The organism is Kitasatospora sp. NPDC030952, assembly GCF_055571335.1.
Genome location: NZ_JBVIFM010000021.1, coordinates 1 through 112,607, shown reverse-complemented (window position 1 = coordinate 112,607; position 112,607 = coordinate 1). Strand labels below are relative to the sequence as shown.

The 112,607-nt window shown below is 71.0% G+C and carries 102 protein-coding genes and 5 pseudogenes; 56 read left to right on the top strand and 51 right to left on the bottom strand.

The features are described 5' to 3' along the window. Positions 1-21: 21 nt before the first annotated feature. On the top strand, positions 22-813 hold the full coding sequence (locus ACZ47G_RS30240) for a maleylpyruvate isomerase family mycothiol-dependent enzyme (RefSeq protein ID WP_465748061.1): 792 nt from the start codon (positions 22-24) through the stop codon (positions 811-813). Between the two features lie 175 nt (positions 814-988). Here ACZ47G_RS30240 and ACZ47G_RS30235 read toward each other — a convergent pair whose 3' ends face one another. Together ACZ47G_RS30235 and ACZ47G_RS30230 are read right to left on the bottom strand one after the other, a co-directional pair. Beyond that, entirely contained in the window at positions 989-1,522 is a 534-nt protein-coding gene (locus tag ACZ47G_RS30235; RefSeq protein WP_465748059.1) for an EF-hand domain-containing protein, read from the bottom strand. 69 nt (positions 1,523-1,591) lie between these two features. Next, on the bottom strand, positions 1,592-2,164 hold the full coding sequence (locus tag ACZ47G_RS30230; protein ID WP_465748057.1) for a hypothetical protein: 573 nt from the start codon (positions 2,162-2,164) through the stop codon (positions 1,592-1,594). A gap of 462 nt (positions 2,165-2,626) precedes the next feature. Between ACZ47G_RS30230 and ACZ47G_RS30225 the strand changes: the two genes are divergently transcribed. The 6 genes from ACZ47G_RS30225 (at position 2,627) to ACZ47G_RS30200 (ending at position 7,441) form a co-directional block, all read left to right on the top strand. Next, a complete protein-coding gene (locus ACZ47G_RS30225) occupies positions 2,627-3,466 on the top strand; it encodes a helix-turn-helix domain-containing protein (RefSeq protein ID WP_465748055.1) in 840 nt (279 codons plus the stop codon). 393 nt (positions 3,467-3,859) lie between these two features. After that, entirely contained in the window at positions 3,860-4,663 is an 804-nt protein-coding gene (locus tag ACZ47G_RS30220; RefSeq protein WP_465748053.1) for an alpha/beta fold hydrolase, read from the top strand. Positions 4,664-4,892: 229 nt separating this feature from the next. Then, a complete protein-coding gene (locus tag ACZ47G_RS30215) occupies positions 4,893-5,357 on the top strand; it encodes a winged helix-turn-helix transcriptional regulator (RefSeq protein ID WP_465748051.1) in 465 nt (154 codons plus the stop codon). Between the two features lie 58 nt (positions 5,358-5,415). Further along, the gene (locus ACZ47G_RS30210) at positions 5,416-6,270 is read left to right on the top strand and encodes an alpha/beta fold hydrolase (protein ID WP_465748049.1); all 855 of its coding nucleotides are present in this window, start codon (positions 5,416-5,418) and stop codon (positions 6,268-6,270) included. Positions 6,271-6,275: 5 nt separating this feature from the next. Further along, positions 6,276-6,695 (top strand): nuclear transport factor 2 family protein, encoded by a 420-nt coding sequence (locus ACZ47G_RS30205; protein ID WP_465748047.1) that lies wholly within the window; start codon positions 6,276-6,278, stop codon positions 6,693-6,695. 260 nt (positions 6,696-6,955) lie between these two features. Further along, entirely contained in the window at positions 6,956-7,441 is a 486-nt protein-coding gene (locus ACZ47G_RS30200) for a hypothetical protein (RefSeq protein ID WP_465748045.1), read from the top strand. Positions 7,442-7,513: 72 nt separating this feature from the next. Here ACZ47G_RS30200 and ACZ47G_RS30195 read toward each other — a convergent pair whose 3' ends face one another. Continuing rightward, a complete protein-coding gene (locus tag ACZ47G_RS30195; protein WP_465748044.1) occupies positions 7,514-8,050 on the bottom strand; it encodes a hypothetical protein in 537 nt (178 codons plus the stop codon). Positions 8,051-8,671: 621 nt separating this feature from the next. On the opposite strand from ACZ47G_RS30195, the gene ACZ47G_RS30190 reads away from it, so the two are divergent. From ACZ47G_RS30190 to ACZ47G_RS30175, 4 genes are all read left to right on the top strand, one after another. Beyond that, a complete protein-coding gene (locus ACZ47G_RS30190) occupies positions 8,672-10,261 on the top strand; it encodes a hypothetical protein (RefSeq protein WP_465748042.1) in 1,590 nt (529 codons plus the stop codon). 119 nt (positions 10,262-10,380) lie between these two features. Beyond that, entirely contained in the window at positions 10,381-10,593 is a 213-nt protein-coding gene (locus tag ACZ47G_RS30185; protein ID WP_465748040.1) for a hypothetical protein, read from the top strand. A 246-nt stretch (positions 10,594-10,839) separates the two neighbouring features. Continuing rightward, the gene (locus ACZ47G_RS30180) at positions 10,840-12,351 is read left to right on the top strand and encodes a lipase family protein (RefSeq protein ID WP_465748038.1); all 1,512 of its coding nucleotides are present in this window, start codon (positions 10,840-10,842) and stop codon (positions 12,349-12,351) included. 273 nt (positions 12,352-12,624) lie between these two features. Beyond that, positions 12,625-13,068 (top strand): DUF2690 domain-containing protein, encoded by a 444-nt coding sequence (locus ACZ47G_RS30175; RefSeq protein ID WP_465748036.1) that lies wholly within the window; start codon positions 12,625-12,627, stop codon positions 13,066-13,068. A 279-nt stretch (positions 13,069-13,347) separates the two neighbouring features. Here the strand turns inward: ACZ47G_RS30175 and ACZ47G_RS30170 are convergent, their stop codons facing one another. The 4 genes from ACZ47G_RS30170 to ACZ47G_RS30155 all read right to left on the bottom strand — a co-directional run bounded on the left by ACZ47G_RS30170 (position 13,348) and on the right by ACZ47G_RS30155 (position 17,804). Continuing rightward, positions 13,348-14,517 carry a 4-hydroxybenzoate 3-monooxygenase gene (locus ACZ47G_RS30170; protein WP_465748034.1) on the bottom strand — a complete coding sequence of 390 codons (1,170 nt, stop codon included), beginning with the start codon at positions 14,515-14,517 and terminating at the stop codon, positions 13,348-13,350. 178 nt (positions 14,518-14,695) lie between these two features. After that, positions 14,696-15,517, bottom strand: coding sequence for an AraC family transcriptional regulator (locus ACZ47G_RS30165; protein WP_465748032.1), 822 nt, complete (start codon positions 15,515-15,517; stop codon positions 14,696-14,698). Positions 15,518-16,077: 560 nt separating this feature from the next. Beyond that, positions 16,078-16,971 (bottom strand): helix-turn-helix transcriptional regulator, encoded by an 894-nt coding sequence (locus ACZ47G_RS30160; RefSeq protein WP_465748030.1) that lies wholly within the window; start codon positions 16,969-16,971, stop codon positions 16,078-16,080. A 26-nt stretch (positions 16,972-16,997) separates the two neighbouring features. Next, the gene (locus tag ACZ47G_RS30155) at positions 16,998-17,804 is read right to left on the bottom strand and encodes an SDR family oxidoreductase (protein ID WP_465748028.1); all 807 of its coding nucleotides are present in this window, start codon (positions 17,802-17,804) and stop codon (positions 16,998-17,000) included. A 438-nt stretch (positions 17,805-18,242) separates the two neighbouring features. On the opposite strand from ACZ47G_RS30155, the gene ACZ47G_RS30150 reads away from it, so the two are divergent. Both ACZ47G_RS30150 and ACZ47G_RS30145 read left to right on the top strand, forming a co-directional pair. Then, entirely contained in the window at positions 18,243-18,875 is a 633-nt protein-coding gene (locus ACZ47G_RS30150) for an AAA family ATPase (protein WP_465748026.1), read from the top strand. Positions 18,876-18,969: 94 nt separating this feature from the next. Next, entirely contained in the window at positions 18,970-19,125 is a 156-nt protein-coding gene (locus tag ACZ47G_RS30145; protein ID WP_465748025.1) for a hypothetical protein, read from the top strand. A 258-nt stretch (positions 19,126-19,383) separates the two neighbouring features. On the opposite strand, the gene ACZ47G_RS30140 is transcribed toward ACZ47G_RS30145, so the two are convergent. Beyond that, positions 19,384-21,501: an FG-GAP repeat domain-containing protein gene (locus ACZ47G_RS30140; RefSeq protein WP_465748023.1), complete on the bottom strand. Its 2,118-nt coding sequence runs from the start codon at positions 21,499-21,501 to the stop codon at positions 19,384-19,386. 572 nt (positions 21,502-22,073) lie between these two features. Between ACZ47G_RS30140 and ACZ47G_RS30135 the strand changes: the two genes are divergently transcribed. Then, on the top strand, positions 22,074-22,247 hold the full coding sequence (locus ACZ47G_RS30135; RefSeq protein ID WP_465748021.1) for a hypothetical protein: 174 nt from the start codon (positions 22,074-22,076) through the stop codon (positions 22,245-22,247). Between the two features lie 163 nt (positions 22,248-22,410). Here ACZ47G_RS30135 and ACZ47G_RS30130 read toward each other — a convergent pair whose 3' ends face one another. Continuing rightward, entirely contained in the window at positions 22,411-22,815 is a 405-nt protein-coding gene (locus ACZ47G_RS30130) for an MmyB family transcriptional regulator (protein ID WP_465748019.1), read from the bottom strand. 66 nt (positions 22,816-22,881) lie between these two features. On the opposite strand from ACZ47G_RS30130, the gene ACZ47G_RS30125 reads away from it, so the two are divergent. The 3 genes and pseudogenes from ACZ47G_RS30125 to ACZ47G_RS30115 all read left to right on the top strand — a co-directional run bounded on the left by ACZ47G_RS30125 (position 22,882) and on the right by ACZ47G_RS30115 (position 26,542). After that, a complete protein-coding gene (locus ACZ47G_RS30125) occupies positions 22,882-23,592 on the top strand; it encodes a hypothetical protein (protein WP_465748017.1) in 711 nt (236 codons plus the stop codon). Between the two features lie 1,167 nt (positions 23,593-24,759). Next, positions 24,760-24,926: pseudogene (locus ACZ47G_RS30120) on the top strand (cupin domain-containing protein); the annotation flags it as partial. A gap of 239 nt (positions 24,927-25,165) precedes the next feature. Next, positions 25,166-26,542 (top strand): erythromycin esterase family protein, encoded by a 1,377-nt coding sequence (locus tag ACZ47G_RS30115; protein ID WP_465748016.1) that lies wholly within the window; start codon positions 25,166-25,168, stop codon positions 26,540-26,542. Between the two features lie 1,000 nt (positions 26,543-27,542). Here ACZ47G_RS30115 and ACZ47G_RS30110 read toward each other — a convergent pair. Continuing rightward, on the bottom strand, positions 27,543-27,869 hold the full coding sequence (locus tag ACZ47G_RS30110; RefSeq protein WP_465748014.1) for a hypothetical protein: 327 nt from the start codon (positions 27,867-27,869) through the stop codon (positions 27,543-27,545). A gap of 617 nt (positions 27,870-28,486) precedes the next feature. On the opposite strand from ACZ47G_RS30110, the gene ACZ47G_RS30105 reads away from it, so the two are divergent. Together ACZ47G_RS30105 and ACZ47G_RS30100 are read left to right on the top strand one after the other, a co-directional pair. Further along, positions 28,487-28,645, top strand: a complete 159-nt coding sequence (locus tag ACZ47G_RS30105) for a hypothetical protein (RefSeq protein ID WP_465748012.1) — start codon at positions 28,487-28,489, stop codon at positions 28,643-28,645. Positions 28,646-28,830: 185 nt separating this feature from the next. Continuing rightward, positions 28,831-29,058, top strand: coding sequence for a hypothetical protein (locus tag ACZ47G_RS30100; RefSeq protein WP_465748010.1), 228 nt, complete (start codon positions 28,831-28,833; stop codon positions 29,056-29,058). A gap of 98 nt (positions 29,059-29,156) precedes the next feature. On the opposite strand, the gene ACZ47G_RS30095 is transcribed toward ACZ47G_RS30100, so the two are convergent. Together ACZ47G_RS30095 and ACZ47G_RS30090 are read right to left on the bottom strand one after the other, a co-directional pair. Next, a complete protein-coding gene (locus ACZ47G_RS30095; RefSeq protein ID WP_465748009.1) occupies positions 29,157-29,792 on the bottom strand; it encodes a hypothetical protein in 636 nt (211 codons plus the stop codon). 202 nt (positions 29,793-29,994) lie between these two features. Further along, entirely contained in the window at positions 29,995-30,372 is a 378-nt protein-coding gene (locus ACZ47G_RS30090; protein WP_465748007.1) for an A10/OS-D family protein, read from the bottom strand. 189 nt (positions 30,373-30,561) lie between these two features. Here ACZ47G_RS30090 and ACZ47G_RS30085 point away from each other — a divergent pair, with 189 nt between their 5' ends. From ACZ47G_RS30085 to ACZ47G_RS30070, 4 genes are all read left to right on the top strand, one after another. Then, positions 30,562-30,768, top strand: a complete 207-nt coding sequence (locus tag ACZ47G_RS30085; RefSeq protein WP_465748005.1) for a hypothetical protein — start codon at positions 30,562-30,564, stop codon at positions 30,766-30,768. A gap of 54 nt (positions 30,769-30,822) precedes the next feature. Next, complete coding sequence (locus ACZ47G_RS30080; protein WP_465748003.1) at positions 30,823-31,593, top strand: hypothetical protein; 771 nt, start codon at positions 30,823-30,825, stop codon at positions 31,591-31,593. A 79-nt stretch (positions 31,594-31,672) separates the two neighbouring features. After that, the gene (locus tag ACZ47G_RS30075) at positions 31,673-31,954 is read left to right on the top strand and encodes a hypothetical protein (RefSeq protein ID WP_465748001.1); all 282 of its coding nucleotides are present in this window, start codon (positions 31,673-31,675) and stop codon (positions 31,952-31,954) included. A 109-nt stretch (positions 31,955-32,063) separates the two neighbouring features. Then, positions 32,064-32,342, top strand: a complete 279-nt coding sequence (locus ACZ47G_RS30070) for a hypothetical protein (protein ID WP_465747999.1) — start codon at positions 32,064-32,066, stop codon at positions 32,340-32,342. Between the two features lie 41 nt (positions 32,343-32,383). Here ACZ47G_RS30070 and ACZ47G_RS30065 read toward each other — a convergent pair whose 3' ends face one another. Continuing rightward, positions 32,384-32,758 carry an Imm1 family immunity protein gene (locus tag ACZ47G_RS30065; RefSeq protein WP_465747997.1) on the bottom strand — a complete coding sequence of 125 codons (375 nt, stop codon included), beginning with the start codon at positions 32,756-32,758 and terminating at the stop codon, positions 32,384-32,386. Positions 32,759-32,794: 36 nt separating this feature from the next. Next, positions 32,795-33,113 (bottom strand): annotated as a pseudogene (locus tag ACZ47G_RS30060) (ATP-binding protein); the annotation flags it as partial. Positions 33,114-33,515: 402 nt separating this feature from the next. Between ACZ47G_RS30060 and ACZ47G_RS30055 the strand changes: the two are divergent. The 3 genes from ACZ47G_RS30055 to ACZ47G_RS30045 all read left to right on the top strand — a co-directional run bounded on the left by ACZ47G_RS30055 (position 33,516) and on the right by ACZ47G_RS30045 (position 36,484). After that, a complete protein-coding gene (locus ACZ47G_RS30055) occupies positions 33,516-34,928 on the top strand; it encodes an SMI1/KNR4 family protein (RefSeq protein ID WP_465747995.1) in 1,413 nt (470 codons plus the stop codon). A 105-nt stretch (positions 34,929-35,033) separates the two neighbouring features. Further along, positions 35,034-35,495, top strand: coding sequence for a nucleotidyltransferase domain-containing protein (locus ACZ47G_RS30050; protein ID WP_465747993.1), 462 nt, complete (start codon positions 35,034-35,036; stop codon positions 35,493-35,495). 365 nt (positions 35,496-35,860) lie between these two features. Then, complete coding sequence (locus ACZ47G_RS30045; protein ID WP_465747991.1) at positions 35,861-36,484, top strand: helicase associated domain-containing protein; 624 nt, start codon at positions 35,861-35,863, stop codon at positions 36,482-36,484. A gap of 447 nt (positions 36,485-36,931) precedes the next feature. Here the strand turns inward: ACZ47G_RS30045 and ACZ47G_RS30040 are convergent, their stop codons facing one another. After that, positions 36,932-37,669 carry a TetR/AcrR family transcriptional regulator gene (locus tag ACZ47G_RS30040; protein ID WP_465747989.1) on the bottom strand — a complete coding sequence of 246 codons (738 nt, stop codon included), beginning with the start codon at positions 37,667-37,669 and terminating at the stop codon, positions 36,932-36,934. Between the two features lie 163 nt (positions 37,670-37,832). On the opposite strand from ACZ47G_RS30040, the gene ACZ47G_RS30035 reads away from it, so the two are divergent. After that, a complete protein-coding gene (locus ACZ47G_RS30035; RefSeq protein ID WP_465747987.1) occupies positions 37,833-38,420 on the top strand; it encodes a flavodoxin family protein in 588 nt (195 codons plus the stop codon). A 119-nt stretch (positions 38,421-38,539) separates the two neighbouring features. Beyond that, positions 38,540-39,529, top strand: a complete 990-nt coding sequence (locus ACZ47G_RS30030; RefSeq protein WP_465747985.1) for an aldo/keto reductase — start codon at positions 38,540-38,542, stop codon at positions 39,527-39,529. 65 nt (positions 39,530-39,594) lie between these two features. Here the strand turns inward: ACZ47G_RS30030 and ACZ47G_RS30025 are convergent, their stop codons facing one another. After that, positions 39,595-40,062 (bottom strand): MarR family winged helix-turn-helix transcriptional regulator, encoded by a 468-nt coding sequence (locus ACZ47G_RS30025; protein ID WP_465747983.1) that lies wholly within the window; start codon positions 40,060-40,062, stop codon positions 39,595-39,597. Positions 40,063-40,163: 101 nt separating this feature from the next. Here ACZ47G_RS30025 and ACZ47G_RS30020 point away from each other — a divergent pair, with 101 nt between their 5' ends. Next, a complete protein-coding gene (locus ACZ47G_RS30020) occupies positions 40,164-41,393 on the top strand; it encodes an amidohydrolase family protein (protein WP_465747981.1) in 1,230 nt (409 codons plus the stop codon). A 207-nt stretch (positions 41,394-41,600) separates the two neighbouring features. On the opposite strand, the gene ACZ47G_RS30015 is transcribed toward ACZ47G_RS30020, so the two are convergent. Beyond that, a complete protein-coding gene (locus tag ACZ47G_RS30015) occupies positions 41,601-41,927 on the bottom strand; it encodes a hypothetical protein (RefSeq protein ID WP_465747979.1) in 327 nt (108 codons plus the stop codon). Positions 41,928-42,187: 260 nt separating this feature from the next. Then, entirely contained in the window at positions 42,188-43,183 is a 996-nt protein-coding gene (locus tag ACZ47G_RS30010) for an alpha/beta fold hydrolase (RefSeq protein ID WP_465747977.1), read from the bottom strand. Between the two features lie 142 nt (positions 43,184-43,325). On the opposite strand from ACZ47G_RS30010, the gene ACZ47G_RS30005 reads away from it, so the two are divergent. After that, positions 43,326-43,919, top strand: a complete 594-nt coding sequence (locus ACZ47G_RS30005; protein WP_465747975.1) for a helix-turn-helix domain-containing protein — start codon at positions 43,326-43,328, stop codon at positions 43,917-43,919. Positions 43,920-44,218: 299 nt separating this feature from the next. Here ACZ47G_RS30005 and ACZ47G_RS30000 read toward each other — a convergent pair whose 3' ends face one another. Beyond that, on the bottom strand, positions 44,219-44,641 hold the full coding sequence (locus ACZ47G_RS30000) for an ATP-binding protein (RefSeq protein ID WP_465747973.1): 423 nt from the start codon (positions 44,639-44,641) through the stop codon (positions 44,219-44,221). 258 nt (positions 44,642-44,899) lie between these two features. Between ACZ47G_RS30000 and ACZ47G_RS29995 the strand changes: the two genes are divergently transcribed. Further along, positions 44,900-45,262: a PRC-barrel domain containing protein gene (locus ACZ47G_RS29995; protein WP_465747972.1), complete on the top strand. Its 363-nt coding sequence runs from the start codon at positions 44,900-44,902 to the stop codon at positions 45,260-45,262. 126 nt (positions 45,263-45,388) lie between these two features. Here ACZ47G_RS29995 and ACZ47G_RS29990 read toward each other — a convergent pair whose 3' ends face one another. Next, complete coding sequence (locus ACZ47G_RS29990) at positions 45,389-45,808, bottom strand: hypothetical protein (RefSeq protein WP_465747970.1); 420 nt, start codon at positions 45,806-45,808, stop codon at positions 45,389-45,391. Positions 45,809-45,953: 145 nt separating this feature from the next. Between ACZ47G_RS29990 and ACZ47G_RS29985 the strand changes: the two genes are divergently transcribed. After that, positions 45,954-46,283 carry a WhiB family transcriptional regulator gene (locus tag ACZ47G_RS29985; protein ID WP_465747968.1) on the top strand — a complete coding sequence of 110 codons (330 nt, stop codon included), beginning with the start codon at positions 45,954-45,956 and terminating at the stop codon, positions 46,281-46,283. Between the two features lie 93 nt (positions 46,284-46,376). On the opposite strand, the gene ACZ47G_RS29980 is transcribed toward ACZ47G_RS29985, so the two are convergent. The 4 genes from ACZ47G_RS29980 to ACZ47G_RS29965 form a co-directional block, all read right to left on the bottom strand. Then, positions 46,377-46,925, bottom strand: coding sequence for a hemerythrin domain-containing protein (locus tag ACZ47G_RS29980; protein ID WP_465747966.1), 549 nt, complete (start codon positions 46,923-46,925; stop codon positions 46,377-46,379). A 316-nt stretch (positions 46,926-47,241) separates the two neighbouring features. After that, positions 47,242-47,412 carry a hydrophobic protein gene (locus ACZ47G_RS29975; RefSeq protein ID WP_465747964.1) on the bottom strand — a complete coding sequence of 57 codons (171 nt, stop codon included), beginning with the start codon at positions 47,410-47,412 and terminating at the stop codon, positions 47,242-47,244. A gap of 249 nt (positions 47,413-47,661) precedes the next feature. Further along, positions 47,662-48,630: an LLM class F420-dependent oxidoreductase gene (locus ACZ47G_RS29970; protein WP_465747962.1), complete on the bottom strand. Its 969-nt coding sequence runs from the start codon at positions 48,628-48,630 to the stop codon at positions 47,662-47,664. A gap of 112 nt (positions 48,631-48,742) precedes the next feature. Next, positions 48,743-49,003, bottom strand: coding sequence for a hypothetical protein (locus tag ACZ47G_RS29965; protein ID WP_465747960.1), 261 nt, complete (start codon positions 49,001-49,003; stop codon positions 48,743-48,745). Between the two features lie 354 nt (positions 49,004-49,357). Here ACZ47G_RS29965 and ACZ47G_RS29960 point away from each other — a divergent pair, with 354 nt between their 5' ends. Further along, positions 49,358-49,834, top strand: coding sequence for a Dps family protein (locus tag ACZ47G_RS29960; protein WP_465747958.1), 477 nt, complete (start codon positions 49,358-49,360; stop codon positions 49,832-49,834). A 487-nt stretch (positions 49,835-50,321) separates the two neighbouring features. Here the strand turns inward: ACZ47G_RS29960 and ACZ47G_RS29955 are convergent, their stop codons facing one another. Continuing rightward, complete coding sequence (locus ACZ47G_RS29955) at positions 50,322-51,809, bottom strand: MFS transporter (protein WP_465747956.1); 1,488 nt, start codon at positions 51,807-51,809, stop codon at positions 50,322-50,324. Positions 51,810-51,981: 172 nt separating this feature from the next. Here ACZ47G_RS29955 and ACZ47G_RS29950 point away from each other — a divergent pair. Beyond that, positions 51,982-52,185, top strand: a pseudogene (locus tag ACZ47G_RS29950) (phage holin family protein); the annotation flags it as partial. Positions 52,186-52,249: 64 nt separating this feature from the next. Beyond that, on the top strand, positions 52,250-52,492 hold the full coding sequence (locus ACZ47G_RS29945; RefSeq protein WP_465748146.1) for a hypothetical protein: 243 nt from the start codon (positions 52,250-52,252) through the stop codon (positions 52,490-52,492). 651 nt (positions 52,493-53,143) lie between these two features. On the opposite strand, the gene ACZ47G_RS29940 is transcribed toward ACZ47G_RS29945, so the two are convergent. Together ACZ47G_RS29940 and ACZ47G_RS29935 are read right to left on the bottom strand one after the other, a co-directional pair. Next, the gene (locus ACZ47G_RS29940) at positions 53,144-53,638 is read right to left on the bottom strand and encodes a DUF5709 domain-containing protein (protein ID WP_465747954.1); all 495 of its coding nucleotides are present in this window, start codon (positions 53,636-53,638) and stop codon (positions 53,144-53,146) included. 59 nt (positions 53,639-53,697) lie between these two features. Then, positions 53,698-53,913: a hypothetical protein gene (locus ACZ47G_RS29935; protein WP_465747952.1), complete on the bottom strand. Its 216-nt coding sequence runs from the start codon at positions 53,911-53,913 to the stop codon at positions 53,698-53,700. 284 nt (positions 53,914-54,197) lie between these two features. On the opposite strand from ACZ47G_RS29935, the gene ACZ47G_RS29930 reads away from it, so the two are divergent. After that, positions 54,198-55,547 carry a hypothetical protein gene (locus ACZ47G_RS29930; RefSeq protein ID WP_465747950.1) on the top strand — a complete coding sequence of 450 codons (1,350 nt, stop codon included), beginning with the start codon at positions 54,198-54,200 and terminating at the stop codon, positions 55,545-55,547. Here the strand turns inward: ACZ47G_RS29930 and ACZ47G_RS29925 are convergent, their stop codons facing one another. Both ACZ47G_RS29925 and ACZ47G_RS29920 read right to left on the bottom strand, forming a co-directional pair. Beyond that, entirely contained in the window at positions 55,548-56,045 is a 498-nt protein-coding gene (locus ACZ47G_RS29925) for a hypothetical protein (protein WP_465747949.1), read from the bottom strand. Positions 56,046-56,068: 23 nt separating this feature from the next. Next, positions 56,069-56,692, bottom strand: a complete 624-nt coding sequence (locus tag ACZ47G_RS29920; protein WP_465747948.1) for a hypothetical protein — start codon at positions 56,690-56,692, stop codon at positions 56,069-56,071. Between the two features lie 522 nt (positions 56,693-57,214). On the opposite strand from ACZ47G_RS29920, the pseudogene ACZ47G_RS29915 reads away from it, so the two are divergent. The 4 genes and pseudogenes from ACZ47G_RS29915 to ACZ47G_RS29900 all read left to right on the top strand — a co-directional run. Further along, positions 57,215-57,274 (top strand): annotated as a pseudogene (locus ACZ47G_RS29915) (hypothetical protein); the annotation flags it as partial. Next, a complete protein-coding gene (gene lexA, locus ACZ47G_RS29910; RefSeq protein WP_465747947.1) occupies positions 57,262-57,963 on the top strand; it encodes a transcriptional repressor LexA in 702 nt (233 codons plus the stop codon). The pseudogene ACZ47G_RS29915 and the gene lexA, both read left to right, overlap by 13 nt. A gap of 176 nt (positions 57,964-58,139) precedes the next feature. Then, positions 58,140-58,814: a hypothetical protein gene (locus ACZ47G_RS29905; RefSeq protein WP_465747945.1), complete on the top strand. Its 675-nt coding sequence runs from the start codon at positions 58,140-58,142 to the stop codon at positions 58,812-58,814. A 354-nt stretch (positions 58,815-59,168) separates the two neighbouring features. Continuing rightward, complete coding sequence (locus ACZ47G_RS29900; protein ID WP_465747943.1) at positions 59,169-59,687, top strand: phosphotriesterase family protein; 519 nt, start codon at positions 59,169-59,171, stop codon at positions 59,685-59,687. 154 nt (positions 59,688-59,841) lie between these two features. Here ACZ47G_RS29900 and ACZ47G_RS29895 read toward each other — a convergent pair whose 3' ends face one another. Both ACZ47G_RS29895 and ACZ47G_RS29890 read right to left on the bottom strand, forming a co-directional pair. Next, the gene (locus tag ACZ47G_RS29895; protein WP_465747941.1) at positions 59,842-61,179 is read right to left on the bottom strand and encodes a hypothetical protein; all 1,338 of its coding nucleotides are present in this window, start codon (positions 61,177-61,179) and stop codon (positions 59,842-59,844) included. A gap of 278 nt (positions 61,180-61,457) precedes the next feature. Then, positions 61,458-61,652 (bottom strand): expansin C-terminal domain-related protein, encoded by a 195-nt coding sequence (locus ACZ47G_RS29890; protein WP_465748142.1) that lies wholly within the window; start codon positions 61,650-61,652, stop codon positions 61,458-61,460. A 239-nt stretch (positions 61,653-61,891) separates the two neighbouring features. Here ACZ47G_RS29890 and ACZ47G_RS29885 point away from each other — a divergent pair, with 239 nt between their 5' ends. Then, positions 61,892-62,044: a hypothetical protein gene (locus ACZ47G_RS29885; protein WP_465748144.1), complete on the top strand. Its 153-nt coding sequence runs from the start codon at positions 61,892-61,894 to the stop codon at positions 62,042-62,044. A gap of 332 nt (positions 62,045-62,376) precedes the next feature. Here ACZ47G_RS29885 and ACZ47G_RS29880 read toward each other — a convergent pair whose 3' ends face one another. Further along, positions 62,377-62,802, bottom strand: coding sequence for a DUF7144 family membrane protein (locus tag ACZ47G_RS29880; protein ID WP_465747939.1), 426 nt, complete (start codon positions 62,800-62,802; stop codon positions 62,377-62,379). Positions 62,803-63,023: 221 nt separating this feature from the next. Between ACZ47G_RS29880 and ACZ47G_RS29875 the strand changes: the two genes are divergently transcribed. The 3 genes from ACZ47G_RS29875 (at position 63,024) to ACZ47G_RS29865 (ending at position 64,400) form a co-directional block, all read left to right on the top strand. After that, the gene (locus ACZ47G_RS29875; RefSeq protein ID WP_465747937.1) at positions 63,024-63,323 is read left to right on the top strand and encodes a hypothetical protein; all 300 of its coding nucleotides are present in this window, start codon (positions 63,024-63,026) and stop codon (positions 63,321-63,323) included. 62 nt (positions 63,324-63,385) lie between these two features. Continuing rightward, the gene (locus ACZ47G_RS29870; RefSeq protein WP_465747935.1) at positions 63,386-63,886 is read left to right on the top strand and encodes a helix-turn-helix domain-containing protein; all 501 of its coding nucleotides are present in this window, start codon (positions 63,386-63,388) and stop codon (positions 63,884-63,886) included. Positions 63,887-64,100: 214 nt separating this feature from the next. Then, positions 64,101-64,400: a hypothetical protein gene (locus ACZ47G_RS29865; protein ID WP_465747933.1), complete on the top strand. Its 300-nt coding sequence runs from the start codon at positions 64,101-64,103 to the stop codon at positions 64,398-64,400. 53 nt (positions 64,401-64,453) lie between these two features. On the opposite strand, the pseudogene ACZ47G_RS29860 reads toward ACZ47G_RS29865, so the two are convergent. From ACZ47G_RS29860 to ACZ47G_RS29835, 6 genes and pseudogenes are all read right to left on the bottom strand, one after another. Then, positions 64,454-64,615 (bottom strand): annotated as a pseudogene (locus ACZ47G_RS29860) (DUF4291 family protein); the annotation flags it as partial. A gap of 78 nt (positions 64,616-64,693) precedes the next feature. Further along, on the bottom strand, positions 64,694-65,332 hold the full coding sequence (locus ACZ47G_RS29855) for a hypothetical protein (protein ID WP_465747931.1): 639 nt from the start codon (positions 65,330-65,332) through the stop codon (positions 64,694-64,696). 29 nt (positions 65,333-65,361) lie between these two features. Further along, entirely contained in the window at positions 65,362-71,826 is a 6,465-nt protein-coding gene (locus ACZ47G_RS29850; RefSeq protein WP_465747929.1) for an RHS repeat domain-containing protein, read from the bottom strand. Between the two features lie 89 nt (positions 71,827-71,915). Further along, the gene (locus tag ACZ47G_RS29845) at positions 71,916-76,283 is read right to left on the bottom strand and encodes a LamG-like jellyroll fold domain-containing protein (protein WP_465747927.1); all 4,368 of its coding nucleotides are present in this window, start codon (positions 76,281-76,283) and stop codon (positions 71,916-71,918) included. Positions 76,284-76,968: 685 nt separating this feature from the next. After that, positions 76,969-77,184 (bottom strand): hypothetical protein, encoded by a 216-nt coding sequence (locus tag ACZ47G_RS29840; protein WP_465747925.1) that lies wholly within the window; start codon positions 77,182-77,184, stop codon positions 76,969-76,971. Between the two features lie 49 nt (positions 77,185-77,233). Then, positions 77,234-77,395: a hypothetical protein gene (locus ACZ47G_RS29835; protein ID WP_465747923.1), complete on the bottom strand. Its 162-nt coding sequence runs from the start codon at positions 77,393-77,395 to the stop codon at positions 77,234-77,236. Between the two features lie 51 nt (positions 77,396-77,446). Between ACZ47G_RS29835 and ACZ47G_RS29830 the strand changes: the two genes are divergently transcribed. Together ACZ47G_RS29830 and ACZ47G_RS29825 are read left to right on the top strand one after the other, a co-directional pair. Further along, complete coding sequence (locus tag ACZ47G_RS29830) at positions 77,447-78,109, top strand: hypothetical protein (RefSeq protein ID WP_465747921.1); 663 nt, start codon at positions 77,447-77,449, stop codon at positions 78,107-78,109. Beyond that, positions 78,106-78,561: a helicase associated domain-containing protein gene (locus ACZ47G_RS29825; protein ID WP_465747919.1), complete on the top strand. Its 456-nt coding sequence runs from the start codon at positions 78,106-78,108 to the stop codon at positions 78,559-78,561. The genes ACZ47G_RS29830 and ACZ47G_RS29825 overlap by 4 nt, the downstream gene beginning before the upstream one ends. A gap of 17 nt (positions 78,562-78,578) precedes the next feature. On the opposite strand, the gene ACZ47G_RS29820 is transcribed toward ACZ47G_RS29825, so the two are convergent. Then, positions 78,579-80,165: an ISL3 family transposase gene (locus tag ACZ47G_RS29820; protein ID WP_465747917.1), complete on the bottom strand. Its 1,587-nt coding sequence runs from the start codon at positions 80,163-80,165 to the stop codon at positions 78,579-78,581. A gap of 236 nt (positions 80,166-80,401) precedes the next feature. Beyond that, positions 80,402-80,896 carry a hypothetical protein gene (locus tag ACZ47G_RS29815; protein ID WP_465747915.1) on the bottom strand — a complete coding sequence of 165 codons (495 nt, stop codon included), beginning with the start codon at positions 80,894-80,896 and terminating at the stop codon, positions 80,402-80,404. 153 nt (positions 80,897-81,049) lie between these two features. On the opposite strand from ACZ47G_RS29815, the gene ACZ47G_RS29810 reads away from it, so the two are divergent. The 4 genes from ACZ47G_RS29810 (at position 81,050) to ACZ47G_RS29795 (ending at position 85,066) form a co-directional block, all read left to right on the top strand. Next, positions 81,050-81,388 (top strand): hypothetical protein, encoded by a 339-nt coding sequence (locus ACZ47G_RS29810; protein ID WP_465747913.1) that lies wholly within the window; start codon positions 81,050-81,052, stop codon positions 81,386-81,388. A gap of 283 nt (positions 81,389-81,671) precedes the next feature. Next, positions 81,672-81,896: a hypothetical protein gene (locus ACZ47G_RS29805; RefSeq protein WP_465747911.1), complete on the top strand. Its 225-nt coding sequence runs from the start codon at positions 81,672-81,674 to the stop codon at positions 81,894-81,896. A gap of 460 nt (positions 81,897-82,356) precedes the next feature. Beyond that, the gene (locus ACZ47G_RS29800; RefSeq protein ID WP_465747909.1) at positions 82,357-82,893 is read left to right on the top strand and encodes a hypothetical protein; all 537 of its coding nucleotides are present in this window, start codon (positions 82,357-82,359) and stop codon (positions 82,891-82,893) included. Positions 82,894-83,761: 868 nt separating this feature from the next. After that, entirely contained in the window at positions 83,762-85,066 is a 1,305-nt protein-coding gene (locus ACZ47G_RS29795) for a VRR-NUC domain-containing protein (protein ID WP_465747907.1), read from the top strand. Positions 85,067-85,278: 212 nt separating this feature from the next. Here ACZ47G_RS29795 and ACZ47G_RS29790 read toward each other — a convergent pair. From ACZ47G_RS29790 to ACZ47G_RS29750, 9 genes are all read right to left on the bottom strand, one after another. Next, a protein-coding gene (locus ACZ47G_RS29790) for an IS5 family transposase (protein WP_465748140.1) occupies positions 85,279-86,087 on the bottom strand; the annotation gives its coding sequence in 2 pieces (ribosomal slippage) (positions 85,279-85,748 and positions 85,748-86,087; 810 coding nt in all). Positions 86,088-86,168: 81 nt separating this feature from the next. Beyond that, positions 86,169-86,636 carry a hypothetical protein gene (locus tag ACZ47G_RS29785; RefSeq protein ID WP_465747905.1) on the bottom strand — a complete coding sequence of 156 codons (468 nt, stop codon included), beginning with the start codon at positions 86,634-86,636 and terminating at the stop codon, positions 86,169-86,171. 358 nt (positions 86,637-86,994) lie between these two features. After that, positions 86,995-87,621 carry a hypothetical protein gene (locus ACZ47G_RS29780; RefSeq protein WP_465747903.1) on the bottom strand — a complete coding sequence of 209 codons (627 nt, stop codon included), beginning with the start codon at positions 87,619-87,621 and terminating at the stop codon, positions 86,995-86,997. A gap of 8 nt (positions 87,622-87,629) precedes the next feature. Beyond that, a complete protein-coding gene (locus tag ACZ47G_RS29775; protein WP_465747901.1) occupies positions 87,630-87,764 on the bottom strand; it encodes a hypothetical protein in 135 nt (44 codons plus the stop codon). 184 nt (positions 87,765-87,948) lie between these two features. After that, on the bottom strand, positions 87,949-92,160 hold the full coding sequence (locus ACZ47G_RS29770) for a hypothetical protein (protein ID WP_465747899.1): 4,212 nt from the start codon (positions 92,158-92,160) through the stop codon (positions 87,949-87,951). Positions 92,161-92,480: 320 nt separating this feature from the next. Next, positions 92,481-93,626: an ATP-binding protein gene (locus ACZ47G_RS29765; protein ID WP_465747897.1), complete on the bottom strand. Its 1,146-nt coding sequence runs from the start codon at positions 93,624-93,626 to the stop codon at positions 92,481-92,483. After that, positions 93,623-95,350, bottom strand: a complete 1,728-nt coding sequence (locus ACZ47G_RS29760; protein ID WP_465747895.1) for a transposase — start codon at positions 95,348-95,350, stop codon at positions 93,623-93,625. Before ACZ47G_RS29760 ends, ACZ47G_RS29765 begins: the two co-directional genes overlap by 4 nt. 594 nt (positions 95,351-95,944) lie before the next feature. Beyond that, positions 95,945-96,643 carry a TnsA-like heteromeric transposase endonuclease subunit gene (locus tag ACZ47G_RS29755; protein WP_465747893.1) on the bottom strand — a complete coding sequence of 233 codons (699 nt, stop codon included), beginning with the start codon at positions 96,641-96,643 and terminating at the stop codon, positions 95,945-95,947. Positions 96,644-96,925: 282 nt separating this feature from the next. Further along, positions 96,926-97,795, bottom strand: a complete 870-nt coding sequence (locus ACZ47G_RS29750; RefSeq protein ID WP_465747891.1) for a TniQ family protein — start codon at positions 97,793-97,795, stop codon at positions 96,926-96,928. Between the two features lie 220 nt (positions 97,796-98,015). Between ACZ47G_RS29750 and ACZ47G_RS29745 the strand changes: the two genes are divergently transcribed. Next, a complete protein-coding gene (locus ACZ47G_RS29745; RefSeq protein ID WP_465747889.1) occupies positions 98,016-100,349 on the top strand; it encodes a helicase associated domain-containing protein in 2,334 nt (777 codons plus the stop codon). A 362-nt stretch (positions 100,350-100,711) separates the two neighbouring features. Here ACZ47G_RS29745 and ACZ47G_RS29740 read toward each other — a convergent pair whose 3' ends face one another. Next, positions 100,712-101,917: a HEPN-associated N-terminal domain-containing protein gene (locus ACZ47G_RS29740; RefSeq protein ID WP_465747887.1), complete on the bottom strand. Its 1,206-nt coding sequence runs from the start codon at positions 101,915-101,917 to the stop codon at positions 100,712-100,714. Between the two features lie 196 nt (positions 101,918-102,113). On the opposite strand from ACZ47G_RS29740, the gene ACZ47G_RS29735 reads away from it, so the two are divergent. The 5 genes from ACZ47G_RS29735 to ACZ47G_RS29715 all read left to right on the top strand — a co-directional run bounded on the left by ACZ47G_RS29735 (position 102,114) and on the right by ACZ47G_RS29715 (position 109,213). Then, positions 102,114-102,761, top strand: coding sequence for a hypothetical protein (locus ACZ47G_RS29735; RefSeq protein ID WP_465747885.1), 648 nt, complete (start codon positions 102,114-102,116; stop codon positions 102,759-102,761). A 13-nt stretch (positions 102,762-102,774) separates the two neighbouring features. Beyond that, positions 102,775-105,252, top strand: coding sequence for a helix-turn-helix domain-containing protein (locus ACZ47G_RS29730; protein WP_465747883.1), 2,478 nt, complete (start codon positions 102,775-102,777; stop codon positions 105,250-105,252). Next, positions 105,252-105,800, top strand: a complete 549-nt coding sequence (locus ACZ47G_RS29725; protein ID WP_465747881.1) for a hypothetical protein — start codon at positions 105,252-105,254, stop codon at positions 105,798-105,800. The genes ACZ47G_RS29730 and ACZ47G_RS29725 overlap by 1 nt, the downstream gene beginning before the upstream one ends. A 420-nt stretch (positions 105,801-106,220) precedes the next feature. Next, complete coding sequence (locus ACZ47G_RS29720; protein ID WP_465747879.1) at positions 106,221-108,689, top strand: hypothetical protein; 2,469 nt, start codon at positions 106,221-106,223, stop codon at positions 108,687-108,689. A gap of 35 nt (positions 108,690-108,724) precedes the next feature. Next, complete coding sequence (locus ACZ47G_RS29715) at positions 108,725-109,213, top strand: hypothetical protein (protein WP_465747877.1); 489 nt, start codon at positions 108,725-108,727, stop codon at positions 109,211-109,213. 366 nt (positions 109,214-109,579) lie between these two features. Here ACZ47G_RS29715 and ACZ47G_RS29710 read toward each other — a convergent pair whose 3' ends face one another. After that, positions 109,580-112,042: a Helicase associated domain protein gene (locus tag ACZ47G_RS29710; protein ID WP_465747875.1), complete on the bottom strand. Its 2,463-nt coding sequence runs from the start codon at positions 112,040-112,042 to the stop codon at positions 109,580-109,582. Positions 112,043-112,607: the final 565 nt, after the last annotated feature.

The following is a 112,607-nucleotide window of genomic DNA, read 5'->3' as shown; positions in this document are numbered from 1 at the left end:
GGGCGGTGATAGACAACCGTAGTGCAGAAGAATCTTGAACTCCCTGACCTGCTGCGACTGATCGACGAGCGGGCGACGGCCTTCCGGGCCGCGATCGCCGCCGCGCCCAGCCTGGACGTGCAGGTGCCGACCTGTCCCGAGTGGACGCTGTTCGACCTGGCGCGGCACCTGGGCTCGGGCCGCCCGTTCTGGGCCGCCGTCGTCGAGGCCGGTCCGGCCGACGCCCCTCCGGCCGAGGCCGTGGCGGCGCGCACCGAGGCGCAGGCGCCCCGGGAGCGCGAGGCGTTGGTGGCCTGGCTGGCCGCGTCGACGCAGGAGCTGCTGGACACCCTGCGGGAGGTCGGCCCGGACGCCGAGTGCTGGACGTGGTGGGGCGCCTCGCAGTCGCCGCGGACCAGCGGTGCCGTCGCCCGGCACCAGCTTCAGGAGATCGCGATGCACACCTATGACGCCCAGCTCACCGTGGGCGCCGCGCAGCCGCTGCCGGTGGAGGTGGCGCTGGACGGCGTCGAGGACTTCCTGTTCACCTGCTGCGCGTGGTCGGGCGTCTGGCCGCACGAGCCGGCCGTCGTCGACTACCACACCACCGAGGGCCGCTCCTGGCGCTTCACGGTCGAGGCGGACGGCGCCCGCGCCGTCCGTCTCCCGGCTGCCGGCGAGGACGAGGCCCAGGCCCCGGCCGACGCTTCCGCCCGGGGCACGGCCGGTGAGCTGGTCCTGTGGTTCTACGGACGCACCCCGCTGGACTCGGTGAAGATCGACGGCGACCGGGCCATCTTCGAGCGGCTCTTCGCCTGGGACCCGAACGCGTAACGCGTGGTCGACGACGCGCGAGCACCTGACCCGGGCGGGGTAGTCGTCCGCACGACCTGGCGCGACCCCGCCGGGCCGGGTGGGGCCGCCGGATGTACGACCAGCACCACCACACCGATCCCGTCCGGGTCCCGGCCGGGTGTGGCGGTCGGGCGACGCCCATCGGGCGAGAAGGTCAGTACAGGACTTCACCCATGGGGGAGCCGTCGCCGGTGACGTACGCGCGGATGGCCGCCAGGTACTCGCTCCGGCTGACCTGGCCGTTGCCGTCGGTGTCCAGCGCGTCGAAGGCCGCGTCGGCGTTGTCGGCCGGATTGCCCAGTGCCTGGCGCAGCATGGTGAACTCGGACCGCTGGAGGGCGCCGTCCTGATCGGCGTCCGCGAGGTCGAACAGCGCCGCGAGGGCGTACCGGCAGACGTTGTCGAACTTGTCCCCGTCCACCCAGGCCGTGTACTCCTCGTAGGTCATCACGCCGTCGCCGTTGGCGTCCATCGCGGCCCAGGCCCGTTCGCCCGCGGTGTGTGCGGCGATGACCAGGGGATCGTCCTGCGTACGCCCGGTGGCCTGCCGGGCCCGTTCGATCCGGACGAAGTAGTCGTGCCTGGAGGCGGTTCCGTCTCCGTCGGTGTCCAGCATCGCGTAGATGCGGGCCTTCGGGGTCGGGGAGGCCGCCGGGGTTGCCCGCGGTTCGGGCGAGGAGAGGGGCATGTCGGTCTTCCTTCACGTGCGGGTGTGCACCGGTCGGCGCTGCTGTTCAGCGGGTGTCGGCGGTGCTGTTCAGTGGGTGAGGCGGAGCACGAGGGTCGAGTCGAGGGCGGTCTCGCCCGCCGGGGTGCCGCAGCCGGTGCCGGAGCTGGTGCCAACGGCGTTGACGGTGTCGTCGGCGAAGCGCGTGCTGTCGGCGGTGACGACGCCGTTGACGACCAGTGAGGCGGTGCCGTTCACCTTCACGACGTCGGTCCTGTCGAACCTGAAGGTGGAGGTGGTTCCGTCGGTCCAGTGGATGGTCGTGGTGGACGTGTCCCCGTGCTCGTCGCCGGTGCATTCCGTGGCCGGCATGGTGACGGTGCGCTCGAACGTCCCGGCGGCCACGGGCGCGTGGGCAGCGTCCACACAGGTCACGGTTCCGGTCATGGCCAGCGTGTCGGCCACAGGGAGGTTGATACCTCCTGGATCGACGGCGGTGGCGAAGACCCCGTGGGCGTTCAGCACGCAGGTGGCATCGGTCGTGGGTGCGGCGGAGTCGGCGTGGGCCGAGGCGCCGGCAAGCAGTGGTACGGCGGCGAGCAGTGGTACGGCGGCGAGCAGCGGGGCGGAGGCCAGCAGGGCACTGCGGGCAGCGATCTTCATGGTGTCGGGTTCTCCCGGTATCTCTGGTGGGCGCGTTGATGGAGCTCACCGGGATAACGCCCCCCGAAGGCACCGGTTGCGGGCTCCCCGTTGCACGGAAACGAGCCCAGGCACGCCGTGTCGTTCCCGGACGTCGCACAGACCCACCAGGCGGAGTACCGGGGCGGGCACGGAGCCCTCTACGGAGCACTGAACCGGGGCCGCCTGGACGTCGCCCGGCTACGGACCGAGCTGGCCGGCCTGGTCGCTGCCGCGCGCCGGCGGCGGCCGCCCGGTGCCGGCGGTGGAGGTCTCGCCGTGGCTTCGGCCCGATGCCGACACGGGCGACGCCCGCTCGTTCTGCCACACCTACGGCCCAGGACGTCGCCGACCGCGCCCGGGAGGCCGCCTACCGGGACCACCAGGAGGGTGGGTGCACTGCACCCACGCCCCGACCCATGAGGCGGGTCTAGCGTGGCGAGCATGGAAAGCAACAACGGGCTCGGTGAGTACCTGCGTGCTCGCCGCGCGATCATCACGCCGCGGGAGGTCGGGCTGCCCGACGACGGGGACCGGCGGGTGCCGGGACTGCGGCGGGACGAGGTGGCGCTGCTGGCCGGGGTGAGCACGGACTACTACATCCGTCTGGAGCAGGGCCGTGAGCGCAACCCGTCCGAGCAGGTGCTCCGGGCGATCGCTGCGGCACTGCGGCTGGACGGCGCCGCGGCGGGGCACCTGTTCCGGCTCGGCCTGCCCGTCTTCGCCGCGGCGGCCGCGGCACCCACCGTCGCCCCGGAGTTGGTGCGTCTGCTGCACGGCATGCGCGACGTGCCGGCCTTCGTGGTCGGCGCGGCGCAGGACGTGCTGGCCGCCAACGCGATGGCGCGCGAGCTGTACCGCGGGTTCGCCCGGTACGACAACCTGCTGCGAATGATCTTCCTCGACCCGTTCGCGCGGGAGTTCTACGTCGACTGGGACAAGGCGGCGCACACCGCGGTGGGCAACCTGCGGGCGTCCTCCTCGCAGTTCCCCGAGGACGAGCGGATCGAGCGGATCGTCGGCGAGCTCAGCGTGCGCAGCCCCGCTTTCACCGGCCTGTGGGCACGTTACGAGGTCCGCCCCCGCATGCAGGAGGACAAACACTTCCGGCACTCCCGCGTGGGCGAGGTGCAACTGCACTTCGAGGCACTGGCCGTCACCAGCGCCCCGGGCCAGCACCTGTCCGTCTACAGCGCGGAACCCGGCAGCGCCAGTGCCGACGCCCTGGCCCTGCTCCGCCGACTGGCCGAGCAGGAAGCGGCCCCCACCGTTCAGGAGACCTGACCGACCACAGCTCCCGCCGACGTCCTGGACCACCACACCCGCCACGGCATCGGCTTCACCCCCTGGACACCGGTGGCCGCGTCCGACCTCGCCCGCCCCGGCGGGCCGGCCGACCGGATCACGACCGCCCGACGGCGCCCGACGGCGCCCGGCTGCCCCAGGAGGCGCCGGCCCGGCCGCCCGCCCGCTCCGAACCCGTGCTGCCCATCCCCGGCACCTCCAAGGCCCCGTACCCGCAGGAGAACCAGGCCGCCGCGACGCCGCGCCTGACCGACACCGAACACGGCGAACTCACCGACGCCGCATGACCCGCACCCCCCCACAGGACCGGCCGCCGCCCGCTACACCGGCCGACCGGCCCCCAACCACTCACCGAAGAAGGCACCTCAAGCCATGCTCCTTCCCTCCACCGAGGCAGGCCGGGGACGGCCCGTCGTCCTGCTGCACGCCCGCCCCACCGACCGCACCATGTGGGACGCCCACCTCCCGCTGCTCGCCGAGGCGGGCCTGCGGGCCATCGCCCTGGACCTACCCGGCCACGGCGACGCGACCGTGCCCGACCGCCGCGAGGTGGCCCCCTGGTCTGACGTGCTCGACACACTCGACCACCTCGGAGCCGACCGCTTCGTGCTCGCCGGGAACTCACTGGGCGCCCTGGTGGCACTCCAGACCGCCATCACGGCACCCGAGCGGGTGGAGGGCCTGGTACTGGTCGGGTACCGGTCCCACGACCAGCCCGCCTCCCCACGTCTGGACGCCGCCTGGGAGGCCGAACGGACGGCACTGGCCGCCGGCGACGTGGACGCCGCGGTGAAGGCCGGCGTCCAGGCATGGACCTGGGCCGGGGCCGCCGAAAAGGTACGCACCCACGCCACCCGCATGCTCCACCGCCGGCTGACCGAACAGCTCACCCACGGCGAACCGCCGCAGGCGGCGGATCCCCTCGGCACCGGCCCGGCGGCGCTGCGCACGCTCAGGGACGTGCCCGCTCTGGTCGGCGTCGGCGAGTACGACATGCCCGACTTCCACGAGGGCGGCGAGGCCCTGGTCCGCGACCTCGATGCGGGTCGCACCACCGTCATCCCCGACGCCGGACATCTCGCACCGCTGGAACAGCCCGCGGTGTTCTGCGCCCTGCTCCTGGACTTCGTCCGCCGCCTCCCGCAGCGCTCGTCGCCCGCGCACCGGCACGCGTAGGCCTGGCCACCACCAGCACGGCCACCCCCTCTCGGGTCCGGCCAGGCGGTGAGAGCCGGGACCGGGTGCCGCCGGACCTCATGACCACCGCCCGGAGCCACGACTCCCTGGTGCGGCCGGTACGGGCGCCTGCCGACATTCGCGCTCTCCCGCGCCTGGATACGCGGTGCGCGCCGCCTCCGCCGGTAGTGTGGTGAAACTAGTCTTGAAATGCAATTACGGAGGCGCCATGACGAACGACTCGAAACCCGTCGTGTTCCAGCACGGCCAGACGTTCCTCGCGACGATCTCGGAGCGCTGGAACTATCAGATCCTGCGTGAGGTCTTCTTCGGCACCACGCGGTTCGGCGAACTCAAGCGGGCGCTGGGCATCTCGACGAACATCCTGACCACGCGCCTGAACGCCCTGACCGAGCTGGGTCTGCTCACGCGGCGGGCCTACCGCGAGGACAAGCAGTGGTTCGAGTACGAGCTCTCGGACAGCGCTCGCGAGCTGGTCGTGCCGGCGATCGTGGCGATCACCCGCTGGGCCGAGGAGCGCGGGCCGGACTCGCAGGGCGCTGACGCCGGCCCGCGTCGGCCGCTGCTGCACACCGTGTGCGGCAAGGAGACCGATCCCTACCTGGCGTGCGGTGTCTGCCACCAGCCGATCGAGGCGTCAAACCTGGTGCCACTGGTTGCAGACGAGAACTAGTTGCAATACGCTCCTAGCTAGAGAGTGGAGAACGATCCCCATCGCGAGAGGAATCGCCATGACCACGACCTGGCTCGACGGCGTCACCGAGCGGCTCATCCCCACCTCGCTCGGGTTGATCAACGTGCGCGACGGCGGCAAGGCGGACGGCTCGGCCCTGATCTTCTGGCCGAGCCTGATGATGGACGGCACCATGTGGCGCCACCAGTACGAGCACTTCGCCCCCACCCACCGCGTGGTGCTCATCGACAGCCCCGGACACGGCAAGTCCGACGCCCTGCGCCGGATCATCGACCTCAAGCAGTGCGCTGACGCGCTCGTCGAGATCCAGGACGCACTCGGCATCGACAAGGCGGTTCTGATCGGCAACAGTTGGGGCGGCATGCTCGCCGGCGTCTTCCCCGCCCATCACCCTGATCGCTCGGTCGGGACAGTCGGCATCAACTGCACCGCCTCGCTCCCCACGGCCTTCGAGAGCATCTGGGCCACCGCGCTCGTCGGCTACCTGTCGCTGAACTCGAAGATGCCGCAACTGGCCCTGAAGGCGGCCCGCGGCGCGTTCGCCGGGCCGACGGCCGAGGCCGAACGCCCGGAGTTCGTCGAGTTCCTGAAGTTCGTGCTCACCAACGACCCCAAGTCGGTCGCCTGGGCGCTGCGCGGCATCCTGATCGGCCGCCGCGACGAACACCGCCTGCTCGCCACGATCAAGGACGTGCCTGTCCTCGTGATCGCCGGCGAGGAGGACAGCCAGTTCCCCGTGCACGCCGTGCGCCGGATGGCCGATGCGATCCCCACCGCCACCTTCAAAGTCCTGCCGCACACCGGCCACCTCGCCGCCCGCGAGAACCCGCAGGCCGTCAACGCCGAGATCGACGCCTTCCTTGCCCAGCTGCCCGCACTGGAGAGGATCTGACGACCATGACCGCCACCGCCACCACCATCGCCGCCGACCGGGGCCAGGCCCCCGCGTGGATCAACGACTTCCTGCACGAGATCGACACCCTCGAGTTCGCGACCGCGTTCGCCAACAACCTCGACCAGGACACCGAGATGGTCTTCGGTACGGCCCGCGTGCACGGAGTCGAGGCCATCAAGGACTTCTTCGTGAAGATCGACGCCCCGCTCATCACCACGCACGAGGTGATCGAGACATGGACCGTCGGAGACGTGCTGATCCTTCGGGGCGAGGCGACCGTCGCCAAGAGGACCGAGCCCGACAACGTCGTGTGCGCCCCGTTCACGCACATCTTCTACCTCGACCGGAGCGACGAAGCGGCGCCGCGAGTCCGCGCCTTGCACATCACGGCAGGGCCCGTCCACACCGACGCCCTGCTCTGAGCACCCGTGGACGTGGTTCCCCCACCACCGCGGCGGAACCACGCCCACCGGCGCAGGCCTCCACGATCGCCGCACGACCCCGCCGCCCAGGCCGGGACGCCGCACCCCGACCCCACAGGACGGTCGTTCGACCACCTGCTCGGCCTGCGGCTCGGCCACCCTGCCGGTTTCCGGGCCACCCCGCCGCCGGCGCCCGCGATTCACCGCCAGGTACCGCTCGTTCACCGATGGTGCGGCAGCGCTTCGTTGACGAGATGTGGATGCTCCTGATCGCCTTTGGACTCTTCTGGGCGAGGGGCGCCCTCAGCAGCGTGAGCTTCGACGAGCGTGAGATCTGGTGGACTGGAGTGCTGGGCTCTCGCAAGCGGTTCGCCTGGGCGGACGTCACCAACGTAGAGGTCGGGAAGAACCGTGACCGTGCCGATTCCGGGGACGTCGTGCGGGTCACCCACCGGGACCTCGGCGACTTCAAGCTGCCGGCGGTGATCGGCATGCCGCGCGCCTGGCGCGACCCGGACTTCGAGTCCAAGGCGGCCGACGTCGTCACCGGCCGCGCCTCGTGCTCTTCCGGCCAGTGCAGCGTGAGGGCGTGCTCGCCCTCGAGGTCCCGCCCGCCGCTGGGCCGGCCGGGAGCCGCAGCCCGAGGCCCTCGCGGGACCCCAGCCGCGCTCTCGCCGAAGCTCTGCCGGGCGCTCGCCCGGCAGACCCCGTTCGAGATCAGCGCCCACCGCAAGCGGCTGATCTGACCGAGGGACCCGAAAGCGCGGCAGGGCGGCGTCGCGCAGCGTCCGCCGGCGGCCACCACGAACTCGCCCTGGTTACGGGTGGTACTTCTCGGCGACGGTCTGGGCGACGCCCAACGAGGAGTCCAGGGTGACGCGGACGGTGACGGCGCCGGTCTTCGCGGCCGTCTCCAACTGGTCGGCGGTGCACCTCGTGGTGCCGTAGCCCTGGCTGTCCATGGTCACGGTGCTGCCGTCGCGGGAGCAGATCGCGGCCGCGCCGAGGACCTTGGTGGCGTTGCTGAACATGAACGCCTGATCGCCGCCGCCGTTGTCGGGCTTGACCATCAGCTTGCCGGGCGCGAGGTAGCTCAACTTGCCCACGAGCGTCTGCTGGTGGCCCTCGTCGGACCCGCTCCCACCGGAGGTCGAGGAGGAACCCTGACCGCTCGCCACGGGCGCGGTGGCGGTGGGCTTGCCGCTGGCGTGCGCGGAACTCGTGGCAACCGGCGCGCTGGTGGCGGAGGCGGTGTCCGAGGAGGTCACGTCTTCGGGTCCGCACGCCGTCAGCGCCAGCCCCGCGACGACGAGCACCGCGGCCGAAAGTCCCCAACGAGCGTTCTTGACAGGCATGTTGTCCCTCTTTCACTCTCGACGCCGTCCCACCGGAACGGTGGCGGTGCGGGTGGCCCCGCCCCTTCCCGAGGCGGCCTCCCTGCTGACACGGCGATCTTGGCACGGGCCGTCCACACACGTCAGCGCCTGTTACAGGCCCGTGGCGCAACCCGCACACGCCATGACAATCGATACAAGGGCATCGCCGCCGAGCCGACCCACACCGGCCCGGCAGCCCCAGGGCGGTCTCGCGCGTCGCCACGGCACGTAGGCGTCCACCTTCGCCGGCACGGCCGATGTCGAACAGGTGCTGCCGGAGGGGGTGGCGCTGGGCGGTGTCGACGAGTTCCCGCGATGTGGTTTCGGTCGGGAGGGGAACCGATTCGGGACAGAGCCTGAGGATCGCGGGATTGGGACGGGTGAGCGATGCCTACTGTCGATGGGTCTGTTGGCGCCGGTCCCTGGGCGGGGCCCGTGGCCTCGAAGATCTGAACAACCGGCAACACCCGTGACTCCGCCGCGTCTTCTGCCCGCATCGTGTGCACCGCCGAGGTAGGGAGTACCGTGCCGTCATTGCTGCACTATGAGATCCTCACGGATCCGACATCGCTTCAGGCTTCGCGTCCTGGGGCTCCATCGGTGGGGACGGTGTACGTGGTCGTCTCCAACCCCCATCTGGCCAATGTGAAGTGGCAGCACATCGATGTGCTGATACCGGTCGGCAGCGGCAGCGGTGACCTGACGGACAACGCCGCAGCGATCACCGCGAGTATCCCCACCAGGAGCTACCAGCCGCTGCCCGGTGAGGAGGCCCCGGGCTTCACTCCGTACCCCGGGAGCGTGGGCCGCTTCCGGGCCGCGGCCCCCTCGGGGCGGGACATGACGCTACCGGGACAGGAGCACTTGATCCTGAAGCTGGAGAACATCCATGTTTCGGATCAGGCGGGCCTGGCCGTCGTGTCGATCCACGAGATCGCCCACGGCGGCGACCTCGGTGCGCTGCCGTACACGCCGCCGGGCCTCTACTACGGCACCACGCTCGGGCTGGTGAAGCAGACGCCGCAGGTCCCGCAGAACCTCCGTGCGGACTACTCCATGGTGGGCGCGGGCCAGAACGTCGTCCTGCGCTGGGAGGGGCCGGACAGCCTCAAGTACTGGATCCGCTATCCGGACGGGGCCTTGGAACCCGTCGAGCCGCCGGTACGGCCCGCACCGACACCGTACGGGCCCTACGGTCACACACCCGCCCGCTCCCTGACGCGCGGCACCACCTACACCCTCGTGGCCGGGACCGTCGACGGCAACGGGAAGGTGCAGGAGGGGTACTTCCTCACCACCACCGTCCACGCGCTCATCCCCGAGTTCGACAGCGGGGCGCGCGCCCTGTGGATCGAGGGGACGGCGGACCGGGGCCGGGTCACCTTCACCCCGCAGGGCGTGCGCGTCGACAACGACACCAACACGCCCGGGACCGTCACGGCGGCCGAGGTGGACGTGGAGACCGTGGTTGCCGGCACCGGGGTGCACACTCCGTGGGTGGAGGGGACGGCGCACAAGGGCCGGGTCACCTTCGCCACGAACGGCGTGAAGGTCCACCGGCCGGACGGCAACCTGGGAACGGTGACGGCCGACGACGTCACCACCCGTCTGGTCCAGGGGCCCACCGACGACGCCGGCTGGATCACCTTCCCGGACCGCGGCGTCAACGTCTACCACGGCCACGACGCCACTCCGGGCGTCCTCACGGCCGCCCGGGTCGACGCGGAGGAGGGCGTCAACACCCCGTGGGTCGGCGACCGCACCGGCGCGAAGGGCTGGATCGACTTCCCCCCGGACGGCATCCGCGTCCACCGCGACGGCGGCGACAACCGGGGCGACATCACCGCCGACAAGGCCAGCCTCAACGAGCTGCACACCAAGGAGGCGCGGGTTTCCGGCGAGGCGCACGTGAAGGGGCTGCTGACCGTGGGCGGCGGGATGAAGCTCAGCCATGACGGCCAGCGGATGTTCGTCACCATGCCGGACCGGATCATCTTCTCCGCGATCAACGAGTTCAAGAAGTGGGTGACCTTCGACCAGGGCCTCGCGGTCGCCTTCGGCAACGCGGGCGTCTCGATGACCAAGGACAACGGGATGATCGTCAGGAACAGCAACCTCGAAATCCAGCAAGGCAAGTTCATCGAGTCCAACGGCAATCCGCCCCAGGTCCGACGGCTCGACCCTTCCTGATCAGCAGGGCACCCGCGGCGCGCGGCCGGCCGGTTCGCTCCGATCCCCGCCCACCCCTTCCCGTACGGCGACGAGCGGTCTGGCCTGCCGTGCCCGCTCGGGCTGCGACACTGGTGATCATGACTGACCGTCGCAGCCTCTCGCTGCCCGCCTTCTCCGACCCCGCCGCCGACGCGCCCCTGCCCGCCCATTCCGGCGCGCGCCGGGTGCCGGTCGAGCAGGGCGCCGACTTCCGCCAGCCGCCCGGTGAGACCGTGGCCGTACCCGCCCCGGCCCGCCGCCGCCTCTCGCCCGGCGGCCTGACCTTCTCCGACCCGGACCGGCAGATCTGAGCGTCCCCGTCCGCCTCGCCGCGGCCTGTGACCTGCGGCGGTTTCAAACGCGGCTCCTCAAGTGAGGGCCCAGATGTTGGACCGCCTCGCGGTGGCGGGTGTCTGCTCGCACAACCGGTTCGTCCGGTTCGCGCGCCCAGTGGGATGACGTCCCGGGAGCGGAGACATCGTCGGACGTCCCCGGCGGGATCCAGATGGGACACGGCCTCCCCAGCCGGCGAGGCGGTCCGTTTCCAGGGAGTACGCATGCCGACGGAGCAGAGCACACCGACGATGCCGCAGGTAGCCATGACACTGGCCGCGATCGCGGCGACCGCCGCCACCCCGCGTCCATCGGGCGAGACGCCGGCGGATCAGCAGAACCGGGCCTTCCTGGGCGTCCAGCAGCAGTTGGCCGATTCCTCCCTCGCGACCGGGAACAACTGGAGGCTCCAGTGGCTGGCGCTGAGCCTGGACAACGCGAACATGGCGTACCTGGCCTTGAATCCTTCCGCCAACGCGTACGCCGTGGTGCTCCGCGGCACGGTCGGCAATGTCACCGACCTGCTGGAGGACCTCGACGTGGGCACGGTGGTGCCGTTCACCGCGGTCGGCTCGCCATCCGCCCCGGTGGCCGTCTCCAAGGGCGCGATGGAGGCGTTCACCCAGGTCATCACCATGAGCGCGGCGGGCGTCACCCTGGTGGAGGCGCTCGCCGGCGTCCTCACCTCGGCCGAGTCGAACCCCACCGTCCACGTGACCGGTCACAGTCTGGGCGGCTGTATCGCCACCATGGTCGCGCCCTACCTCCAGGCGCAGACCTGGCCGGGCCCCACCCCGCGGTTCAGCCTCTACACCTTCGCCGCCCCCACCGCCGGAGGCCGGGACTTCGCGGCGTACGTCGACTCCCTGAACTGGGTCGCCAACGAGCGCTACTACAACGCCTGGGACTTGGTGCCGCAGGCCTGGACCAGCCTCGACAGCGCGAAGGAGTGGTACCCCGAGCCCGGCCCGGCGGCGAACGACGACGTCAAGGCCGTCATCACGGCCATCGCCGCCCTGCCCGGCCCCCACGGCTACGCCCAGCCGGGCAAGGCCGAACCGCTGCATCCGGAATACAAGACCGACTACGACCCGGTCATGGTCAGGAAGTCGCTCCAGGACTTCATGGGCCAGGTCGCCTACCAGCACGCCAACTCCACCTACCTGGGCCTGCTCGGTGCCCCCGACGTGCTGCCGGGCCCGGTGGTGCGGGCCATCACCAGCAACGCCGGGCGGCCCGGCGCCGGCGTCGGCATCGGCGGCAGCGGCTTCGGCGAGGGCATGGCGGTCGACTTCGGCACGGTCCCGTGCCAGGACCCGTTCGTCAGCGATGACGGCCAGGCGATCACCGTCGAGGCGCCCCCCGGCGTCGGCGTGGTCGCTGTCCGGGTCACCACCAACCTGGGCACCTCGCCCGCCGTCCCCTTCGGTCAGTTCGCCTACGACGGCCCCGACCCCGTGATGATCACCAGCATCGCCCCGAACAGCGGCCGGAAAGGCGAATCCGTCACCATCGTCGGCGTCAACTTCGACTCCGACGCCCAGGTCTACTTCGGCGACAACCCGTCCCCGTCCGTCCAGGTCAAGCGCACCGGCCAGCCCAGCGAGATCGTCGCCACCGCGCCCGCCCCGACCACCGGCGCCGGCAAGCCCCACACCATCGACGTCACCGTGCTGTCGAACGGCTACTCGTCGCAGACCGGCCCGGTGGCCGAGTTCACCTACGAGGAACTGTGACGCCGAACGAACAGGGCTGTGCCGGCTGTGTCCGGGCTGTGTCGCGCCCTGTGGCACGGCCGTATCCCGCCCCGCCGAAATGCCCCGGTGTGCCTGGTCGGCCCTGTGCCACCTATGTCTTGAGGGCCCTGCGATTGGACGGGACGGCGTCCCCGGGACGCAGGTGGGCGTCCCGGGACGGGCGGGGACGTGCAGCCGGTGACACGGGCGGGCCCCGGGCGCGACACTCTGCGTCGCGGATCCCGCACGACGTTTCCCCGAAGGAGTCCCTCCATGCGCCTGACGACCCGCCGTATCGCGAGCACCGGGGCCGCCATGGCCATAGCCGTGACCGGCCTGCTGCTGGGCGCCGGCGCCTCGCCCGCGTTCGCCGCGACGAGCTGCTACGCCAGCAGCTGCAGCGGACTCAACCCCGCCGACACGACCTGCGCCGACGACGCCCGGACGATCCAGACCTCGTCGTTCGGCGTCGAACTGCGCTACAGCCCCTCCTGCCGGGCCGCCTGGGCCCGCCGTGCGTCCGGCATGAGCGGGGTGGGCGACACCATCTCGATCTGGAACAACTCCTCTTCGTCCCCCGACTTCAACGCCCTGCACGTTCCGGCCAACGGCTCCGGGCCGTACTACACGCACATGGTGAACGACGCCGACATCAAGTCCCGGGCATGCGACGTCGTGGACAGCTACGGCGGCGTCTCCTGCACGGACTGGTTCTGACCCCGCCCCGCCCGCGGGCGCCAGGCCGAGCGGGCCGGCGGCCGGGCGATCGGCACGCCGGACGACCGCGCCGGGCCGTTCGCCGCCGGCTGGTCGGCTGGTCGGCTGGTCGGCTGGTCGGCCTGGGCGACGGACCGGCCCGGCCGCCGGCGGCCCATGCGCCCCCGTCACGTCACGCCGGCCGCTGCGCCCCGCCGCACGATGCCGCGGGGCGCAGCCGCGCACCGGTGTCCTTCCTGTCGAACGATCAGTGCCGGCAGCCCGTCCCGGGCACGCGGTCTAGTTCACGCCCGCGGTGAACTCGTCGTACAGCCGCTTGGCCGTCGGCGAGCTGAGCAGGCGCTCCAGGTCCGCCCGGGCGATCCGTCGGCGGAACTCGCCTTCGTACGAGGTGTCCCCGGCGTTGTGCATCATCTCGGTGAGCCAGACCGCGAAGGCCTGGTAGTTCCAGACGTGGCGCAGGCAGGTCCGCGAGTAGTCGGCGAGCGCGGCCGGGTCGCCGTCCCGGTAGCGGCGGATGACGGCGCGGGCGAACACCTCGGTGTCGTGGAGGGCCAGGTTGATGCCCTTCGCGCTCATCGGCGGGACGATGTGCACCGCGTCCCCGAGCAGGTGCAGCCGGCCGTACTGCATGGGGCTGTACACCACGCTCCGCAGCGGCAGGAGCCGCTTGTCGACGATCGGGCCGGGCGTGACGGGCGAGCCGACACGGGCCGCCAGCTCGCTCCAGATGCGCTCGTCGGGCCACTGCGCGAGGGTGGCCTCGACCGGGCACTGGAGGTACAGCCGCCCGGCGTGCGGGCCGCGGGGGATCAGCCCGGCCACGCCGCGCGGGTGTATGGCCATGGTGGCGGGATCGGCCGGGGCGTCGACCAGGACGCTCAGCCAGGCGTACGGGAACTCATGGCAGTGGCGGGTGAGGACCCCGGCGGCCACGGACGCCCGGCTGACCCCGTGGTGGCCGTCGCAGCCGGCCACGTAGTCGCAGTCGATGGACCGCGTGCCCGCGCCGTCCCGGTAGTAGACGCCGGGGCGCTCGCCGGCGAGGCCTTCGAGCCGGACGTCGGCCGCCTCGAACCGGAGGTCGCCGCCGGCGTCCAGGAACGCCCGGACGAGGTTGCGGACCAGGACCTGCTGCGGGCAGAAGGCGATGTCGTCGGCGTCGTCCCCGCCGGACACGAGCGACACCTCCTGCCCGTCGACCCGAAAGCCCATCAGCTTCGGGGAGAAGGAGCTCTCCACCACCCCGTCGAGCCCCCACCCCCGGTACATGCGCACCCCGCGGGCGTCGACCGTGCCGGCCCGTTGCCGCCGCTCGACGTACGCCCGGCCGTGCTTCTCCAGAACGACGCAGCCGATGCCGTTGCGCACCAGGAGGTTGCCGAGGGTGAGCCCGGCGACCCCGGCCCCCACGATGACGACGTCGGTGCTCCCAGCTGTGTCCACCATGTGCCCGTCTCCCTCTCACTAGGCCCCGTGGACACCACTGTCCGCCGGCCGCGGGCCTGCCCCAACCGGCAGACGGCCAGCGGATACCGGAAACCCGCCAAGCGCGGCGGAGGCGGTACGGACGCCGGGTACGGGTGCCACTGGCGGTGCGGGCCCGCCCGAGGGCCGGGCCGAGCGGCTACGGCACGCCACCGCGCAGTTCGGCCTGGTAGCGGCCCGGGGTCTGCCCGACGATCCCGGTGAACGCCTCGATGAAGCTCGACGGGTTGGACCACCCGCACTCCATCGCGGTGTCGGTGACGGAGAGGCCGCCGCTGAGGTGGACCAGGGCGTGGTGGATGCGCAGAACGGTGCGCCAGCGGTGGAAGCTCATACCGAGATCGGTGTGGAACAGGCGGCTCAGGGTCCGTTCGCCCGCCCCCACCGTGCGCCCCAGCGAGGCCAGGGTCGCGGGCAGGCCGGGGTCGGCGCGCAGGAGGTCGGTGACGGCCCGCAGCCGGCCGTCGCGCGGCTCGGGCAGGTGCAGGGACGGTTCCGGGGCCTCGGCAAGTTCGTCGATCACCACGGTGAGCAGCCGCCGGTCGGCGCCAGGACGCAGTCGCGGCCGGTCGGTCAGGGCCAGCAGCGCCTCCCGCAGCAGCGGGCTCACCTCGAAGACGGCGGGGCGGGCGGCGAGTTCACCGCACAGGTCGACGGGGACGTCGAGCACGCGGACGTCGGTGCGACCGTGGAACCGGTGCGAGTGGTCGAACCCGGGCGGGGTCCACGTGATCCGGTTCGCCGGCGCGATCCAGGTCCCGCGCCCGGTCGTGGTGCTGAACGCTCCCGCAGCGGCGTACACGAGCTGGCCGTGGGTGTGGGAGTGGGCGTCGAGGTGGTAGCCGTGCGGGACCCAGGCCGCACTGCGGGGCGACTGCGCCGAGGGCTTGGCCGGCCCGGCGGGCTCGGCGGGCGCCGGCGTGGGCGGGGCGGGCGGGGCGGGTCGGCGGGTCTCCGGCATCGGCCACCAGCGTACCGGCGGCGGCCAGGCGGCGACCGAGGCGGAACGGATCCCCGGGAGCGTCCCCAGGTGCTGCCCGCCCGGCGGGTTTCCCCCCGCCGGTCTGGTCGTTGCGGTCGAAGACGGTCAGCCAGCTGGTGGTGACGCACGAACCAGCGTGGCCGTAGGCCGAGTTGGCCGAGCAGTTCAGGTGGCCGACGCAGCCGGGAACCGCGATGCCCACCGACCCGGCCCGCCGGCTGAGCCCGTTCGAGCGGTGGGAGGTGTCGACACCCGCCTGGACAGCACGATCTGACGGCCCGTCCGCTCACTCTGCTGTGTGGCATCAGCGACACTACGTGGAGGCAGCGCATGAGGAGAAACCGTCGGATCAGCAGGCGGCTCACCGCCGTAGCCGTCAGCGCGGCCGCGGCGGCTCCGGCGGCGATCGGCGCGGACGTCGACGAGGACTGAGCGGACGCCTCCCTCGGGCACCGGGCACCTCTCCCCGCCGGCAACGGCTCGGCGGGGAGAAGCCAAGGAGCTCGCCTCCCCGCAGGGAGACGAGCTCATCGGTCGGACTATCCGTTGTGTGCTTCGAGCTCGGACCTCAGCGTCGGTTGGGGGACCGCCCACGATGCCAGGAGCGCCAAATTGTCAGCGGTCGGCGTGCCCGCCGGTGCGGTGTAGACGGTGAGGTGCAGGCCGGGTTCGGCGGGTAGTTCCAGGGACTCGACGTCCAAGTCGAGCCGGCCCACGACCGGGTGGTTCACCCGCTTGCGTCCGGACCGGTGCAGCCGCACGTCCTGAGATGCCCACCGCTGCCGGAACAGCTCACTGCGCGTTGACAGTTCGCCGACGAGGGCGATCAGCTCCTCGTCGTGCGGATCGCGGCCGGCTTCCATGCGTAGCTTCGCGGCCGCGTCACCGGCAACTTGGTTGTAGTCGACAAAGAAGTCTCTGGCCGCCGCGGAGTCCAGATAGACGAACCGCGCCGTGTTCGCCGGCCGTCGCGGGTCGGCGAGCACCGGTGAGAACAGCGCGCGGGCGAGTTGATTCATGGCGAGCACGTCATAACGGCCGTTACAGATCCAGGCCGGCGCATCGGAGATCGCATCGAGAACCTGCTGCAGTGTCGAGCGCACCGTCAAGGCCGACCTGCGCCGGCGTGGGCCGCTGGGCGCCCTGGATTGGCGCGCGAGGTGGAACAGGTGGTCGTGCTCGGCCTCGTCGAGTTGCAAGGCAGAGGCCAATGCGTCGAGCACGCCGTCGGAGGCACCGGCGAGGCTGCCGCGCTCCATGCGCACGTAGTAGTCGACCGACACCCCCGCCAGTAGCGCTACCTCCTCACGGCGCAGACCTTTGACCCGACGGTTGCCGCCGTAAGCGGGCAGGCCCGCCCGCTCGGGTGCGATGCGGGCGCGACGCGAGCTGAGAAACTCCCGAATCTCGGTGCGTAGATCCATCGTGGCCATTCCCTCACCGTAAGCCGTCCCGCAGCTCAGGGGGTACCCGTTGCGGTCGTCGCGATGCCGCCGTCCACCGGGATGACGGTGCCCGTGAGGTAGGACCCGGCCCGGCTGGCGAGGAACACGGCGATACCCGCCATGTCGTCGTCGCGGCCGAGCCGACGCAGAGGGGCCGCCGCCGCGATCGTGTCGCCGATGGCATCGAGCGTGGACGCCGTCATCTGTGAGGGGAACACTCCCGGTGCTACCGCGTTCACCGTGACGTGCTGGGGGCCCAGCTCTCTGGCAAGCACCCGGGTGAGTTGATGGAGTGCCGCTTTGCTGCTTGCGTACGAGTAGTTGGGCGACTCGGCGACATGGATGGCGGCGATACTGCCGATGTTGATGATCCGCGCGGGATCATCGGCGGTGCCGGCCCTGCGAAGTGCGGGAAGCAGCGCCTGCACCAGCCAGAACGGCGACTTGAGGTTGAGGTCGATCACTGTGTCCCAGGCCTCGTCCGGGAACGTCGCCAGCGGCTCGCGCCACATCGCCCCCGCGTTGTTGACAAGGATGTCCAGGCGTTCCGAGTCGACCTTGACAAGATCAGCGAGGCGCTGACACTCGTCGTGCCTGGACAGGTCGGCGGGAATCGCTTGAACGTCGCCGAATTCGGACAGCAGATGCTGTGCCTCCGCGCACGCGTCTGCCTTGCGTGAGCTGATGACGACGCGGGCGGCCGCCTGGAGAAGGCCGCGCGCTATCATCATCCCGATGCCCTTGGTGCCGCCAGTGACGAGGGCGCACTTCCCACTCAGATCGAAAAGTCCTGTGCGAGTGGTGAATTGGGCGTTCGCCATTGATCTCCGTCCCTTCTGCAGTGCAACTGTGCGCCGACACGGTCGCACTCCGGGGCAGCTGATGTGACTGATGGGGTAAAGCCGCAGTGCGCGTCCAGGGCGTTTCGTCGGCGCTTTCGACTCAACTCGACCAGGTTGACAGGCGTTTTCGACGTCTGGGAGACCCTGGTGATACAGGCACTGTCAGAACCCCCTTGCCTGTGCGCTGAGTCGGGATCCACCGGCTTGATGCCCGTGGATAGCGCGCTGCGGGCCGCCTGGGACGCGGCTGGTGGCGCGCATGGCCGTGGTGCGCGGGGGGCAAGCCGTCGCCCATGACGACACGAGGTGTCCGCCCGTAGCCGGAGGCTGTCCCGGGTCCTCCCGGGTGCGGTCCCTGACAGGCCCAGCCCGGGAGGACCCGGCTCCGTTGCCGCATCAGCGCAGTAGGGTCTGTGCATGCTCTTGTGGATCAACGGCCCTTTCGGCGGTGGCAAGACGCAGACCGCGCACGAGATCCAACGGCGGCTTGCCGGCAGTGTCATCTGCGACCCCGAGCACGTAGGTTTCGGCCTTCATCGGATGACGCCCCCGCCACTGCGCGGGGACTTCCAGGACCTTCCCTCTTGGCGGCAGGGTGTTTACGAGGTGCTGGACCGTGCTCTCGCCGAGCACGACGGTCTGGTGATCGCGCCGATGACGGTCGTGGAGCCGGCGTACTTCCGCGAGACCGTCGGTCGGCTGCGGGAGCGTGGCCATGACGTCCGGCACTTCGCGTTGCTGGCCGAGCGCGGGACGGTGCTGCAACGGTTGCGCGAGCGTGGCTTCGGGCATGCCGTGCAGTTCGTCGCCGGGAAAGACGCTCCTTTGCGCCGGGAAAGCTTCGCCCTGTCGAAACTCGACGTGTGTCTGGAGCGCCTGCGCGAGGCCGAGTTCGCCGAGCACCTGTGGACCGACCGTCTCACGATTCCGCAGGTCGCCGACCACATCGCCGCCTCTTCGGGACTGACGCTCACCCCGAACACCGAAAGCGCACTACGAGGGCGCCTCCGCCGGGCCTGGACAGGGGCCAAGCACATCCGGTTCGACTGAGCCGCCGGCTCCCAGCCCCCTAACGTTCGCCTGGGCGGACGTCACCGATGTCGAGGTCGGGAAGAACCGTGATCGTGCCGATTCCGGGGACGTCGTGCGGGTCACCCACCGGGAGCACGGCGACTTCAAGCTGCCGGCGGTGATCGGCATGCCGCGCGCCTGGCGCGACCCGGACTTCGAGACCAAGGCGACCCACATCATCACCACCTGGCGTGATGCCGTAACGGCGACGTCCGAGCCCGCGGCGTAAGCGAGCAGGCGCGCCCCTCGTCCACCAATGGGCGGGGGGCCGTCGCTCAGGAGCGCATCGCGCGCCGCCCCCAGTAGTGCCAGCCGGCCTCGATCTGGCTGGACGGCCAGGCGGGCCCGCCTTGTCGGGTGGCCAACTCGATCACGGCATGAGGCGGCCGGCCTGTGCGAGGGCGAAGGCGATTACCGGCGGGCCCCGACGCCGGAACCCTTGTCGGCCGTGGCGATGTCGAGTCCTGGCGAAGGGGGCGCGGACCGGTTACCAGCCCTGACCGATCTGGGCGCGGGCTCCCAATGCCGTGCTGCCGGTGCCCGGGTAGAAGTAGAGGCCGCCGGTGGAGCCGGTGGGCGCCTGGACGGCGTCGAGGTCGCCCTTGCCGTCGCCGTTGAAGTCCGCGCCGACGAGCTGGCGCATGCTGTTCCAGCCGGTGCCGATCTGGACACGGGTGCCCAGAGTGCTCGTTCCGTTGATGGAGCCGGAGCCCGGGTAGGCCCACAGCACGCCGTCGCGGTCGACCGCGACGAGATCGGCCTTGCCGTCGGCGTTCAGATCTCCGGGGCTGGCGAGTTCGGTCATGGCGTCCCAGCCGACGCCGATCTGACGGCGACTGCCGAGAGTCGAGGTGCCGTTGAGCGTCCCGGTACCGGGGTAGACCCACAGGGCACCGCTGCGGTCGATGGCCAGCACGTCCGGCTTGCCGTCGGCGTCGGCGTCCAGGGCGGTGACTTCCCGCATGCTGTTCCAGCCGGATCCGATTTGCGTCCGGTCACCGAGTGTGCTCATTCCGGCCTCCATGCCGGTGCCGGGGTAGACGTACAGGTTTCCGGTGCCGGTGTCGACGGTGAGCAGGTCGGCCTTGCCGTCGCCGGTGAAGTCGGCGGCCGTGAGCATGCCCATGGAGCCCCAGCCGGAGCCGATCTGGATGCGGTCACCGAAGGTGCCGTCGCCGTTGCCCGGGTAGAGCCACAGCTTCCCGGTGGCGGCCTCGGTGCCCACGAGGTCGTTCCTGCCGTCGCCGGTGAAGTCGGCGGAGGTCAGGTTGACCATGCCCGCGGGGGCGGGCTGACCGGGCCAGGTGGTGTGGACGACGATGCGGTTGGAGTCGTTCTCGTTGGCCATCCAGAGCTCGTCGGTGCCCGGCCAGTAGGAGAGGTTCTCGATGTTGATGCCGGTACGGGTGATGAGGCGCACCGGCTCGCCGAGATAGGCGTGGTAGAGGCAGCTGGGGATGTTGGTGCCGTGGTGCGAGGCGTCGACGAACTCCGGGCACGGGCCTGCCAGGGCGAACCGGCCGTTGTTCATGGCGACGCCCTGGACGCCGCCCATCGGGGAGGCGAAGGCGTCCGAGGCCTGGACCCGGCCCGAGGCGTCGGCCTTGAGTGCGCCGGTGACGGGATCGATGGGCCAACGGACGATCGGCGCACTCGCCCTGCCGAAGTCCCCTTCCACCTTGTACGGGTCGCCTTCCGAGGTGACCAGGGCGGGCTGGTAACCCGTGAGGTCGAGCGAGGCCGAGGTGAGGCAGGGGCGCTGGGGAACACCCGCGTAGGCGCCGCAGTCGCCGGGCGAGCCCGTCCCCGTGTAGGTGTAGCTGCCCACACGCGGGAGGGCGTAGGTGTGGCCGGCCGCATGTGTCCTGCCGTTCGCGTCGACACCGACTGCGGTGTCGGAGGTGTCGTCCATCTGCCAGATGTCGTTCAGGTCGAAGACGTCGAGCCTGTCGCCCCGGCTTGCGACGTACAGCCGGTTGCCCGACCAGACGACGGAGTTGGCGTGACCGCCGAGCGCCGTGAAGGTGGTGCTGTCATCGGAGAGGCCGACGAGCAGGGCGTGCTTGTACGTCACACGGGCCGGGTCGGTGACATCGGCGAAGGTGATCCGTTCCGCGCTGTCGGAGGGTCCGTGCCAGCTGGTGATGAGCACCTTGCGGCCACTCACCAGGGACTGCGCCTGGGGTGACTCGCCGGAGCCGGTGAGGCCCTGCGGGACCCAGGACGAGGTGTCGTCGTCCTCGGCGGACCAGCAGAACCCTTGGGCGCCGGTGATGTTGGAGGGGTGGCACAGGGCGCGGGCCGGGGTGTCGGTGGTGGCGAGGACGCTCTTGATCCCGATGCGTTTGAGGGAGGGGTGGGCGGACTCGAAGCCGGTGGCCCGGGCCGCCTCCCGGCCGTTGTCCCACTGGAAGCCCAGCCCGTCGGTGCCGATCCGGGTGACCGTGTTGTACGTCGCGACGGCCCCGTTGGGGACGGTGGTCGCGGTGGTCGCGGTGGTGGTGGCGGCCGGGCTGCTCGTGGCTCCCACGGTCAGCGACAGGAGTGCCGCGACCACTGCGGCGGTACCTCGTAGTCGTGCCGTGCTGCGGGGCGGGATAGTCATGGCGGCTTGTCCTCTCACCGTGCCTGAAATGCGTCATCGGCCCGGAAGTTCGTCCTGCGGAAGGCGGCACAAGGCCGTCCGTGCATCGGAGCGATGCCGTGACGACCCTGTGCCCATGGGAGAGCTGAGATGGTGTCGGCCCTGTCTACCAGCCGGTGCCGATCCGGGTGCGGGAACCCAGGGTGTTCATCCTGCGAAGGGTGCTGCGCACCGGTCCGGGCCGAGCACCTCGGGGCGATCGAGCACCCGCCGCCGGGGACGCGCTGCGCCCCCGCCCCGGGAGGGGTCCGCTCCCGGCCCGCGTCCACGCCCGACGCCGGCGGTCCCGCTCGGGTCGGCCTGGCTCCGCTGAACACCTGCGCACCGCCGCCCACTCCCTCCTCCCCGCGCCGTGCAGCCCGCTGGCGGCCACCACGGCACGGCTGGCCGTCGTCCGCGCCGTCGGCCGCTCCGGCGGCTCGGCGGTGACGTCGTGACGGCGTGCCCGGCCCGGTGACCGTACGACGGGCCTTCCGTCAGGTCGCGGGCGGGATCCATGGCGATGGTCAGGTCACCTGGAAGAAGGTCTCACCATGGCTCGCACGATCGCCGACGCGTTCCTCTTCGACTCCACGTGGGGCGATAGCGGTCCGATGCCGAACGGCCAGGCCTTCGACTGGGCGGAGCTGAACAAGGTCCTCCGGGACAACCTGGACGGCGAGCTGACCCTTGTCGTGGATGCGAACGGCAACGTCCGTCTGCGGTAGCCAGGCCGGCCTGCCCGGTCGGTGGTGCGTCGCCGGTGGTGCGTCGCCGGTCCTGACAGGACACCAGGCGCCGCCCGCGCCGGGGAAGCCGACCGGTCGGCAGAGCGTGCTGCTGGGCGCCCCGCGGGCCGCGTAGGAAGCGGCCGGGACCGCCGTCCCGACCTCACGTAGACACCACCGCAGGCACCACCGCACGTGCCGCCGCAGGTACGTGCGCAGGTACCACCGTAGATTCCCCGCCGCTCCCAACGCTCTTCGCGCGTTTCCGCAGCTCAGCTGGCATGTGTGGCGGGCCGGAACAGGGTGCGCAGCCGCGTGGGCAGCCTCCGCGCCTCGGGTTTCCAGTCGACCGGGATCTCCCGCGCCTGCCGCTCCAGAACGTCCAGCGCACGAAGTTCGGCGGCCGACCGTCCGCGGTGACGAGCCCAGGGAACGCTCTTTCGGTGGCCGGGTTGTGGCTCAGCACGTCGTACGTGCCGTCGATCACGTACGCGGGATGTGGTGGCAGCAGCAGGGGGACGGCCGCCACCTCCGGGGCGAGGGGTTCGGGCCCTGGTTCCGCCGCCATCTCTGGCCGCTGCCCCACCAGGCGGTAATTTCGGGTACGAGCAGGCTGGAAAGGACGAAATCCTCCATGAACGACATGATCGGCGGCCTCCCGCCGGACTTCTCCGACCGTTATCCGGAACTCGCCCGGCACGGGGGTCTCACGGCCGCGATCCTCACGGCCGCGGGCGATTACGGCCTTGACCTCGGCGATGGACTGCGCGCCCCCGAGCCCGACGGGGCACCGACGATCGCGCAGTTCGACTCGCCGCGAGGACGGATGAAAGTCAGCCTCCGGCCCGCAGATCGCGGGTTCGACATCTCGCTGTACAGCGACCGTGGATGGTTCTCCCGCTGGGCCGACGGCATCACCGCGGACATCATCGAGGCCACGAGGGTGCTCGCGGCCTGGAAGCATGGCGCGGCCCTCACCGAGCTTTCCCAGCGCTTTCCCTTCATGACGTACACCAGGTTGAGCCGGGGGTACGACGAAGGTAACCAGGTGGCCGTGATGTGGGACCTTCAGATCGGTGACCCGACATTCACGCAATACCGGGACCTGCTTGCCGCCCTCCGCGCCGAGCCGCAGCTCGCGCAGATGTTCCCGTTCTTCTCGATGTGGACGCTGCGGCTGGTGAAGGACTCCTACCGCGAAGAACCGGGAGAGCTGCTGATCCGGCAGAAGGAGGATGGCTTCTACCTTCTGTGGTCCTCTTCGGAAGCGGAGGAAGACCAGCGGGAGTTCCGCCGACTCGATGACCTGGTCGCCGCTGCGGTCGTCCTGCGGACCACTCTCTGAGCTCACCGCCGACGCCGCCCGCCGACGCCGCCCGCCGCAGCCGGCCAGCGCCCGCCGACCGGGACCCGGGCCGCCCGATTCTCGACTCCCCGCTGGTGCGCGGCGCGATGTTGGCTTGCACGTGCGGAAGAGGGGTGGAAGAGCTGGACCGCGTTCGTCTGCTCGGGATGGCTGGTGTGGTCGCCGGATGCGGCCGGGTCTTGGGCGTTCCGTGCCTGTGGCATCAGTGAGATGATGTCTCGGAGTGCGAAATCGACTGCCGAGGGCGGTACTTGATGAAGCGTCAGTCACGGCGTGGTCCGCTTGGCGCTGTGCTGTGGTGGTTGATCCCGATAGGCATTCTTCTGTTGATTTGGTACATAATGCCCACTACTCCGTGCCACAGTATCTGCTGACCCCACCGGGGGCACTACCGCAGGTACACCGTAGGTGCCCCGTCGCTTCCGGCTCTCCGACCGACCGCTGGCCCCGTGGTGCTGCCGCCGCGGCGCCGGATCCGGTGAAACCGGTGACCGGCCCCACGGACGGCCCTTGACGGGGCGCCATGGCGCTCTGGCGCCGGGTGCGGTGCGGCCGTGCACGGCCGGGGAACGGCCCGTCCCGGACCTCCTGGTGTGGCTCCCGATGTGACTCCTGCTGCACCTCCTGGTGTGGTTCCTGATGCCGACGCCCCCGACCCGGGGGTCCGGCGGCATCTGCGCAGCTCAGCGGGCCAGCCAAGGTCCCCGGTAACTCCGACAACCCTTCCTGCGCGCCCTGTTCTCCCGGTGGTGGGGGTGGTGCGCTGTCGGGTCGGGGTGCCCTGCGGCCGGCTGGGGAGGGTGCCGGCCGTTCGGCGTTCGGCGGCGTCGCCGGGGTGGCGGTCCGTTCACCCCCGGCGGCCATCGGCGCCGACCGGGGAGTGGTCCGGACAGGGTGCCCGGGGGTGCCTCATCCGGGGGCTGGACGGTGGGACCGGGAGTTGCACCGGAGGTAGCGGCGCCCGTACGGGCCCGTCCCCGTTTCCCCGGGCAGGACCGGCTGGGTAAGCCGGTTTGCCGTGGCGACACCTCTTCCCCCGCGACAGCCAGGCCGCTCGCGGTGGGGGTGGGTCGGGGCGTGGCAGGCAGGCAGGCCGCCCTGTGGCTCGAGGCCGAGAACGGGCTCGCAGACCCATTGCTGGGCGGGGCTGAACGGATGGTGCTCGCCGTCGGCACCGAGTGCCCCGTCGAGGCCGGACGGACCGCCACCTTCGACGCAGACGCGCCCGACACACATTTCGTGGCGCGGGCACCGGGACCTGTCTCATGATGATGACCGTCCACCTCCCGCCCGGCCCCGGCTCATGGGGCTGACACCGCATCCGCTCCTCGGCACCGGTGGGGGCTCCGGGCACCGGTCTGGGCGGCTGTCGCGCGGTAACGGCCGGCGGGCCGACGGCGGCCGGGGGTCGACCGCCGAATCCGCTCGGGGGATTCCCCCCGGTGAAGACGGCGGTCCGCCCCAGCGCACGGCAGGCCCCGCCCCCGTGAAGATCAACTCACCGAACGCCGCAGGCAGCGGCAGTCCGTCGAGTCGAGGAGTGATCACAACGATGGCAGGCACCAAGGGGATCGGGCGGCGCGGACTGCTGACGGCGGTGGTGGCCGCTGCGGCCGCGCTGGTCCCGGTAGCGGCGGTCGCCTCGCCGGTGACGCCCGGGGCGACCACCGCGGCCGCGGACCCGGTCGCGTCGCAGCGTTCCGCCGTGGTGCGCGCACTGGATGGCGTCGCCCAGCCGTTGCGGACGACCGAACCGGGCGGCCGCACCACCGACCTGCGCGCCCTGGGCGCGATGATCGGCGATGCCAAGGTGGTCGGCCTGGGCGAGGCCACCCACGGTTCGCACGAGTTCTTCGCGATGAAGCAGCGGCTGTTCCGCTACCTCGTCGAGGAGAAGGGCTTCACCGCCTTCGCCCTGGAGACGAGCTGGAGCAGCGGCCTGCAGATCGACGAGTACGTCCAGGGCGGGCCCGGCGACGCGCGGCAGCTCGTCAAGGACGCCCTGGGCGGAAGCCCGTGGGACCGCGAGGAGTTCGCCGACCTGATCGCCTGGATGCGGGAGTACAACCGGAGCCACCCGCAGAACCCGGTCCACTTCGTGGGCGACGACCTCGGCCTGCCGAGACTCGGCGACCAGATCTTCGAACAGGTCACCTCGTACGTGCGCGGGGCCCGCCCCGACATCCTCCCTCAGCTCGACGGCCTCTACGCGGGCCTGCGGCCGCTCGACGACGTCCTCGCCTACCTGAAGAAGCCGCTCGCCGAACGCCGAGAGAACGCCGCCAAGGCACAGCAGGCGCTCGACCTGATCACCGCGAGCGGCGCCGGCGCCTCCGACGACGCCCACGCGTGGGCGGTGCAGCACGCCCGGAACATCGCCGAGACCTTCGCCTTCGCGACCCTGGACATGTCCGACCGGGCCTCGGTCTCCGCCGCTGAGCAGCTGCGCGACCGGGCGATGGCGGACAACACCGCATGGTGGCAGCGCCACACGGGCGGCAAGGTGCTGCTGTCCGCGCACAACGGGCACGTCGGCTACCTGGCCACCGACACCTTCCTGTACCCCGAGCCGCAGGGCTCGCGGCTGCGCGACACCTACGGTCGCGACTACGCGGCGATCGGCTTCACCTTCGACAGCGGCTCCTTCCTCACCAACGACGCCGTCCTGACAGACGATTGGAAGACCGTCACGGTGCCGACGGCCACGCCGGACATGAACGAGTACACCCTCGACCGGGTCCGCTACCGGGACTACTACGTCGACCTGCGCACCGCCCCCCGGGTGGCCCGCGACTGGCTGGACACCTCCCGCCCCACCTACGAGGCGGGCTCGATCTACGTCAGCGACCCGAAGCCGCAACTCGCGCTTGGCCGGGCCTACGACGTCCTGGTTCACCTGCACCAGGTCAGCCAGGCACGGAAGTTCTGACCCCGCGGCCCACCGGGGCGCGTCCGTCCGGTGCTGCCGGAGTCCCCGCCCGTGCGCGCACCGGACCCGCCGGAGCGGATCTGGGCGAAGGCGGTGGCCGGCGCCGCCCGCACCCGGGACCGCGTCCCGGCCGCACGTAGGCACCACCGCGGAGGCCACCGAGGGCACCACGGGCGGCCGACCCGCCCAAGGGCGGCTTGCCCAAGGGCTTGCCCGTCCCTCACCGGGGCCAGCCGGCCCGGCCCCGGGCCACAGCACCGCTGCGCCCCCGCCGCACCTCCTGGTGCGGCTCCTGATGCCGACACCCCCGCCCCGGGGGCCGGTGGCATCTGCGCAGCTCAGCGGGCCCGCCACCGGGGCCGAGAATTCCGACATCCCTTCCTGCGCGCCCTGTTCTCCTGGTGGTGGGGGTGGCAGGCTGTCGGGTCGGGGTGGCCTGAGGCTGGCTGGGAGAGCGCTGGCGCGCGGCCGTTCGGCGTTCGGCGGCGTTGTCCGGGGTGACGGTTCGTTCACTCCAGCGGCCATCGGTGCCGACCGGGTAGTTGTCCGGACAGGGTGCCCGGGGGTTGCCTCTTCCGTGGGCCGGACGGTGGGACCGGGAGTTGCACCGGAGGTAGCGGCACCCGTACGGGCCGATCCCCGTTTCCCCGGGTGGGACCGGCTGGGCAAGCCTGCCCCCAGGACGACACCTCTTCCCCCGTGACAGCCGGGTGAAGAGGCCCCGTTCTACCGGCCGGGGCCGGGGACCGTCTTTCGCCGCCGGCACCGGGCTGGTGAAGGAGGTGAACCGGCGGACAGTAAGCACACCGCTCGGACGGCCGGTCAACTCCGCGTCCGGAACCGGCTTCGGCCTGGTACAGGTCCGGGGGATGCGGACGGCCGCCGCCCTGGGATCTTGGGGCGGCGGCCGCGACGGGCGCCGGCGGCCCACTGGTCTGGCGGGAAGCCGCCGGGTGGGCCTACCGCCGGGAAAGCCCGCTCACGTGCTGGTGGCGTTGCGTCAGGAGAAGACGACGGAGCGGATCTGGGTGGTCTTGCCGAGGCTGTGGCCGGGTTCGACGACGACGTAGGTGTCGCCGTTGCAGTCGGCTTCGAGGAAGATGGTCGCGGTGGCATTGGTGTGGTTTTTGGGCGAGTTTCCGGGGGTGTTGTCACCGGTGTGGGGCAGGTTGATGCAGTGTCCGCTCTCCGGGTCGTGGATGCCGGCCTCCTTGCCCTGTGAGGTCCGGTAGAGGAGTTCGCCGTGTGCCGCTTGGGCGGTGGTAGGCACGGCGAGGACCATCAGGAGGGCGCCGGCGGCCGCGCCGAGGGTCTGGTGAAGGCGCATGAGAGGTAACTCCTTGAGTGCGGGGGGATTAGCCCGAGTATGTCCGCAGCCTCGCCGCCCGCCGCCCGCCGCCACACCGACTCCCACGGACGGAGGAATGACGAAAAGGCCGCCTCTGCGCGAAGTGGGTCAAGGGAGGGCATGTTCACAGGGCTGACCTTGGTGGAAGTCGGCTTCTCCGCAGGTTGGCCGAGCGGACCCGGACCGACCGACCGGCCGAGCCTCGCCCGCGGCCCACTCCGGCACGCGGTGCTGGGCTTCTTTCCTTCGCGTCCGGCTGGTGCCGGCCGCTGGGCGGGACGGCCCTACCCGAGCCGGGCGGGCGGTGACTGCTGGTCGGCGAATCCTTCACGTGGCATGTCTGACGGTGCGTAGGTTGGCGGTATGGGACAGAGCCTGAGGCGTGGACGCTGTGGGAACGACGCTCCGCGTGGTCTGACGAGCGAGGATGCCGCGGACTGGAACGCGCAGTGGCAGGGGGCCGACTCGTCCGGCTGGTCTGCCCGGGTTGTCAGACCCCGGCCGAATCGGCCGATTCGGCCGCGGCGGAGCTGCGGGTCGCGGTCGGGGACGGGGGCTGGTTCGTCGCGGACCCGGTGATCTGCATGACTGGCGCGATGGCTGGTCCGGGGACCATCCTGTACGGCGAAGCCCACCCGTACCGGGTGCTGCGCACCGGCCGGGCCGAGAGCCTCGGGGCGATCGAGCATCTGCCGACGGGCACGCGCTGCGTACCCGTCCCCGGAGGGGTCCTGATCCATCCGCCGCGCTCCTGAGGCCTGTCCGGGGGCCGCTGTCCCGCTGTCCGCGGGCTGCGCCTTGTGCCGTCCTGTTGCATTACGGGTGGGGTCGAGATGAAAGGTCCTATGGCTCTGTCGCCGTGCCGTTCCAGGCGGTGGTGTAGGCGGCCAGGGGCGGTGCGCAGGCGGTGGGCTTGGGGGGTGTCGGGCAGGCGGAGCCGGTGGCTGTGGTGGGCGACGTCGGCGGTGGCGCGGCGGAGGCGGGGCAGGAGCATGTCCTCACCACGGGCGAGGGCCGCGACGTGCCGGTACAGCGTCCGGTCGGCCGCGTGGGAGAGGCCGGACAGCGGGTCGCCGATGAGTGCCTGGGCGGCGGCGGCGAGTTCGGCTTCGGCGGCCGGGAACGCGTCATCCGCCTGCTCCCGGCCGCGGCCCGGGGCGGCGGGTAGGGCCTCGAAGTCCTCCGGGGTGACCGGGCGGGACCGGGCCGGTCCGGGGCGGGTGTCCGGGGCGCCGTCGTCGAAGACGACGGCGGGCTGGATGTTCTTCAGGCGGGTCTCGGCAGCCGTTGTGGTGCCGTCGCCGGTGACGGCCGGCGTCTTCCGTGCCTTCCGTGTCCCGGCCGGCGTCGGGGCCCGGTGGGGTGGGGGGGGTGCCGTCCGGCGGGGGCGTGGTGCGGTGCGCCCTGGTCGTGTTCGCCGCCCGGGAGGGGCCGCGCGTCGGCGGGTTCGGCCGCTTTGGCCGCGGTCCGCTCTTCGGCCGCGGTGTCCGTCTTCGTCGCTTCCGCGGGGCCTCCGAGGGCGCCCTGGAAGGCTGTGAGGAGTTCGTCGGGGACGGTTTGCTGGCCGGGGGAGCGCCGCTGCCTGCCGCGCCCTGGACGGGACGGTGCACCGTCATCGGCCTCCCCATTGCCGGTCCCGGGTGCCGGGGCGGGCAGGGCGAGGACGGTGAAGGCGCGGTCGAGGGCGGTCCGGGCGTGCCGGGTGAACACCGCGACCTGGTCGCCGTCCAGCCTGTCCAGGGCCTGTTGGGCCTGTTCGTCGCCGCCGAGGCCGCGCAGCAGGGTGCGGGCCTCGGCGCGCAGGGCGGGCAGGGCCTCGGCGAAGCGGCGTCGGCGTTGTTCGGCCTGGCGGCAGGCCGGTGTGCAGTGGGTACCGGGCCGGCCGGTGGCCGACCTCGGCACGGGTCGGCCGCACCCGGGCCGGGGGCATGCGGGCGGATGCGTCGCCTTGCTCTGGGGCCTGGTCCCGGACGATCGTGTCCGGGACCAGGAGTCGGTCCGGGTCAGTGGGGTGTACGGCCGTCGTCGCTGAGCATGTCGCGGACCTCGTCCGTGGATGCGTGCGGGGCGGCCAGGATCACTGCGGGGCTGCGGGTTTTGCGGCTCAGGGGGCGTACTTGGCGAGGAGGAGGGCATAGAGGTCGGGGCGGTGGTGGGAGAGGTAGTCGAGGAGTTTGGCGGTGGCTTTGGCCTGGTCCTCGGTGCACTTGGCGCACTGGTTGTGGAAGGCGTCGGGCAAAGCGTTCTTGATCTCTTTGCCTTCCCGGGTGCACGGCCCGGTGTCGAGGAAGCAGCGCATGTAGGTGTTGAGCAGGCGCGGGTTGGCGATCATCTGGTCGACCGCGGCTTCCAGCGGGCCTTCGGCCCGTACGGCGGTATGGCCGGGGGCGCTGGGGATCGGTCGGGCGGGTGCCGCCGCGGCTGGACCGATGGCGGCGGTGACGGCCAGGGCGGCGGTGACCAGGACGGTCCGTACATGCATGCTGCTGCTCCATGGGTTCGGGGTTCCGGGGCCGCGACAATGCGTGACTCGAGTGGTCGAGTCACCGTCGCAGCTGTTGCGATCGATGCTGGTCACCCGCGTCGGTTCCCGCACGCGAGGAACCGGGCGTGGTGCTCCGAACGGGCACCCGCAACATGCCGGGGCTCGATCGGCGGAGAGGCCGGTTCGGTGCTGGAGCTGACCGAGAAGGCCAGCCCTGACCGGTTGGAGTGCCCGCAGTGCGTGCAGGCCCGCGCCGCGCAGGACTTGGGCCCGGTGATGTTGCCGGTCCTGACCAAGCGGGAGCTGGTGGCTGCGCTGGTGTCCGCTCCGGATGATCCGTGGTGGGAGGACCGAGTGCTGCACGCCAAGCTCTGCCCGGTGAAGGACCGGTAGGTGTGATCGGGTGGGGTCCGGCGGGTGTCGGTGGTCGGTCGTATGGTGCGGCGGGTGACGACGACTTCCGGCCTGTACCTGGGGCTTCCCGTGCCGATGCCTGATGTTCTGCCGGATCCGTGGGTGGTGTTGCGGGGCACGGACTGGGCCTCGCTGGGCACCGCGTACGGGACCGCGGAAGGGCTGCCCCGGGTACTGGCCCCGCTCCTGGGCCCGGACCTGACCGCGGAGGAAGCCCGGCGGGCTCTCAACGCCCTGGAGCCGGTGCAACACCAGAACACGATCTACGAGGCGACCGCGCCGGTCGCGTTGTGTGTCGCGGCGGTCCTGGCCCGCCGCGCCGAGCATCACCGCGGGGCGGCGGACAGGGTGTGTGCTCTGCTGCTGGGCTGGCTGGCCGGTATCGCCGGCGACAGCGACGACGCCTGCGTTGCGGCCCATCAGCGGTACTTCGAGGAGGACTTCCTGAAGGGCTACCCGCCCATGGTGGCTATGCGTGTCCTGAGGCCGGTGCTGTTCCAGGCGGTCGCGCCGTTCATCGACGACGCCGACACTACCGTCGCCGAGGAGGCGTTGTGCGCCGCTCTGGCGTTCGCGGAACACCCCGACCTGGCCGGGCACCGTGACACCCTGGCCGGCCGCGCCCGACGCCTTCTGCTCGTCTGCGACACGCGGTGGCGTCGTCGGCAGGCCTTTGACGCCCTGACCGCGTGGGGCCACGACACCGCCGGCCTTGCCCGGCCCGGGGATGACGACCGCAGCCCGTACCTCCCCAGCTCCGCTTGGCCTCTTGGCGACGGCGATCCTGACAACCCGCCCTTCTGACCATCCCCGCGCACGAGAAGGCTCGGGGTCGGAGTGCCCGACGTGCGAGCGGGACCGTGCCGCGAGGGAGCTGGGCGCGTTGGTGCTGCCGGTCCCGACCGAGCGCGAGCTGGTTGCCGCGCTGGTCTCCGTTCCGGATGATCCGTGGTGGGAGGTGCGGGTGCTGCACGCGAAGCCCTACCCCGGCTGTGGCGGGTCGGTGGTTCGCTGGTTGGCGGTGTTTGTGGGCTGGGGGGTTTGTAGGTTGGTTGAGAAGTTCGGCGTGGGGCTGGGCACGTGTTCGGAGGTGGGTGTCGGTTCTGCCGATGCAGCCGGCAGGGTGTCCGGGCAGTGTGGCCTGGAGGTCTGGGGGGTCGGCTGAGAAGTTCCGGATGGCATGAGAGGGGGTTTCGTGAGCACTTGGCCGAACTGGCTCGTTGAACCGATCTTGTTCGATACGGACCTGCTTGTTGATCGGTGATACTCATGCCGTGGAATGGGTTGAGCAGGCCAAGGACGCCGAGGAACGTCGCGACTGGGATACGGCGATCGCGCTGGTCAGTGCACACGCCGAGTGCTACTCGGCCGACTTCTACGCTCATGACCACCATCTGTGGCACATGGAGTTGCTCGCGCGTGCCCGGCGGATGGAGGAACTGGCGGTTCTGGCGCGGGGTGACGTGCATGCCCGTCGGAAGCTGAACCGCCTGCTCCACGAGGCGTCCCAGAAGGACGGTGGCGGTGATGTGGACGGTCACGCAATTCCCTAAGGGTGCTGGTCAGCTAATTCCCCAGGTCCCGGCCAGGTGACTCACCGGTCGACTGCCCAAGCGGCATCAGTGGGAGGGGCGCCGGTCGTGAGAATGTACGAAACCGCCTGGAGTGCCTGGGCCAGGGGGACCGTGTCGCGATCGGGGTAGGCGTCTTGCTGTCCGTTGGCCAGGACGAAACCACTGCTCTGGCCGGTGGCAGCGGGGTCGACGGCGTGCTCGCCGGGGTCATCTTCCCCGTCGAGCAGGAGGACCATCGCTCGCTCGGTATTGGTGATGAACCCCAGCGATCGCCCTGTCGAGCTGACCAGCCAGCTCTCCAGATGCCCAGCCGCGATCCGTTCATGGAGCTTCTGCAGTGCTGCGTCGGCCGACATCACTGCGGTGCTGTCGTCGAAGGCCCAGGACTCGATCACGGACGCGAGCCTCTCATATGCGGCTGGCCGGGGTCGCTAGCCGGTTGGGGCTTTGTCGCCGGGGTTTCTGGGCCGCTTGTTCGGCCGGTAGCTGGGGCCGTTCATGATCACCTGGTGGCTGGTGTTGATCAGCTGGTCCAGCAGGGACTCGGCGACGACGGGGTTGGGGAAGAGGGGATACCAGTCGCTGGGCGCCCGGTTGCTGGTGGACCCGGCTGGTCTTCGTGAAGCGGACGTTGGCGCCTTGGCGGACGGCGAGGTGGCCCAGGGCCTGGGCGACGTGTGTCTTGCCGACGCCCACCGGTCCGAACAAGATCACCGACTCGCCGGCACGGAGCCAGCGCAGGGCGGCCAGAGTGGGGTTTCCCGCAGTCTGGATGAGAGCCCCGCATGTGCTGGAAGCTGGCTGCGTTCGCGTCAGGCTTGTGGTGCTGTGCTGTGCTACGTGGGCGGGCTGACCGCCTGGGGGTTCAGCGGGTGTGATGCCGGCTTCAGGTGGTCAGGAGGGTGCCGGGCAGGGCGGTGAGGTGACGCCTCTCGCCGCGGGCTGCGCCTCGGATTCGTCGTCGGGGTGGCGAAGCGGTCGGGGAAGGCAGTCGGCGCTGGTGGCAGGGTGCCCCACTGCGGCGGCTCCGTCCCTGGTCGGACGATGAGAACGATGGTGCCGGGCGGGCAGCACCGGACGGCCGATGGGTCTGTCGGCGGTGGTGGTCATAATCGCGGGTGTCATGATCACCAGATCCGCTGGAGGCCCCTGTTGCTCGCGCTGAACGACTTCGTTACCTGGGAGCCCCTGCTGCGCCTGCTGCGTACTGCCCACGTCGAGCGCCTGGCCGAACCGGGCGGCCAGGTGTCGGGGCGGATCGGCCAGCACGGGTGGAGCGTTCCCGTGCACCTGCGGTTCCCGCAGCCCGGGCGGGCCATGCTGGTATCCGACAACCAGGCGGAGCACGACGCGATCGAACGCGTGCGGGCCACGCTCGCCGAGGCTGGGATCGTCGACGTCGCGTTCAGCGCGGAGATACCGCCGAGCGGGAAGGCGGTGCTGCGTCTTTTCGACTACGGCGCCGCCGTTGATTCCGGCATCGGCAACGCCCACCCGGGGCCGCTGACCCTGGTCGAGAATGCGTTGCCCGAGCCGTGGCGCCGCTTGCCTGAGCCGGTGCCCGGGGCGCGGCCGGCCCCCTCGGTGGACCTGGCGCTGCTGGAGCGGACGCTGCGCGAGCGGATGCCTGACGAGACCGGTGCCACCGAGGAGGAGATCGCCGCCACAGAGGCGCGCCTGGGTGTGGCGCTGCCCGAGGAGATCAGGGTGCTCTACCGCGTGACGTCTGCGCGGTGGTGGGAGGACGAGGAAGACCGGGAGGACTTCGAGAAGCGCTACCAGGCGTCGGAGCGCGTGGGCGACGTGCTCGGCTTTGATCTGAGCTCGCTGGACGGCCTTCACATCGCCGACAGCTCGTGCTCGCCGTTCTACTGGACGCACGCGGCGACGGAGGCGTGTGTCACCGGACCCGACGACCCCGTGCAGGACCTGGTCGGCTCGCCAGGCTGGATCGTCATTGGCGACACCGGCGGCGGGGACCGCGTCGTCGTTGACCTGACGCCCGGCCCGCGCGGCCACCTCGGACAGATCATCGTGCTCGACCACGAGAAGAGCGTCGGAGCCCATTTGTTCGCCGAGTCCCTCACCGACCTGGTGCTGGACCCAGATCCGAACCGGAGCTGGTATACCGGCCGGAGTTCGGACCGGATGTCGGTGGTGGCGAGGCTCCACGGTGAAGACCCTGGGGACGTCGAGGCGGCGGCCCACCCCGACCTGGAGGTGCTCACCCTCGGCGGGTGGAGGGGCGCACCGGCCAGCCTGATCCCCGTGGCCGGACTGCCCCGCCTGCGCACCCTGCGCGCCGGCCCCGGGGCGCTCGCCGACCCCCGCGAGATAGCCCGGCTGACCGGGCTGGAGTTCCTGGAGCTGGCTCCGGAGGACTGGCGCGTCCTGCTTGACGCCGGCGCTGTCCCGCGCGGCCTGTCGGCCGCCGCCATCACGGTGCCGTACGGCGACCCGGAGCCGTGCCGGCTCATCATGCTGACGAACGAGATCCTGGCCCTGTGGGACCGCCCACTGATCGCCGAGACCGTCATCGAAGGCGACCTCGGCTCTCTGCTGTAGCCACTGTCCGGCGGCGATGGTGCCCAGCGGGCTTGGAGTTGCGTGCCTGCGGCACCGGCCTGAGAAGCTTGTCTCAAGCCGGCGTCAGCTACTTGCCAGGGGACGATGGTGGATCGTGACGATCAGTCATCAAGCAGTTCGATGGGGCTGTCGCGTGAGCGGATCGCCGAGATCGACGAGGTCGTCGGGCGCATCACGCGGTGGGCGAGGGACCGTGAGGACCTCGTCGGCCTGCTCCTCGTCGGATCATGTGCCCGTAACGCCGCACGACCCGACTCCGACATCGACATCGTCCTGCTCACCACAGACGAGCCCCGGTATCTTGACGACGCTGCCTGGGCTGGGGAAGTCGGCCTGGGCGAGCTGATCCGCACCCAGGCGTGGGGGCCGATCACCGAACGACGCTACTGCACGGCCTCCGGTCTGGAGGTCGAGGTCGGCATCGGCTCTCCGGCCTGGGCGAAGGTGGATCCCGTCGATCCGGGGACGCGCCGCGTGGTGACTGACGGCGCCCTCGTGCTGCACGACCCGGCAGGCATTTTGGCCGGCCTGCTCGCTGCCTGCTAGCTGGTCGGGGGTGGGGCCGGGGCGGGGGTGTCTGTGGGCTGGCGCCGGTCGGGGCCCGGGGTGGGTGGTTGGCGGGAGGTTTTGCGGTGGGAGGGCGTGAGCTCCGCCGGGTGGGCGGAAGATTTTGCGGCCAGTGGTGGCTCCGGCCCGGTGGTGGCCCGCGCGGGCCCGGTGTTGCTCGTGGTTCCCGGGGCGGGGTCGACGTCCTGGTCGACGGTTCCGTTCGGGTCGCCTGGCTCCGTCTGGCTGCGCCTGGGCCGCATCGCGGGTCCTGGTTCCGGGGCCCGGCGGCCGGGCCTGTGCGGGGCGGCTGGGGGTGCTACCAGGTGTCGTTGTCGCCGGGGGGTGGGGCGTGGAGGAGGAGGGTGCTGCGCCCGGTCGAGTGGCAGCGGATGCACGCCGTCGCCGCCGGGTTCCACATCGAGCACGGTCACCTCGACCGCACCGACAAGACCCGCCACGCGGAGCTGATCTCCTGGCTCACTCGCCAGCGCCACCTCAACGGCCATCACCTGCTCGACCCGGCCCGCGTCTCGGAGTTGGACGCGCTCGGCATGATCTGGTCGAAGAACGCCAACGCCTGGGAACGCGGGGCCGCGTACGCCGCCGCGTTCCACCGCCAGCACGGCCACCTGGCGATCCCCGCCACGGCGAAGCTGGACGGCTACGCGGTGGGCGCGTGGATGCGCCGCCAGCGCAAGGCCGACAACCTCACCCCCGACCAGGTGGCCAAGCTGGACGCGATGGACGAGCTGTGGCGGCTGGAGCCGGACTGGAACAGGTCGTACCGACGCCTGCTCGCCTACCTCGCCGCCGGCGGCACCCTGGACGGCCCCGCCAACCGCACCGGCGGCGACGCGGACCCGGCGTTCCGGCCCGGCACCTGGCTGCGCAAGCAGGACAAGGCCCGCACCGAGGGGAAGCTGACCGACCACCAGGCCGCGCTCCTGGACGCGCTCACCCGGCACGCCGAGACCGTCACCGGCTGACCCACCGACGAACGCCCGCCGTCCCGGCCCGCGAAGGCCGGGACGGCTCGCTGCCCGGAAGGAGACGAGTGACCACCACCCAGCAGCCGAAGGTGTCCTGGTACGCGCAGTACGTCTGCCACACCTGCCGCGACGGCGGCGACGCGCTGTTCGACGACGGCACCATCGTGGACGCCGACCACGACTGCGACCACGGCGAAGTAGAGATCGAGTGGGAGGGCCGCGCCGAGTGCGGCAGCTGCGGCTGGTCCCTGGAGACCGACTCGCCGACGGCGACTACGTCGAGGCCGACCACGACTGCCACACCGACCGGTAGCACCACCGCCATCGGGGCGGCCCGCGTGCCGGGCGGCCACAGCCACGCGGCACGCGCTCTCCAGCCGAACAGCACCCCGCGCCTGCCTGCGCATCCGTCGTCCGCGCCCACGGGGTGGGGGGATGACCGTGTCAGCCGGCCAGTCGCTGCAACCAATCGCGCAGCAGGGCCGTCTCGGTGTCTCGCAGGGGTACTCCGGCGCCCGCCGCCGGCGGTTCGGTGGCGAGGGCGCTTCGGAGCGCGGCGTCGAGGGCGAGCGCGCGCGTGGCCAGGTCCGCACCGGACGGCGCGGTGGAGTCGGCGGAGCTCGTGGTGACCGAGGAGATAACGGTGTCGCGCAGCCGTGTCGAGGTGGTCAGGTCCCGCCGCGAGGGCTCTTCGCCGATCAGCGCCAGCGCGGCCCCGGTTGTCGCCGCGTGGATGACGCGGGTCGCCTGGGCCACCGGGATCCGCAAACGTCCGGCGTCGGCCGCCCGGTCGAGCACGGCCACCAGCAGAGCGTGCGCCTCGTCCGCGGCCGGGGGCCGCCGTCCGGGCCGTACGGTGCCGTACATGAGCACGTAGAACGCGGGGTGCCGCAGCCCGAAGTCGACGTGCAGGTCCCAGCCGCGGTAGAGGTCGGCCACCGGGTCGTCGGGGGTCAGCGCCAGCGCCTCCCGCTTCTCGGCCAGATACATCTCGAACCCGTAAGCGGCCAGCTCGGCCAGAAGTCCGTCCTTGTCGTCGAACATCCGGTACAGCGCCGGGGCCGTGATGCCCGCGGCCGCGGCGACGGCGCGGGTGGAGACCGCCTCGCTGCCGCCCTCCTCCAGAAGCTCGGCGGCCACCTGCAGTACCTGGCGCCGCGCGGCGCGTCGTTCCTCGCTCATGGAACAACGATATCGCATCTGGCGTATCAGTGGATTAACGGTGCTACTGTTTCAGCCGGAACATCGATTCCCGCCGACGGTCGGACCGCCCCACAGCGGGCAGCGCGTCGCCCGTCGGTACTTCCACCGAACAGGCCGCCGTCGCGGCAGGAGAGGCACCCCCATGTCCGACATCACGATCGTCATCGCGTCGCATTCCGGCTACGGCCATACCGCGCAACTCGCCACGGCCGTGGCCGACGGCGCACGCTCCCTCGCCGGGACGCAGGTCCACCGGGTGGACGTCGCCTCCCTCGGCGACGCCGACTGGGAGCTGATGGACGCCGCGGACGCCATCATCTTCGGCACCCCCACCTACATGGGCACCGCGTCGGGAGCGTTCCACGCCTTCGCCGAGGCCACCAGCAAGCGCTGGAGCACCCGTGCCTGGAGCGACAAGCTCGCGGCGGGGTTCACCAACTCCGGCTCCATGAGCGGTGACAAGCTGCACACCCTGCAGTACCTCGCGCTCCTGGCCGCCCAGCACGGAATGCTCTGGGTGAGCCTGAACCTCCTGCCGGGCTGGAACACCACCACCTCCGGCCCCCAGGACGACAACCGCCTCGGCTTCTACCTCGGTGCCGGTGCGCAGAGCTTCAACGACACACCCGCCGTCCACGAGGCGGACCTGAGCACCGCCCGTCACCTCGGCCGTCGCGTGGCCGAGCACACCCGTATCCATCGCCTCGGTCTGGCCGCCGCGGCGCACTGACACCGCGGCCCGCCGGCAACCGCCTTCCGTCACCCTTCCGGTGCCACCCCGCCGACGCCGCCCCCCCGACGGGCGGGCGCCGGCGGGGACGGCGCCACCCCCTCCTCGAGGAGCACTTCATGCAGCACCGGACACTGGGAAGCCAGGGCCTGGAAGTCTCGGCGATCGGCTACGGCGCGATGGGCCTGACGATGGCTTACGGGCCCACCGACGAGCAGGTCGGCATCGCTGCCCTGCGTCGCGCCCACGACCTGGGTGTCACCTTCTTCGACACGGCCGAGATGTACGGCTGGGGCGCGGGAACCAACGAGGCCCTGGTCGGCAAGGCCCTCAGGGGCTTCCGCGACGACGTGGTCCTGGCGACCAAGTTCGGCGTCGACCTGTCGGTGTCCCCGGAACGGATCGGCAGCGCCCTCAACAGCCGGCCCGACAGCATCCGCAAGGCCGCCGACAGCAGCCTGCGCCACCTCGGCGTGGACCACATCGATGTCCTCTACCAGCACCGCGTCGATCCTGCGGTGCCCATCGAGGAGGTCGCGGGCACCGTCAAGGAGCTGATCGACGCGGGCAAGGTGAAGTACTTCGGCCTCAGCGAGGCCGGACCGGAGACGATCCGCAGGGCACACGCCGTGCAGCCGGTCTCCGTCCTGCAGACCGAGTACTCCCTGTTCGAACGGGACGTCGAGCAGATCCTCCCCGTCGTGGAGAAACTGGGCATCGGCTTCGTCGCCTACTCCCCGCTCGGCCGCGGGTTCATCACCGGCACCGCCAAGCCCGCCGGCCAGTACGACGCCACCGACGTGCGCAACACCGACCCGCGCTGGCAGCCCGGCAACTTCGAGAAGAACGTCGAAGCCGTCGACCGGCTCGCCGAACTCGCGGCGGCCAAAGGTGCCACCGTCTCCCAACTGGCCCTGGCCTGGCTCCTGACCCGGGGCGGCCACATCGTGCCGATCCCCGGTACCCGCCACCCGCGACGCATCGAGGAGAACATCGGCGGCGCCGACCTCACCCTCACCGACGCCGACCTTCAGTCCATCGACGAGATCCTGCCCGGGGGCGGCTTCGGCACCCGCTACACCGAAGGGCACATGCCGATCTGGATCTGAGTCCGTGCCGGCAGCGGCCCGAGCGCGGCAGAGCCCCGGCCGCGGCCGCCGCGCGGCCCGGCCGCTCAGCCGGTCCGTGCGGCCCGCCTCCTGGACCACGCGGCAGCGTCGACGCCGTACCGGGCCAGGAGGCGGGCGAACTGGACCCGCTCCTCCGGTGACCAGGCGGCGGTGATCTCCTGGAACGCCGTGCGCTGCTCGGCGGCGAAGCGGTTGCGCTCGGCCTCGCCGTGCTCGGTGAGTTCGAGCACGGTGCGCCGCCCGTCGGACTGGGACGCCGCCCGGCGCAACAGCCCCTCCGCTATGCAGGCGGCGACGGTCCGGCTGGCCACCGGCTGGGCGACGCCCATCTCGGCAGCGAGTCCGCCGACGGTCGTCTCGCCCGGAGCGTCGGCGATCACGTTGAGCACGAGGTTGCGGGAGAGGTCCTTGCCCGAGGCCGGTGCGCGCCGTCGCAGCCGGGACAGCGCCGGGCCGATCTGGTCCAACGCCAGGTCGTCGGGGGACCGGTCGGAGGTGGGCTCGCTGCTCATGTGCCTGAGTCTAGGCCCGCACCGCATGTTTGCATACCTGGGCGCAAGTCCATAGCATCAGGTATGTAAATGCGACGAGCAAGGAAATGAGGCGAACTGCCATGGCACTCACCGCGATCACCAACGCCCGGGTCTTCGACGGGGAGAAGACCCTCGGCGTGCAGACCGTGGTCATCGACGGCGGACGGATCGTCCGGGTCGGGGGCGACGCACCCCGCGACAGTGAGATCGTCGACGGCCACGGCGCCACCCTGCTGCCGGGACTCGTCGACGCCCACGTCCACTCCGCCCCGGGCTCCCTGGCCCTCGCCCTGCGGTTCGGAGTGACGACCGAACTGGAGATGCAGGGGATGAACACCCGGGAGAACCGGGGTTCCATCACCGACGACGACACCGTGGCCGACGTGCGCTCAGCGGGCTTCGCCATCACGCCTCCCGGAGGCCACCCCAGCGAGCTGATGCCCGAGGGGTTCCGGCCGAAGTGGGACCTGCCGCCGGTGATGCCGCTGATGCCCTTCTCCACGACTCCCGAGGAGGCGGCCGCCTTCGTCCCCCAACTCCTCGCCCGGGGATCCGACTTCATCAAGTTCATGATCGACGACGGCAGCGTGGAAGGGCACCCGGGGCTGCCCGTCCTGGACCAGGCCACCGTGAACGCCGGCGTGGCGGAAGCCAAGAAGTACGGTGCCCTCACCGTGGCCCACGCCCTGACCCTGGAGGCGACCAGGATGGCGGCCGAAGCCGGCATCGACGGCGTCGTCCACGTGTTCATGGACCAGCCGCACACACCCGAGATCATCGACCTCATCAAGGACGCGGGCATGTTCGTCGTCCCCTGCATCAGCCTCAACGCCTCGATGACGGGCATCACCGGCAGTGAACTCGCGGACGACCCCCGGGTCGCAGCCCGTCTCGACAGCCAGTGGGACCGGACCCTGCGGTCCAGCTACAACCGCTACCCGCAAGGCGAACTCAAGGACGTGTACGACACCGTGCGCGCCCTCGACGCCGCCGGCGTCGACATCCTGGCCGGTACCGACGTCTCCATGCCCGAGACGTTCTTCGGGGGCCTGGCGCACGGAGCGAGCCTCCACCACGAACTGCAGTACCTCGTAGCCGCCGGCCTCACCCCCGCCCGCGCCCTGCGAGCGGCCACGGCGACCACGGCCCGCCGCTTCCGCCTCAGCGACCGCGGCCGCATCGCCGAGGGCCTGCGCGCAGACCTGCTGCTGGTCGACGGCGACCCGACCGCCGACATCAGCGACACCCTCAACACCCGCGCGGTCTGGCGCCGCGGCGCCCGCCTGGCTGATGAGCACTTTCCGTCCTGAACACGCAGATCGCGGGGGCCGGCCTCGCGAAGGGCGGTGGAACGCCGTCGGCTGCCTCGGCCCTTCCGGTCCCGGGCACCGCCCCCCTTCGGGTCGGCTGGCATGGATACCCGGCCGGCTGACCCGTCCCAGGGCTTGCCCATCCCTCACCGAGACCATCGGGCAGGGCCCCGGGCGCTCACCGACGCCCGGGGCGCAGTCGTTGCGTCAGGAGAAGACGACGGAGCGGATCTGGGTGGTCTTGCCGAGGCTGTGGCCGGGCTCCAGGACGACGTAGGTGTCGCCGTTGCAGTCGGCCTCGAGGAAGAGCGTCGCGGTGGCGTTGGTGTGGTTCTTGGGCGAGTTTCCGGGGGTGTTGTCACCGGTGCGGGGCAGGTTGAGGCAGTGTCCGCTCTCCGGGTCGTGGATGCCCGCCTCCTTGTTCATTGAGGTCCGGTAGAGGAGTTCGCCGTGTGCCGCCTGGGCGGTGGTAGGCACGGCTAGGACCATCAGGAGGGCGCCGGCGGCCGCGCCGAGGGTCTGGTGAAGGCGCATGGGAGGTAACTCCTTGAGTGCGGGGGGGGGGGGGGCGATTAGCCCGAGTATGTCCGCAGCCTCACCCGCCCGCCGCCCGCCGCCCGCCGCCCGCCGCCCGCCGCCCGCCGCCACACCGACTCCCACGGACGGAGGAATGACGAAAAGGCCGCCTCTGCGCGAAGGCCGCTACCAGAAACGGACTTAACGTCCTCTCAGGCGTGGGAGACCACGCGACAGCCAGTCGCGCCCTACCCACAAGCCCGGTCCTTCAGGACCGGTCAACTTGCCCCCTGGAGGGAGGCGAGCCAGGAGGTCAGGAGGCGGTTCACCTCCTCGGGGCGCTCCTGCTGGATCCAGTGTCCGCAGCCGTCCAGGATGTGGGTGGCGGCCAGGCCGGGGAGAGTGGCCGGGTAGGCGTCGATCGCGTCGGCCATCCAGGTCGTGGAGGCGTCCAAGGCGCCGCCGATGAACAGGGACGGCTGCTTGATCGGGGCTCCGCCGTACTGGGCGAGGTCCTCCCAGTCGCGGTCCATGTTGCGGTAGCGGTTGAGGGCCCCGGTCATGCCGGTGCGCTCGAACTCGCCGGCGTACACGTCGAGGTCGTCCTCGGTCAGCCAGGCGGGCAGCTCGCCACCGGGGAAGCGGTCGCGCAGCCGGCCGCCGGCGCGGGCCACGAAGTGCGGGTCGGGCTCGCCCCGGGTGGGCATGGTGTCGGCGGACATGGCCGCGTAGAAGCCCGCGAGCCAGCCCCGCAGGTCGGACTCCATCTCCGCTTCGGCCCGGCCGGGCTCCTGGAAGTACGAGACGTAGAACTCCTCGTCGCCGCCCATCTGCGCGAAGACGTCGGTGGGGCGGGGGCCGCCGGGCGGCGCGTAGGGGACGCTCAGCAGTCCGACAGCGCGGAAGACCTCGGGGTGAAGCAGGGCGGAGGCCGCGGCGATGTTGGAGCCCCAGTCGTGTCCGACGATCACCGCCCTCTCCTCGCCCAGGGCGCGCACCACGGCGACGTTGTCCGCCACCAGGTCGAGCAGCCGGTAGGCGTCCGTCGCGGTCGGCTTGGAGGAGCGGCCGTAGCCGCGCACGTCGAGCGCCACGGCCCGGTACCCCGCCGTCGCGAGAGCCGGGAGCTGGCGGCGCCAGGAGTACCAGGACTCGGGGAAGCCGTGGACGAGCAGGACCAGCGGTCCGGTGCCCTGCTCGACCAGGTGCAGGCGCCCGGCGGGTGCCTCAACGGTGCGGTGGCGCAGGTCGGCGGACGGCGCGGGCTGGTGCATGGCTTCTCCTCGGTTCGCGGGCGGCCGCGGTTGCCCACTGATCTTGCTGCGGGGCAGCCGCCCGACGCGAGCACCCTTGCCGTTCTGGCAAACTGCCGGGACAGGATGGTGGGGACGGCAGGGCCGGAGAGACGGGGCGACGGTGACGGACGACGGCACAGCCGACACGCTGGCGGCCGTGGGCCCTCGGCTGCGGACCGCACGCGAGCAGCGCGGCGCCACGCTCACTGACGTCAGTCGTACGACCGGCATCTCGCTGAGCACGCTGTCGCGGATCGAGACGGGCCGGCGCAAGCCGACGCTGGAGGTGCTGCTGCGGCTCGCGAAGGCGTACGGCATCTCCTTGGACGAGCTGACCGGCACCGTACCGGTCGCCGCGACTGGTCCGCGCACCCGGATGCCGGTGCGTCCCGGCGGCGACAAGGTGGTGCTGCCCTTGACCCGGTACGTGGGGGGCCTGCACGCCCACAAGCACGTCCTGCCCGCCGTCGATGCGCCGCCGGCGCGGCCGCGGCAGGTCTCCCACGACGGGTACGAATGGCTCTGCGTCCTGTACGGGCGGCTGTGGCTGGCGCTCGGCGAGCAGGACCTCGTCCTGAGCGCCGGGGAGGTGGCCGAGTTCGACACCCGTACCGCTCATGGAGTCGCGAACGCCGGACCCGGCGGACCGGTCGAATACCTGATCATGTTCGGGCCGCAGGGAGAGCGCCTGCGACCGCGCACCCGAGCATCCTGATCACGTCATGGACCCGGGCCGCACCGGTGTGGATATGGCGGTGATCCGCAGCACGCCCTCCCGGTGTCGCTCGATCTGCTCCGGGTCGACCTTGGACTTCGGCAGCACTCGGGCCCCTCGTCGTGCCGAGCACGACCACGGCCCGAAGCAAGCACCCAGTGCTCTCACGACTCGACCCGGGGTTCGTGGGTAGCCCCGGTCAGCGGCGCGCCCCGTACGGCCCTGCCGGGGGAGATGCGTCGTGACCATGTCCCAGGACCTGGGCGCCGGCTTCCACTGCCGGCTCACCGTGCCCCCGCTCACCGCGGTGGCGGGCAGGGCTTCGAGCCCGGCGGGTGGAAGTGCGCGGTGACGGTCTTTCCGTCCTTCTGCAGACGGGTGCGCCAGTGGTCGGCGAGCGCGTCGACCAGCGCCAGGCCGCGCCCTCCGGTGGCTTCCGGGCCCGCCGCCCGGGGCTGGGGGAGCCGGCTGCTGTGGTCGTGGACACTCAGGTGCAGGCAGCGTCCGTCCCAGGTCAGCACCAGCTCCGCGTCGCTGCCGGCATGGACGTGGGCGTTGGTGGTCAGTTCGGACACGGCCAGCACGACCGCGTCCGCGACGGCCGGCGCGTTCCGGTCCCAGCCGAGGGTCTCCAGATGTCTCCTCGCCCACGCCCGGCCGGCCCGTACTCCGGCGCCGAGCGGAAGCCGCCGGGCCCATCCCACTCCGCCGATCCTGGACATACGGGCCTCCCTTCGAATGGAGTGCAGCCCTCATGTGCCCGCATCCGGCGACGACATGCGAGCGGGGGCACGACGTTGCGCGCTCTGCCGTCCGGTCAGGTCTGTCGCGTCCGCTCGCCGAATGGGCCGGCCGCGCGTTCGTCCCGGCGCCGTCGGGCCCGCTCCCGGGAGCGCGCCGCGGGCATGGAAGCGGAGAACGCGGGCAGGCGGTCGCCACGGAGCGCGCCGCACGGGCGGCGCCGTGACGCGAGGAGAGACATGAGCACCAGCAGGATCTGGGAGTTCCGTTCCGAATCCGGCCACGTCTCGGGCACCGACCTGGTCGGCTACCACGTCGAAGCCACCGACGGCCCCATCGGCAAGGTCGACAAGCACTCCGAGGAGGTCGGCGACTCCCACCTCGTGGTCGACACCGGCCCCTGGATCTTCGGCACCCGGGTCCTGCTGCCGGCCGGTACCGTGGCCAGGGTCGACCAGCACGAGAAGAAGGTGTACGTCGACCGCACCAGGGACGAGATCAAGAACGGCCCCGCGTTCGACCCCACCCACGGCACCGGCGCCGACTACCAGGCGGGCTACAACGCCTACTACGGCCCCTTCTACATCGGTCCCTTCCTCTGACCGGCCCGCCGGTGCGCCGCGCGGGGACCGCGGACCGACGGGCACGCGCCGGGCGCCGTCGTCCTTCGCCGGGCGGTTCCTCCGGGGGCCGTCCGGCGTCGGCGCTGTCCGGGCTTCCGCTGTCGCTCAATCGGCATGCGTGCCTTCCGCCTTCGTTCCGTGCGGCTCCGGCGGACCGCCGGGCCGGGCAGCCGGCGTGCAGGGGCCAAGGCCCAGCTCTCGCTCGAGCTCCTCGATCCGGGCGGCCACCGCGTGCGACGGCGCTGCCGTGCTCCGCCGAGCGGGCCGGTCGAGCACCAGCCCGGTCACCACCCGCCGGAGCAGCAGGGCCGGGACGGCGACGACCCAACACAGTCCCGACACCAGCGCCATCGCTTCGGCCTGAGCCCGTTCCTGCTCCTCGAACCGCTCCTCGAGCCACTCGGTGCGCGCTCCTCCTCGGCCGGTGACGAACCCCGCACGTAATCGGCCGAAGACCGTTCGAGCCGTCAGCCCCGCGACGACTGCGTACGCTGTGAACGTGACGAGGAACAGCCACGGCACCACCGATCGCCTCCTCCGCTCTCGCCCGTCTCGTTGACGCCTCAGCCCGCCTGCCCCGAATCGGCCGGTTGCTAGCAACGGGCGCCGACGGTGTGATTGGGATTCCGGGTCCCGGCTACACGGACAGCGACACGCTCCCGTCCGACCGATGGAAGGCGACCTCAGAGGGCGGACACCTCACGTTTGCCAGGGCCCTACCACCACTACTGGGACCGGCAGTCGGGCGCTGCCTGTCGCCGGTCGAGAACTGCCTCTCTTCCATTCCGCGAGGGGACGCCGCGCCGCGCACAAGGCCCGCGAGGACGCGGCGAAGGCGGGCTGCGCCAGGTGTCCGGTCCGCAGGGAGCGCCGACGCCATGCGCTCGAACCCCGGGGCGCCCTACGGGGTGCGGGGCGGGCTGAACGGGGAGGACCAAGCTGCACGAGGTCTACGGCGTCCCGGTCCGGGGCACCGCGGGCCGGCGGACCGCAGCCCTGATGGGCGCCCGGGTCGACCCCCGGGCGCCGGCCGCGGCTCGCCGCGGATGCCGGGACGAGCCCGACCGGCGTCGGCCCGCGACAGGGCCCGAGGTCAGGACTTGCCCCGGCCGGTCACGAGGTCGCGGGCGCGGTCGACCAGGCCCGTACCGGCGGCGAGCAGCTTGTTGTCAGGCGCGTTCGGGTGGGGGCGGGTGGGCGCGAGCTTCTTCGCCCGCCGGACCTGGTCGCCCAGCTCGTTCAGCCGCTCGGCCGAGCAGGTCTTGGCCAGGGCCGGGAAGAGGTTCTGTTCCTCGTCACGGACGTGCGCCGAAACCTCCGAGACGATCCGGTCGACCAGCACGCCGAAGCGGGCGTCACCGCAGTCCACGCCTTCGAGTTCCTTGAGGAGCTTCTCGACGGTCTCGTGGTCCGCGATCTCCTTGTCCGCGAGTCCCCCGCCGCCGGGCACGTGTTCCCGCACCGCGGGGTACAGGTACTGCTCCTCCGCCACCGAGTGGCGCACCAGCTCGATGGTGAACTGGTCCGCGACCTCGCGGCGCCGCTCGTCGCCCGCGGGCAGCGCCTGTACCCGGGCGAACAGTTCCTCCACCTCCCGGTGGTCCGTCATCAGTTCGTCGATCACATTGCCGCCGTGTCCCATGTGCCGTTTCTCCTGTCCGTGTAAGGGTCTCGCCGCGCTGCCGACCCAGGCGGGCAGCCGGCGTTGATTCCCCTCATATCCCGCATTTCGGACTGTATGCGGGTCGTCGGCGCGCCACTTCGATGCGTTGCCGGGCGGACGGCCTTCCCCGGCAGCAGGAGGGCAGGCAGCCGGAGGGCAGGTAGCGGGCTCGCGCAGTGAATCACCGACGGGACGGCTCTGCGAGCCGACGGCGAACGACAAGCGGCGGGGCCGCCCGATCAGGGCGGCCCCGCCGCTTGTCGTTCGCCGGCAGAGCCGGCGCGGTCCCGAGCGGTTACCAGCGGTACCAACGGCTCCGCCCGCCTGCCGCCGTCGTGCCGCGTGCGATGAAGCCGAGCAGCCACACGACGAACACGATGACGGCTGCCCACCAGAGCACCTTCAGCGCGAACCCGGCGCCGAACAGGATCAGGGCGAGCAGAAGGACCAGCAGAAGCGGGACCATGGGCCGACCTCCTCGAGTTGGTGGTGTGCCCGTCCTTCTGCCCCGGGATCGCGAAGGCATGTACCGGTTTGGGGGTGTGTGTCCGCTCGGCGGTACGGCCCGCCGGAGTGAGGCCCCGCCGACGAACCTTCCTGCCCACGTGAGGCCCTGCTGTTCTGACCCCCTGTCGTTCTGACGCCCTGTCGTTCTGACCCCCTGTCGTTCTGACGCCCTGTCGTTCTGACGCCCTGTCGTTCTGACGCCCTGTCGTCAGAACGCCTCGCGCAGCGCCGGCAGCAGGGCCTCCTCGGCCCAGTCCAGGAAGCCGGGCTGGCTGTCCCCGCCCACCTGAACGAGGGCGACCTCACCGAACCCGGCGTCGACGAAGGGCCGGACGGCCTCGACGAAGTCCTCGACCCGGTCACCGCAGGGGATCGCCTTGGCGACGTCCTCGGGCCGGACGTACTGGCCGGCCGCCGCGAACCCGGCGGTGCCCGGCAGTTCGGCGTTGACCTTCCAGCCGCCGCCGAACCAGCGGAACTGCTCGTGGGCGCGGCGCACGGCCTCGTCCCGGTCGCGGTCCCAGCACACCGGCACCTGGCCCACCGCGGGCTTTCCGGCGCCGCCGTGCTCCGCGAAGCCCGAGACCAGTCCGGCGTCGGGCTCGACGGCGATCGCGAGGTCGGCGAGCCGCCCGGCCAGGGCGCACGAGGCCGGGCCCGACACCGCCATTCCGATCGGCGGCGGCGGGTCCGGGAGGTCCCACAGCCGGGCGCCGATCACGTCGAAGTGCTTCCCGTGCCGCGTCACGTACCCGCCCTCGAACAGCGCGCGGATGATCTCCACCGCCTCGGCGAACATCTCCAGCCGCACCGACGCCGCCGGCCAGCCCCGGCCCACCACGTGCTCGTTGAGGTTCTCCCCGCTGCCGAGACCCAGCCGGAAACGGCCCTCGGACAGGAGCTGGAGCGTGGCCGCCTTCTGCGCCACGACCGCGGGGTGGTAGCGGAAGGTCGGGCAGGTCACGTACGTCATCAGCGGGATCCGGGAGGTGGCCTGCGCGGCGGCTCCCAGCACCGCCCACGCGTACGGGGCGTGGCCCTGCTCGTCCAACCAGGGGAAGTAGTGGTCGGAGACCACCGAGAAGTCGAAGCCCGCCTCTTCGGCGCGCACCACGTCGCAGACCAGGCCCCGGGGGGCCCGCTGCTCGGTCATCATCGTGTATCCGATCTGCACCATGACCCGCGTCTGCCCCGCGGACGGCGACGTCCACCCCCGGATCCGGTCTTCGTTCGATCGCACCAACGCCCGGCGCCGGGCCTCGCCGGAGAGGGCCTCGCCGCAGCGGACCTCAGCGGCCGGGACGGCCGGGGCCGGGGCCGGCGGGCGGCTCCTCGTCCAGGTGGGGGCGCTCGCCGTCGGGGGTGCGCCATGAATCGGCGCGCTCGGCGGCGGCGCCCTCGGCGGGGCGCGGCGGCCGACGGCGGAGGAGGCGGTGGCTGCCCCAGGCGAACGCGCCGATGAGCACCACGGCGATGACCAGTGCGGGCACCACGACGCCCGCGACCGAGGGGCCGGCGGCTTCCGTGGCGGTGAGCGAATGCGTGATCACGTTCCGACGTCCTTTCCCGGGCTTCGTCCGGCTGCCGTTGCGCAGCGCGGCGCGGCGGCCCCGGGGGAGGAGGGGCAATCCGGGCGGGACCGCCGCTCGCGCCCGTCTACCCCGCCCGCCCGGGCGCATGCACAGGCCGGGCCGCAGCCGGCACCGACGGGCCGGGTGGTTTCCGTGCCCCCAGCGGGGGAAGCCGCTGGCCGGCCGGTCGTCGGTGCCCGGCCCGGACGCCTTGAGGGCTTTCCCTTCGCGTGCGGGCACGGTGGCTCCACCGAGACCGGAGCACCGGGCGGCGAACGCCGTCACCGTACGGAGGCCGGACGACGGCTCCCCGACCTCGGAAGGAACACAGCGATGGGCATGGTCATCAGCAGCCCCCTGCCGGACAACGAACGCAAGACGACCGGGGAAGCGCTGCAGGGCGCCCTCGTCGACCTGCTGGACCTCTCCCTGGTGGCCAAGCAGGCGCACTGGAACCTCTACGGGCCCCGGTTCCGCTCCGTCCACCTGCAACTGGACGAAGTGGTCACCACCGCACGCGACTTCGCCGACGAGGTGGCCGAGCGCGCCGCGGCGATCGGGGTCAGCCCCGACGGGCGGGCCGCGACGATCGCCGCCTCCAGCGGCCTGCCCGGGTTCCCCGAGGGCTGGATCGCCGACGAGGCGGTGATCGAGCACCTGGTGAAGGCGTTCGGGGCCGTCATCGAGCGGATGCGGACGCGGATCGACGAGACGGAGAAGGCGGACCCCGTCACCCAGGACCTGCTGATCGGACTCACGGCTGCGCTGGAGAAGCACAGTTGGATGTTCCAGGCGGAGAGCCGGGGTTGACGCGTGCGGGCCCTGCGCGGCTGAGCGACGGGCCGAGGACTGCGACTGCTTCCCGGCGCAACCGCTGACTGCCGGACCCCTGACGCCCGAATCCCTGACGCCCGCCCGGTCCTGCCGCCGGGCGGGCGTCGGCGCGTGGCGCCGGGTGCCGGGGCGTCGGCCGGCGCTCGCCGCGGCTCGTGGCAATCGGGGCATGCCGGGTGCCCGGCCTCGATGCCCGTACCTCGCGGAACGAGAGCACGGGCGACGCCGGTCCCGGCGCGTGGACGTGGCGCGGCTCCAGGAGGACGCCGGTGTGATCGCCCAGTCGACCGGTCCAGCACCGCGCCGACGAACCAGGCCGGCGCCCGGTCCAGGACCGGGACGCCCTCCGGCTCGCGGTGCCAGGCCGTCTCGCCAGGCGCCCGGCCGGATCCGGCCCGGCCACCGGCACGACCTACATCGGACAGTCCAGCAGCCCGGCGAACGCGTCGAAACCGGTCATCCCTCATCCCTCCGTCCGGACGGCGCTCAGCGGTGCGGCCACCGACTCCAGGCTGCGCCGCTCCGCCTTCACGCCGATCGCGGCCTCGACCAGGCCGGCGGCGGTCATGAGGCCGGCGCCGATGCAGAAGGCCAGGGTGGTGTCGGAGACCTCGCCGCTGCTGACGAGGCCGTTGAAGAGCAGCGGGCCGCTGATGCCGCCGACCGCCGTGCCGACGGCGTAGAAGAAGGCGATGCACAGCGCCCTGGTCTCCAGCGGGAAGATCTCGCTGACCGTCAGGTACGCGGCACTCGCGCCCGCCGAGGCGAGGAACAGGACGGCCGTCCAACAGCCGGTCAGGGTGGTCGCGGAGAGCGAGCCGTGCTGGAACAGGACGGCCGCGGCGAAGAGCAGGACGCCGGAGCCGATGTAGGTGCCGGCGATCATCGGCTTGCGGCCGATCGAGTCGAAGAGGTGGCCCAGCAGCAGCGGGCCGAGGAAGTTGCCGACCGCGATCACCGCGAAGTAGTAGCCGGTGTCTCCCTCGGGAACGGCGAAGTAGGTGGTCAGGATGGTCGCGTAGCCGAAGGTCACCGCGTTGTAGAGGAACGCCTGTCCGACGAACAGCGCGAAGCCCAGCGCGGTGCGGCGCGGATAGCGTGAGACCACGGTGCGGGCGATGGTGACGAAGCCCAGCGCTCCGCGTCGGCGGATCCTGATGGGCGCTTCCTCGACGGGCGGCAGGCAGGCGCCGGTCTGCCGCTCCACCGTCCGCTCGGCCTCGGCCACGATCTGCTCGGCCTCCCCAGCCCGTCCGTGGGTGAACAGCCAGCGCGGGCTCTCCGGGACGTGCCGCCGGACCAGCAGGATGACCAGGCCCAGCACCACGCCGATGCCGAAGGCGAGCCGCCAGCCGGTGCCGGTGGCGAAGAGCGAGGTGTCGAGCAGGGCGATCGACGCGAAGGCGCCGAAGGCGGCTCCGGCCCAGAAGCTGCCGTTGATGACCAGGTCGATCCGCCCGCGCACCCGGGCGGGGATCAGCTCGTCGATGGCGGAGTTGATCGCCGCGTACTCGCCGCCGATGCCGAAACCGGTGAAGAAGCGGCAGAGGAAGAAGAACCAGGCCGTCCAGGAGAAGGCGGTGACGGCGGTCGCGGCGAGGTAGACGGCGAGGGTGAGCATGAACAGCTTCTTGCGGCCGAGCCGGTCGGTCAGCCAGCCGAAGAACAGCGCACCGCTGCAGGCGCCCGCCACGTAGACGGCGGCGGCGACCGTGGTCACCTGGGCGGTGCTGATGGCGATGCCGCTGCCGTGCTGGGCCAGGCGTCCGGCCATGTTGCCGACGATCGTCACCTCCAGGCCGTCGAGGATCCAGACGGTGCCCAGACCGATCACGATCCGCCAGTGCCAGCGTGACCAGGGCAGTCGGTCGAGCCGGGCGGGGACGTCGGTGGTGATCTCGCCGGGTTCCGCTTCCCGGGTGCGTGCGGACGGCTTCACCGGGTCGGCCATAGGGGACCTCCTCGTCCTCGGGTCGGTGATCGTTCCGCGTCTGCCCGGTTCTGCGCGGCCCAAGCCCGTTGGCGCGGTGCGCCGTTACGGCGGGCCGGGGGAAGGTAGGCGCGGCGTCGAGACGTCGGTGCCGCCCGCTGCGGGGCGCCCGAACCGGTAAAGGAGGACGAGAATGGACGCGACGACGCACGGTGACGCCGAGCAGGGTGTGAGTGACGCGGCACGCCGCCTCACCGAGTCCACCGCGAACCTGGTCCGCCAGGAGGTCGACCGTGTCCGCGACGAACTGACCGCGACCGTACGGCAGGCCGGCCTCGGAGCGGGGCTGCTCGCCGGCGCCGGGGTGTGCGGCGTCCTGGGACTGGCGTCGGCGCACACCGTGCTGCTGAGGACGTTCGAACGTCGGCTCCCGTACCGGGGGGGCGGCCTTTGCGCTCACCGTGCTCTACCTCGCCGGTGCCGCAGCCCTGCTGCCCGCCGCGCGCGAACGGCTCGAACGGGCACGGCACCAGGGGGCGGGAGCCCTCGACCAGGCGCATGCCGACCTCGACGAGGCCGTGGCGGCGGACCGGCCGGCTGCCGGGCCCGCCGCGCAACCGGCCGCACCGCAGCCGCCCGCCGCACCGCCGTCCACCGCACCGCTGGACGGTCCTGGGCCGTCCGCCGACGAGCAGGGTGGCTGACGGCCCCGTTCCGCAGGTCAGACCAGGCCCAAAACGGGCGACCCGAGCCCAGGTGCCGCGCCAGATGGAACAGCGTCCACTCGGCGACCTCTTCGTCCACGACACACGCGCGCGCCGCACCGTAACACCGCACAGCTTCCGCCAAGACCGGCGACGGCAGGCCTGCACCCGCTGCGCCCTTTGTGGGGCCGGCGCCTGCTGCACCCATCCCGAGGGCGAGCGCGACCGCTGCGCCTCGACCGGCTCGTCCAGGCCGGCGAGACGACCCAGCTCACCGACCCGTTCCCACTCGACCTCGACCCCGCACCGGGCCCTGGGAGCGGCGACTGCCGCTTCCAGACCGTGTCGGCGTCAGCGGTGTCAGGTAGGAGGAGCACGAGGTATCCGGGGACACCGTGCACGGTGATGGGCCCGGCGTGAAGATCAAGGCCCGCCGAAGCGCCCGCAAGCACCACGTTCACCCGTACTGCGCGGTGACCCGGTGTTCTCACCGCGCAGTAGAGGTCGTTCAGGAGGACGGTGCACAACTGCTACGGACCTGTCATCCGTTCGACTTCATCGCGGCATTGGTCACGTACGGCTCGGTCTCAGGCCTGGTTCCCGGACGCCTGCGCTGCCCGGGCGGACCCGATCGTGGCCGCCGCACCGGCGCTACCGGCTGGTGTCGCCCTCCTCGTCCGGGATGACGTGCACCGCGGCCTCTTCGGCTCCCGCGGCGCCGCCGTCGATGCCGGCGTCGGAGGCGACGAGGTCCTTCTCCGTGTCGGGCCGGGCGCCCTCGTCGGGGGCCACCAGCCGTCCGGCGCGGCGGGTGCCCGCGGCCGACGGGTCGAGGGGCTCGCCCTCTCCGCCGGGCAGGTCGCCGATCCCGTCGCCCTCGGTAGGCAGGACGTCGGGCTCCTCCTGGGCGAGGCGCTGGTCCAGCGTCTCGCCGTCCCGCTGCTCGGCGGCCGTCACCCCGGCCTTGCCGACGCCCAGCGGCCTCTCCGGCGGAGAGTAGCCCTCGTCCAGCAGGTCGTCGTAGTCGCGCTCGTCGACCGCGTCGTCCAGGTCCAGGGGTGCCGCGTCCGCCTGCTCCTCCATGTCCCCGGTCGGCTGGTAGACGTCGTCACCCATGCCTTCGCCGCCCGCGGTTTCTTCGCTCATGTCCCCACGCCTCTCCGGTTCTTCGCCATCCCCTGCCGCTTCGCGCGCGTTGGGCGTCCTCAGCTTTCGGTCGGCCGTTCGTCCTCCTCCTCGGGGCTCTCCTCGGCGGTCTCCCGCGGGTCGAGGCGCCGGCTCCGGCCCGGCTCGGCAGTGGTGGCGTTGCCCTCCTCGCCGGTGTCCGGTTCCCCGTCGCCACCGGGCGGGTGGATCGGGTGCTTCTGGTCGGTGTCGTCGAGCGGAACACCACCGGCTCCGCCCTGCGGGACGTCCTCCACGGCTCCTCCTCGTCCTTCGGGGGCCCGAGCGGCCCCGGACCGCGTCCCAGCGCGTACCCGCCCGCACCCGGCGAAACCCCGGGACCGGCTGCGGCTTGCCGCAGGGCCCGTCGTCGCCCCGCGGGCGCCGGGGCATCCCCCGCCGTGGCCTCCTCGCTGACGCCGCCCGGGGCGGGGTGCACTCCCCCCGGCTGCCGGACTCGCCGGGCCTCGCTGCCCTTGGGGACCGCCGGCGGCGGGCGGCAGCCCGATTCCATCTGGTGCGCCGCCGGTACGTGCATCGAGTGCGGTTCGACAGCGTCGGCACCGCGCGGCGGGTCCGGATCGGTACCCAGGCCTTCGCCCGGGAGACCGAGTGGTTCGGCCTCGACGAGTGCGCCATGACGGCGGAGGGCTTCCGCACACCAGCGGTCGAGCGGATGGTCCAGGCCCGCCGCACCCGTGCCCCGCAAGGTACGTGGAGGCCGCCCCGTCCTGAGCCGAAGCAGGCGCAGCCGCCGCGTGCGAATCCCGCGTGGCGTCTGGAGGCGGCCATGGCGTCCGGTTCGAGGATCGCCGTGGAGTCGGCGTGCCGCGACCTCGAGGCCGCAGGCTCGCCGGAAGGCATCGACGGCGCCGAGGTGGCCGCCGCGCTGAAGAAGGCCCGGGACCGGCTGGTGCAGCAGGCCCAGGAGCGGGAGGAACTGTTCGGGCAACTGCGGCAGGCCCTCCGTGACCGCGACACGGTCGCGCTGCGTACCCTGCTGGCGCGCGCGGACACGCACACCGCCGGGGAACGCGACCGGGCTGAACACGCTGTCACCACTCGCGCGGTGGAATTCCTCAAGCACCAGCAGCTCCAGGCCGTCTGGGCCCGCGACGCCGAGCGCTCCCACGGAGCCAACCCGAAAAAGGCCGTCCGCAACATCACAACCCGCCCGCCGAAGGCCGCCGACCCGACCGACGCCGCACACCGCCGGATGTGCGACATCCTCGGCGACCTGCGCCGGCTGGGAAGCCGGCTGCCGACCCGCGACGTCGTGCGCCTGCTGGACTCGCCGGCCGCGACGGTGAAGGCAGCAGGACCCCGGGTGACACCGGAGCAACGCGAGGAGGCCAACTGGTGGCTTGCCCGCGGGAGGAGGCTGCGCGGCGCGATCGTGGCTGAGAGCGCGCCGCAGAACGCGGCTGGCACGGCCGTTCCGGCCACGCGGCGCGGTCCGGAGGAGGCTCGGCCGGGCGAGCGCCACGCCGCTCAGGCCACATCAGGCCACGGTAAGGAGAAGACGTCGTCTGCGGCGCACCGCACCGCCTCCGCCGGGCCGAGGACGCGGGCAAAGCCGGCGTCAGCGGAACCGCCCCGGCTGCCGGACGGTTCGCTGGTGCAGGTGGCCGCCGCGGTGCGCGGGGCCCTGAAGAAGGCGGCCCGTGAGCGTTCGACCACGTCGTGGGCGCGGCTGCGTAACCAGCTGGGCAGCGCACTGCCCGACCTGCACCCGGACGACCAGGTCGAAGTGCTGTTGCGGGTGGAGGCGAGCAGGCCGGGCGACGAACCGCTGTTGTCCTCGCTGCTCGCGGCAGCCGCCAGCGGCTCTCCTACGCTCTACCAGCGCCTGTCCGGCCGACTGGGCCGCCCGCTTCCGGTGCCAGGGTGATCAGGGGGTGTTGCCGTGGACGATGACGCGGCCGGGGTAGTGGGCGTCGATGTAGGCGCGGGCGGCCTGGAGGTCGCCGACCACGCCGACGGTGGTACGGCCGTCGGGCGCGAGGTCGGTGTTGAAGACCTGGAAGTCCGGCCGCTGGAGGTCTTGGAGCTCGCCTTCGAGCTGGTAGTCGTGGTCGCGCCGGTAGACGAGGTCGGAGGTGATGTGGCCGCGCACGACGTGGGTCTGGCCGGGGAAGCGCTGGTCGAGGGCGCGGCGGGCGTCGTCCAGGCTGCCGATCACCTCGACGGTCTGCACCCGGTCGCCGGGGCTTGACCCGACGGTGTCCGCGTGCCAGGTGGCAGGGCCGACGCCGGCTTGGTAGATGGCCTGTTGGAGGTCGGCCAGTTCCTGTCCGCGGGGACCTTCGGGCTGGGCGGCGGCCGCGCCGCACGCGACGGCGAGAACTCCGAGGGTGGCCAGGAGCCGGCCGGTGAGTGCGACGTCCACGGGGGCGCCGTCCTTTCGTGCTGTCAGGCGAGGGAGAGGCCGAACTTGTCGATGACCGGCGAAATCGGGGTGTAGAGCAGGGTGTCGTAGCAGGTGGTCCTCGTCGCCGTCGGGCTGCAGACGGCCTTCTGGCCGCCGCCGGCGACGATGACGCCCCTCGCCTGCATGTCCTCGCCGCCGTTGATGCCGGCGAAGACGGGGCCGCCGCTGTCGCCCTGGGCCACCGCGATGGTGTGGTCGTCGGTGCGCTCGGCGACGTCCATGACGTCGAGCCCGCCGTCGGAATCGGACACGTTGCCGATCGTGGTGCCGGTGCCGGCCTTGTAGGTGCCGGAGGTGCCGCAGTGCGCGGCGGTGAGCAGGACGGCGGTCTTGCCGCGCCAGGCTCCGAAGCCGCTGGTGCAGAAGGCGTTGCCGGGGGCGATGAGTTCGGCGCCGGCGCTCCACGGGCTGGCGTCGCTGTGCCGGGTCGCGGTGGCCGCCGGGGCGGCCGCAGGCGCGGCCTGGACCGGGACACCGGCGAGTTCGGTGGCGCGCGCGGCCACCTGGTCGGCGTCGGTGAGCGTGCGGGACCGGTCGGTGGTGTCGGGGGTGTACGCGACGGTCAGCCTGGTGCCGTCCACCGCCGGGCCCGCGCCGTTCCACACCGCGCCCGCCTCCCCCCCCCCGCACCGCGGCCTCGACGAGCCGGTCCCGCGCCGCGCGCAGCTGCCCCAGGGTGTAGGGCGCCGGCCGGACCGTCGCGGTGATCCCCGGAGGGGTGCGCTCCAGCAGGTCGGTGACCCGCGCGGGCACGTCGCCGCGCCAGTACAGCGCCAGGACGCCCCGCTGCGGGTCGATGGTGTGCCCCGCGTATCCGGGCAGCGTCGCCCGCAGGTGCTCGGGCACCCCGGTGACCGCGTCGGCGAGCCGCTCCAGGGCAGCCTGACGCTCCAGCACCCTGGCATCCACGGCGCTCTCCGTACGGTGGGCGCCGCACGCCGCCGGCGCCTGGGCTGCGGGGGCGGGCACCGCCGTCAGCAGGGTGAGCACGACGGCCCCGACGGCGGTCGCCGTCCTCCCGATACGCACTCGCCCAGTACCCCACAGCGCAAGCGGCCGCCGCCAGCGAACCCCCGCCTCATCACCCGCACGGGCGACGACACGGCAGCGGCACAGCGCCAGCCGGGATTCCCGCCGCCCACATCGATTCCACCGCCCTGCGGCTGCTGCAGGAGTGGGACGGGCACGCCTGGCAGGCGATCGCCCTCACCGACGAACCACCGACTGCCGCGGTGGCGACCGGCTCCAGCCGCCACCGCCGGCCCTGACCGCGGCACCGGCCCCCCGGCGCCCGCAGCCGCGACTTCCGATGACCCCCGAACCATCAACCAGACCCACGTCGACGCAGCGCAACGGACCAAACCCGGTGACCGGCCCGCAACACCAGGGATACAGTCACCACCCGAACCACCGGAAGGGCACCATGGCCGACACCACCACACCCGCCGCCACCGCCGACCGCCCCCAAGCACCCACCGCACCGGCCTACGCCCCCGTGTCCGGAGCCATCCCCGTCCCCCTCGTGGGCCGGATCGCCGCCGGCGGCCCGATCCTCGCCGAGCAGACCGCCGAGGACGTCTTCCCGCTGCCCCGCCAACTGGTCGGCGACGGCGAGCTGTTCGCGCTCACCGTGCACGGCGACTCGATGATCGAGGCGGCCATCACCGATGGGGACACCGTCGTCGTGCGCCGCCAACCGGTCGCCGAAAACGGCGACATCGTCGCCGCCATGATCGACGGCGAAGCCACCGTCAAGCGGCTCAAGCGCGAACACGGCCAGATCTGGCTGATGCCCCACAACCCGACGTACGAGCCCATCAACGGCGACAACGCCACCATCCTCGGCAAGGTCGTCGCGGTCCTGCGCCGCCTCTAACTCGTCGACACCGGCGGTAGCCCTGATCATCCCGCTGTTTCCGCCGTTTCCGCTGTTGCCGTCGGCCACGGTTGATCGCCATGCCCGACGGAGTCAGTCGACCCGTGGATGGTCATGTCAGCCGTAGACCGTATCGTTGCGGCGATCACCATCGAACGCGTACACCGGGGGCAAACATGACCGTTCACCGGCCGGGACTTCCGGAGGACCTTCCGCCAGCCGAGGAGCTGTGGGCGCGCTGGGCGCTGCTCGCCGCCCTTGAGGCGACTACCGAGAATGAAGAGCGCCCGCCGCGCCATCGGACCGGCCGGTGGATCGATGACAAGGGCCTCCATTGGGACGACTGCGGTTGTACCTGGTGGGTCATGTCCAAGGAAGGCGACGGCCGGTTCGTGCTCTACGGTGAGGACGAGGCGAGCGACGTCAAATGCTACGAGCCGGCGATCGACGTGCTGGCGGGCGGTCCGGACTGGCTGCCCTACGAAGAACTGCGGGACCGACTCGAAGGGCTCGAGATCGGCTGCGTCTACTGGTACGAGAACGGCGCGTGGGCCCGGGCCCCGTACCCGGACGACCTTGACGATGATGGATTGGACTGCGGGATGAGCTCCTTCATCGACCGCGGCGAGGTACTGGGCGAACTTGCGGACCACCTGGACGGCACAGTCGACGGGCCGAGCGCGGACAGCCTCCTGGCCGACGCGGAAGCGTACCGACTGGAGCCGCACAGGCTGCTGGAACGGCTGGGCCAGACCAACTGCTACGACGATCCGTTGGACCGGCCCGCCATCGTCAGGGCGCTGGCCCGCACAGGGCTGACGGGGGAGTTCATGGCGACCGACACCCGCTGACGAACAGGACGGGCGTCCCATCGGACTGCCTGCGGCCTCGGCCAGGGCTCCAGCAGTGCCATGACCCCCAGCGGCGCACGGCGCTACGAGGAAGCCGTGGACCAGCAGTTGCTACTCGACGCCGAACCGGGAGGGTCTCGCACTACCGGCTGCTGGCCGAGCCCAAGGGCGCGAGCGACCACCACGGCCTCGTCCGGTACAGCCGTTCCGTCCCTTCAGTGTCGCCGGCCCGCTGGTGCCACCCCGCCAGCGCCGTCAGGGCCCCGGGGTGTCCGGCGTCGGCGGCCCGAAGAGTGAGCCGTTCCGCCGTGTTGTCACGACGGACGGGCGCTACCGGTGACGTACCTCGGCGAGATGGGTGCCCAGATGATGACCTGCACGGGGTGCGGGGCCGTGACAGTGAGCACCTACGCCTCCCAGCCCCGGGTCGGGCTGCCCCAGCTCGACCTCCTGGAGGAGGAAGGCGTCGACCCCGCGCGGGTCATCGTCGGTCACTGCGACCAGTTCGCCGACACCGAGTGCCACGACGCCCTCTCCCGCCGCCGGGCCTGGGTCCAGTTCGACCTGATCAAGCGGCACCACGGCTGGGAGCTCGACAAGGCCGTCCTCATCGTGCGCGCCTTACCGCGGGCACCTGGGCCGCCTTCGCCTGATCGCGGGTGGTCCGCCACCGGTTGGGACGCCGAACAGGTCGCGGACGGCGCCGCGCTCGCCACCGAGATCGGCAAGTACGGCGCCGGCGGTCGCGCACACTACGGACCCCGGGCCCCAAGACCCATGCCGCTGGGACTGGGCTGGCTACAGCCCCTGACCGGTGCAGAACGGTGGCCCGGCCCTGGCCGCGACGTGCTCTCGATGCGGCCGGGCCGTTGACCTGACGCTGGCGACCGGTGGGCCGACGCTGGAACACCAACGGGCCGAGAAGGCGACCCGGGCCCGTCCCGAGGAGGCCGGGGACGGAGCCGACCGGACCTTACTGGCTGACAGTCCAGAGTGCGACGGTCACCCGTGGTACCGGTACCTCACGTCATAACGGGGTGTCGTTGCGGCAGGCGACGTCCAGTAGTGCGGTGGTCACCGTCCCGGCGAGTGCTGTTACGAACGGTACGAACTGGCGGGGGTCGGCGTGTTCGGCGATGCGGAGGGTGAACTCCTTCGGATACCCGGGGCCGCGATGGGTCATCTCGTCATCCAGCAGGATGCGGGCGAACAACGCGGGAGTGACGGTACGCCACCGTTGCCGGGTGAAGCTGTGGTAGACGATCTCGGTTCCGAGTTCGGCGAACCGCACCGAATCGGGCGGCCACCCGCCCACTGTGAGCGTCAGGGTTCTGCGGACGGATGGCCGGCCGTCGTACGACCTGAGCCGCCAACGATCCGCCGGGTTCGCCCACGGGAGCGGTGGAGGGGTGACGGTCGGTGGCGGGAGGTCCTCCGGCCAGTCGAGGACCACCGGCCACCCGGTCACGGACTCCGAGGAGCCCGCGCTGTAGGTCTCCATGCCGGGATTCCCGGCCGCGAGAAGGGCCCCTCCGACGCGCTCGGCCGTGGCGACGATCTCCTGCTCCGCAGCGTGCCGCGCCCGGGCGTTCACCGTTGCGCACAGCAGATCCCGCCACCAGGTCGGGAAGGTTCCGGTGCCCGCCGTCTCCTCCACGCGGCGGCGGGCCGCCGGCTCCCAGGCCACCCGGCCGCACCCGCGACCATGGAGGACAACTAGGACCTTCGCCAACTCCCGTGCAGTGAGTGGGGATTGTGTGTGGTTGGCGATATCGTGCACCATCACGCGGAGAACGTCCGCATCGAACTCCCAGGCCAAGAGCCGCAGATCGGCGGCCTGCACCGCGGCGGCCTGTCGCTTGCTCCACTCCTGGAACACGGCGTACCGGACGGCCCGGTCGGCCTTCTCACGTGCCGCAGCCCGTTCCCGGGCAACGCGCTCCTCCTCCCGCACGATGGCTGTCCGCGCTTCGATCTGCTCCAGCACCGGCCGGTACGCCGCGGCGGCAGCCGCCATCCGGGCCGCGTACGCCTCCTCGGCGCTGCGCCGACGGCGCGCCCGTCGCGCGCGTGTCAGCCGCCGCCGAGGCGCCCACCGCGCCATGGCCTGCCACAGCTCGTCGGCTGCAGCCTCCGTCTCCGCGATGTAGGCGACGGCGGCGTCACGCCAGATGTCCACCTCCCCGGGTGTCACCATCACCTGGACGCTGTGCGCAGTGCGGTCACCAAAGGACCGCCAGGGCTCCTGGCGGCGGGCGCCGTCGGGCAGCAGCTCGCCCTCGACCCAGTACACGAGACACTCCGGCGCCGCCGAACTCGGGCCGTGCCAGGTGTATTTCGCCACCGCCCTGTGCTGTTCGGACATCACCGATTCCTCCCCGTTCCGGCACCCGTCCCCGTCCCCTACCCGTCTCGCACGCGGAGACACCGCCCTCGGTGCGCGTAGGCCGGACCGTTCCCGCCTGTCGCGGTTCGAGGGCGGCTACTCGATCGGATGGGCCGTTCCGGCCGCGAGCACTCAATCGACTTCGCAGCCGCCTAACCCCCCCCTCGACAACGCGCGGCGCATCACCGCGAGCACCTGGTCCTCCGGGAACCGGGCCAACGCGGCGGCCTTGGCGCCTTCGGGTGACCGACGGCCTGTCAGAGTCCGACGCCGCAGTACTTCTTATCCGGAGCCCAGTCCTTGGGAATGACAGCCTTGAAGATGTGCCCGAAACCTGATTCGTCCGTCACCCGCAAGCTCAACGGGCTGACCAGCGGATGGTTGGAGTTGAGCTGCCAGACGTTGCCCTCGCCCGCAACCATCGGTACCCAGTACCCACCGCTGGCTTCCATCAGGTCCACCTGGGTGGGTTCAGGCTGCATTTCACACTGACGGCGAACTGCAGGGGGGTGCTGCCGGGCTGGATGGTGAAGCATGCCAGCGCGGGCAGGCGTACCGCCGGGCGGTCAGCGGACGCGGCAGACTCCCCAACGGCGGTCAGTTGGTCTCCCCACTGGCGGACACGGAACCTCCCCAGTAGCGGACAGCTGATCTCCCCGCCGACCCACCACGCCCGTAACGCACAGTGGGCATGGTGAAGAGCGATGAGGAGATCATGGAGATTCTTGAGGCGTACGACCTCACGGGGAGTAACCGGAAGGCGGCCGAGCTGGCCGGCTGCGACCACCACACGGTCCGGCGCACGCCTCAGCCCACCGCACCCGACGGCCCGGCGAGCTGGTGAACGCGGCGGACCGCGCCCAGGCCGACCCGAGGCCGGATGGCATGTTCGCGGCCGAAATCTCGCAGGTCAAACCCCTGGCCACCGCCGACCCGCGGGTCTAGCATTTCCGGCACGGCGGCCCCACCACAGCACCACCGGGCCGCCGGCCAGCGCAGCCACGCCACCCCCGGCGCGGCTGGCCTCCCACCGGCCGGGCCCCGCGGAACACCCCCTGCTCCCCGAGACCCGGCCAGCCTCCACCTGTACCCGGACATCGGTGAACCGCAGCTTCGCCTGCCGGGTTCAGCGTGTACGAGCAGCCCCGCGTGGTCGAGGGGAGCGGCTCTGCATCCTCAGCTCACCTTCTTGGTCGTGCCGACACACAGTGCCCAGATGACGAACACGTCGATCGCGATCAGGACGACCGCCCACACCGGCTGGTGGGGCAGCCACATGAAGTTGGCGATCATGCCGAACCCGGCGACGACAACGCCGACGGCCCGCGCCCACGCGGCGCCGCTGAACAGTGCCGTCCCGGCCAGAACGAGGACCACCCCGAGGATCAGGTGGATCCATCCCCAGCCCGTGGTGCTCCACGAGTACGTGTAGTTCCGGGTGACCACCACGAGGTCGTCGTTCGCGATGGCGGCGATCCCCTCCAGGACCGCCATGATGCCGCCGAAGAGCAGCATGATCGCGGCAAAGGTGGTCCACCCGCCCGCGTAGGCCCGTTCGACGATCTGGGTCCTGCGACCGGTCCCGGTGTCACTACCGGCCATGGCATGGACTCCTTCCAAAGCAACCGCGTCAACCGATGGGGTGACCTGCTTGGAGGCTCCTTTTCCAGGCTGCCACGCACCCGCACCATCCCGCGAGGGCAAGCCCGTCCGGTTCACCCTGGGCCTTCATCGAAGCCCTGGAGAACCCGGACAACCGCGCCGCTTACAACCAGCGCCAGAAGGCCCGGGAGAAGAAGGCCCGCCAGGAGCACCGAGAGTGGATGCGCACCCTCGCCTGCGCCGACTGCGGCGACGTCCCTGAGGAGGAGAGCACCTGGCACTACGGCCCCGACGGCCTCCGCGTGGAGTGGACCCGCCGCCCTGGCGGCCGCTGCTGGCCCTGCCACCGGGACCGGGAGGAGCGCCTGGAGTGGGAGGCCGAAGAACAGCTGGAGGCCGCCCGCACGGCCAACGCGAAGCTGCGCCCGTGCTGGACGTGCCGGGGCTCGATCTGCGGTCAGGGTCGTGACGGTCACCTGTGGCTTCGCGCTGGCGACACGTGGCTTCGTATCGAAGCGTGAGAGTAGCCCTGTCGTTGGTGCAGAGAAGGTCCATGAGGTAGGCGCCGTTCATGCCGCGATCGGTGAGTTCGACGAAGCGGCCCAAAGTGATGGCGGACCGCGGGATGTTCTCCACCACCGAACTCATCCCACCGCTCGCCGAACGGAGCATCACTTTGTCCACGAGCCAGGTCTACCGGCTCACCGTCGAGCGCCCCGAGCGGCTGAGCCGGAAGATCCTCATGGCCTTGCTCGACATCCTGGACTGCAGCATGGACGACCTCGTCGAGCCGATCGCCGCAGCCGGCACGGTGAGACGTCCAACCGCTTCCACCCAGCTTCTGGGGGGCTCTGGCCACCGCAGCCGAGCAGATGCGGATGGAGAAGAGCGCGGCCTGGTGCCACTGGAGCTGCTACGAGACGCGAAACGGCATCATCCGGGCCGACCTCACCCTCCGCCCGGCCGCCGAGGCCAGACGACAGACGCCCATCTCCGGCGCCGGCGTCCTGCGACCGATGTGGAACATCGGAAACCGAACCCCGACCGGCGAACCGGCCCTCAACATCGCCATGCTCTGGATTGAGCGCACGCCCTTCCTCGAACCCGGCGGGCGAGCCTCGGTGAGACTCGCGCCCCTTGACCCTCAGCAGTGGCAGCACCTTGAGCCCGGCCAAGTGATCACCGTGCACGAGGACCGATCCGTGGCCGGGACGGCAGTCGTCCTGGACGTTCAGCGACCCTGCGGCCACGCCCACGGCATAGAGTCGGAAGATCAGTAACGACCGCGGGAGGGGAACATGGCGGAGCGGAGTTGGCAGCTCAGACAGGGTGAGCGGATGGTGGGAACCTTGGCCCTCGAAAGCGGCGACATGTTCTGGTCCGACTGTCGCTTCGAACCCGGCCCGGCCTGGGAAGGGCTTGCTCCCCTGTTTGCCGCTTCTCGTGATGCCTGGGGCCGTGGTGACGAGGATGCGGCCTTGGCCGCAGACGAAACGATCTACGCCCAGGACCTCGTCCTCGTTCCAGACAGTGGCGGAGCCCCGATCACGGAGTTCCTGATTCGGATCGAGGGGGAGGTTGCCCGATTCCGTCACTGATCCGGCGCAGTCACGCTCCTTCGGACTTCTGACGCTCGCGTTGGTGCAGAGAGGATCCACGTCATCCGGTCCCGCTTCCACGCCGCCGGGGAGCGGCCGTCCCGCGCGGCGGGCAGCCCTATCTCCGGCGCGTACGCCTGGTGGACGGTCATCGTGGCGGCGGTGTGGGGAGGGGAGGGCGCGGATCCGGTGCTTGGGTTCTGATACGCGACCAGCGTCGACCTTCGACGCGCCTTGCGCCAGTGGATTTTCCGATGAGCGCCCGGCCGGGGTTCCGGCCGGGCGCTCAGGTGTTACCCGAGGTGTCCGGCGGCCCGGGCGCGGGCCCAGGCGATGAACTCGTCCACGACCGGATAGCCCGTCTCCACCTGGCCGACCAGCTCCTCCAGTTCGGCCGGTGAAGCCTCGTCGACCCGGAGGATCATCCGGGCCCAGCCGGGCGGCCGCCCGCGGTGGAACGCGAAGCCGGGCCGGCAGATCTCCGTCCACAGCTCTTCGCGGTCGAGCAGCCGCCGCATGGTCGGGATGGTCACCTTCCGCAGGACCTCGGCCATGGCCTGTCCCGCGGTGTCGGGGTCGACCCCTGCGCCGTACGCCCAGTCCGCGTCGAGCGGACTCACCGCGTGGGGGGTGAAGGCGACGTGTTCCGGTGGCGTCACGCTCCACTGCACCAGGGCGGCCGACGCGTCCGGGGCCTTCTTCCGGGCGGACTCCCAACTCTTGCGGTAGCTCCACGCCCAGGAGGCGGCCGGCACGATGAACGCCTTGACCGTGAACACCTCCATCGCCGGATCGAGGTGCTGGGGCCGGAACTCCAGCAGGGCGTGGTCGCCGTTCTCGGCGGCCAGGCGGTACAGCAGACCCTTGCGGGTCAGGCCGGCTTCCTTCGCCACCGGCGCCACGTACCGGCGGGTCCATGTCTCGAGCGACATCATCTGTTGTGGTTTCTCCGTCGGGGACTTCATGCGGCCAGTGCGAACAGCGCGCGCGTCACGGCCACGGTCGTCGCCGTCCCCGCGGCGGCTCCGGCCTCGGCCGGGGCACCGACGACGACTCCCGCGATGACGAGGATCCCGGCCGGGATCAGCAGCGCCGAGTTGTTCACCCCGGTGTCGGACAGCGGGACGGTTCCCAGGCCCGGCTGGTACGCGGTGCCCGGGTAGCGGCCCGGCGCCGGGCCGGGGGTGGCGGTGGGTACCCGCGCGGCCTGCGACTGCTGCGCCGTGCCGGGGGCGGGCAGGTTCTTCTTCATCTTCTGATTGTCCGGCTTCCCGTAGATCACTGCGCCCTCCGCCGGACCGACCACGATGTTACCGTCGGGCACGTCGTAGGGGCCGCCGATGATCCACCCGAGGACCGCGTTCTTGCCGTCCTCCTGCAGCTTCTTCACGTACCACTCGGCCTCCGGAACGGCCTTGGACGCCGCACCGGCCGACTTGACCTCCCACACGTAGTAGACGTCGCTCTTGGGGTCGTGGCCGAGGATGTCGACGTTGCCCTTGTTGCAGGTCGTCAGCGAGGGGTCGTACAGGCACTTCTTGCTGGCGTTGGGGACGTCGACGTTCTGCAGGACCTCGAAGCTGGTGGCCCCCATTTTGGCGGCCTGCTGCTTGATCTCGCCGGCGGCGACCCGCTGCGCGTTGTTGTGCGCGCTCGTCCGGTCCATCGGGTGCTGGACGCCGAGTTCCCTCATGGCCGCCTTGAGGTCCTTCTTGAACTGGCGGAGGGACGCCCACAGGCCGTCGAGGATGTTGCGCCCGGTCGGGTCGCTGAGGGTCAGCGGGTTGTTGTCGCTGTAGGTGTACGCGGCCAGCGACTGCGGGTCGGACGTGGTCATCACCGGGTCGACGCTGATGAACCGTCCGGTGGCCGGGTCGTAGTCGCGGGCACCGAGGTGGGTGAGCCCGGTCGCCTCGCCGGTGCCGCCGAGGAAGCCCCGGGTGCCGGCCCAGGTGGACGGGGCCGCGCCGCGGGTGCCGCCGAAGGGGGTGGTGCGGCGTTGGACGACGGCGCCGGTGGTGGCGTCGATGCCGACCTCGGCGGTGCCGTGGTGGTCGGCGATCTGGAAGGTCACCCGGTTGTCGTCGGTGCGGACGGCGGTGGCGCCGCCCAGCGCGTAGTAGCGGGTGGCGGTGGGCTTCGCCGCGCCCTTGACCAGGTTGAGCTCGGTGGCGCCGAGGTAGAGGGTCCAGTTCTCGGCGGCCGGGTTGGCGCTGTCGAGGGTGTGGCCGAGCAGGCGGTTGCCGCCGGCGTCGTAGAGGTAGTCGGTGGTGCGGGTCGCGGTCGTGGTGGTGGCTGCCGTGGTCGTGACGGTGTCGACGACCTTGCCGAGCCGGCCCTCCACGTCCCAGGTCAGGGCCTGGTCGCTGGTCTGGTTGCCCGACGGCTTGAGGTGCCGGCCGGTGGTGTTGCCGGCGTCGTCGTAGTCGTAGCTCTCCGGTACGGGGGTGCCGGCGGCACCGGTGACGGTGCTGGTGCCGGTCAGGGTGTGCGGGTGGGTCGCGGTGGCGGCGGGGTAGGCGTAGGTGGTGGTGGCGTCCTGGGCGGTGTTGCCGGTGGCGTCGTGCCGGGTCTCGGTGGCCCGGGTGCCGTTGGTGTTGTAGGTCCAGCTGGTCCAGTACGGGGCAGGGCCGCCGAGTTGGGTGCTGCCGGGGGCCGGGCAGCTGCCGGTGCCGGTGCCGGGGGTGTAGGCCTCGGTGAGGCGGGCCAGGTAGTCGTACCGGAAGCACTGCCGGTCGGTGCCGGAGCGCGAGGTGTCGGTGACCGAGGTGACGTTGCCGGCCTGGTCGTAGGTGTAGCCGGTGGCGCGGACGGCTCCGGTGACGCCGTACTGGTCGGTGCGGCTGGAGGCCAGGCGCTGGGTGCCCCACTCGTAGGAGTTGGTGACGTACACGTCCCGGCCGGCGGTGCCGTTGCTGAGCGTCGACTGCAGGGGCTTGCCGGTGAGGCTGAAGGTCTGGCCGGTCAGGTAGTTGCTCAGTCCCTGAACGGCGGTCTGCCGGCGCAGTGCGTCGTACGTCATGGTGACGGACTCGGCGGGCAGGTTGCCGGCTGCCGGGTAGCTCAGGCTCTGCGGCAGGCCGTCGAGGCGGTAGATGCTCCCGCTGATGTAGCTGCCGGCGAGGGCCTCCTGGCCGGGGACGGACGGGACGGTGACGGTGGTCCGGGTGGACCGGCCGAGGGCGTCGAACAGTGAGTAGGTGGTCTTGTACTGGTAGGCGGTGCCGCCGACGGTGCTGTAGCGGGTGCTGGAGGACAGCACGCCCTTGTTGCCGGACGGGTCCCACGCCTGCGAGGTCAGCAGCGGACCGGTGGCCGAGTCCGCATGGGTCTCTATCAGGCGGCCGAGTCCGTCGTAGACGCTGGCGATCGTCTTGCCGCGGCCGTCGGTGGTGCTGGTGAGCTCGCCCCGGTTGCCGTAGGCCTTGACGGTGGTCCCGCTGTCCGGGTCGACCGCCTTGGTCTGCCGGCCGAGCTGGTCGTAGAGCCAGGTCCAGGCCGTTCCGGCCGGATCGGTCACCTTGGTGAGGTTGCCCGCCGGGTCGTAGCCGTAGCCGGTCGCGTCGTAGCCGCCGGTCGGGGTCGCCGACTTGTACTGGCGCAGTTCGGTGGTGCGGCCGGCCGCGTCGCTGATGGTGGTCGTCGGGGTGCCGCCGGTGGGCGGGGTGACGGTGACCCGGTCGCCGCCGTACTCGGTGAGCGTGGTGGAGAGGGGGGTGCCGACGCCGTTGCCCGCGAGCGCGGTGGTGCTGACGACCCGGCCGAGGCCGTCGTAGCCGGTGGCGGTCTGGGTCTCCACCCCGGTGGTGTCGTCGACGTTGCGCAGGGTCGTGGACGGCGCGCCGGTGGCGTAGTACGGGGCGTAGGCGAGGACGGCCTGGCCGCGCTCGTCGTAGAAGGTGTCGGTCAGCACGCGGCCGCCGTTGTCCGCCGGGTCCTGGGTCTGCCGGGCGCGTCCGAGGCCGTCGTAGAGCGTGTAGCCGGTCTGCTGGCTTCCGTCGCTGTTCAGCGTCCTGGCGGCGACGGCGACGATCCTGCCGTCCGCGACGGTGTACTCGAACTCGTGGTTGGGGGTCTGCCCGGTGGCCTTCGACCGGTTGGGCTGCCAGACCTTGAGGGTGCGGCCGAGGGCGTCGTACTGGATGTCGGTGCGGCGGTTGTTGGCGTCGAGGGTGTCGGTCGTCAGGCCGCGCAGCAGGTCGTAGTCGGTGGTGGTGGTCTGGGCGGTGGTGGCGTCCCCGGCCTTGGCGGGCGGGGTGGTCACCGCGGACCTGGTGGGCCGGCCGGTGGCCGGGGTGAAGACCGTGGTGGTGGTCCGGGCCTCCGGCGAGGCGGTGGTGACCGGGCCGGTCGCGTTGGTGACGTCGACGACCGTGGTGGAGGCCAGGGTGGTGGAGGTCAGGGTGCGCCCGTAGACGTCGTACGTGAACGCGTTGTCCAGGAAGGTCGCGCTGTTGCCGGTCTGGGACTTGAGCGTCTGGGCGAGCGTGACGTCGCCCTTGGTGGGCGCGGCGCCGTACGCCTGGCCGTCGTAGCGCATCCGCTGGTCGGACAGGACGGCGGAGGTTCCGTCCGGCTGCGTCTGCCGGTTGACGTCGCTCCCGCAGCCGGCGGCCACGGTCTCGACGCGCACGATGCTGGACAGCAGCCAGGCGGCCGTGTTGTCGGCGTAGGTGGTGCGGGTGCACTTGTCGTCGCCCGCGACCGCCACGTCGCCCAGGTCCTCCACCGCGGTGGCGCGGCCGTAGCCGTCGCGCGTGGTGTTGGTGCGGGTCTCCCGCCAGGCGCTGCCGGCGCCCTTGTCGAGCGAGGTGAAGGCGCGGGTGACGGCGGTGCCGGTGATGTTCGCGGTGGTGGTGCCCCAGTCGCGGACGCGCTTGGCGGTCTCCTGCTTCCAGGGGGTGTTGACGGTCTTGGAGAGGATCGCGCCGCCGGGCTTGTCGTACTGCTCGGTGCGGTACTCGTAGCCGGCCCAGGCGTTGTCGTCGGTGATCGTGGTGCCCTGGCCGTCGTCGACCGTCACGGAGCGCTTCTTGGACTTGTCGGCGGGGTCGGAGCGGTCGCCGTCCATGCCGCGCAGGTAGTAGTGGTCGGACTGGGTGGACATGGCGGCGACGCCGCCGGTCTCGACCCGGGTGTGGGCGTAGCCGCGCCACTGGGACCAGGTCTTGAGCTTGTCCTTGGTCAGGCCGTCCTCGTCGTCGAAGTGCCAGGCGGCGTCACCCAGGTAGGTGTAGTGGGTGACCATGTCGGGTGCGCCGCCGGTGCGGTCGGTGACGATGACCGCGTCGACGACGTACTTGTTGAACCACTCCGTGGTGACCGGGCTCTCCAGCGAGGCCTGGTACATCTGCGGGAAGCAGCGGGTGGTGTTGGACTGGGGGGTCGGCAGGGTGTTCCAGTCACACGCGGGCGCCGAGTAGTTGACGTCGATCTGGCCGCCGAGGTCGTCGGTGATGGTGCCGAGCCGCTGCTTGATGAACGGGGCGCGGCCGTCGCCGACCTTGTCGAGTCGGTTGGCCAGCTGCTTGTAGGCGAAGGTGCTCTTCGGCAGTGAGAGGGACGGACTGGAGGAGGAGCCGGTGTGCTGGACGGAGTCCAGGAGCAGCTGGTAGTCGAAGTCGGCGGTGCCCCACTTGTGGGTCAGGGTCCAGGTGTCGATGGCGGCGTAGCTGCCGTCGGCCTGGAGGGTCTTGGCCGTGACGGAGGTGAGGCGGGTGCGGGTGAAGAAGGCCGGGGAGTACTGGCCGGTGCAGTCGGTGCCGTCCTTGCAGTTCTGGTCCCACGGGGTGTCGTACCAGTACTGCCGGTTGGTGTCGATCTTCGCCGGGTCGCACAGGCCGGCCGTTGTCTCCAGGCAGCGCTCGGCGGTGCCGAACTCGACCCGGGCCATCGGCTTGACGGTGGCCGAGAACAGGTCGCCCTGCTGCTGGCCGTACTCGATGTGGTCCAGGCGCCCGCCCCGGACGTAGGGGGTGCGGTCGGTGGCCTTGAGGTCGCGGCCGTAGTTGTTGGTCTCGGGGGTGTACCAGTAGGTGATGTCGTTGCCGTGGGCGTCGACCACCAGGTCCAGGTTCCACCGCCAGCCCTGCTGGCACCAGGAGGACGCGAAGTCGGCGCCGTTGCACGGCTCGCCCGCGTTGTTCCCGTACACCGGCACGGTGTAGACCGACTTGGTCTCCGGCTTGCCGGCCGACCAGTTCGGCAGGCGGTTGTAACCGAAGTAGTAGGTCGTGCCGTCGGGCGTCGTGGCGCGGAAGTACTCGCCGTCGTTGTCGCCGTTGCCCCGGGCGGTGTCGCGGACGCGCACGATCCTCGTCGCGTCGTCGTTCTTGATCCGCCACTCGTCACCGGAGACCGGGATCAGCTCACCGGAGTGGCCGGCGAAGCTGATGGTGGCGTTGTCGGTGCCCCAGCACAGGTCACCAGGGCTCGCGGTGCCGGTCTTCGGCGCGCCGTCGTCGGCGCACGCCTTGTAGCTGCGCTCGACGAAGCCGGGCGAGAGGTCGAAGCCGTCCCCGACCCAGGAGGCCTGGTTGTTGCTGTTGGCCGTCCGGCCGTCGATCGCGCCGGAGTTGTAGGACAGGCCGACCTTCGGGGTCAGACCACCGGGCATCGCGGTCAGCGGCATGTCGTAGGACCAGGTGAACGACCCGCTGTTCAGCGCGGTCGACCAGCTCGACGCGCTCGACAGCGGCGTGGCCTTGTAGTCGCCGCTCGGGCCGGCCGTCCCGGCCGTGGCCGCCAGCACCATCGCGCCCGGCGCGGACGCCAGCCGCATCGACCCGGCCGGGGCCGAGGTCAGGGCGTCGGCGGCGACGGTCTGCTTCGCCGGGTCGTTGCCGCCCGGCAGTGGGCTCTGGACCCGGCACTCGGGCAGGTCGGGGGTGGTGAGCGCGCACCCGGGCAGGCGGACCAGCTTCAGGCGCGAGCCGAAGCCGGAGCCGGCCGCCTGGGCGAAGGACGAGTAGTCGACGGCCAGGCCGCTGTTCTCGTCGGCACCCGTGACGGTCAGCAGCACACCGTTGACGCCGGCCTTGGCGGCGGCGTCCTGGCCGAGCAGTTCGACCTTGGCCTTGCCCGCCGAGCCGGAGGAGGAGAGCGCGACCGGCAGCGAGCCGGCCTTGACGGCCTTGCCCTTCTCAGCGGGCACGTCGACGGTGGCGCTGCCCGCGCCGGGAAGGGCGCCGTGCTTGCCGTCGGTCCGGCTGACGGTGGTGTCGGCCTTGCGGCCCTTGGCCTTGGCGTCCGAGCCCTTGACCGGCTTCTCGGGTGAGACCGCGGAGGGCTTGGTGTACGGTTCCGCGGCCGCCGCGACGGCGGCCAGCGGCAGTGCCGGCAGCAGCGACCCGACCAGCGTGCACGCGATGACCGCGGACACCCTGGTGCGGATCGGCAGCCGCAGCACCGACCTCTTCCTGTTCATGGGTGGAACGACTCCTCTGGGAGAAAACGGGTGTGACGGACCGTGGGCCGGGCGGCAGGAAGCCGCCCGGCCCACGGAAGTCGGGGAGATCAGACGCCGGTGGAGGTGTTCAGCTCGACGTTGTAGTCGGCGAGCTTGGCGATCTGTGCGGGGCTCAGCACGCCCTGGTACAGCCAGACGTCGTCCAGCTCACCGGAGAAGTACTCGCCCCAGGCGCCGGCCGACCTGTTCCGGCCGAACTGCACGCCGCCCGTGGCCTCGTAGGGCTGCGGGGCGCCGGTCCAGGAGATGTGCGGGGTGCAGCCGGCCGAGCCGTCCGGGCAGCCCTGGTTCTCGATCTGGCCGCCGACGTACAGGGCGAGCCGGTCCGCGAAGGCGTCGTAGCTGACCGCCAGGTGCGTCCAGTTCTCGAGGACGGAGGTGGCCGGGGTGTGAGCGGTCAGGGTGCGGACGGCGCCGGTGGCGTCGGAGTCGCGCACCTCGGCCTGCCACTGGCCGGTCGGCTGGCCGTTGGCGTCCGTGCCCAGGGCGTGCCAGCGCAGGGTGACCGCGCTGTTGTTGGCGCCGGCCACGGACAGCACCGTCATGTCCCGGGTCGGGACGCCCGCGGTGTTCGCCCAGCCGGCCAGGGTGAAGCTCTGGCCGGTGTGCAGCGGGACGGAGCCGGTGGCCGCGTAGCCGGTGGAGCCGTCCAGCAGCAGGGTGCCGGGGGCGGGCAGCAGGCCGCCGTCGGCCTTGATCGAGGCGCCGCCGCCGAGCTGGGCGCCGGCCTTGGCCGGGCCCTCGTCGGGGGTGACGGCCGGGGTGCCGGTGGCCGAGGAGAGCTTCCAGCGGCCGGCCAGCTGCGGGCGCTGCTGCACCATGGCACTGGCCTCGGGGCCGGTGACGACCCGGTCGTAGAGCCGCACGTCGTCGATGTCGCCGCCGAAGAACTCGCCGTTGACGCCCTCGCGGTTGACGGCACCGATCTGGATCGGGCCGGGGTTGGCCCACGGCGCGTTCTGGGTGTAGTCGGACTCGCCGACCAGGAAGCCGTTGATGTAGAAGCGCAGCTTCTTGGCGGCGGTGTCGGAGACGCCCAGCAGGTGGGTCCACTCGCCGGTGGTGCCGGCGAAGCAGGGCACGCCGTTGATCTGGGTGCCCGGGGTGCAGTCGGGCTGCCAGGTGCGGACCAGGGTGTCGGCGGAGGTGTCCTCCTTGTAGCGGCCGAAGGCCCAGCGCTTCCAGTAGGTGGAGTAGTACAGCGAGAACTCGCTGTTGTGCTGGCCGATCTGGGAGACGGCGATCTTCGCGGTGGTGTCGTTGGCGGCGGGCGCGGGCAGCTTCACCCAGGCGGAGACCGAGAAGTCCCGGCTTCCGTCCACCTGCGGGCGGGTCCCGCGCAGGTAGTCGTCCACACCGTCCAGGTGGACCGCCTTGTCGGCGATGCCCGGCCGGCCGAGGGCGACGCCGCTGTAGGCGGTCAGGTTGTCGGTCTCGGCGGTGCCGACCGGCTTGGCGTCGCTGCCGTCCAGGTGCCAGACCGCCTTGGCGGGGCGGCCGGTGGCGAGCTGCTTGTCGGCGGCCACGTCGGCGGCCTCGGCCTTGCCCAGGTTGCGGTCCCAGAGCCGGACCTCGTCGACCGAGCCCTTCCACGGGTCGGTCATGCTGCCGTGCCACTTGGAGCGGCCGAACTCCAGCGGGCCGCGCGCGTCCCAGGCGGCGGTGACGGCCACCGGGGTGCCGGGCACGCCGTTGACGTACAGGGTGCTGGTCCTGGCCACCGGGTCGTAGACGCCCGTCAGGTGGGTCCACTGGTTGAGCACCACCGGGACGTCCGAGGAGGCCACCTCCAGCGTGTAGACGGCGTTGGTGTCCTGGCTGGAGGTCCACATCGCCCACTTGCCGCTCATCAGGCCGAGGGCGAAGCGTGCGGCCCAGTTGCCGCTCTCACTGACCGCGACCCGGTTGCGGGTGGTGTCGCCGGTGAGGTTGACCCAGGCGGAGACGGTGAAGCCGCGCGTGGTGTCCAGCACGTCGCCCTGGGTCTCGGCGTACCCGTTGGGGGTGCCGTCCAGGGCGAGGGCCTCGCCGAGGTGGCCGGCCGCGCCCGGGGTGGCACCGGAGCCGAGGGTGGCCTCGACGCTGCCGCCGGTGCCGGTGACGCTGGTGCCGCTCGCGTCGTCCATCGACCAGCCGGTGCGCTGGGTCTGTCCGGAGAGCACGTTGAAGTAGTACGTCTCGGGCTGCGAGGCGTTGCCCGATCCGTCGACGGCGCGGGCGGAGAGGAAGTGCACCCCGGCGGTCTGCGGCTGGATGCGGATCGTCTGCCCGGCACCGCCGCTGGTGGCGACCTCGTTCGCCGCGGACGGCGAGGTGTCCAGGCCCCACTGGTACTTGACCACGTCGGTGGCGGCGGACTTCAGGGTGAACAGGCCGTTCTTGCCGACGCCGTCGGTCCAGGGGAGCGCCGCGGAGGCGTCCTTGGAGCCCGGGTAGGCGTCCGAGGTGATCGCAGGGCCGTCCGGGGCGGAGGTGTCGACGATGAAGTAGCAGCCGGTCGGGTCACCGTCGGAGGACCACGGCCCCCACTGGGCGCCGTCCCAGGCGCGGGCCTCCCAGTCGAGCTGGAGGTTCTGCGGCAGGCCGGTCGGCAGCGGCCAGGAGAATATCGAGCCCGAGGCCTTGAAGGTGTCGGACCCCGGCGCGGCGTCCTCCGAGCCGGTGGACCACCAGCGCCGGCGCAGACCGGTGCCGTCGTCCCAGCCGACCGCGAACTGCACGCCGATGGCCTCGCCGTCCGGGTCGCTGGCCCGGGTGGTGACCTGGGGCATCTTGTTGATCCTGATGCCCGGGTACTGGCAGACCGAGCCCGGCGACATCGTCATGTCGGACATCGGGATCTGGTTGGGCCGCAGGTTGTAGTACACCGACAGGTAGGCGTCGTCGGTGAAGCGCTTCCAGGCGAGGGTGTCACCCTCGTTCTGGGCCTTCAGGCCGAAGCTGATGGTCGGCCAGCCCCAGTTGGCGGCGTCCTGGACGAGGTTGCGCACCGCGCCGTCCTGGCCGTACTCCAGCCAGCCGCCGGGGCAGCTGCCGCTCCAGCCCTTGGCGGTGTTGATGGTCTGCAGGTAGCGGCTCCAGAACCCGGAGGCGTTCTGGGCGTTCCAGTTCAGGCCGGGGGAGATGTAGCCGGTGTTCCACAGCTCGACGGGCCGGGCGTCGCAGGAGTACGACCAGCTCTCGTAGGTGCCGAAGGTGGCGGCGAGGATCTGCTTGCCGACGAACGGGTTGGGCACCTGGAAGAAGGCCCGCTTCACGTCGGTCGGCGCGCACCGCGAGGTGTCGCCGCAGTAGCCGACGCCCCAGTCGTGGACGTAGTTGCTGTTGTACGTGAAGTGCCAGTAAGCCTGGTTCGGGTAGGTGCGCGAGACGCCCGCCCAGTCGCCGGCGTGGGGGGTGTTCCACGCCGGGTCGATCATCACCGGGTAGACGGTGTCCGGCGCGTCCAGCATGCCCTGGTCGGGCGAGAGCACCAGGGTGCCCTTGGGCAGGTCGACCTTGAGCCGGGTCATCTTGGCGCCCTCGCCCGGCAGGTCGCCCAGGCCGGCGGCGGCGGGATCGGCCGGACCGGCGGCGGGGCTGTTCTGCGTGGGGGCAGCCGGGGCCTCGGCCTGCGGCGCCGCCTGCGGGGCGGCCTTGAACGACTTCGGGGCGGCGGCCGGCGCGTTCACCGGGGCACTCGCGGGGGCGCTCGGCGTGACGGTGGCCGGCTTGGAGGAGTCCCACATCACCGGGACGGGCGCCTCGAAGACGGTGCCGCCGCCGGACGGGTCCTTCGCCCTGAGGGTGCCGTCCGACTCCTGGCTGACCGTCAGGCCGGTGCCCCGCAGGCCGAGCCGGAGCTGCTCCAGCTCGGGGTTCTTGGCGGCCTCGGGGGTGTGCACCACGATGACCTGGGTGAACCCGGTCTTGGTGGCGGACAGCCGCAGGTCCACGTCGGGCAGGATCGACGTGTACTCGGCGCTCGCGCCGTTGATCTTCGGCTTGGGCAGCGGCTTCGGCCAGCTGAGCTTCAGCTCCTTTCCGGCCCGGGCCATCGTGACCAGCGGTTCGCTGCCGCCGCCGGAGAACCTGAGGTCGGCGGTGGACCCCTTGGGGGCGACCGTGCCGTCGGGCAGCGACTGCAGCGTGGGGTCGAGGTCCACCCACGCGCCGTTCTTGCGCACCCGCTTGGGCTGGACGTAGGTGGTGGTCTTCAGCTTGCCGTCGGCCTGGGCGACGGTGTCACTGGTCTCGCTGCGCTTGGCGAGCACCTCGACCGGCTTGCCGGTGCGGGTGGCTTCCTTGACGGCCAGGGTCTCGGGGGTGTCCTGGGCATCCGTCACGCCGGGCGGTGGTGTTCCACCGGTCGCGGCGGCCGCCGGAACCACCGCGGTGGCGGCCAGGGCGACCGCGGCGAGTGCCGCGGCGATCACGCTGCCCGACCGTCTTGCTGCTGTTCTCACTGTGCGTAAGCTCCGACTTCCGAAATATGGGCAAAGTTTGAGCGGATTTTCATGGACGTTTAATCAGGTGTCAAAAGTCCACGGGAAATCCGCGCGGGTGCGTGCGCATGGCGATGTCTCAGCAGAGCGGGAGCAGCTCAGGTAAAACCGGACAAACCAATTGGGTGCACTGTGGCGGAATTCACATCTACGAAGAAACTTCGTAGAGCGGTTCCGGTCATCGGGTTCCGGTTCCGGTCATCGGGTGGCGGTGGCGGTGGCGGTGGCGGTGGCGGTGGCGGTGGCGGTGGCGAACGGTGGCCGGCGGCCTTGACGTGGCGCCCGAGTGGATGGCACTCGGGGTTGTCGGTGCTGGTCGCCGAGGGTGTAGCGGTCGGGGCGGCGCTCCCTGGGGGGCACTGCGGACCGCGGGTGAGCTACGGCCGTGCCCCGAGAACGGGACGTCGGTGGTGGGGAGGCCGGTTACCGGGCCCGGCGGCTGCGGGCGGAGTGCCTTCGGTGGAAGAAATCCTCTCCGCGAACTGTTGGATCGTCGGTTCGTTGTGTCGGAATAACTAGGCTTGGCCGTCGTGCAGTTGTCTGAATCGCGGGGTTTCGGACTGCCGAACATGGTTTTCGGCGCGGGATTCGGCCGGGAAGGCGCCGCCTCCGGGTCTCAGTCGGTCGCAGGGCCGGCGGGCAGCGGCGGCAGGGACCACAGGGCCTGGGGGATCTGCCCCAGCCAGCGGGTCTCGGCCTCCATGCTGCCGTTGCACGGCAGGTCGGGCTCGGCCGACGGCGCGGCGCAGGGCAGCGGCGATCCGGACGGCCTCGGCCCGCGCGTCGGCGGCGTCGGCGTCGGCGTCGGCGGGACCGTGTCCTCGTTGCTCATGGCGTTCCTTCCGTCGCGGATTTCGGGATTGGTGGAGGTGGTTCGGCCGTCAGCAGCGGCCGCCAGTGGCCCGGGTGGGGCAGCAGCCGGCGCTGCCGAGCGCCTCGCTGCCGCCCTCCTCGTCGGTCAAGCCGCCGGCCATCAGGGCGAGGTCGAGCTCGCCGGACGGGTGGGCGGGGGCGGTGGCGCGGGCGGTGTGCAGGTTCTTCATGATGGTGCCGACCGGCCGGCCGTTCCACACGGCCTCGTTGGGCGGGCAGGCGTGGCCGTGTTCGGCGGCGCACCCGGCGACTGCGGTGAGGTTGTCGGTGAAGGCAAAACCCCGGGAGCGCTCGCCACCGCCCTCGTCACCGGCAGGTCCTTCCAGCGCCTCGCGACCGCCACCCCGGCCGACTACCGCCCCACCCCACCCTCACCCTCCACGCCCCGTGGCCGAACTCCCGCCCGCTGCGCCACCTACGAACTCCCTTCCTGGGCCCGTCCCTTGCTGGACGCCGCCGCCCACTACCTGAACCTCGCCACCGCCGGAACCCGCCTCCTCACCCCACCCGACCACGCCCTGGCACCCCTGCTGCAGAACGCCGAACACTGCCGACTGCGCCCGCCCCAGCACTCCCACCCCACCAAGCGCCCAACGCGCTACGCCTTCCCCGGAGCGCTGCCGGACGGCCCCGACTGGACGGCCTTCGTCGACATCCCCGACGTGCCCCCGCACCTGGCCGGCGCAGTCCACCGGCGCCGCCGACTCCAGGAAGCGGGCACGCGTTGGCGCGAATGGGAACGCATGTACGCCGCAGCAGCCGCCTTCCACGCCGCGCACCACCATCTGGACCCCACCGACCCCGACCACGACGGCCCCCTGATGGCCTGGATCATGGCGAACTCGCTCCCACCCGTATCACCGAACTCGACGCACTCGGCATGATCTGGTCGAAGAACGCAGGCGCCTGGGAACGCGGGGCCGCGTACGCTGCCGCGTTCCACCGCCGGCGCGGCCACCTGGCGATCCCGGCGATCACCAAGCTCGACGACTACGCGGTGGGCGCCTGGATGCGCCGCCAGCGCAAGGCCGCGGGCCTCAGCCTCGACCAGGTCGCCAAGCTCGACGCGCTGGACGAGCTGTGGCGTCTGGAGCCGGACTGGAACAGGTCGTACCGGCGCCTGCTCGCCTACCTCGCCGCTGGCGGCACCCTGGAGGGCCCGGCGAACCGCACCGGCGGCGAGGCGGACCCGGCCTTCCGCCCCGGCACGTGGCTGCGCAAGCAGGACAAGGCCCGCACCGAGGGGAAGCTGACCGACCAGCAGGCCGCGCTCCTGGACGCGCTCACCCGGCACGCCGAGACCGTCACTGATGAGGATCCGCGAAAACGGCTCTGACCGGAGTTTCGTGAAACTCATGGTCGGGTCAGGATCCGTGTCCGCAGGAGTCGGAACGAGGCTCGGCCGTACATGGCTCTCTTGAGCGTTTTGATCCGGTTTACGTTGCCTTCGACCTTGCCGGAGCTCCATTCGAGGGAGAGGCCGGCGATGACGGCGTCGAGGTCCTGGCGGAGGAAGCCGGCGAACGAACGGACGGGCGCGGGGGCGTCCTGCTCGGCCTCTCGGATCCACTCCGGCAGAAGGCTGCCGAGTCGGTTTGTCATGAGGTCGTGGAAGCATCGGGCCAGGTCGTAGGCCCGGGCAATGTCCGGGCAGGCGATCCGGACGCTCAGCAGCTTCTCCTGTTCGTGATCGGTGAGCGTTCCGGTCGGTCGCATGATCCATGAGGTGATCCGGCGGGGGCTGGGGATGTCCGCGCGGACCGGTTCGGCCGTCCCCTCGCGCAGGGACGCGACGTGGCGGCGGACCACCTGGACGCTGCCCTGGTAGCCGCGTTCGCAGATCTCCCGGAACAACTGCTGGCCGCTGGTGCATCCGGCGGTGAACCGGCTGTTCAGGTAGGGCTTGAACGGGTCGATCAGCCCTTGTTTGCCGGCTCCGAAGTCCCGGGCGGAGGCGAGGAGTTCGTCCAGCGGGGTAGTCTTGAACTTGCGGACGGTCTTGCGGTCCAGACCGAGGTGGCGGGCGATGGCGCTGATCGTCCACTTCTGGTCCAGCAGCCGGTGCACGTCCGCATACCGGTCCCGGGTCCGCTCGACGAGCGGCGTGCGGGGCAGCTGGGCCAGCGGCAGGTCGATCGCCGGCGGTTCGGGCGGGTCCTCCTGCTCAGCGCGTTTGCGCAGGCAGGAGCGGTGCTGGTGGCACGTCTTCTCCACCGCGGACGACAGGTTCTGCAGCAGATGCCAGCGATCCGCGACCTCGGTCGCCTCCGGCGCGGCCTCCTTGACCGCCCGGGTGTAGGCAGTGGCCCGGTCGCGGCAGATGATCTCCGCGCCGGGGTGCTCTCGCAGCCAGGCGGCGAAGGTCTCCGAGGTCCGGTCCGGAAGCACGTCCACCACCCGGCCCGTCTCGACGTCCACGAGCACGGTGCCGTAGGTGCGGCCCTTGCGGAAGGCGAACTCGTCGACCCCGAGCACCCGTGGCGCCCGCTCGGGCACGTCGGGGGCTTCCAGCAGCTCCAGCAGGCGGGTGCGGCCCGCCGCGATGCTGAGCTTGCGGCACATCCGCTCGCCGGCCCGGCCGCCCAGCTCGACAGCGACGGCCCGCAGCCACTGCTTCAGCCCGACGCTGGAGCGCACGTGGCGCTCGCTCAGCCCCCGGACCTGCTCGACGAACGTCCGTCGGGGACAACGGCTGCGGTCGCAGAAGAACCGGCGCACACGCAGCCGTATAGCCAACCTCCTTCCGACAAGCGGTCGTTCGGCCAGCGTGCGCCAGTAGGTGGAGTGGACTCGCTTGCCGGCACTTTCACAGCCCGGGCACCGGGTCGGCGGGCCGCAGGCGGCCACCTCCACCAGCAGAAGGCCCTGGTCGGCGGTCAGCCGCTCCAGTTCGATATCGACTCCGGGGAACAGCACATCTTCGATCGAGTGGAGGACCACGCGAAGGTCATCCCGCAGGGAAACGATCCTGCATTCACGCCGATGACCTGGCCTTTCACGGAACTCCGGTCAGAGCCGTTTTCAGGGATCGCCATCATCACCGGCTGACCCACCGACGAACGCCCGCCGTCCCGGCCTGCCCGGGCCGGGACGGCCCGCTCCCCGGAAGGAGACGAGTGACCACCACCCAGCAGCCGAAGGTGTCCTGGTACGCGCAAGCGCGACCAGGCGGGACGTTAGCCGGACGTCAGCCGGCGGTGGGTGGTTCGGACGATCTCGTGCCAGAACGGCGCGGCCGCCAGGTAGCCGCCGAGCGCGGCGAGCACGCCGAACGAGACGTCGACGCTCACCCGGCCCTGTTTGGCCCAGTAGACGTCCTGCAGGTCCAGCAGCAGCGCGAACTCGTCGGTGATCAGAGCGGCGCCCGCGCCGTAGACGGCGGCCACCCCCGGGTGGCCGACCGCCTGCTCGTCGCCCCGGACGGCCACCAGGCCGACCCCGGCCAGCGCCGCGATGCCGACGTTGTAGTGGTGCAGGTGCTTCCCGTCGGCTGACACGTTCCCCCAGGGCAGCCAGCCGCCCCTGATCCCGTGCGTGATGAACCGCACCGTGCCGAAGGTGGCACCGAAGGACGCCCACATCACCACCAGCGATCGCTTGGTCGGTGTCAGGTGGCGGTCTGCAGCTCGACGCCATTCGTCCACCAGCCGCAAGGGCGTCGTCGTTGCCATGCCACCGACCTCCAGTACCCGTCCGGTCCTCCGCAGCCGACGCTAACCGAACCGCGGCCCGTCCACCCGGCGGCCACCCGGGAGGACGAGCGCGCCGCCGACCGGTACGCCGACGCCGGAGACGAGGCCGCCCACGCCACCGCAGCCACCGCCTTGGCCGAGTGGCAGCGCGTACGCGACCACTCCGCCGAGAGCAGGGCCGAGCGCTACGACCCCGACCACGACACCGCCCTCCAGTACGCACTGCGCCGTGAGCGCCACCGTCAGGACGTCGCCGAATGCGCCCGCGAGGCCGCCCACCAGGCCCGCCAGACCACCGACGCCGCCCACCGCCGCCTCGCCGGCCCCGCAGCCCAGCCCCTCTACACCGCCCTCGACGCCCTCGACCGCGCCGGCCTCCACACGTTCACCGACGACGACCACCAGGCCGTCCGCGACCTCACCCGCCACCTCGACCCCGAAACGCTGCGCCAGGGCACGAGCTGGCTGTAGCGCACCCGCACCGCCGCCTTCGCACTGCGCGACACCGAGCAGGCCCGGCCCGCCCGTCCCGTCGTACGGCGCAGCCAGTTCTGACCGACCGCACGGGCCCTTGGGAGCCCGCAGCCCTTGTTGCACGCGCCCCAGCCGGAGGTCACCGGCTGGGGCGCGCTGCTGCGTCGTCAGCACCGCTGTCCACAGCCAGCCTCGGCCAGGGTGGCCGCCATGACGACGAAGAAGAAGCCCCCAGCGCCCTGCCAGGCCCACGCCGCCGACAGCTGGGGCAAACTGCCCGGTGGCAGAACTGCGCACCGTCCAGACACGGCTCCTGGCGCTGCTGGAGCAGTACGCCGACGGCCCGCTGAGCATGGACTACCGGTTCAGCCCGGACGAGACCACCCAGCGGGCGATCCGCCTGCTCGCAGCCCTCCTGAACGTGCCTCCCAGAGCCGTACGCTGCCACGCCCGCGGCTCCCGCTGGCCCGCCGGCCGCAAGTGTGGCGGATCGGTGATCGGCTGAGCAGCCTTGTTTTCGGGCTGGGGGTTGATGGATTGGTTGAGAAGGTCCGGGCCGTGGTGGGGCGTCGGGGCGGGGCCGGTTGTGCGGGGGTGTTGCCGACTGGATATCAGGGTGATGTGACCTGCGGGTTTTGGTGCTTGGTTGAGAACATACGGATCACGTGAGAAGTAGTGGAGATTCCTGCAGTCTGGATGAGAGCCCTGTACGCGCCGGTTGGGCCGGGGGTGGCTGGCGCCCGGTCGGCAGTTGGCCACGCCGCCTTGGCGGGCCTTCGGCCGCGCCGACGCTGGAGACGAGGCCGACCACGACTGCCCCTCGTGCACCGGCTGGAGGGACACGGCCATCGGGTGAGTGCGGCCCCGGTGCGGCTCTTATGCCCGTTCATGCCCGAGGACGTGAGAGCCCGGAAGGGCCTATGTGGGAGAGTACGTGGCGATCACGAATCCTGGGGGTGGGATCAGTGCGCACACGTCACTGCGCGGTGGCGGGGATTGTTTTGGCGGTTCTCGGCGTGCCGGCCTGCACGGCCGACCAGAAGGCCGGGCCGGAGGCCGCCGCGGCCTTCACCCCGGTGCCTGCGCCCAAGAGCCTGCGCGAGGGCCTGCTGACCCAGGAGCGGCTTCCCCCAGGGTTCCGGCTGAACAAGGTGGAGGTCGACCCGACGTCGACCGCCGCTTCGGCCACGCCCATCCCCATCCCCATCCCCATCGCCTCGCTTCGGTGCGACGAACTCGAGGTCGACTCTTTCATGACGACCCACGCCCCACCCTTGGAGAACGTGGCGGTGACCCTGGAACGGACACCGACCGGCGACGAGGGCGACGGCTGGTTCGGCCGGGAGTCGCTCGACCGCTACACGCCCGGCCGAGCGGCCGAGGTCATGGACGCCATCCGCGGTACCGCGAAGCGCTGCGCCTCCTTCACCACCACACTCACGGACGGCACGAAGTGTGAGTTTGCGGTCCTGATCCGTGAGAGGAGTTGCTTTCGCCTGTGAGCCCGTTGATTGGCATGGAAACTTGGACTGTCTTCGGCATGCCATTTGACCTGCGCAAACTACGTGGCGGGCCCTTCAGGTCCGAGGGTGGAAGGGCCTTGAGCTTCATGTTCGGTCATTAGATTGGAAGTTCGGAGGTATCGCCGGAATTCCTCTTGATATCTTCCGTGTTCTCGCAGCTCAGGGCTCGTGTTGGCCGGGGCCGGGGCTGCCTGCACGATGGACTGCGGTTCCCGGCGAGCGGCTGATGGCTGCTCAGCTGGTGGAATCCTGCACGATGCCCGGCGGGTTTGCACCCTCCCAGGAGGCCCGTGAGAAGCCGTCGTCGTGCCGATCGAGAGCGCCATCTCCGCACTCAGGTGGCCGATCAGTACAGATCGCTGCTTCGCGGGTTGTCGTTGAAGCAGTCCCATGTAGCCGTGAGGAGTCGGCCGGCGCGCCGCACATCCGTGGCATCGTCTGCCCGAGCGGGCTGACAGCTGGGCGCGGACGGCGGTCGTGCCATCCCGGCTCCGGTGCGGGTCTCCCGCAGCCGGCTCCGGATGCCTCAAATCCCTTGAGGGGCCGATGAGCTTCCCTGACTGCGGGCCGTCCGCTACCGGAAAGAGCCACTTCGCCTAGGCGCTCGGCCAGGTCGCGGCCGAGTCCGGAATGACCGTCGCCTGGTTCATCGTTGAGGGCCTCGTCATCCTGGTCTGCCAGCAGAGATGTGTGTTTCGACGGATCTGACCTGCGCGATTGGCCGGGGCGAAGCAGGGACGGGCACTGAGGTTTCTCTCTTGTCCTTGCAGGAGTGACGATGGGGCCCAGCAGGCTGTTCTCTTCCCAGGGCGGACCGACCTGGATCAAGCACGATTGGCAGCGGAGCATGGAGCAGTTGGAGGGTGGCAAGCACGCGACCTGTCGGCATCGGTCGTTGGTGGTGATCAATCTGTATGAGCAGGTGCGGAAGTACGAGTGCCGGGATTGTCAGGCCGTTCTCACCTGCTTGTGCGATCGGGAGATCGCCGTCCACGTTCTTCCGCATCAAGCCATGCGGAGTGTGGACGCGCAGCGTTTCGAGGTGCGTGTCACCAACCCACTGACAGACCGCGTCTGCCCCGAGTGCCGGAGTGAGGTGCCTCCGGCCGCGCCGAGGAAGCCGCACCGCGGGGCCGCGAGTCTGGTCCAGCGGTACTACTGGCGGGAAATCTATAAGGAGACGAACCGCCGGTTCATCCAGTGGCTGCGAGCACAAGGACTGCCCCTGTGCAGTCCTGACGGACAGTCAACGGTTATGGCCCTCGCGCGTGAACACAGCGATCAGTACAGATCCCTCGAGCGGGCCGTCATCGCGGACGTGAAGGACCAGCACGCGACGAACCCCAAGTATGACTTCACGAGGCAATCGGACGCAGACCTCCTCGCGGCATGCCGTGTGGAGACCGACGACTACCATGCCTGTTACCTCACACCAACGATCGGACATGTAGAGGTCCTACCGGTCGACGCGAAGGACGTCGGATCCGCAGTGAGCGTCGAGGAGTTCGTGGCCCAGCACCTACGAGGCGCCGGGCGTGAGGTCATGCTCTGTGAGAGTCGGCCGTTCCACGCTCTTTACGCCACCCTCATGTGGCTGTGGGTGCAGGACCCCGCGGACCCCCGTGGCCGCCCAGCCGGGTTCGGCAGAGGTGCACCCACCGACGACGGCTCGAGCGAACTCATTTGGACGATGCTGCCGGAGGACTTCGGCAGCCCCGCCCATGCCATTCGCCGCGCCGACGCCCTTCAGGAGCACCTCGACTGGCTCCCCTCCACGACGGACGAATTGCTGTGGGTGTTCGACTATTGGACGCCTCATGCCGAGGACCTCAAGCAGTACTTGTGGGCGTACGCGGGTACGGATACCGAACGCGGCCGCAGGCTCATTGAGATCCTGGGCCCCGGGCGGATCAAGGCGATCTTGCGCTTCCTCGCGGACGACTACTGGGGCCGCTACCTCGGCTGGCCCGACCTGGTGTCATGGCGCAGCACCGAACGCATGAGCCCAGATGTCGACTTCGTCGAGGTGAAGTCGAGCAGTGACAGGCTCAGCGAGGACCAACGCGCGTGGATGACGAACAACAGCAACATCCTGAAGCTCTCCTTTAGGATTGCGAAAGTCCACAAGACGCAAGTCCTCACCCGTCCCTGAGTCGGTACACGCAGATGCCGCCAGGGCACGCCCGGCGACATGCTCATCGCGGCCAAACACCGTCTCGTCTGTCGGGCTGCCGGTGCATGATGCGGGGATGAGCCGGGAACCTGAGCCGTCGATCCTCCTGGTCACCATGGACCGCGCGTCGGTTCCCATGGATCCCTCGCGATCGGGCTACTCAGACGCTACGGCGTGGGTAACTGATCGTTTCAGAATGCCGCTCGGAGTCGTCGCAGGCAGATGATGCTGCAGGCGAGTTCGAGGAGACCCTGGTGAAGGTCGGCGCGCCGCTCGTAGCGGATGCGGAGTCGCTTGAACTGGTGCAGCCAGGCGAAAGCGCGCTCTATGACCCAGCGCACCTTGCCCAGTCCGGACCCGTGGGCGATGCCGCGTCGGGCGATCAGCGGTTTGATGCCGCGCTTCCACAGCAGGCGGCGGTACTTGTCGAAGTCGTAGCCACGGTCGGCGTAGAGGCGCCGGGGCTTGCGCCGAGGGCGTCCCCGTAGGCCTCGGATCGACGGGATCGCGTCGAGAAGCGGCAGGAGCTGGGTAACGTCGTGGCGGTTGCCGCCGGTGAGCGTGACAGCGAGCGGGGTTCCGTGGCGGTCGACGATCAGGTGGTGCTTGGAGCCCGGACGGGCGCGGTCGACGGGCGAGGGGCCGACATGGTCCCCCCTTTGAGGGCCCGGACATGCGAGCCGTCCACGGCGCAGTCGTCCAGGTCCAGCGAGCCCGCGCTGCGCAGTTCGGTCAGCAGGGCGGCGTGCAGGCGGGGCCAGACGCCTGCTTTGGTCCAGTCCCGCAGCCGGCGCCAGGCCGTGACCCCGGAACAGCCCACGGTCTCGGTAGGGACGTCGCGCCAGGCAACGCCGGTCCGTAGCACGTACATGATGCCGGCGAGAGCCGCCCTGTCCGGGATGCGAAGTCGTCCGGGATGGCGGTGGCGTCGTTCGGGAGAAGGTGGCAGCAGCGGAGCCACCCGCTCCCACAGGTCGTTCGGAACAAGATCAGCGCGCACCTGGACACCCTGCAGATCAAGATCGCCGAGCGCAAGACCCACAGCTCAACTCGCCCAGGAACGATCAGTAGGAGCGTTGGATCACGTCTTCCGCCGGGTGGTCGGCCAGGGGATCTCCTGGAGAACATCCTCAGGAGTCGGCACCGCGTCCGGGTAGTGCTGGCGGATCTCCCGGAGTACCGAGGCATCCGCGGTGCAGAGGTCCCAACTCGTGCTGTCGAACTCCCGCAGCACCACCCTCAGCTCGTCCCCTGCATACCCCGCGAAGTCCCCGTCAACAAACTGAACACCCGGCGCGACCAGGGCCAGTAGCTCCAGGGTGCTGATCCCGGCACCGGAAGAGGCCTCCTCGATCTCGGCAAACCTGGTGACCAGTCGAGCATCGTCGATCCGCACCTTCCAAGTGAGACCGAGCCCAAAGCTCCCGAGGCGTACGAGGAGTTCCGCCAGCGTGACGTAGTACCGATTGGAGGCGCGGTCCCGCGCGGGAGGACGGTCACGCCAAACCGCGAACGTGATCGACTGAAATGCCCCAGGGGACCCTGCCATCGATGCGGCTCCGTTCGCTAGCGAGGATCAGCGTGCTCTCACATCATGATCTTCCTTGACTGCAGCTGCAGATCATTTTGAAACCGTCAGTAAGTCCTCAGTGGTCATCGCGGCGTTCCCCATCGGTTGTCGGTCATTTCCCGCCGCCCATGCAGACGTCGCAGGCGTCCTGGCCGGGGCTCGGCGGGAAGGGCGCACCGCAGTAGCCGCACTCGTCTACTTCCGAGGAATGCTCGCTGCAGTTGAAGCAGATCAAGACCTCGGCCTCCGGTTCGGAGGCGGTAGCCGCACCGATGACCAGGGCCTGGGTATCGCATTTCCGGCACCACCGCACCGGCGACGGTCCGCCGTCGACTGCCTATTCCCTCCCGGTGTTGAGAACCCTTCCCGCATAGGCGAACGCCGCATCGTGGGGCTCGCTCTGGTAGTGGCAGTACCGGCAGCGGTCCTCTTCCTTGTTCCCGAGGACCAGGGCGAATTGGCCGCAGCCAGGGCACTGGACGGTGCGGGACTTCACAGGCTCTAGCTCGGGAGCGAGTCTGCGCATCCGCGCCCTGACGTAGCCGCGGACCGTGTCGCGTCCGTCTCGGATGAGGCGCAGGTTCCCCGCGATCTCACCGTCTGGCGGGGCGATGTGGGGGAACACTTCGGTGTTCACGAAGTGGACGAGGAACTCCAGCACATCGGCCGCGTTCGCCTCGATCAGGAACCGGTTGACCTTGGGGTCGTGGGGCCGGCCGTAATGCTGGAGCTGGTTGCGGAGCTTGGCCAACTGCTTGAGCCTGGTCTTCTCCTTCTCGCTGATGGCGACCCCGGCAATGTCGGTCAGCCGGGTGATCGTCTGCTCGACGGTGCAACTGGTCAGGCTGCCGTCCTCCAGTTCGAGACGCTTGGCTTCGCCGGGGTTCTTGAAGACCAGGCTCCAGTGTTCTGCTTCCAGCCGGTACTTGAGCAGGCACTCGGCCGCGGCCTGCAGGTGCACCACCGCGTACTTCAGGTTGCGGCGGTCGACCTTTCGCCCTGCAGATGCTCGACCACGCTGACTAGATAGTCCAGCCCATTCTCGACCGGCGGATAGTGCACCTCCTGGTCCAAGTCCGTGTCGCCGGTCTCGTTCCCGTCCGCCATGTCGGCACCCCTCCTCGGTCTCGCCGGGCGGTCGGCCGGCGGGTCGTCATGTCCGTGTTTGCCGCGTCGGATGTCGCTAGCCTATTGCGATCGATCTTGCTTGGAAGCACGAAACGTTGTGACCTGCAGTTTCGTCGTTTGACCAGGAATCACGGTTTCAACGTCAGAATCTCTATGGTTACTTTCAACCTGCCTGCGGTGTTTGGAGGCCGCCACGGTCGGCTTCGATGGCAGCGGTGAGGGCGAAGTTGAGCTTTGCGGCCGCTTCGTTTCCCTCGGGGATGATCGGGTGGGTGATGTCGATGCTGGCCATGCCCGCAGCCAGACCCGGTTGTTTGCCATCTTCGCGGGCAACGAGGCCGCACAGTTCAAGGAGGGCCAGGGTGGCGACCAGTCGGCATTGCCCGCTGTAAGGGAGTGCCTCGGGGTTTGCCTGGTGGGCTAGGACGTCGGCGTGCGTGCGGGCGAACGTGTCGGCGATGGTGTCGGGCGCTGGCGGGTTGGTCGGATCGGATGTCCAGCCTGGCGTGCGGTTCGCCCGGCGTACCAGAGCATAGGAGTAGGCGAGCAGTTGCTCGGCTGGCTGCTGCAGGTCGGCCTGGGTGTCGTTGCCGCGCAGGGGTGCGCCGAGAGCGTCGGCGAGCGCACCCAAGTGCTCTTCGAGCATGGGGAGGGGCTGTCCGAAGCCGTCGATGTGGATGCCCATCGGCAGGACTTCCTCGTCCTCGATTGGTACGAGCGCGATCCGACAGCGCATCCCGGCTGCTTCCCGGGCCTCGGGGGCCCAGGAGCGGATCGATTCCAGGGCCGTGGGCCATTGTTCGAGCGGGACGCTGAGCGCCAGTTGTCGGTCGCGCCAGGGGGCTGCTGGAGCGCTGTCGGCCAGGGCGGCGGAGTTGGCCACGCAGACCCCGGCGTTGGCCAGCAAAGTGGTGACGGCCTGCAACGATGCGTCCAGGACGGCTTGCATGCTCGCGTGCACGGCCGTGCGGAGACGGTCGGGGTCCTGGGTACCGTGTCGCAGTGCCGAAGCGACCGGAGGCTCGTCAACTGCGGACAGCAGTCTGGCCGCCTCCGTCAGCGCGGTAACCAGTACAGGGGGGAGCGTGTCGCCGATCCCGGACAGCAGGGGACTGCCTTGGTCGATGGCACGCCTCAGATCGGGAAGGGCGTCCGAGAGCCTGGCTCCGGCGCCGCGCAGGGCCTGGGCGTTGCCCTGAGCGTGGGCGACCTGCCGCAGGCTGGAAGCGATGGCGGTGAATGCCTTCTTGGCCGCGTCCAATTGGGGGGCCTCACGCAGGGCCGCGTCCTCTTGGGCCGCGGTGTAGGACATCGAGACGGCGTCCGCTGCGGCCAGCAGGGGAGCGGGTTCGGCTGGGCGGGCCGGAAGCGCGACGGCGTTCTGGTGGGCGCGCTCGACGTGGGCGGCCCACTCCTGCCGGGCCGGGGCCGAATCCTTGGGCCGTAGCCGCGCCGGAATTTTCGCGAGCAGGGCGAGCAGATCGGTGGCCAGCAGGGCTTGGGCACGGCAGCGTTCCGTCCATGTCCCGCTTCCCGCGCTCTCCATGGCAGCGGCCTGCAGGGCGACGTTGCGGCTGGTCGCACGGGCGCGACGCAGAACGCCGGCCCGCAAGTGTTTGACGCCTTCGGTGATGCCGACGACCCGCCTGGGCTGGTTGTGGGCGTGCCACAGTTCCGCGTCGACCACGTCTGCCTCGGGACACGCATCGAACAGGCGCCGCATCAGCACGATGATCTGCCCGTTCTCCGATGCCTGATCGCCCCCTGGCTCTGGCGCGTACGCCGACGGCGCCGCTGGGGAGCCGTCAGGGCGTGCGTAGGAGATCGCACGCACTGAGCAGGCCAGGTCACCAGCGTAGGTCCACGGCCGGGCCAGGCCGGTCGTTTCCGGGCCGAGCGCCGCCAATGGCAGGAAGGTGACGTCCACGCTGCAACCGAACGGGTCGCTGGCCACGGCGTCGACGGCGCGCCGGGTCACGTCGCCGAACACCGCCGCGACGTCGGCTCCGCGAAGATCGGCCAGCACGGCCAGCGAGGCTGTGAGCTGGGCACGCAGATCTGCCGCCACGCCGCTGCCACTGCCGGGCGGGTCGGGTAGCGCGGGGACGTGATGCCGATACCCGGTGCCGGCCTGCGCCGGACTGAATGTGATCAGCCCTTCAGCTGCCTCGCACAGTCGTACGGCGGTGGCCAGTTGCGTGCCGCAGACCAGACTGAGCAGAGCCGCGGGGCCCAGTGCGCTCCCGGCGGCGAGCGCGGTGTCCTCGGTCCGCGCCGGTAGCTGTCTTCCGAGTGCTTTCACGGGCTCGAACTGCGGAAGATCGAGGTCCATCTCCGGTGACATCCAGGCGATCCACAGGAGTGTCGCTGCATCGATGCCTGGCGGCCGCTCCTGCTTCACCAGGGGGAGGGCCGCGTAGACGTGCGCGACGCTGTCGATCCGGTCGGCCGCCTCCAGCAAGCCGGCTGCGTGGACGGCGACGTCACCTGCGGTGTCCGATTCCCCCGCGGCTGTGTGCCGCAGCTGCTCGGCGATGCACTGAGCCAGGGGGTGCAGCGCGTGATGGATGCGGGTCAGCCTCTGCGAAGCGGTGAGCGTGTCCAGGTCCTGTGCGGTGGTCTTTGCCACGCGTACGGCGGCGCGGCGCAGGGCCTGCGGGCGGGCGGGCGCCGCGAGCGCTGTGATCGCCGTGGCGTACGTCGATGCGAGTGTGGGGAGCGCGCTGGCGTGTAGGAGGTCGAGGAGGACCTCGGTGCGCAGGTCGTGCAGGCCTTTCCACCCGTTGCCCTCGGTGTTGGTGACGAGGTGTTCGCCGACCAGTCGGCGGAAGACCTCCTCCAGCGCGTCAGGATCCTGGCCGAGTGCGGTGGGCAGTGTGTCGGTGGGGACTTCGAAGCCCAGCGCGTGTGCGGCGCAGACCAGTCGCAGTACCGATCGGTCGAGGCGTCGCTGCGGTTTGGCAAGGGCGTCGACTTGCTCGGCCAGGACCTCGCGCAGCCGACGGCCGGTCGTGGCCAGGGCGAGGAACTCCATCAGTAGCCCGTCGGCCTGCTTGACTGCTTCCTCACGGGCCATCACGAGCGGCACCCCGCTGTTCTGGACCGCGTGGTAGACCTGTTCGGCTGCGGTGGGGGTCAGCGTCGCATCCACCAGGGCTGCGCCCCGGGTCAGAGCTGGAGTCAGGTCTTCACGCCGTCCTGCGGCCATGATCGCGACGCCGGGCATCTCGAGCAGTCGGTCGCGTGCCTCGATCCAGGAAGCCGTGCGGGCCCGGCCCAGGTCGTCGACGCAGACCACGACGCGGCACTGACGTGACGGCTTGGCGCGCATCACGTGGCGCACGAGCAGTTCCGCATCGTGCGAGGTGGCCACCCTCAGTACTCTCAGCAGGCGAGGCCCGGCCTCGATCAGGCGGGCGCACCGCCACAGCAACGCCGACTTACCGCTGCCGCTCGGGCCGGAGATGATGGCCTGTCCGCGGGCGGACAGGCCATCCAGAACCTGCTGGGACTCCTGGGGTCGCAGCACGTCCAAGCCTGCGGCAATGTGGCCGGGCAGCACACTGATGCCCTCGAAGAACCCTCGGGCGTCCTGCGGGGACGGGGCGAGGAAGTCCAGCGGTTCGCATACCCCGGCGGCGACTGCTTCCTCCAGGCTGTCGACGTCGATTTCCCTGCCTAGCGCGGCGGCCATCGCGTCAAGATCACTGGCCGTGCGGACCACGGCCTCAGCGAAGGCAGCATGCTGCTGCGCGGCGGCGACGTCGGCCAGATCGCACTGCAGGCGGCTGCGCAGCAGCGCGGCCATTGCAGGGTGCAGCCCAAGCCCGGTCTGCAGCATTGATGTTGTGGCTTGCCCGAGGTCCTCGCTCACCTCGATCAGATGCGTTCGGGAGAGCGTCATCGGGGCGAGCGCGGGATCCAACCCCAGAGTGGACAGCTGCTTCTTCAAGGCTGTCAGCAGCGTCGTCCGGGGCGTTGCTCCGGCGGTGAGTGCGGCCAGGGCGGTGTCGAGGGTGCCCGTCCACCCCGTGTGCGGAAGCGAGCTACCGAACCTTCCATTGGTTACAACAGCCAGACGTGCCGGGACGGGTGCGTCCACCCCGTCGAGGACCTCTCCAGCCGCTGCGCCTTGCTGCTCTCCCTGCAGCATGGTGGCCTGGTCGGATAGCCAGATCGTCTGAGTGGCATGAGCCATGATTTCTGCGAGTTCTGCGGCCGCGATGTTCTGGGCGCCGGGCCCACGTACCTTGCTCTGCACGAACAGCCGCGAACCGTCGGCCAGGTGGCAGTCGACGTCTTCGAATCCTTCTGGACACACCGCGTCGACAGGTAGACCCGGAACGCCGCCGGCACGGCCTGCGGACAGGAGCATCGCTGACAAGGAGACCTGGAATGTCACCCCGGCAACGTTCGCGGCTCCTGAACGCAGCCGTGCGAACTGCTCCGTAAGGTCGCCGGCCGGGACCGGTATCTTCTTCTGGCCCTTGGGACGCCCCACTCCGCTGCCGCCTGCCCGTGTGTTCCGCTTCGAACTCACCAGTGCACCGCCGTCATTGAGGACCTGCTCACGGCAGGCAGCATAAGGGGCCCGGCACCGTCAGCTGTCGCTGTTGTCTCCGCGATCGGGAGTGCCTGTACTTGCGAGTGGTCTTCGCAGGGGAGTTCCGCGGTGGCCTTGCACCATGCAGATACTCAGTGCCCGCGGCCGGTGGTGACGGCGTCGAGTTCGGTGCGGGTGATGTTCTCTGTGCCGGTGAGGATGGCGCGCATGGCGGCCTGGCTGATCAGTTGGGACAGGTCGCGGAAGTAGCCGCCGGTGCGGTCGTGTAGGAACTGGTTGTGCTTGGTCAGGGCGTGCTCGTCGAGGTTGTGCAGGCGCAGGTGCTGCTCGTATCCGGCGAGGGCTTTGAGGAAGGTGTCCTTGTTCTGGCCGTGGAAGGGGAGCGGGTCGAGCCAGGTGACGGGGAGGCGTCCGTAGACGAGGTCGTCCTTCGCGTCGTCGGTTGCGCGGCTGGCGCCGGCCGGGTCCTTGGCCCGGGCTCTGGTGAGGCGTTCGGTCCGCTGCTGCAGCACCAGGGAGTGCCGGTCGGCGAGCGCGCGGGCTTCGTGGACGATGGTCTGGGCACCGGAGCCGCAGAAGATGGTGGTGATGCCGAGCCGGTTGCGCAGGTAGTCGAAGTAGTGCAGGACCGGGGCGAGTTGGGCCGGAGTGACGCGTTGGATGTCGTCGACGAGCAGCAGCCGGGTCAGTGCGGTCTCCAGGACGTAGTTGACCGGCACGGAGAGGTCCGGGTAGCTGCGCCAGCGCAGGAGTTCGTCCTCGCTGGTGGGCTCGGTGTTGAGCCCGAGGAAGCAGGCGATCTCCCAGATCCAGTTGACCTTGCTGTCGGTGTCCGCCGGCGCGAGGATGTGCACCACGGGGATCTGGGTGATCTTCTCCGTGGTGTGGTCCTCGATGTCGCGCTGCACGCTGCGCCCGATCATTCGCAGCAGCAGGCTCTTGCCGGTGCCGGAGGGTCCGTCGATGACCCGGTCCAGGAGGCCGTCACGGCGGCCGGCGTTCACGATGACCGCGTTCAGCGCCTCGGTCACGGCGTCGTCGATGCTGTTGCTTTCCACCACCATCAGGTGTGCGTGGTAGCTGAGGCGGGGGTCGTTCTTGCGCTCGTCCTTGGCCAGTGCGGGATGGGTGGCGAGGTCGGGGGCTGTGAGGTCCTCGCGGGCGAAGTGGTTCCACCCGGTGAGGACGTAGAGCCATTCCGGGCGCATCGGCGCGCTGCGCGCCCGCTGCAGCGCGCGCTCCTGCCGCTTGTTCCTGAGAGCGACCGAAGATCTCACAGTTCTCCTCCGGGAAGAGCGGGAAAGGTATCGGCGGGGGAGACCCCGGAGAGGAGTGCGACCTGCCCGTCGTCGCCGTCTTCGTCGTCGGGAGTGTCATCGAAGAGGTCGGCCAGGGCGGCGCTGGTGGGAGCGGGGTGCCCAGCCGGCTCGGGGCGGCCAGCGGGGAGGGGCTGTGTGCGGTAGGGGACGATTGCGTCGAGGTCGATGTCGCCAAGTCCGGCGTACCGGTCCTCGGGCGTGTCCTCGGTCTCCAGTGCGGGCCCTTGGAAGGGCGGCAGGGCGGTGGTGCGGCTGCTGCGCGGGGGAGCGGTGCGCGTACGGCGTCGCCGTTCTTTCACCGCCAGTGCGATGGCGGCGTGGTGGTCCCTGCGGCCGCCGTCCGCCAGGACCTGGGCGGTGGCTGTGTCCCAGTGGTCGACGGTCCACGGATCGTTCAGCAGGTGCCGGTGGACGAACTCCGCCTTGATCCACCGGCCGTCGCTGCGGTGGTCGTACAGCCAGGCGATCTCGGGCCGGTAGGGGTTGTAGCGGACCTCCCACCTGCCGCCGCTTCCGGGCCCCGGCAGCCCGGAGTCCAGGCCCTGCAGCGGCTTCAACTCACCCGTGGTGCTCTGGTAGGGGCGGCTGTCGACCTCGAAGCCCTTGTCGTTGACCGTCACCCACGCTGGCACCAGCAGCCTGCGGTTGTCCTCGGGCGTCAGTGGCCGGGGCCGGTACCCGGAGCGGGAGACCAGCGCCGCGTACATCTCGTTCGGGGACAGGTGCAGTCCGGGCAGCGCGGGGTGGGCCAGCCCCTCGTGCGGCAGCTGCTGGTACTCGAGCGCCACCCACTCGTCGGCCATCTGCTGCAGCTCGTTGATGGTCCACAGGGGACCGCGTTCGATGCCGCGCCCGCGCACCTGGTGGCTACGGCCGGTCCAGCCGGCCACGTACTGGCTGAAGGAGTCGCCGAGAGTGGAGAAGAACCGCTCACCGATGGGCTTGTCGGTGGGCCGGCCCTTGCGCGCGTACCGGATGGCGATGCCGAGGAAGGCGCACACGTCCTCGAAATGCTGGCTCAGGTACGGGCTGCCCTGGTCGATGATGATCGTGGACGGGTGGATGACGGGACGGGCCGCGGTCGCTTCGGTGAAGCGGGGGTCGGCGGTGCGCATCTCGCCGAAGGGAAGCGCGGACGCCGATGCTGCGGTCAACGGATCCCAGCCGGGCCGGGTCGGTAGGGGCGCGAAGCACTGCGCGAGCGTGAGGACGAGATCGAATGCCCGGGTCGCGCGGCCGCCGATCCGCTGGCCGACTGGGCCGTCGCCGGTGACCGCCGGAACGATCATCAATCCGGCCAGGCTGCGGGAGGCGACGTCGACCAGAGCGGTCAGTTCGGCTGAGATCACCTCCCCGTCCTCGCCCAGGGCCTTGATGCGCTGGGGAGTGGTGTCCATCTGGGTCAGCTCGCCCGGCTTCAGCGCGTGCGAGGGAGTGGGGGGCTTGTTCGGCTTGCTGGCCCGGGACGAGCGCTGCCGGGTCGTCTGCCGCAGGATGTCGGACAGCCCGAGGTCGGCCATCCGCTTGTAGAACGTGGACTGCGGCAGCAGCAGACGCTCGGCTTCCGCCGGGTCCCGGAGCTCTTTGGCATACCGCCGCTGCACCAGCTCCTCTACCAGGTCCAGCGCCCGGTTGATCCGACCTCCGGACTCCCGCGCCAGCTCCTGCGTCACCTCGTGCATGGCCTCGATCAGGCGGGGATCGGTGTTCCCGCCGGGCCGGGGGGGCGCGGCCCTTGCGCCCGTCCACGATGAGCACCAGCGGATTCTCGCCCGCGGTCTTCCACTTGCGGCGCTTGTCGTCCAGAGTCCGCCAGCTGATGGAGGTGCCGTCCAGGTCCTCGAGTTCGGCGGCCTTGGTCTTGCAGCGCTGCGCCACCGTGGTCGTGTCCGGGTCGTAGCCGGGACGGGGGAGCAGGCGGCCGGGGCGGATCCCGGTGTCGATCTCCTTGATGTGCCGGTGCCACTTCAGGGCCTGCTTGCGGTCCTCCTTGCTCACGCCCAGCAGCAGCGTTCCCAGGGGCGGCAGCCCGGTGCGCTCGACAGGCAGGCCCGCCGTGTCCAGGACGGCGAAGTCCGCAGCGCCGACCACCGCCGCGTACAGGGCATCGACCGGCCCGCCCGCCCCGGTCCCCGCCACCGGTGACAGGGTGATGATCGGCCCGGCGAAGGCGTCCACACGGAATTCCTCGCCCCGCCAGCGGATTCGGTCGCCGAGTCGGACCCGGTCGCTTTCGAATCGCCCTGGCAGTCCTCTTCCGGTCATGACGCTTCCTCTCAGGCCCACACTGGGGCATCGGCCAGCAGGGGCCGCGTCCAGTCGAATCGCAGACGCTGCTGCCACATCAGGCGGTAGGCGAGGTCCAGGGCCACCAGCTGCGGCGCCCCGCACGCAGCTATGCCTTCGTGCAGCGGCCGCCGTCGGCGGAAGGCGTCCAGGACGGCCTTCTCCCGCTCGTGCTCGCGCTGGGCGGGGAAGCGGTAGTCCGAGAGCCACATGAGGTTCGCCAGCCGCGTTCCGCGCGGCACCGGCCACAGGCGCACCGTCCAGCCGGCCGCCTGCGCGACCTCGTGCAGTGCCGCCATGCGTTCCTGCCACTGCGGCCCCGACCGGCGCTCGGGCGGGACGACCACCACGCAGCGGGAACCCCCGCGTGTCCGGGCGATGAAGTCCGGCCGCCACCGGTGCCGCACGCGACCCTGCAGCCAGTGCAGTTCGACAGGCTCACCGCTGAACTGCCCGATATCCGCTGTAAAGTCCAGCTCCACCGCCACCCGCAGCTGTCGCAGCGACCCGCACACCACCCTCGACCGCGACGACGACGGCCACGCGGTGATGATGCCCTGGCGGTCGTGATACGCGACAGGATCCGTCGGGGGCTGACGCTCCTCGAGCGCCACGCCCGTGAGGTCACCCGCCCGCGACGACGCCAACTCACCACGTTCATCAAGGTGCCACCCGACGATGTCCCTCACCGCGCTCCTCCCGCCTGTCCAACCGTCACCAGCCTGGAGACGCCCTGGACAGCGTTGTGGAGAGCCGCGATCGGATTCACCCGAACGAATGAGGTGCCCTTGGCGCCGTCCCCGCCTCTCCCGTACTGCGGAACCCACCTCCCCGCCGCTCCGAAGCCCCAGCGCGACACCCCGATCCCCCGCCTCCCGCAGGAGGACCACCGAGCAGGAGGACGGCAGCCGCAGCAGCCGACACCGCCAGGTCCGCATCCGCGGCCCAACGGCGCTTCCCGCAGCGGGCCCTCACAGGTCCCGCGGGCGCCCCGCACCCGGTGCACCCCTGCCACAGCCCTCGAGCCATCGCAGCAACTCGTCCCTGCTGGCCTTGCAGTCCAATCCCGCCCCCGCCATCAGGTGCTCCGCGTCCGCCAGCCAGCCGGCCCGGTCGGCGCTGCCGAACCGGCCGCTCCGTTCGAAACGCAGCATCGACCACGCCAAGACCGCCGCCTCCGGATAGATCACCAACGGCACGGCCCTGGCCGTCCGGGCTCCCAACCCGGCTCTCCAGGCCCGCTCCGCCCACAGCGGCTCGCCCGGCATTCCCGTCCACCAGCACCGTACGATCCGGGAGGCATCCGCGAAGACCCGCCCGCCCGCCGTCCCGAATCGACGCACCAACCGCAACCGCCCCCGATGCGCCCGGACACACTCGGGCAGCACCCTCAGGTCCACGAACGACGGCTCCTGAGACCGGGAGTCGTCCGTCCACCGCAGATGCCGCAGGCACACCTGCCAGTTGTCCTCCGACATCAACCACACCGGCTCGCAGATCCCGCGCGCGTACCCGCACAGCGCGCACCTGCGGACCAGGAACCCGTTTTCTGCCTCCCACGGCCACTGCCACAGCGCCTCCCCGCCACCCGGCAGCACGTACCGCTCGGCCAGACTCGGCAGCGCCCGCCGCAGCATGCCCTCCGACAGGCCGGACAAGACCGCCAGGTGCCGCAGCCCGGCCTCGTTCACATACATCTCGGTGGACTGCGGGTACATCTCGACCCGCTCGGGATCTGCCGAAGCCTGCCCCTGACCGACCCGCCCGAGGAACTCGGCCAGCCCCAGGCCGTTGCCGTGCGCGAGCCGTGCGACGAACGAGCCCGTCGACTCGCCGCCCACCAGACGCGCTCCGTTGGGCAGCGGCCACCGCGGGCCGAACCTCAGCCCCGGCACACCCGTCACATGCCCTCCCGGCCGGTTGCTCGGTATGCAGCCCAGCAGCGCGCCGGTCACCGGTCAACAAGTGGTCACCCCTTCGGATGAACGATCCGCGGACCCCTGTCTTCCACCGGCCGGCCCTCCACGCTCGAACGTGAGGTTAGCCGACAGCCATCAGGGAGTGACCTTGGCTACACCGACGTACACGGCCCTGCGCAGTCCCCTGCGCGGACACCAGGACCTGGCCGTCGACTCGTGTGTGTCCATCTTCAAGGAGGGCGCATCCCGGGCCACGATCACCATGGCCACCGGAAGCGGCAAGACCCACGTCGCGCTGAACACGGTCCACGAGACGGCCCCGCACGGGCGCGCCCTCGTGGTCGTACCGTCCTTGCGCCTACTCGAACAGACCGCGGCCCTGTGGCGCCACGAAGGACGTCCGGGCCGGTACGTCGGCGTCTGCTCGCGCGAGAACCCTGCCGACCCGACCCTGGCCGACGCCCTCACCATGATCGACCAGCCGGAGCACCTCGCGGCCCTGTCCGCCCTGTCAGACGGGCCGCTCAACGTGTTCTGCACCTACCAGTCCCTGGACAAGGTCATCCAGGCGCACGCCGCTCTCCACCTGCCCGGCTGGGACGTGCTCGTCGTCGACGAGGCCCACCACACCACCGGCAATCTCGACAAAGCCTGGGCGCAGGTCCACGACAACAACGCGCTCCCCGCCCGCCACCGCCTCTATATGACCGCAACCCCTCTCGTCTTCGACCGTCGGAAGTCGGCCGAGCACGGCGGTCCGGCTAACCAGGTCGTCGCCTCCATGGACGACCACAGCCTCTACGGGCCCACCGTCTACAGCATCTCCCTCGCGCAAGCCATCAACCAGGGACTGCTCGCCGACTACCGCATCGTCGTCATCACCATCCGCAACGAAGACCTGCTCCACGCCCTGCGCCGTGACACCAGCACCTGGACATCCGAAGCACTGCGCGCAGCAGCGGCCCAACTCGCCCTCACCCTCGCCCAACAGCGCTACGACCTGCGCCGCACCCTCACCTTCCATCCGTCCATCGCCGCCGCAGAAACCTTCGCCGACACCCTCCCCGACACAGCCGCCCTCCGCCCGGACTTCGACCGCTCGCTGCTGCACGTCGGCACCGTCAACTCCCGCCAGACCCCCTTCGAACAACACCAGGCGTACGCTGCCTTCGCCGCCACCCCCCTCAACACCGCACTCGGCGCCACACCCCCGCACCGCGCGGTCCTCACCAACTGCCGCTGCTGCAGCGAGGGCGTCGACATCCCTGCCATCGACTCCGTGCTGTTCGCCCACCCCAAGACCAGCACCGTCGACATCGTCCAAGCCGTCGGCCGAGCACTGCGCCAGACACCGGGCGACGGAAAGATCTCCACCATCGTCATCCCCATCTACCTCGCCCCCGGCGACGACATGGGAGAAGCCACCAAGAGGACGCCCTGGCGCCTTCTCTACGAGGTCCTCATTGCTCTCAGCCTCTACGACGAGCACACCTTCCACCGCGTGGAACACTTGGAAGCGCACCGCCGGGGTGAATCTGCACAACCCGAACTTGCCGCCGCCCCCGAACGCGCCGACGAGATCCTCCAGTTCCTCGACCTCAGCGACACCCCCGCACCCAACCAGCTCTGGGACTACGGCTTCGCCAGCGCCGAGCGTTTCCACCGCGAACACGGACACCTCAACGTCCCCAGCCGCTTCCTCGGTCCCGACAGCTTCTACCTCGGCTGGTGGATCGGCCAGCAACGCTCCCTACGACTGAACGCCATGCTGCTCCCGGACCGGATCAAGGCCCTCGACACCCTCAGCATGCGGTGGAACCACCCTCCCCACAGCATCGAACGCAAACTCCAGGTCGCCCGCGACTACATGAGCCGCAACGGACACCTGGCCCCGGCAGCGGACGAACGCCACGGCGGCCTCCACCTCGGCCGCTGGCTCGCCGACCGCCGCAGAGAAGTACGCGATCGCACCCTCCCCATCTGCTACCAGCGGGCCCTCGTCGAGATCTACCCCTGGTGGAGCGAGCCATGGCCCGCCACCTGGAAACGGACCTACGCCCACGCCCTCGCCGCTGCCCGCAAGGGCGAGCTCGCATTCCCCTCACTGCGCCCCCAAACCGAACCCCCGCTCACCCGATGGCTTGACGATCAGATCGACAATCTCGGCAAGCTCGGCGACACCAGGCACAACCTCCTCGGCGCCCTCCCCCTAACCCACCCCCTCGCCCTCCTGCTGCGCCGCCCCCGCGGCACCTCGGAGTGGGCCTTCACCCGAGGACTGAGGGCCGCCCGTGCCTTCCAACGCAAGTACCAGCACCTCGACGTGCCGTCCTGGTACCGGTGCGCCTTGGACGGCGCTGACTTCCAGCTCGGCCGATGGATAGCCGAGAGGCGCCGGAACCCTGGCACCTTGTCACGTGAACAACTCGACGCCCTCGAAGCCCTCGACATGCGCTGGCGCCCTCGGGCCGGCTGAACGCCCCTTCGAGCCTTTCTCCTGGCCCACAGGGAGCGTTGAGTCGCGTCGGAGCGAGACGGCCACCGGCAGCCGACCGCCCCCGCGGCGCCGGGACGCGATAGCCCGCATCGGCGAGCAGCGGGGCGAGCGCTCCCCAGCGTGAAGGCCGGGATCTTCGGCCGGGGACCCTGTGAGGATGCGGGGACACGACCTCCCGTCTGCCGGGGACAGGTCGGCCCCGGCAGACGGCGCCGTGGCTCGGCTGCCGAAGCCCGGCCGTATGCGGTTTGTGCGGAGGAAGAACGGGCTCGTCCTGCGGCGTCGTGCCGCCCTGACGTCCGGTACGCGAGCAGTTCCTTGCTCACCTCGCGCCGCGATGGTCAGCTGCTGGTGTCGACGATGTGCACCGATCCGGGGACGAGCCCGAGGAGGGTCTTGGGCTGGTTCTTCCATCCCGTCACCTGCTCCACGCAACAGCTGCTGTCGAGATCGAACACCGCGCAGGGCCGCCCGTTCAACGACGACGTATAGATCAGCCCCTGGGCGCGGTTGTCTGGGTTGAAGACCTTGAGGAGAAACTCTGCGACCACCTGGGTCGGCACGTAGTCGATCTGGTCGTAGCCGTCCCGAACCGGCGTCGCCATCTGTGCAACGAACTGGTGGAGGAACAGCAGGGTGCGCCGCTGGTGGCCGCGTTCGGGGTCGAACATCGACGGCACCTCAGGCAGCCTGGTGAAGTCGACCACCGTGCTGCTCCGGGAGAGTTCGAAGGTTCCTGCCGCCAGCCGCTGCGGCCTGCCGCGCGTCACCTCCCGCACGGCGGTGTCCTGGTCGAACGCGCCGTAGAACATCGGGATGCCGGCCGGGCTCATCCTGTTGGAGGTCCGGGCGGACTCGCGGGGCGCGGTGCCGAGGTCGGAGGCGCCCCAGCCGGCTGCCGCCCGGATGTCCCGTACCTCGCGGACACGCCACTGCCTTGTGCCAGCGGGGATTTCCCGCACCAGGCCCAAGTCCAGGATGTGCCGGCCGATCTGATCGAGGATGCGGCCTGCCGGGATCTCCCCCCAGCGTTCCTCCTCCTTGTCCGCGTCGTCGCGGCGGAGCCAGAAGACGTACCTGGTCCTGTGTTGGATCTGTTCGCAGAAGGACTGCCAGCTGGAGGTGAGCTGCTCGTTGTAGCGCAGGAGCTGCCAGTCGATCTCGGTCCAGGTCTGGTCGCCGATCGCGTCGCGGACGGCTTCCAGGACCGCCTCGTTGGCGAAGACCTCGGAGTGGTCACCCACCAGGTCCCAGGTGTCCCAGGTGGTGGCGACGTGGTAGCCGCCCTCTCTGCTGTCGTAGGGGACTCCCTCGTCGTCGGCGTTGGCGTACTCGGTCCTCAGCCCGTTGACGAACGCTTCCGTGAGGACGTCCAGTTCAGCGGCAGGACTCTCACCGCAGAAGTTGCATTCCTCACCGTCCTGGGCGGAATCCGAGACCACCTTCTTGAGAGCCAGGTCGCTGAGGCAACCCGCACACACGTGATCGCCCCGGGAGGCCCAGCCCCGCTCGAACTCCAGCTCCATCTGTCGCTTCGCTCCGCCCATGTGCGGCAGCCTACGCGGCGGCATCGGCCAGGTCTGCCCGCAGAGTTCGCCATCTTGCCCGAGTCGCTCGCAAACCACGGCGCTCTGTCGCATCGATGGTATGCGGCACGGGCCGTGCGCCTCTTCCGGGGGTTCTGGACTCCCAAAGTGAACACCCCTACTATTTGGTTGAGTCCTACTGTATGGGGGAGTTTTTGTGAGGATCAGCATCGGTGGCGAGCAGGTCGAGGTGCCCGACGACCTGGGCGCCGCCTTGCTCGCCGGGCTCCGCGGCGACCGGTTGGTGGAGCCGCCGCAGACCGCCGACTTCGACGACCTGGTCGCCCTGGTCGCCCGCACCAGCCGCCTCACCCAGCACCTGACGGTGTTCAAGGAGGTGGCGATGTCCCGCGCGGACGCCGCCGGCGCCTACTCGAACCGGAGCGCTCTCGCGATGGCGGCCGCGATGTCCGCCTCTCAGCTCGGCCGGGTTCTCGAGGGTCACGGGCTGCCGAAGGACCGCCGCCGCGGCGGCGTGGACCTGGTCGTCGCCTTCCGCACCACCGACGACGGCGTCCTCCATCTGGCCGCCGAGCCGGACGTGGCGGGCCTGCCCTCCTTCATCCTGCCCGCCGCCGCGCCGGACCAGCCGCAGCCGGCGACGGAGCCGACCGGGTACGCCGACCGGGAGCTCACCTTCTACTACCGCCCCCAGGTCCCGCTCACCGCCGCCGGCCTCGCGCGCACCGCCGGCCATACCCTGCGCGACGCCGACCGGAGAGTGATCGGCTGCGTCACCCCGGACGTCTTCGAGGCCCTGTTCGGTGACCCGCGCCTCGACCCGACCCGACCCAACGGACGCTGAGGAGCACACCCCAATGTCCGACGAGCTCTTCGACTCCGTCGACGCGCTGCTTGCCGCCGTGAACACCGGCCTGCCAGCCCCGGCGGAGCGCAAGCGGCTGCGCCTGGCGGCCGGGCTGACACCCGCGCAGATCGCCGCGGCCCTGCGCGTCAACTCGGCTCTGGTCCAGGACTGGGAGAACGGGACCGTGATCCCCGGCCCGGACATCACCCCGGCCTACGCGCGGCTGCTCGACGGCCTGGCCGCGCGTTTCCCGGTGACCGAGCAGCCCACCGACCCGGTGCCCGAATCGGCCAGTCCACAGGTACCCGCCCAGACCCCGGAGCAGCCGGCTGCCGCAGTGCCGCAGCAGGCGATGCTCGACCAGAACCCGGACGGCTCGCTGGTGATGGGCGAGGCGGCGCCGTGCGTGCAGTGCGGCCAGCCCTCGGTCTACCGCGCCCAGGGCCGCCCGATGCACCTGGGCGGGTTCTGCCGCCCCGCCGCCCCGGCCCCCGCGCCGGTCGCTCCCCGGGCCGAGCAGCCGGCGCCCTCCCCGACGGCCCCGGCGAGCCCGCCGGCTGCCCCGCCCACCCCGGCCGCTGCTCCCGCCGCTACGGCGTCGACCCGTCCCGCTGCTCCCTCGGTTGCGGCCCGGCGCCCGGCTGCGCCCCATACCCCGAACCAGCCTGCTGCGGCGCGTCCCGCCGCACGGGCTGCCACCGGGTCGGCTGCCGCCCGGTGGTGGCCGGTGGTCGCGCTGGACACCGCCGAGGACGGTTGCTGGGTGCTGGACGTCCCGCAGTTCCCGGCCCCGGCCGGACCGAAGCTCGTCGACTGGTTCGCGTGGCTGGGCACCGGGCTGCCGCTGCGCGTCGAGCGAGCGCACGCGGCCGGGCGCGGCGGCGACGGCACGGTCTGCCTGACCGCCGCCGCACTGGCGCAGCTCGGCCTCCCCGCCGCCCTGCCCACCACCGAGAAGGCACTGGCCGCGCTGCACGTCAAGCTGGCGAAGGCCGCCGGATCCGTCGGCATGGAGGTCTCCGACACGATCGGTCCGGCCTTCCACGTCTTCCGCCGCGCGGGCTCGGCCGGCGGCCCGAAGACCTCGGTGCGGGTCACCGTCGCCCCGTGGCTCGGCCAGGGCGATGCCCGCCAGCAGGCCACCAGCGCGCTCGCCGCCCCGCTCGCCACCGCCCCCGACGGCACCAAGGACGGCCGGACGTTCGCCCGCCGCAGCCGGGCCTTCACCGCCGACCTCGGCGTCGCGCCGGGCGCGACCACCGCCTCCACCGCGATGCTGCTTCTGGACGCGGTCCGCCCGCGCGCGGAGTGGGTCAGGGACGGGGCCACGGGGGAGTGGTCCTCGCACCTGCGCGAGGGCGCGCTCCCGGCCGGGGACCTGTGCGTAGCGCCGGCCGCCGGGGCCCGGCACCCGCTCACCCGCGAACTCCTCAGCAAGGGCGAGGCGGTGTGCGAGGAGGAGGACTACAAGTGGTGGGCCCGCGAGCTCACCGATCAGGAGGCCGGCCGCCAGTTCACGGTCGCGGTCGACGTCTGCGCGTCCTACCTGTCCGTCACCGAGTCCCTGCGCCTGCCCGCAGGCGAGCTGGAGCACGTGGAAAAACCGGCGTGGGCCGGCGGCAAGACCGCCGGCCTGTGGTGGGCGGACTTCACCACCACCCCGGTGGACGAGCTGCTGCCCCACCCGGCCACCTTCCACGGCCGCCCGCCGACCGGACCCGGCTGGTACGCCACCCCGACCGTCGCCTACATGGCCACCACCTACGGCTTCGACCCGGCCACCATTACCGAGGCCCACCTTTCCACCCACACCGCGCCACTGCTCAAGGAATGGACCGGCCGGATCCGCGGCGGCTACAAGCGCGCCTACACCGACCTCGGCCTGACCGACGGCCAGAGCCCCACCGAGTTCCTCGCTGCCTACGCCGCCCACAAGGACACCGACCAGGACCCGCACTTCGCGGACGCCCTGACCCTGGCCGCCCTGTACAAGAACATCTACAAGGGCGGCATCGGCAAGTGGGCCGACTCCGCCCGCCACCTGGACGACCAGGTGTGGCTGGAGAAGACCGCCACGTCCTGGTCCTACCGCCCCGAGATCCGCTTCACCATCATCGCCGCCGCCCGCATCGCCGCCCACCGCCGCCTGCGCAAGACCCTCCAGCTCACCGGCCGCGCCCCCTTCGCCGTTAACGTCGACTCCTACCTCTACGCCACCGACCACCCCACCCCGCTGGAGCTCCTGGCCCTCAAGGACGACAACACCCCCGTCCCCGGCGCGCTGCGCCTAGGTATCGCCCCGGGCAGCCACAAGCACGAGTCCTCGATCCCGCTCCAGGCCGTTATCGAGGCGATGGAGCGCCATGAGCACCCCTCCAAGCTGGTCCACCACTACGCCACCGACGGCACCGCGATCGGCCCGGAGCAGACCGGCGCCGACGGCGGGGACGCCGGCACCGACACCGACGATGAGGAAGGCGGGAACTGATGGCGGGCAAGGGGTTGTTCGGCCGGGTGCGCGAGGCCATGTTCCCCTCCAGGAAGGCGCCGGTGCAGTCCACCACGCAGGCCGGCCAGGTTCGGGACCGCAAGTACGGCGGGAACACCAAGGCCATGGCCGCCGCCTACGGCGTTGCGCCGCGCACCGTGCTGCGTTGGATCGACGGCACCCGCCACCCCAAGGGAGAGGACGCCGAGCGGCTCCAGCACGAGGCAGTCGACGTGCAGACCACCGAGCGCGGTCGGGGGCGCAAGGCCAAGCAGCTCGCGCAGCGTGGCACCGTCTCCGGGATCGGGGCCCGGGTCGGCCGAGCCGTGAACTTCGAGATTCGCGGCTCGGACGCCGTCCGGGCCCGCGACATCCACCTGAACCTGACGGGCGAGCAGGCCGCCGCCCTGGCCCTCGCTGAGAACGAGGACGAGGTGCGGCAGATCGTCGGCCAGGCCCTCGCGGACTACTTCAACGGCGGCGCCGGCTACGGAGGCTTCTTGGCCGACGACTTCGACTTCGACCCCAACGACTTCGACCTCAACTGACCATTCTTCAGCTCAACCAGCTAACCGCGATGCCTGGCGGCCCCGAACGGGTTGTCAGATCTACGCGCGTCTAGCAAATGCTTTGTTTGAACCTAGGGCCTCCAGGCAAACTGGTGGAGCACGTCAGTGGTCCCAGAACCCTGCCAGCCCCGTGCCGCCGTCGGCGGAGAGGGCGTGAGCCGCGTGCCGCGAGTGCCTGATGGCCCTCGTGGCGTGCACAGTCTCCTCCGGCGGACTTGAAGGGGCAGACGGTCTTCACCGGTGCGCGCTTGTGGGTGCGTTGCGGTGACGGCGGCCCTCGCCAGGCGCTCTGTGGAAAGAGCTCTAGCGGTTCGGGTGCGTGCCGCACCCGGCTCCGCCGGTGCGTATCCAGCGCGCCCGAAGCTTGAGGGCTTCCGGGAGAAGAGGACCGTCCGCACCATGTCCGCTCGTAAGGCCCCCGAGGGCCCGTTCCCGTATCCGACCCACCCTGACTGGGCCGAGAACCTGTACGAGGCCATCACCAACACCTGCGTCGAGGAGGACGTTGCCCCCGTCCCCCGGCGCGCGGTCCTGGACGCGCTCGCGCCCGCGCTCGGCACCGGAGAGGCCAAGCGCGTCATCGAGCGCCGCCGCGACGGCAACCGCTACCTGCGTCCCACCGCTTACCAGGTGGAGTCCCGCGACACAGACCACGCGCTGCTGCTCCTGCGTATGGAGGTGCACGGCGCTGCGACGCTGCCATGGCCGTTGAACGACCGCACGCGCAGCGACTGGCTGCACCCCACGCAGGAGAACCTCCTGCGTCACGAGGAGCTCGTCGACCAGCAGCGTGTCGTGGCCGGGTGCACCGTGGCCCTGGCCCGCGCGAAGGACGCGCAGCGTCGGCTCCCTGTCACCGCGCCGCTGGCAGAGAAGGACGCGGCGCTGGCGGCGATCCACCACGCGGAGAACGAGCTGGCGCACGCCACGAAGGACCTCGACCTGAAGGAGGCGGCGCTGGGCAATCGGCGCCCGATCCCGCAGGTCCGCGCCATCGCCGAGCACGGCACCGTGTTCGCCGCCCTGAGTACGGAGCAAATGCGCTCCGACGTAGCCGGCGCGCTGCAGCAGTACACCGTGGACAAGCTGCGCAAGCGCGGAAAGCAGCGCAGCTACGACCTGGTCGAGTCCCTGGTGAACGAGGGACAGCGTGACTCCACAGTGGTCGTCCTGCAGCAGGTGCCGATGACCGGCACGGACGGCTCCGTGATGTCCACCTGGCGTGGGTTCCACGTCACCGGCAACAACCGCGCTGACGCCCGGCTGCAGGTGTACGGCCTCGAGGCACACCACCTCCTGGTCGGCGTGCCGCAGGCGGTGCTGCGGCTGCCGGAGGAGGAGGAGAACCGGCGGCTGGTCCTCGTGGGCCTCGGCGAGATCCTGCGCCGGGTCAGCACGCGGCTCAACACCGCCTACTCCACTCCTGGCCACGAGCTGGAGGAGCAGGCCGAGCGGGCGCAGCGGATTGCCCAGGTGCCCGCACGCGTCGTGGTGGGGGCCCGGACGCCGGAGCGGCTGGAGGAAGCGCTGCGCCAGCTGAACGTGCACGACCACCTGCGCGGCCAGCTGGGGTACGACGACCAAGACCGCGGTCTGGGTCTGTGGTCCACCCTGGTCAAGGGTTACCAGGCCGACGGTCTGCTGGGCGAGCTGCTCGCCAAGGAGGTCGCCAAGGACCGGATCGCGGTGAGCTCCCTCGACGAGGACGCGATCGCCGACGCCCTGGTGGGGGCCCGAGCACTTGACGTCCTCTCCGTGCTGCTCACGCCGGGCGACCCCGTGAGCCCGATGACGCTGCGCGATGTCGCCGTCCGCTGTGCCACGGTCATGCTCTTCCCGCCGGTCCCGCCGCGGCCGAAGAACCTCCCGGCCCGGGCTCACATGCCCACCGGCAGGTACTGGCCGGTGGTGCGCGCCGCGCTGCAGGAGGCGCCCTGGAGCCAGTCGAACGGGCCCAAAGCCGAGCGCCGGACCGAAGTCTGGGCGGCCGTAGTCGCCCAGCACTTCGTCAACCGCGGCAACCTGCTCTCCGCGAAGAGCGCATTCAAGGCAGGCGACACCCAGTTCGGGGTCTCCCCCGACGGGCGCAGCCTTACCTCGCTGCTGGCCGCGTGCCGCACGGTCAAGGGAGACGCCGTGACATGGGAGACGCTGGTACGTCGACACCTGCTGCCCGGGCTGATCAACGCGCCCGAGCCGTTCGTCACCTCCGGCCAGGGCTCCGAGGTCGGCGCTGACCGCAAGGGCGTGCGTCGGCCTCCATCCAACGCGGTGCAGGCTCTGGTGAACGCATACACCGAGCCTCCTGCGGGAGTCACTCGTGACATGCTGCTCGCGTTCGCCGAGTCGGTCCTGACGGCCCCCGACTCTCCCGGCGAGGACGGGCTGGCGCCGGGGACCTTCTGGGCCCCGGACGCGCACGGCAACCCGCGCAAGGGAGTCCTGGCGGACAAGAACTGGTTCGACGCGATGTTTCCCAAGACCTCCAACAGCAAGGGCAAGGGCGACGAGCCTGAGCCCGACGGCGAGGGCGGCGAAGACAGCGGCGACGAGGACGCCAACAGCGAGGAGATCGAGCTCGAGGAGGAGATCCTGGAAGACTCGATCACACGCCTACACCGGCTGCGCTCGACGCTGCCCGCTCGGGTGAGCGTCAGCGGGGACACCGTCGAGATGGCTCTCGAGGAAGTAACGCGTCTCCTGGCGCACACCCGCGACGCCGTGCAGGCCCGCATGGACGCGGACGCCGAGGAAGAGCCGCCGCAGGTGCAGAAGCTCTACCAGAGGGACTTCAGCGCGATCAAGGCGGCGTGCACGGAGATGACGAAGCTGTTGGACGAGGCGCTCCTGGCGGTGATGTCGCTGTGATCGGGGACTGCTGCGAGGAACTCGTCCCTGGGCCGGTGATCGACGACCGGGCGCTGATGCAGGCCTGGACGGCTCTGGGGCCGCTCCGCGTGGACGGTTGGCCCGCCGCCCGTAACCTCGTCCGGGACCAGGAGAAGACCCTGGAGGAGCTGGACGAGGTCCTGGCTGGCCTGTACCTAGTCGTCGACGCGGACGGTCGGCTTCGTTGGCTCGGCAAGGCCCACCGCGATGGTGGAGTCGGAGCGCGGCTGCGCAACCATCTTGGCCACCCTGAGCGAGCTCGCGTCTTCGCCAAGCTGTTCGTCGTGGCGGTGGACCCGTTCAGCCCGCCGAAGGCGATCGAGGCCGCCGAGGGCCGCACAGCCGACCTGCTCGATCTGCGCGGCCGCATGGGACCGCGTCAATGGCCCAGGGTCACCGAGGCTGAGTGGCTTGCCCGGGTGACCACCCGCGCGGCACGCCGGATCGGCGCCCCGCAGCCGGCCGCCGATCTTGCCGTGGACACGTCCGCGACTCCGGGCTGAACTTCCCAATGGTGGGTCCGGGACAAAAGTTCCGGACCCACCAACTACTGAACTTGAACGCGTGACCCAATCGGGGCTGCGCCTGCCCCTCGCATAGCGAACGCGCTGCGGTAGCGCACCACGATGTGGGGCTGAGCTGAGGCGATCGAACTTCGCTGTCACAAACCCGCGTCGCTCAATGTTCGGTGGCAATCGCTCAAGGCCCCCTGGCACAGGTCAACAGCTTCCCCACGCATCCCGGCCGCCGACTGCAACACAGGGGTGCAACGCGGCCGTGTTGCACCCCTGAGCTGGGCTTTTGTGCCCTGGGGCGGGCCGGGTGGTGTCGTGTTGCACCCCGAGCGGGCCGCCCGGCCCGGTGCCCGGCTACTCCCAGCGCATGCCGAGTTCGGTGAGGCGTGTGGCGCGGGTGGTGGGGATGGTGGTGCGTCGGCTGCGGCTGTTGGTGATGAACAGGCCGAGGCTGATCTCGATGGTGGTGCCGTCGGTCAGCTCCAGCGGCTCCCTGTGCTTGCGCGGGACGGTGAGGTGTCCTTCGCGGGCCCGGTATTGGGCGGCGGCGGCGAGGTTGCGCTGCTCCGTCTCGGCGTGGGTTACCTTCGGGGCCGGCCGCTGCTCGGCGGTCAGCGACACCAGGCCGAGGACGTGCTCCAAGGCCCACTGCTGGGCGGGGCCGAGCTTGTCCCAGCCGGCCTGTTGTGTGCGGGCCCAGCCAGCGAGGTCTTCGCCCTGGACGACGATGCTCCCCGGCTCGGCACCGGCCAGCATCCCGCCGGCCTTCACATGGTGCCAGGCCAGGATGAAGCACCGCCGCCATGCCACCGGCCAGGACGGGCACCACCCCGCGTCGATCTCATCCAAGGCGGCCTTGCGCTCGGCGGACAGCGCGCCGGTCCAGTCCAGACCGGTCTCGCCGGCCTCCGATCGGCGCTGGAGGGCTTCGGCGCGGCGTTGGGCGGTGCGGAGGTTCTTCATGATGGTGCCGACGGGCCGCCCGCCCCAGACGGCGTCGGCCGGTGGGCAGGCGTGTCCGTGCTCGGCGGCGTAGTCGGCGACCGCGACCAGGTTGTCGGTGAAGGCGGTGTCGAACGCGGACCAGATCATGCCGAGTTCGTCCAGCAGGGCGATCCGCTCGGCGTCCAAGACCCCGGCGGCCTTGTATCGGCGCTGGTCGGCCACCCACGCCCCGACCCGGTGCCCGGACGGCGCCCGGTAGGCGTAGGGCACGCGCACGTCACCGAACTTCTCCCGATAGGCGAGTAGCTCTTCCAGACCGCGTCGGAACTCTTCCCGCTCGGGCTCCAGCACCCGGGTCCGGACGAACGCCGCGATGATCGCCGGGTCGCGTCGGCTGGAGAACTGCAGCAGCTGCGCCTCGCCACCGGCGGAGCTGAACTCCTTCGGCGCCCCCGCGTGCCGCGACTCCCGCGGGGGCCGGGCCTCGGACTGCGGCAGCGCCAGGCGTTCGACGGAGGCCGCGTCGTGCGACCGCAGCGCCATCAGGACCTTCGCCAGCCCGTCGTACGCCTTCGAGGTGAGCAACTGCTCGCCGTCCTCGCCGGCCCCCAGCAGCACGGGCACCACGATGGTGGCCACCTTCCCGCTGCCCGGGTGCATCCGCAGAGCGCGCCCGACGGCCTGGACCAGGTCGACCATCGACCCGCGCACGTCGGCGAAGAACACGCTGTCGCAGTCGAAGGTGTCCACCCCCTCGGAGAGCACCTTCACCGACGACAGGATGTACCGCAGCAGCCGCCACCCGTCCTCGCCGACCAGCGAGGAGAACGTGCCCAGCGCGGCCCGCCGCTCCGAGGGGGTGTGCTCGGCCTCCAGCCAGCTCGTGCCGACCAGCTCCGGCCGCGGGTGCAGCGCCGGATCCCCCTGCCACAGCACCCGCGCCACCTCCCGCAGACCGGTGCTCAGCGCCCGCGCCTCCGCCACCATGTGGTGGAACGACAGCACCCGTGACAGGTCCCACTCCGCACACGCCGTCAGCAGCGCCGTCTGCAATGCCGCCAGCCGTGCCCCCCGGTACTCCACCGACCGGTCACTCGCACCGCGCTGCTCCAGGCCCTGCAGGACAGGGTCTGCGACGTCGACGCACAGGATGCGGTAGGGGGCGATCACCCCGTCCGAGATCGCCGTCCCGAGCGGGTAGTCGTGCGCGACGGGCCCGAACAGCGCCTCGTCGTCCATGCTCGCGATCAGCTCAGCCGCCTCGATCCCCACCGCAGCGGCCCGCTCCCGATCGTCCTCCTTCACGGCCCACAGCCTTGGCGTCGCCGTCATGAACAACCGCCGGTCACACGGGATCCGAGCATTGTCCAGGATCGCCGCCCACGGCCGCCCCGCCTGCCCGGACACCCGGTGCGCCTCGTCCACCACCGCCAGCGACCACGCCGGCAACCCGGCCCGGTGGGCCCCCTCCAGGTGCCCCAGCCCCATACTCGCGTACGTGGCGAACACCGTCACCCGCCCTGGCTCGGCGGTCCACTCCATCAGCTCCGCAGGATCCGTGGTGCACTCGATCCCCGGCTGCTCGCCGGCCCTCAATGAGCAGAGCCCGAACATCCGCCCGCCGCGCCCCTCCCGCTGCCACACCTCGACCGACTGCTGCAGCAGCGGCAACGAGGGGACCAGCACCAGTGCCCGCTCTGCGTGGAGGCGGGAGGCGACGTGAACAGCCGTCAGCGACTTGCCCGCCCCCGTCGCAGCCCTGATCTGACACCGCAGCCCTTCCGGTGGCAGCGCCCCCGACGCGGGTAGCGTCAGGAGCCGGACCGATGCCCCGCACGCCTCCTCCTGGTTCGGCCGCAGCTTCCTCGCCATGACGGATGCCTCCTCTTCCCGGAACGAGCGAGGGACGACAGGAAGTGGATCACGACACTGATCGAGTCCGCGATCTTGAGTCCTCCCCGGAGCTTCCCCAACACCACAGAGTTTAGCGGGATTGCACCTTTGAATCACAGGGGCGGGCGAAGCCCGCCCCTGTGCCACCCGAATGAGTGAACCCGCGACAGGATCACCCAGCGCCACCCGCCCAAGATCGCGAAGCGCCCACCCACTGCCATCCCACCGGGCGAAGCCCGGCCTCAGCCAACTCACCGTCAGAGCCGCCGATCACACCTCCTCGAATTAGCCTCACTTCTCCTGCAGAGCATGAGAAGTGAGGCGCAGGCTACCCGAACACCCCATACCCGCTCCCACCGATCGGGCACAGCCCGATCACGCCCGGCGCAGCCGGGCAGCCGGCGCGGAGCGCCGGGCCACGCACCGCGGCGCAGCCGCGGTGCCCCCGGCCGAAGGCCGGGTAGTTGGCGGGCGAAGCCCGCGCGCAGGGCCGAAGGCCCAAGCAACCCGGGCCGAAGGCCCGTGGTTACCCGGCGTAGCCGGG

Coding starts and splice junctions, on each gene's coding strand:
- ACZ47G_RS30170 (WP_465748034.1), bottom strand. CDS start 14,517: ATGGTGGACACAGCTGGGAGCACCGACGTCGTCATCGTGGGGGCCGGG.
- ACZ47G_RS30110 (WP_465748014.1), bottom strand. CDS start 27,869: ATGCGCCTTCACCAGACCCTCGGCGCGGCCGCCGGCGCCCTCCTGATG.
- ACZ47G_RS30150 (WP_465748026.1), top strand. CDS start 18,243: ATGCTCTTGTGGATCAACGGCCCTTTCGGCGGTGGCAAGACGCAGACC.
- ACZ47G_RS29795 (WP_465747907.1), top strand. CDS start 83,762: ATGGAGCAGTTGGAGGGTGGCAAGCACGCGACCTGTCGGCATCGGTCG.
- ACZ47G_RS29730 (WP_465747883.1), top strand. CDS start 102,775: ATGTCCGACGAGCTCTTCGACTCCGTCGACGCGCTGCTTGCCGCCGTG.
- ACZ47G_RS29880 (WP_465747939.1), bottom strand. CDS start 62,802: ATGGCCGGTAGTGACACCGGGACCGGTCGCAGGACCCAGATCGTCGAA.
- ACZ47G_RS30175 (WP_465748036.1), top strand. CDS start 12,625: ATGCGCCTGACGACCCGCCGTATCGCGAGCACCGGGGCCGCCATGGCC.
- ACZ47G_RS30040 (WP_465747989.1), bottom strand. CDS start 37,669: ATGAGCGAGGAACGACGCGCCGCGCGGCGCCAGGTACTGCAGGTGGCC.
- ACZ47G_RS30050 (WP_465747993.1), top strand. CDS start 35,034: ATGGTGGATCGTGACGATCAGTCATCAAGCAGTTCGATGGGGCTGTCG.
- ACZ47G_RS29905 (WP_465747945.1), top strand. CDS start 58,140: ATGACCGTTCACCGGCCGGGACTTCCGGAGGACCTTCCGCCAGCCGAG.
- ACZ47G_RS30125 (WP_465748017.1), top strand. CDS start 22,882: ATGAACGACATGATCGGCGGCCTCCCGCCGGACTTCTCCGACCGTTAT.
- ACZ47G_RS30090 (WP_465748007.1), bottom strand. CDS start 30,372: ATGCATGTACGGACCGTCCTGGTCACCGCCGCCCTGGCCGTCACCGCC.
- ACZ47G_RS29985 (WP_465747968.1), top strand. CDS start 45,954: ATGGAAGGCGACCTCAGAGGGCGGACACCTCACGTTTGCCAGGGCCCT.
- ACZ47G_RS30205 (WP_465748047.1), top strand. CDS start 6,276: ATGACCGCCACCGCCACCACCATCGCCGCCGACCGGGGCCAGGCCCCC.
- ACZ47G_RS30200 (WP_465748045.1), top strand. CDS start 6,956: ATGCTCCTGATCGCCTTTGGACTCTTCTGGGCGAGGGGCGCCCTCAGC.
- ACZ47G_RS30015 (WP_465747979.1), bottom strand. CDS start 41,927: ATGCGCCTTCACCAGACCCTCGGCGCGGCCGCCGGCGCCCTCCTGATG.
- ACZ47G_RS29740 (WP_465747887.1), bottom strand. CDS start 101,917: ATGGGCGGAGCGAAGCGACAGATGGAGCTGGAGTTCGAGCGGGGCTGG.
- ACZ47G_RS30135 (WP_465748021.1), top strand. CDS start 22,074: ATGGCTCGCACGATCGCCGACGCGTTCCTCTTCGACTCCACGTGGGGC.
- ACZ47G_RS30130 (WP_465748019.1), bottom strand. CDS start 22,815: ATGGCGGCGGAACCAGGGCCCGAACCCCTCGCCCCGGAGGTGGCGGCC.
- ACZ47G_RS30160 (WP_465748030.1), bottom strand. CDS start 16,971: ATGGCCACGATGGATCTACGCACCGAGATTCGGGAGTTTCTCAGCTCG.
- ACZ47G_RS30025 (WP_465747983.1), bottom strand. CDS start 40,062: ATGAGCAGCGAGCCCACCTCCGACCGGTCCCCCGACGACCTGGCGTTG.
- ACZ47G_RS29720 (WP_465747879.1), top strand. CDS start 106,221: ATGTCCGCTCGTAAGGCCCCCGAGGGCCCGTTCCCGTATCCGACCCAC.
- ACZ47G_RS30230 (WP_465748057.1), bottom strand. CDS start 2,164: ATGAAGATCGCTGCCCGCAGTGCCCTGCTGGCCTCCGCCCCGCTGCTC.
- ACZ47G_RS29955 (WP_465747956.1), bottom strand. CDS start 51,809: ATGGCCGACCCGGTGAAGCCGTCCGCACGCACCCGGGAAGCGGAACCC.
- ACZ47G_RS29850 (WP_465747929.1), bottom strand. CDS start 71,826: ATGAACAGGAAGAGGTCGGTGCTGCGGCTGCCGATCCGCACCAGGGTG.
- ACZ47G_RS30235 (WP_465748059.1), bottom strand. CDS start 1,522: ATGCCCCTCTCCTCGCCCGAACCGCGGGCAACCCCGGCGGCCTCCCCG.
- ACZ47G_RS29970 (WP_465747962.1), bottom strand. CDS start 48,630: ATGGTGCAGATCGGATACACGATGATGACCGAGCAGCGGGCCCCCCGG.
- ACZ47G_RS29885 (WP_465748144.1), top strand. CDS start 61,892: ATGGTGAAGAGCGATGAGGAGATCATGGAGATTCTTGAGGCGTACGAC.
- ACZ47G_RS30010 (WP_465747977.1), bottom strand. CDS start 43,183: ATGCACCAGCCCGCGCCGTCCGCCGACCTGCGCCACCGCACCGTTGAG.
- ACZ47G_RS29865 (WP_465747933.1), top strand. CDS start 64,101: ATGGCGGAGCGGAGTTGGCAGCTCAGACAGGGTGAGCGGATGGTGGGA.
- ACZ47G_RS29785 (WP_465747905.1), bottom strand. CDS start 86,636: ATGGCAGGGTCCCCTGGGGCATTTCAGTCGATCACGTTCGCGGTTTGG.
- ACZ47G_RS30165 (WP_465748032.1), bottom strand. CDS start 15,517: ATGCCGGAGACCCGCCGACCCGCCCCGCCCGCCCCGCCCACGCCGGCG.
- ACZ47G_RS30000 (WP_465747973.1), bottom strand. CDS start 44,641: ATGTCCAGGATCGGCGGAGTGGGATGGGCCCGGCGGCTTCCGCTCGGC.
- ACZ47G_RS29840 (WP_465747925.1), bottom strand. CDS start 77,184: ATGAGCAACGAGGACACGGTCCCGCCGACGCCGACGCCGACGCCGCCG.
- ACZ47G_RS30030 (WP_465747985.1), top strand. CDS start 38,540: ATGCAGCACCGGACACTGGGAAGCCAGGGCCTGGAAGTCTCGGCGATC.
- ACZ47G_RS29960 (WP_465747958.1), top strand. CDS start 49,358: ATGGGCATGGTCATCAGCAGCCCCCTGCCGGACAACGAACGCAAGACG.
- ACZ47G_RS29815 (WP_465747915.1), bottom strand. CDS start 80,896: ATGGCAACGACGACGCCCTTGCGGCTGGTGGACGAATGGCGTCGAGCT.
- ACZ47G_RS30225 (WP_465748055.1), top strand. CDS start 2,627: ATGGAAAGCAACAACGGGCTCGGTGAGTACCTGCGTGCTCGCCGCGCG.
- ACZ47G_RS30220 (WP_465748053.1), top strand. CDS start 3,860: ATGCTCCTTCCCTCCACCGAGGCAGGCCGGGGACGGCCCGTCGTCCTG.
- ACZ47G_RS29980 (WP_465747966.1), bottom strand. CDS start 46,925: ATGGGACACGGCGGCAATGTGATCGACGAACTGATGACGGACCACCGG.
- ACZ47G_RS29875 (WP_465747937.1), top strand. CDS start 63,024: ATGCGCACCCTCGCCTGCGCCGACTGCGGCGACGTCCCTGAGGAGGAG.
- ACZ47G_RS29855 (WP_465747931.1), bottom strand. CDS start 65,332: ATGTCGCTCGAGACATGGACCCGCCGGTACGTGGCGCCGGTGGCGAAG.
- ACZ47G_RS29835 (WP_465747923.1), bottom strand. CDS start 77,395: ATGAAGAACCTGCACACCGCCCGCGCCACCGCCCCCGCCCACCCGTCC.
- ACZ47G_RS29760 (WP_465747895.1), bottom strand. CDS start 95,350: ATGCACGAGGTGACGCAGGAGCTGGCGCGGGAGTCCGGAGGTCGGATC.
- ACZ47G_RS30155 (WP_465748028.1), bottom strand. CDS start 17,804: ATGGCGAACGCCCAATTCACCACTCGCACAGGACTTTTCGATCTGAGT.
- ACZ47G_RS29895 (WP_465747941.1), bottom strand. CDS start 61,179: ATGTCCGAACAGCACAGGGCGGTGGCGAAATACACCTGGCACGGCCCG.
- ACZ47G_RS29975 (WP_465747964.1), bottom strand. CDS start 47,412: ATGGTCCCGCTTCTGCTGGTCCTTCTGCTCGCCCTGATCCTGTTCGGC.
- ACZ47G_RS30105 (WP_465748012.1), top strand. CDS start 28,487: ATGGCTGGTCCGGGGACCATCCTGTACGGCGAAGCCCACCCGTACCGG.
- ACZ47G_RS29710 (WP_465747875.1), bottom strand. CDS start 112,042: ATGGCGAGGAAGCTGCGGCCGAACCAGGAGGAGGCGTGCGGGGCATCG.
- ACZ47G_RS30180 (WP_465748038.1), top strand. CDS start 10,840: ATGCCGACGGAGCAGAGCACACCGACGATGCCGCAGGTAGCCATGACA.
- ACZ47G_RS30035 (WP_465747987.1), top strand. CDS start 37,833: ATGTCCGACATCACGATCGTCATCGCGTCGCATTCCGGCTACGGCCAT.
- ACZ47G_RS29900 (WP_465747943.1), top strand. CDS start 59,169: ATGGGTGCCCAGATGATGACCTGCACGGGGTGCGGGGCCGTGACAGTG.
- ACZ47G_RS29995 (WP_465747972.1), top strand. CDS start 44,900: ATGAGCACCAGCAGGATCTGGGAGTTCCGTTCCGAATCCGGCCACGTC.
- ACZ47G_RS29725 (WP_465747881.1), top strand. CDS start 105,252: ATGGCGGGCAAGGGGTTGTTCGGCCGGGTGCGCGAGGCCATGTTCCCC.
- ACZ47G_RS29940 (WP_465747954.1), bottom strand. CDS start 53,638: ATGAGCGAAGAAACCGCGGGCGGCGAAGGCATGGGTGACGACGTCTAC.
- ACZ47G_RS30195 (WP_465748044.1), bottom strand. CDS start 8,050: ATGCCTGTCAAGAACGCTCGTTGGGGACTTTCGGCCGCGGTGCTCGTC.
- ACZ47G_RS29770 (WP_465747899.1), bottom strand. CDS start 92,160: ATGCTCCTGTCCGCAGGCCGTGCCGGCGGCGTTCCGGGTCTACCTGTC.
- ACZ47G_RS30140 (WP_465748023.1), bottom strand. CDS start 21,501: ATGACTATCCCGCCCCGCAGCACGGCACGACTACGAGGTACCGCCGCA.
- ACZ47G_RS29890 (WP_465748142.1), bottom strand. CDS start 61,652: ATGGAAGCCAGCGGTGGGTACTGGGTACCGATGGTTGCGGGCGAGGGC.
- ACZ47G_RS30215 (WP_465748051.1), top strand. CDS start 4,893: ATGACGAACGACTCGAAACCCGTCGTGTTCCAGCACGGCCAGACGTTC.
- ACZ47G_RS29825 (WP_465747919.1), top strand. CDS start 78,106: ATGATCTGGTCGAAGAACGCAGGCGCCTGGGAACGCGGGGCCGCGTAC.
- ACZ47G_RS29775 (WP_465747901.1), bottom strand. CDS start 87,764: ATGGCGGACGGGAACGAGACCGGCGACACGGACTTGGACCAGGAGGTG.
- ACZ47G_RS30020 (WP_465747981.1), top strand. CDS start 40,164: ATGGCACTCACCGCGATCACCAACGCCCGGGTCTTCGACGGGGAGAAG.
- ACZ47G_RS30185 (WP_465748040.1), top strand. CDS start 10,381: ATGACTGACCGTCGCAGCCTCTCGCTGCCCGCCTTCTCCGACCCCGCC.
- ACZ47G_RS30210 (WP_465748049.1), top strand. CDS start 5,416: ATGACCACGACCTGGCTCGACGGCGTCACCGAGCGGCTCATCCCCACC.
- ACZ47G_RS30115 (WP_465748016.1), top strand. CDS start 25,166: ATGGCAGGCACCAAGGGGATCGGGCGGCGCGGACTGCTGACGGCGGTG.